Consider the following 112,112-nt stretch of genomic DNA (forward strand, 5'->3'; position numbering starts at 1 on the left):
CTGCGCGACGTAGGCCAGGATCAGTCCCGGGTAGGTGTCGATGAGGCCGGTGTCCGCCATGACCCTGGCGAGCGGCACCATGATCACCTGGAACGGGATGAACAGCGCCGCGAGACAGCCCAGGAAGAGCGCCTTGGAGCCGCGGAAGCGCAGCTGGCTCAGCGCGAAGCCCGCCATCGACCCCAGCAGCAGCAGGACGGCCACCGAGATCGTCACCACGACGAGCGAGTTGGCGAAGTAGCGCGCCATGCCGACGCTGGTCCACGCGGTGACGATGTTGTCCCACTGCAGGGAGGTCGTCGGGGAGAACCGGTCGAGGACGTACTCGCGCCGGGTCTTCATGGCGACGTTGGTGGTGAACACCAGGGGATAGATCGTCGCCAGCGCGAGGAGCGCCATCGGGACGGCGACCACCCACCTGGTCAGGCGGCTGGCGGACATCAGTCCTCCCTTCCGGAACGGCGGAGCACGCTGATCTGCATGAGTCCCACCACGAGCATGACGAGGAACAGGACCGTCGACGCGGCCGAGGCGAGCGCGGGGCGGTTCATCTGTCCCTGCTGGATCCAGACGTAGTACTCCGGCAGGTAGGTGGACCCCTCGGGCCCGCCGCTGGTCATGACGTACAGCAGGCCGAACATGGACGTCAGCATCCCGATCATCGTGGTCACGAAGACGAACTGGATGGTGCGGGTCAGACCCGGGATGATCACGTGCCGGATGATCTGGGGGAGCGACGCGCCGTCCACCCGGGCCGCGTCCAGGAGCGCGGGGTCCAGGGTGGCGAACCCGGCGAGGAACACCACCAGGGACATCCCGAAGGTCGCCCAGATGTGCACGCCGACGACCGCGAACATGGCGACGCCGGGGTCGCCGAGCCAGTCGACCGGGCCGGCGCCGACCGCCGCGAGGGCGGTGTTCAGCGGGCCGTCGAAGGCGAGCATGAGGTTGAAGATCGCACCGATGATCACCGGTGAGAGCACGGCCGGGAAGAAGTAGACGCCGCGGAAGACCCGGTGCCCGGGCACCCGCAGGTAGACGAACGTCGCGAGCAGCCCCGGGACGGCCACCGCCACGGGAAGCAGCAGCACCAGCAGCCCGACGTTGCGCAGCGCGCTCTGGAACGTCGCGTCCTGGAACATCTCCAGGTAGTTGTCGAGGCCGACCATCGTCCCGTTGCGCTCGCCGTCTCCCGTGAAGGAGAAGTTGACGCCCAGCAGCAGCGGCCACAACCGCAGCGCGACGATGATCAGCAGGGCCGGGGCCACCAGCACGTAGGGCGCGAGGCGTTCGGAACGCAGCGTGCGGGAGGCCCGCCGGGGAGCGGTCGCGGTGCCGTCGCGGCGCTCGCGCCGCCCGGTCTCCCCTCCGCCGGTCCGTCCGGGGACGGCCGGGCGGACCAGCGGTGACGAATCTCGGATCGGCACGCGATCAGCTCGCCCGATCCGAGGCGGCCAGCTGCTCCACCACCTCGTCGACGGTCGCCGATCCGCTCAGGAGCTGCTGGGAGAGCCTTCCCATCAGGTCCAGGGTCTTCGAGGACAGCGCCACGTGCAGGGCGGGCTTGCCCTCCTTGATCTGGGACACGATCGTGCCGACGGCCGCGGGGCCCTGCGACACGTCGATCGTGGTGTCGGACGTGATCGCGCCGGCCTCGGAGTAGAAGGAGGTCAGGGCGTCGGTCGTGGTCAGCGAGCGCACCATGTCGGCGGCCAGCCCCGGGTCCTTCGCCCACTTCGCGACCGCGTAGCCGATGCCGCCGTCGTAGGGGAGGTTCGGGGTGGTGCCGTCGGTGACGACCGGGGAGGGCATGACGCCGACCTTGTCGGCCCCCAGGAACTCGCTGAAGTCCTTCCAGTGCCCGATGTCCGACATCAGGCCGATGATGTGGGCGGCCTTGCCGGAGTTGAAGATCGTGAAAGCGTCGTTGAACATCGCGGTCGAGTTGGCCCCGTCGTTGTTCAGCTTCGCGTCGCCGGTGTCCTTCCACAGCTTGAAGATCTTCTTCACGCCGGGAGAGGACCAGTCGCGCTTGCCGGCGATCCAGTCGTCGTACTCCTTGGCCGTCAGGATGCCCGAGCCGAGGCCCGACATGAAGAACTGGATGCCGGCGCCCTCCTTGTTGCCGAGCGCGAAGCACCTGGCCCCGGTCTTCTGCTTGATGGTGGCGCAGTCGCCGAGGAACTCGTCCCAGGTCGTGGCGGGGCCGTCGAGTCCCGCCTTCTCGTACAGCGTCTTGTTGTAGTAGATCGGATGGCCCTGCAGCGTCACCGGCGCGGCGTAGGTCCCGCCGTCCTTGCTGAACGCGTCCCAGCCCGCCAGGCGCTGCCTGTCCCCGGCCAGGTACCGGTCGAGCGGCAGGAGCGCGTTCACGCGGTCGCGGATCTGGCCGCCTCCGTTGAACAGCATGACGTCCGGTCCCGTGCCGGCCTGGATGGCCGCGCCCAGCAGGGTGTAGTACTGGTCGAAGGGCTGGGCCACGAACTCGACCGTGACGCCGGGGTGCTTCTTGGCGAAGTCGTCCTTGGCCTTCTGGACGTAGGCGGCCGCGGCCGCGTCACCCGACTTCCAGTCCCAGACCACGAGCTTCGTGACCTTCGCGGAGCCGCTCGGCGCCGCCGCGGGCCGGGTGGCGCTCCCGCAACCGGCCAGGGCCAGCCCGGCGACCAGGGCGACCGACCACAGTGTTCGCTGCTTCATCGCTGTTCACTTTCCAGAGGACGGCCGGCTCGCCCGGCCGCTGCGTGAGGCGAAACGTAATTCGTATGACGTATAACGTCAATAGGTGTGCCATATACTGACGTCGAAACGTGGCGCGGGCCGGGGCACCGGAGGAGATATGACGACATCGCAGGAGTCGCCCCCGAGTGTCGCAACCCCTCCGGCGTGGGTGCGACGGCCGGCCAACCTCGCCAGGGCGGTGACGGCGGAGCTGGTGGAGCGCATCGTGCGGGGGGTGCACCCCCCGGGTACGCCGCTGCCTCCCGAACCCGCGCTCTGCGACGCCTTCTCGGTGAGCCGGACCGTCATCCGCGAAGCGGTGAAGATCCTTCAGGAGAAGGGGCTGGTGCAGATCCGCCAGGGCAGCGGCACCATGGTCACCCCCCCGACGATGTGGGACATGCTCGACGAGCTCGTCCTCGCGGCGACCATCGCCCAGGACGACAGCCTGGGGATCCTCGACGACCTCGTGGTCACCCGGCGCGTGCTGGAGTCCGACATGGCGAACCTCGCCGCCCGTCTCGCCGACCAGGACACCGTCGACCGGCTGCGCGCGCTGGTGGACCGGATGGACGAGCTCGTGGACGACCATGTCACGTACGCCGAGCACGACCTCGCCTTCCACGACACGATCATGCAGGCGTCCGGGAACCGCATCGCCCGTGGCGTGGTGCGGGCCCTGGAGAGCCAGGTCGTCAACACCGCCCGCTACATGGGACAGCCCCAGCGGGCCCTGTGCGTGGCGTCCAACCTCGGCCATCGCCGCATCTACGAGCGCATCGCCGCCCACGATCCCGGCGGTGCCGCCGAGGCGATGTTCAGGCACATCACCGACGCCTGGATCGTCCGCCGTGGCGGGCCGGACGAGCCCGTGCGCCTGGAGCGCTGAACGCGGACCCCGCTCGAACGGCTCGACCAGGACGCGGCGTGCGGCGGCCCCCGCCCGATCCGATGAACCCGCCAGGCCCGGTCTCACCGGCATGCCTGCGAACCAAGGGAAAGAAGGCGTTTCGTGAAACTGTTCCGGGTGGGACCGCGCGGCCGGGAGCGGCCCTGCGTCATGGGACCCGACGGCAGGGCGCTGGACCTGTCGGCGCTGACGGCGGACATCGACGGCGCGTTCCTCGCCGGAGGAGGCGTCGAGCGGGTGCGTTCCGCCCTCGCCGAGGGCGGCCTGCCCGAGGCCGGGCCGTACGAGCGGATCGGCGCCCCGGTGGCCAGGCCGGGGAAGGTCGTCTGCATCGGGCTGAACTACTCCGACCACGCGGAGGAGACCGGTGCCGCCGTCCCGGCCGAGCCGGTGGTCTTCATGAAGGCGTCCAACACGGTCGTCGGCCCCGAGGACGAGGTCCTGGTGCCGCGCGGCAGCGTGAAGACCGACTACGAGGTCGAGCTGGCGGTGGTCCTCGGCGGCACGGCCCGCTACCTGTCCTCCCCGCAGGAGGCGGCGGACGTGATCGCCGGGTACGCGATCGCCAACGACGTGTCCGAGCGGGAGTTCCAGAACGAACGCGGCGGCCAGTGGGAGAAGGGCAAGTCGTGTGAGACGTTCAACCCGCTGGGCCCGTGGCTGGTCACCCCGGACGAGGTGGGCGATCCGCAGGCGCTCGGCCTGCGCCTGTGGGTCAACGGGCGGCTCCGGCAGAACGGCAGCACCAAGAACCAGATCTTCGGTGTTCATCATGTGATCTGGTACCTCAGCCAGTTCATGGTCCTGGAGCCGGGCGACGTGGTGAACACCGGCACCCCCGCCGGGGTCGCCCTCGGCATGGGCCCGGACGCGTACCTGCGCGCGGGCGACGTGGTGGACGTCGAGATCGACGGCCTGGGCCGCCAGAGCCAGCGGATGGGACAGGCCTGAGAACGCACGGGACGCTCCCCGGACGGCACGCCCGGGGAGCGTCCCGTCCGGCCACGACGTCGCGCCGGCCTGCCGGGGCCGGGCAGGTGGACACGGCCCCGCCCCCGCAGGGGATCCCTCGCCGGGACGGTCACCGTCCCCGGCAGGGGATCCCCGCAGGTGTCTTCTCATAGGTGCCGGTGAGGGGTCAGCCTCTGGTCCAGCGTTGGTTGTTGCCGCCGTTGCAGGTCCAGATGGCGAGGCGGGTGCCGTTGGCGGTGGCGCTGTTGGGGACGTCGAGGCACTTGTTCGCGCCGAGGGCGGTGATGGTGCCGTCGGTGTTGAGGCGCCATTTCTGGTTGTTCTGGCCGTTGCAGTCCCAGATCTGGACGGTGGCGCCGTCGGTGGTGCTCTGGTTGCTGACGTCGAGGCACTTGTTGCCGTAGACGCGCAGTTCGTTCGCGGCGGTGGTGGTCCACTGCTGGTTGTTCTGGCCGTTGCAGTCCCAGATCTGGACGGCCGCGCCGTTGGCCTGTGAGACGCCGCTGACGTCCAGGCACCTGCCCGATCCCACACCGCGGATCGGACCCGATCCCGGCGTCGGAGTCGGAGTAGGAGTGGGCGACACGGTCGGTGTCGGGGTGGGGGACGGGTTCACGCCGCCGTCGAGGCCGAGGAAGGCCAGGGCGTGCGGGAACATGCCGTCCAGCGGAAGGGAGTGCCCGTGGCCCGCGAAGCTGAACGCCTCGACGGGAGGCTGGGTCGTGGTGGCGCCGTAGCGGGTCCGGGTCACGCCCGACCGGGGGGTGTCGGTGAACACCGGTGCCTGGCCCACCCCGTTCAGGTTGGTCCACTGCTTGATCTGCTCGCCGAAGTTGGGGTAGGCGAGCGTGGTGTCGGTGGTGCCGTGCCACAGCTGCATCCGCGGGTAGCGGCCGGTGTATCCGGGATACATCGCCCGCGCCTGGTCGCCCTACTGCTGCGCGGACTTGATCAGGTTCCCGCCGGAGCACCGGCTGTTCCACAGCGATCCGTTGGTGGTGGCGAAGCACCCGGCGGGCACGCCGGAGAACGCCGCGGCGGCGCTGAACACGTCCGGGTACTGGGCGGCGAGCACGTTGGTCATCATCGCCCCGGAGGAGAAGCCGCTGACCACGACGCGGGCGGGGTCGACGTTGTAGCGCTGCCGGGCCCACGCCGCCATGGACACGATCCCGGTGGGGTCGCCGCCGCCGTCGCGCCTGAGGGCGGCGGGGGAGGAGACGTCGAAGCACCGTCCCTCGCGGGTGGCCTCAGGGAGCACGATGACGTACCCGTACCGGTCCGCCGCGGCCACGTAGTCACGTCCGACGCTGTTGAAGACCCCGGCGGCGGTGCCCGTGCAGTAGTGCACCATGACCAGCATCGCCGGCCGTGCCGCGACCCTGTCCGGCACGTAGACGTACATGTTCAGGTTCGTTGGGTTGGTCCCGAAACCGGTCACCTGGGTCAGCGACGCGGCCGCGGCGGGCCGGATCGCCACGAGCAGGCCCGCGATCACCAGGGGTAAGGCGGCGGCCGCCAGGACGGCCCTGAGCCTTCGTTTCACGTCGTGTCCTTTTCGGTGTCCGGGGCGGCTGCGGGCGTGTGCTCGGGGACGCCCCGGCGTCGACAGGCGGATCCGGCCCGGGGAGCGGGCCGTCGTCGCTCAGTGCCAGGCCTCCGGTGCGCGGTCGCACCGGAGGCCCTTCGGCGGGACGGAGGGAAGGTCAGCGGGCCCGGGAACCGGGACGCGTCACGTCACGCCGTCAGCGCTGGAGTGTCAGCAGGCCCGGCCGGTAGGGCAGGAGGCCGTAGTCCGGGGGGTTGATGTTGGGGTTGCGGCCCTGGTAGAGCAGCTGGAGGTTGCAGGGGTCGACGGTCATGGTCTGGTCGGCGCTGACGCGCAGCAGCTCGCCGTGGCTGATGTCGTTGGTCCAGGTGGCGCCGCTGTTGGCCTTGCCGGCGAACGGGTTGGCCTCGGTGGCGGCCTGAGGGGTCCACGAACCGTTCAGGCTGGTGGCGGTGAAGGACCGGAAGTAGCGGCCCTGGGAACCGATCGCCTCGACGATCATGAGGTAGCGGTTCTGGTTCTGCAGCTTGTAGACCTGCACGGCCTCGAAGAGGTTGTTGGTCGTGTCGCTCATGATGACGGTCGAGGTCGAGCCGAAGTTGCCGGGGAAGTTCCCGATCGGCATGCCGGCGCGGTAGATCTTGCCGTTGTCGCCGGCGAAGAACAGGTACATGTTCGTACCGTCACCGATGACGGCCTGGTCGATGGGGCCGGTGTTGGAACCGGTGATGCTGCCGGAGAACAGGGTCTGCGGGGCCGACCAGCCGTTGGGGTTGGTGGGGTCGGTGGAGGTGCGGTAGGAGAAGGCCGGGCCGCCCCACTGGTAGGCCAGCACCCAGATGTTCTTGGGCGCGAAGTAGAACAGCGAGGGCGCCACCGTGCCGGACGACATCGCGTTCTGGCTGGCCGAGGCCATCTCCGACCAGTTGGTGAACAGGCCGAAGTTCATCGAGCCCCAGGACGTGCCGTTGTCGTGGGTGGTGGCGTAGACGAGCTGCTTGCCCTGGTAGGGGGCGACGGTGAAGTCCTTGAGCGAGACCCAGCCCGACCTCGGGTTGGCCAGCACGCCGGTGGAGTTCCAGCGGTACGTCGAGGGAAGGTTGCAGGTGCCGCCGGTCGGCGTCACGGTCGGGGTCGGGGTGGGGGTCACCGAGGTGCCGCTCCAGGTCCACTTCTGGTTGTTGCCGCCGTGGCAGGAGTAGAGGTGGAGCAGGGTGCCGTTGGCGGTCCCGGCGCCCACGGCGTCCAGGCACAGCCCGGACTGCACGCCGACGATGGTGCCGTCGGAGTTGACGCGCCACTTCTGGTTGTCACCGCCGTGGCAGCCGTAGATCTGCGCCTTGGCGTTGTTGGCGGTACCACCGGCGTCCAGGCACTTGTTGCCGTAGACCTTGAACTCACCGGCCGCGGTGTAGGTCCACTGCTGGTTGGGGTTGGTGTGGCAGTCCCACAGGTTCAGCTGGGTGCCGTCGGTGGTGCTGGAGCCGGGCACGTCCACGCACCGGCTGGAGGCCACGCCTCTGATCTGCCCGGTACCGGTGCCACCCGTGGGGGTGACCGTCGGGGTGGGGCCGGGTGTGGGGCCGGGTCCCGCCGCGTTGAGGGCGTTCAGGACGGAGGTGTAGGCGGCCTTCTTGTTGCCGTTGCCGTCGAACAGCAGCGGGGTGGTGCCGGAGCCCAGCCAGGAGTCGCTGTCGCGTACGCCCCAGACGGTGATGCCGGTGCAGCGCGGCACGGCCAGGCAGTCGTTGACCACGTTGGCGTAGGTGGTCACCGAGCCGCCCACGATGTCCAGCTCGGTGATCTGCACGTCCACGCCCAGCGCGGCGAAGCTGGAGATGGTCGTGCGGTAGTTGCTGTTGTAGGCGCTGTTGCTGTTGAAGTGCGACTGCAGGCCCACGCAGTCGATCGGCACGCCGCGGGCCTTGAAGTCGCGGACCATGTTGTAGACGCCCTGCGTCTTGGCCCAGCTCCAGTTGTCGATGTTGTAGTCGTTGTAGCACAGCTTGGCGGCCGGGTCGGCGGCCCGCGCGGTGCGGAAGGCGACCTCGATCCAGTCGTTGCCGGTGCGCTGCAGGTTGGAGTCGCGCCGGCCGCCGGAGTTACCGTCGGCGAAGGCCTCGTTGACCACGTCCCAGGCGTAGATCTTGCCCTTGTAGTGGTTCATCACACCGTTGATGTGATTGATCATCGCCTGGCGCAGGGGGGCGCCCTCCATCGAGCGCATCCAGTTGGGCTGCTGGTTGTGCCAGGCCAGGGTGTGGCCCCGCACCCGCTTGCCGTTCTGAACGGCCCAGTTGTAGACGCGGTCGCCGCCGCTGAAGTTGAACTGGTTCTGGTTGGGCTCGGTGGCGTCGATCTTCATCTCGTTCTCGGCCGTGATCATGTTGAACTCACGGTTGGCGATGGTCGTGTACGTCGAGTCACCGAGCTTGCCCGCGGTGATCGCGGCGCCGAAGTAGCGGCCGCTCTGGGCCGCGGCGGCGCCGAGAGTGCTCGCCGCGGCGCTGACCGAGGTGGTGCCGGCGGTGCCCGTGGAAGCGGCGCCGGCCGCCACCGGGCCGGTCACCGCCGTGAGCGTGCCGAGCACGAGGGTGCCGAGGGCACCGGTGATCAGAGCCCGGCGAAGACCGCCGAAGGGCCGACGGGTCCGGGGTGGGGGTATGGCGTTGGTGCCCATGCCTGAGCCTCCATAACTGCATCACAGAAACGCGGAAACGGGTGGTCACGGGGAGACGCCCCGCGGGATCGACGCCGCGTTCCGTCATCGGGGAACGCACACCACCGGGCGTCGTGACCGACGGCCCCTGCCGCTCACCACCGACGTGGACAGGGGGCCGTCTCGGGGACTCAGTGTGGAAACTATTACAAAATGTGTCAAGCTAATCTGGCAAGCTCTCGTACCGCTATATGACACACATGTCGCGCACCTGCGCCGACGCCTCCCGGCTCCCTGAAAACCGGGGCTCCGGACCACTGCGGCATGACCTTTCCTGTGAAATTTTCATCACATCGTCCTGTCCGCACCGATGAGACGGTCCATGAACGGCAGATGAGGCGAGCGCGCTCTCGTGGCCTTCGCCGGGTTATGTTTCGTACTCTTGACAGCCGCTTCCCGTCTGGTGTTTGCTCCGCTCCACCACCACAATCGTCCGGCAGAGAAGGAGCCACGACCGGCAGGCAGGATGTTAACGCTCACATCACGCTGTTGCTCCACGAACGCGTGCTCGGCGACCACCGTGACCCCCGGCGGACACCACGTCGGGACCTTCCCCCACGGACGCCGATCTCTTGACAGGAGGTTCTCTCGCGCGGCGGAGACCCGGATCGGCCTGGCACGCCTGGTCTCGCGGTTCCCGGGCCCGTCCCGGTGGGCCCCGGTCCCGCGGTCCGGCGGCGAGGACCGCCCGGCCGCCGGCGCCGAGGCGACCGCCCCGGCCCTGCCCGCCCCCTCGTGTTCACCGCCGGCGAGCAGACGGACCGGAGCCGACCTTTGCCATATGACGACGTTCGTCCTCGCGTCGGGACGTGAGCGCGGGGGGATGACACCCCGCAGACCGGCCGGGAGCGGTCCGACCTGATCGGCCGGCCCGCCGGGCACGGGGAGCGCGGAGCGGGGCCGGTCGGCCGGCCGTCGCGGCGCGCGCCGCCCCGACCGTCCCTGGAACCGGAGCGCGCCGATGGACGTACCCGCTGTCGTCTGGTGGTTCACGATCGCCGGCATCGCCGGTCTGCTGCTGTTCGACTTCGTCTTCCACGTGCGCAAGGCGCACGTGCCCACCCTGTCCGAGGCCACCCGCTGGTCGGCCGCCTACGTCGGTGTCGCGCTCCTGTTCGGCGTCGGCGTGTGGGTCTTCGGCGGGACCGTGATGGGGATCGAGTACTTCGCCGGGTACGTGACGGAGAAGGCGCTGTCGGTCGACAACCTGTTCGTCTTCCTCGTCATCATGTCCAGCTTCAAGGTGCCGCGCGCGGACCAGCAGAAGGTCCTGCTCTTCGGGATCGTCTTCTCCCTGGTCGCCCGGGCCGGTTTCATCTTCCTGGGCGCCGCGTTGATCAACTCGTTCGCCTGGGTGTTCTACCTGTTCGGCCTCATCCTGCTCATCACCGCAGGCAACCTGCTCAGGCCGGAGGGCGAGGACGGCCACTCCGCCGACAACATCGTGATCCGCCTGGCCAGGAAGGTGTTCCACACCTCCGACACCTACGACGGCGACAGGTTGTTCACCGTCCAGGACGGCAGGCGCGTCATGACGCCCATGCTGCTCGTCATGGTCGCCATCGGCGGCACCGACATCCTGTTCGCGCTGGACTCCATCCCGGCCATCTTCGGGCTGACGGAGAACGTGTACGTGGTGTTCACGGCCACGGCGTTCTCGCTGCTCGGCCTGCGCCAGCTGTACTTCCTCATCGACGGGCTGCTGGACCGCCTCATCTACCTCAGCTACGGTCTCGCCGTGATCCTGGGCTTCATCGGCGTGAAGCTCATGCTGCACGCCCTGCACGAGAACAACGTCCCGTTCATCAACGACGGCCGGCCGGTCCCGGTGGTGGAGATCGGCACCGGCCTGTCGCTGGGGGTGATCATCGGCGTCCTCGTCGTCACCGTGCTCGTCTCGCTGTTCAGTCCCAAGGGCAGGGCGCAGAACGCCGTCTCGGCGGCGCGGCGCCATGCCACGGAGTACCTGGAGGTCGAGAACGATCCCGCCCGGCGTGAGGAGATCTTCGCCGCGCTGCTCCACGAGATCGAGGAGATCAAGAGGCTTCCGGAAAGGTACCGGGCGAGGATCCGCGAGCAGGACAGGCTGATGGCCCTGCTGAACAGGGCGTGCGAGGTGCACGACTCCTCCTCGCCGTTCCCGTCGCCCCCGTCGTCCCCGCCGCTCGGCGGCCGGGACGGGTGAGCCCCCGGATCAGCGGACGTGCCGATGCGCCGCCGGCCGTCCGGCCAGTTCCGTCTCCAGGGCGGCCAGGTAGCGCTCGTGGCCCGCGCGGAGCCTGTCGGCACCGAAGATCAGGGAGACCAGCGGGCCCGCGAGGCTCTCCCGCATGGTTACCCGGGTGCGTCCGCCCGGCAGGGCCTCCAGCTGCTGCTGGTCGACGGCCTTGTAGCCGAGGACCACGCCGCTCCAGGTGAGCTCGCGTCCGGGGGCGACGACGGCGAACCTGGAGGTGATCCTCACCCCGCCGAGCCTCCAGCGGAAGGTGGCCCCTGGCACCGTCTCGCCGAGCTGCAGCACCTCGTACCCCGGGGCCCACCGGGGCCAGTTCCGAAGGTCGGAGATCACTTCCCAGACCTGGGCGGGCGTCGCGTCGACGACGACGCTGGACGCCGAGGTCACGGGCGCCTCGGTGTCGATCCGGCCCCGGGCGGCGTACTCGGCGTGCAGGACCGCTGACGAGGGGCCGCGGTAGAACAGCTTGCGCATGATCACTCCTATGGGTTCGAGAGCAATGCTCTCGAGCCTGAGCAGTGATGTCAAGAGCAGTGCTCTCGTTTTGGTTTTACGCTCTTCTGTCGCGCCGCCCGCCTCCCGTGCGAGGTGGTTCCGGGTGCCGGGTCAGGCGGCCGACCAGCCGCCGTCCACCGGGACGATCGCGCCGTTGACGAACGAGGCGGCGTCGGAGGCGAGGAAGAGGGCGGCGTCGGCCATCCGCTCGGGCTCGGCCATCCGCTCGCCGAGGGCGAGCACCGGGCCGAGCCGGGCGATGCCGGCCGGGTCGAACGTCGCGTTCGTGGCGATGCCGGTCATGGTGGGGCCGGGCAGGATGGCGTTGCAGCGGATGCCCTCCCTGGCGTACGCCCAGGCCACGCTGCGGGTCAGGCCGACGACGCCGTGCTTGGACGCGGTGTAGGCCGCCCCGGCCGCGCCGCCGCGCACGCCCGCCTCGGAGGCGGTGTTGACGATCGCGCCGCGTCCCCGGCTCAGCATGTGCGGCAGGACGGCGTGCGTGACCAGGAAGGTGCCGGTCAGGTTGACCCGCAGGACCCGCTCCCACATCGCGACGGGGATGTCGGCGGGCAGGGCCATGCTGTCGAGGACGCCGGCGTTGTTGCACAGCACGTCGAGACGGCCGTACGCGCCGATCGCGGCCTCGACCAGCGCGGTGACCGACGCCTCGTCGGAGACGTCGGCGGTCACGGCGACGGCCGCGTCCCCGATGTCGTCGGCCGTGCGTCCGGCGCTCGCGGCGTCGATGTCGCAGACCACGACGCGCGCGCCCGCCCCGGCGAAGGCGACGGCCATCGCCCTGCCGATTCCGGAGCCCGCGCCCGTGACGAGGGCGACGCGGTCGTCGAAGGTGAGGTGGGTCAAGGGGTCACTCTTCCGATCGGTGAGGGGGCGGGGGCGCCGGGCGGGAAGCGGTACGGGGGCGCGGGGACACGGGGACACGGGAGCGCGGCCGTGCCGGACGGGACGGTGCCGTGACCCCGCCGGACCCGCGGCTCCGAACAACCGGACAACACTGTCCGGTCGTTACCATAGCCGCCATGCCTGCCGTGCGTCGACCCAACAGAGGACCGAGCGCCGCGGCGGAGAACCGGGCGGCGCTGATGGCGGCGGCCCGCGTGGTCTTCGCCGACGCCGGGTACGACGCACCGCTCAGCGCGGTCGCCCGCGTGGCCGGGGTAGGGCAGGGAAGCCTCTACCGGCACTTTCCCGACCGCGTCAGCCTGGCGCTGGCCGTGTTCGAGGACAGCGTCGCCGACCTGGAGGCGCTGGCCGCCGAGCCCGGCACCACCCTGGCCGACGTGCTGGACCTGCTCACCGAGCAGGCGATCGCCTCGACCGCGTTCATCAACATGGTCAGCGTGCCGCCCGAGCCCGACCCCCGGATCGTCGAGGTGCGGGACCGCGTGGCCGGGGTGCTGGAGAGCGGGCTTCCCGAGGCCCGGCGTGCCGGTCACGTCCGCGCGGACATGACGGCCGACGACCTGGTCCTGGCCGTGGGCATGCTGGCCGGGCTGCTGGCCAGGATCCCGGCGGCCGAGCGGGCCCCGGCCGCCGAGCAGATGTGGAGGCTGCTCCGCAGGGGGATCGAGCCGTGAACGGAGCCGTCCGGGCCTACTCGGAGGGGATCGTCCGGGTGGCCTGGACGGCGCGGCGCAACCGGCCGTCGGCGGAGAGCTCCCCGAACATGTAGATCTCGCTGGTGACGGTCCTGCCCTTGCGCATCTGCGCGACGAGCCGGTACCGGACGGCGACCTGGTCGCCGTCCACCAGCACCTGCTCCACCTCGACGCGGACATCGGCGACCTGCTTGCGGGCCGGGCGGATGTGGTCGAGCAATCGCTGCCGGTCCAGCCGTACCCCGTCGGTGACCACCTCGTAGTCCGGCGTGTGGTAGCGGTCCAGCACGGTCGCCGGGTCCTCGTCGCTCAGCGCCGCCTCCCGCGGGTAGCGGGTCAGGTAGCCGGTCAGATCGGCGCGGGGCGTCATGTGGTCTCCCTGGATCGACTTATCTTTGACATCGTGTGCACGATAACGCCGGATGCTAGATTGGACAACGTGTCAGAGATGACGGGTGGCCGACGCCGGCGACGGCGCTCGGACGGCGAGCGCAGTGCCGCCGCCGTGCTCGCCGCCGCCGTCCAGGTGCTCGGCCGGCGGCCGGACGCGAAGGTGGAGGAGATCGCCGCCGCGGCCGGCGTCACCCGCCAGACCGTGTACGCCCACTACCCGTCCCGGCCGCTGCTGGTGGCCGCGGCCGTCGACCATCTCACCGCAGAGACCGTCGCCGCCCTCGATCTCGCCGACGTGGACGGCCGGACCGCCACGGAGACGCTGCTGAGCTGGCTGGACGTCACCTGGCGGATGTTCGACCGGTACCGGCTGCTCCTGCACTCCTCGGTGACCGCCGCCGACCCCGCGGAATCCGACCGGCAGCACGCCACGGTCGCCGATCGCCTCGGGAAGCTGATCGGACGCGGCCAGGCCACCGGTGAGTTCGAGGGCGGCCTCGACCCGGCCTGGCTGGTCTCCGCGACCATCGCGCTCGGTCACGCGGCCGGTGCCGAGGTCGCCGCCGGCCGCATGACCGGCGCGCAGGCGTCGGCGGCGCTCCGCCACAGCATCCTGAGCGTGTACGGCGCCCGCACCCCGGGGCCGCCCGCGACCGGGCCGTCCCGGCATACTTGATCTCATGCAGCGTCGCTTCCGGCAGGTCGATGTCTTCACCACCGTCCCCTACCGGGGCAACCCCGTCGCCGTCGTGCTCGACGCGGAAGGGCTGAGCGCCGAGGAGATGCTCGGGTTCGCGCGCTGGACGAACCTGTCGGAGACCACCTTCGTGCTGCCCCCGCAGGCGCCCGGCGCGGACTACCGGGTGCGGATCTTCACCCCGGGCCTGGAACTGCCCTTCGCCGGGCACCCGACGCTGGGCACCTGCCACGCCTGGCTGTCGTCGGGCGGGGTGCCGGCGAGGTCCGGCGTGGTCGTCCAGGAGTGCGGGCTCGGCCTGGTCCCGGTCCGCCCGACCGCGGACGGCCCCGCCTTCGCCGCACCCCGGCTGCTGCGCTCCGGACCGGTCGAGGAGGAGGTGGTCGAGCGCGTCGCGCGCTCGCTCGGCATCGCCCGCGCCGACATCCTGGACGCCGAATGGGCCGACAACGGGCCCGGCTGGGTGGCCGTCCTGCTGTCGAGCGCGGAGGAGGTGCTCGCGCTGCGGCCCGGGATCGTCGACCTCGATGTGGGCGTGGTGGGCCCGTACCCGCCGGGATCCCCCGAGGCGTTCGAGGTCCGGGCGTTCTTCCCCAAGGACGGGGCCACGGCCGAGGACCCGGTGACCGGGAGCCTGAACGCCTCGCTCGCGCAGTGGCTGCTGCGCACCGGCCGGGCCGAGGCGCCGTACGTGGCGAGCCAGGGGACCGTGCTCGGGCGCGCCGGGCGCGCCCACGTCTCCCGCGACCCCGACGGGACGATCTGGGTCGCGGGCGGCACGGTCACCTGCGTCACCGGCCACGTCGAGCTGTAGATCCCGGGCCCGCCGTGCCGCGACGCCGCGCGGGGGTCAGGTGACCGGGACGATCCTCGCCTCGACGAGGCGGCCGTCCTCGACGCGCAGCGTGCCCAGGGTGCCGTGCGGCTGGCGGCGGCGGTCGGTGGGCGAGCCCGGGTTGAAGATCCGCAGGCCGTCCGCGGCCTGGTCCATCGGGATGTGGGAGTGCCCGAACACCACCAGGTCGGCCGAGGGGAAGCGGCGCCGCATCCGGGCGAGCCGTCCCTGGGCCGTCCCGCTGTCGTGGATCATCGCCACCCGCAGCCCGCCGAGGTCCAGCTCCAGGGTCTCGGGGGCGACCACGTCCGGCCCGTCGTTGTTGCCCTTGACCACGTGGACCGGGGCGTAGGCGGCCAGCTCGTCGATCACCCCGCCGACGCAGACGTCCCCCGCGTGCAGGATCAGGTCCGCCCCCCGCAGGTGCTCGGCCACGGCGGGCGGGCACGCCTTCCACCTCCGGGGCGCGTGGGTGTCGGAGAGCACGACCACGTTCATACGCCCATGCTCCCACCGGCCCGCGCCCGGTCGAAGTACGTCTCCACGACACGCGTGTGCAGCGGGAACGCCAGCTCCCGGGGCCCGTCGATCACCAGCCACTCCGAGGTCTCCGGCGTGGCCGCGACCGCCGGGAGACGGGCCGCGTCGGTCCTCGGCCCCTGGGCGAAGATCAGCACGGTGCCGTCGGGGGCGCTGAGCACGTCGAGGAGCCGCACCTCGTCCACGTCGACGTCGATCCCGGTCTCCTCGCGCAGCTCCCGCACGGCCGCCCGCTGCCAGGACTCGCCCATGTCGACGAAGCCGCCGGGCAGGGCCAGGGCGCCCCGGTGCGGTTCGACGGCGCGCCGGATCACCAGCAGGCCGTCGTCCACCGGCAGCACCATCACCGCGACCGGCAGCGGGTTGAGGTAGGCGGTGTTGCCGCAGCCGGAGCAGGTACGCGGCCACGCCTGACCGGGCGCGAAGGCCGCGCCGCAGAAGGAACAGTGGGAGTTCTTGGTCGTCACCACGGTGAGACTAGACCAGGCCCGGTGGCCGCGGGGTTCAACGGCCCACACGCCGGCGACGCACGCGGACGCCGAGCGGAACGGCACCGGGCAACGCCTGGAGCGCCGGCGAGGCCGGTGCCGCGGCGAGCGGCGGCGGCACGCTGCCGGGAACCGCGGCGTCCACCCCGGCCGTCGCCCACGGCACGGGGCCGACCGGCGTGCGGGACATCTGGATCTCGCCGGAAATCAGGGTGAAACCATCTGACGGGTCCGGACAGGTAAAGGGTGTCGGATCTGCCGGATGAGAGAAGAAAGCGTGCCCCACCATGACCGCAAACGGCGCTTCGAGGTGATTTACGTTGCCAACTATGCCGACATCCTTGCTTATGTCCGGCGACGTACCGACTCCCACGAGGACGCCGCCGACGCTCTCGCCGAGACGTTCACCACCGCCTGGCGCCGCCTGGACGACATCCCCGAGGGACGGGACGCGCGCCTGTGGCTGTTCGGCGTGGCCCGCCGGGTGCTGGCCAACGGCCGCCGCGCCGAGTCGCGCCGCAGCGAGCTGATGGAGCGGTTCGGCCGGCAGCTCGCCGTGTGGGCGGAACACGCCGAGGCCGGCGAGAGCCTGGCGGGCGTGCGGGAGGCGTTCGCGCGGCTGAGCGCCGGCGACCGGGAGATCCTCTCGCTGGCCGGCTGGGAGGGACTGAGCTCCGATGAGATCGCCACCGTCGTGGGCTGCTCGCGGGCCAACGCCCGGCTGCGGTTGCACCGGGCCCGCAAACGGCTGGCCGGGCACCTGGACGCGGCCGGTGTCGACATGGCACGCATCGGCCTGCGTGCCGTCGCGATGACGAAGGGGGTTGCGTGATGCACGAGATCGACCGCCTGGTGGCCGGTATCGCACCCGATCCCGGTCCCGGCACGACGCCGATCGCCAGGGAGCTGATGGAGGAGATCACCTCGATCGCCGTCCCCGAGCCCGTCCCCGCCCTCGATCCCCGCCGCCGCGACCGGCTCGCCTTTCCCCGGCCGCGCAGGTGGGCGGCCGTGCCGGTGCTGACCGCGCTGGCGGCCCTGCTGTCCTTCGGTGTCGCCCAGACGCCCGCCTCCGCCGCGCTCGACATCGAACTGGTGGACGACCACTACGTGATCACGGTGAAGGACCTGCTGGCCGAGCCCGAGGCGTACGAGCGCGAACTCAGGGCCAGGGGCCTGAACATCACGCTGCGGCTGGCGCCGACCTCGGCCGGCCGGGCCGGAGAACTTGTCGTGATCAACGATATGGACCTGCTGAGGTCGGGCAGGACGGTACCCGCCGACGGTCCGATCATCGCCATCGACGCCCCGGGGCCCTGCGAGAGGTTCACCGGCTGCCCCATCGGGGTGAAGGTGCCGGCCGACTTCGACAAGAAGGCCCGGATCACGCTCGGCAGGCGGGCCGAGCCCGGTGAGAAGTACCAGATGCCGCCCGGGATCGCCACGCCCGGAGAGCCCCTGCACTGCGTGGACTACGTCGGCAGGCCCGTCGACGAGGTGACGGCCATGCTGCGCGAGCGCGGCGTGACGGCGTCGTACACCGCCCACGGCGAGCCCTCCGGCTTCACTCCTCCCGGCGACTGGTACGTGCACGACGGCGTCATGAGCGCCGACGGTCAGGCACTCCTGCTGGTCGGCGCCGAGCCCGGCCCCCTGAGCGGCCCGGCGCCGGAGCCCGGCTGCTGACCCGGGCCCGGTACCGAGGACTTCTCCCGGGGCGCGCGGCCGAGCGCGCCCCACCACCGCCATGCGTCGTCCCCGGCATGCGCGGACCCCCGTCATGCCCCACGATCGGATCTCGCGTGCTCACCGACACCCGCGTCGCGCCGCCCGCGCGGCGCCCCCTCGCCGGCCACCGCCTCATCGCCGTGCTGCTGCTCCTGGCCGCCGCGCTGCGGGTGGTGACGATGCTCGGCTACCGCCCCGCCACGCTCTACTGGTACGCTCCTTCACCTATCTCGACAGCGCCGTGCATCCGGCCCCGTCGGCGACCTTCCACCCGATCGGCTACCCGCTGCTGCTACGGGCGCTGCTGCCGTTCCACAGCGTGGAGCTGGTCGTGGCCGTCCAGCATGTCATCGGCCTGGGCACCGGCATGCTGATCTACGCGGTGCTGCGCCGCAGGGCGGTGCCCGGCCGGGTGGCGGCGCCGGCGGCGGTGCCGCTGCTGTTCGACGCCTCCTTCCTGCGGCTGGAGCATGCCGTCCTGTCCGACACGCAGTTCATCTTCCTGATCGTGGCCGGGACGGCCGTGCTGATGTGGTCGCCACGGTTGTCCGTGCGCGCCGCCGCCGGAGCGGGCCTGCTGTTCGCCGCGGCCGCGCTGACCAGGACGATCGCGCTGCCGCTGTTCCTGCTCGTCGTGTTCGTGCTGGCCGTGCGGCGCGTGGGCCGGCGGCAGCTGACCGCGCTGCTCATGGCTGGCGCGCTGCCCTTGGCCGGGTACGCCGCGTGGTACGCCCAGCACCACGGCCGTCTCGCCATCAGCGGTGCCGACGGCGTCGCCCTGTGGGCGCGCACCATGACGTTCGCCGACTGTGCCCGCATCCAGCCGCCGCCTGATCTGGCACGCCTGTGCCCCAACGGCACGAAGGTGGACGCGGCCTCCGAGTACGTGTGGGCACCGGGCGCCTCGCTCAACCTGCTGCCCGGCGACCGCTTCACGCACAACGACCTGGCCCGCTCGTTCGCGATCGAGGCGATCCTCGCCCAGCCGCTGGACTACCTGGGCGACGTCGTACGCGACACCGCCATCGCCTTCTCCTGGACGCCGATCCCGCACCCCGACCGCACCACCCCGGCGTTCGGCTTCGGGAGCGGGCACCGGGAACTGCCCGGCCGGCCGCTGATCGACAAGGTGAAACGGGAGTACGACCCGGACATCCGCGGCCTGTCGTCCGTCTCCCCGTACGCGGACCTCCTCATCGCCTACCAGTACGCCGCCTACCTGCGCGGCCCGTTCCTGGGGCTGATCCTCCTGGTGGGCGCGGTCGCCGCGGTCCGGCGCCCCCACGTGGCGTCACTGCCGTGGGCCGTGGCGACGGGCCTGCTGGTCGGTCCGGTGGCGGTCCTGGACTTCGACCACCGGTACGTGCTGCCCGTCGTACCCGTCGCCTGCCTGGCCGCGGCCCTCGCCTTCCGGGCGGAGGAGCGCCCCTGCGGTGCGGAAGCCGGAGGAGGCGGACGCCTCGCCCCGGACGATCCACCTCCTCAGACGGCGCGGGCGACGGCGATGGTCGATCCGCCGCGCTGCCCGGCCTCGTAGAACATGTACTCGACGCCGCCGTCGGTGCCGAAGGAGGGCGCGGCGCTGCGGCCGTTGTCGGGGGCACCGGCCAGGGGCCGGTGGAAGACGCCCAGGTGCACCTCGCGGTCGAAGGCGTTGCCGACCTCGGTGAGGAACATGTTCCCGCTGTTGCCGTGGTAGACGACGTACGTCGTGCCGTTGCGCTTGAGCAGGCTCGGGCCGGACAGGTCGCTCTGGCCGTCGCCGCCCGGTGAGACCAGCGGGCTCGGGTCGAACGCCCAGCTCCTGCCGTCGGACGACCAGCCCCAGAAGATCTTGCGCTTGCCGCCGGTGACGCCCATGAAGACCATGACGTACCGGTTGCCCAGGCCCGGCACCGCGTGCTCGAAGACCCGCGCGTAGGAGGTCTCCGTCGAGCCGGGGACCATCGCGGTGGTCAGCACGACGCCGTGGTAGGTGAAGTTCACGCCGTCGGGTGACAGGGCGAGCCGGGTGGTGTTGTTCTCGCCGTGGAAGTACATGAGGAACCGCCGTTCGGCGGCGTTCCAGATCATGTGCGGCGACGAGACGTGGCTGACCGAGTAGTGCGGCGCCCAGACGTTGGAGATGACCGGGTTGTTCGGGTACTCGGTGAACCGGCCGCCGAGCGAGTCGCCGTAGGCCAGGCAGATGCCGCCCGGAGCGTCGTGCGGGGCGTAGTAGAGGTGGTAGCGCCCCAGCGGGCGGGCGATCTTGTCGTACATGCCCCGGACGCAGGGGAAGATCAGCTCGTTGGTCGGGTTGTAGCGCAGGGCCGCCTTGTCGAAGGCCGTGCCGATGTAGCGGTGGTCGGGGAAACCGGCGGGGGCCAGGACGGCTCGCGCGGCCGTGCCGGAGCGCGCGGCGGAGGCGGTGCCGGGCAGCAGGAGACCGCCGGCCGTTCCGGCGATTCCCGCGACACCGGCGCCGGCCACCGCGCGCAGGAGTCCGCGGCGGTCCAGGAGGGGTTCGGACATGGGGGGTCCCTTCGCCTGCAACTCTCACGATGAGTGATGGTGAGGTCATCTCTCTGCTCACCGAGGTTCGGCCAGGGCGGCCCGCCCGTCAAGGTGCTAATACGAATTATCACGGGGACGTTTCCCTGAACGAAATAACCGTCCCCATCTCTTGACAGGGGCCGGTGGCGGCTTACAGGATGACGTCCCACTCAGCTAATGCGCATTATCACCAGATGGGACGCTACGGATCGTGACCACGCCCGGCCGCCGCCTCACCCAGCAGGACATCGCCCGCATGGCGGGGGTGAGCCAGACCACGGTGTCGCTGGTCCTGAACAACAGGACCGACGCCGAGGTGCGCATCGCCCCCGAGACCCGCGAGCGGGTGCTCGGGGTGATCAGGGAGACCGGGTACGTCGCCGACCCGGTGGCCCGGCGCCTGGCCGAGCGGCGCAACCGCATCCTGGGCGTCTTCACCTACGAGGCGGTCTTCCCGACCGCGAGCGCCGACTTCTACCACCCCTTCCTGCTCGGCATCGAGGAGTGCGCCGAGGAGATGGGCTGCGACCTGCTGCTGTTCACCAGCGCCAGGGCCGCGGGGGAGCGGCGCCGGATCTTCAACGAGGACAGCCGGGTGCGGCTGGCCGACGGCTGCGTGCTCCTCGGGCGCGCCGTCGACCGCGACGACCTGGCCCGGCTGCTGGCCGAGGGCATCCCCTTCGTCTCCATCGGCCGCCGCGACGACGCCGGGGCCCCGGTGCCGTACGTGGGGGCCGACTACCCGCCCGCGGTGCGCGCCCTGGTCGACCGGACGGTGGAGCTGGGCCACCGGCGGCTGGCCTACGTCGGCACCGGGGCGGGCGCCGAGTCGCCGGCCGACCGCATGCGCGGCTTCCGCGAGGCGGTCGCCGCCGTGGGGGCCGAGGGGCTGCACGTGCCGGTGACCGGCAGGACCCCGGGCGAGCTGCTGGACGACGTCTCGGCCGCCCGGGCGAGCGCGATCTTCGTCGAGGAGCCCGCCGACGCCGTGGCGATCACGCAGGCGGCCGGCGAGCGGGGCCTGACGATCCCCGGCGACCTGTCGGTCCTCGCGCTGGGCGCGCCGACCAGGCCGGTCCACGTCGACGTCGACTTCACCGGGTTCCGGATCCCCCGGCGGGAGATGGGCCGCAGGGCCGTCGAGCTGCTGGCGGAGCTGCTGGGCAACGGCGGCGGGACACCACAGGAACTGCTGAGCTGCGAGCTGGTCGAAGGATCCACGCTCGCCCCGATCCGGAGCTGACCGAACGTTGGAGACGATGATGGAAGAGGCCACCGACGTGGTTGAGACATCCGCGGACGCCGTGGTCGTCGGCGGCGGGCTGGGCGGCGTCGCCGCCGCCCTGGCACTGCTGCGGGCCGGGCGCACCGTGATCCTGAGCGAGGAGTACGACTGGCTCGGCGGGCAGCTCACCAGCCAGGCCGTGCCGCCCGACGAGCACTCCTGGGTGGAGCGGTTCGGCGTCACCGCCTCCTACCGCGCGCTGCGCGAGGGCATCCGCCGCTACTACCGCGACCACTACCCGCTGACCGAGCGGTCGCGCCGCTGGCGCGAGCTGAACCCCGGTGCCGGGCACGTCAGCCGCCTGTGCCACGAGCCCCGGGTCGCGGTCGCGGTGATCGAGGCCATGCTCGCGCCGTACCGGGGCTCGGGGCGGCTGCGGGTGCTCCAGCCCTACCGGCCGGTCGGCGCGGACGTCGACGGCGACCGGGTGCGGGCCGTGCGCCTGGCGCACCGCGACGGCGGCGGCGAGATCACGGTGGTCGCGCCGTACGTGCTGGACGCCACCGAGACCGGCGAGCTGCTGCCGCTGACCGGCACCGAGTACGTGACCGGGTTCGAGTCGCAGGGCGACACCGGGGAGCCGGGCGCGCCCGCCGAGGCCCAGCCGATGAACATGCAGGCCGTGTCGGTCTGCTTCGCGATCGACCACGTCGACGGCGACCACACCATCGACCGGCCCGCCGCCTACGACTTTTGGAGGAGCTATCAGCCCGACTTCTGGGGCGACCGGCTGCTGTCCTGGCGCTGCCCGCACCCCAGGACACTGGAGATCGTGGAACGTTCCTTCACCCCCAACCCGGACGACGACCCGCTGCTGGTGGAGGCCGACCAGCGCCTCAACCCGGGGGACGCGAACCTGTGGACGTTCCGCAGGATCGCCGCGCGGCGCAACTTCGCCGACGGCGCCTACGCCAGCGACATCACCCTGGTCAACTGGCCGATGATCGACTACCTGGAGGGCCCGGTCATCGACGTGCCGGACGCGGCCGATCACGTGGCCGCGGCCCGCGAGCTGTCCCGCTCGGTGCTGTACTGGATGCAGACCGAGGCGCCCCGCGCGGACGGCGGGACCGGCTTCCCGGGCCTGCGCCTGCGCGGCGACGTCACCGGCGGCGGCGAGGGCGGGCTCGCCCAGGCCCCCTACATCCGCGAGTCGCGCCGCATCCGCGCCCTGTACACCGTCGCCGAGCAGGACCTCTCGATGGCCGTGCGCGGCGACAAGGGCGCGGTGAGCTACGCCGACTCGGTCGGCGTGGGCATGTACCGCATCGACCTGCACCCCTCCACCGGGGGCGACAACTACATCGACGTGGCCAGCTCGCCGTTCGAGATCCCGCTCGGCGCGCTGATCCCGCGGCGGGTGACCAACCTGCTGCCCGCGTCCAAGAACATCGGCACCACCCACATCACCAACGGCGCCTACCGGCTGCACCCGGTGGAGTGGAACGTCGGCGAGGCCGCCGGCGCGCTGGCCGCCTTCTGCCTGGACAACGCCACCGTCCCGCACGCCGTACGCCAGGACGAGGCGCTGCTCGCCGCCTTCCAGCGGCGGCTGACCCGCGACGGCGTCGAGCTGCGCTGGCCGCAGGTGACGGGTTACTGACCATGCCGCCGACCGCGCCGCCGACAGCGCCACGGGCCGGGCCACTGACAGCGCCACGGGCCACGCCCCAGGCCGGGCCGCCGACAGCGCCACGGGTCATGCCGCAGGCCGCACCGCCCGCCGGACGACGGGCCTCCCACCACGACCGCCGGGGGATTCCCAGCAAGGAGAACGAACGATGAGACCATCCGCAAAACCCGCGGCCGTCGCGCTGGCGGCGCTGCTCACCCTCGCGGCGTGCGGCCAGGGCGCCGGGAGCGCCCCCGCGGCGCAGGGGCCGCAGCCGCTGCGCATGACGATCTGGACCTCCAACGAGGCCCACCTGAAATTGTTCGGCGAGATCGCCGCCGAGTACAGGAAGACCCACCCCGGCGTCGGTGAGATCACCTTCGACCCCATCCCGTTCGAGACCTACACCACCACCCTGACCACCCAGATCGCCGGCGGCAACGCCCCCGACCTGGCCTGGATCCTGGAGAGCTCGGCACCGGACTTCGTCACCTCGGGAGCGCTCGCGCCGCTGGAGGAGACCCTGTCCAAGACCCAGGGCTACGAGTTCGGCGACCTCACCCCCTCGGCCGTCAAGCTCTGGCAGGCCGAGGGGAAGCTGTACGCCTACCCGTTCTCCACCTCGCCGTTCGGCGTGTTCGTCAACACCGACCTGCTCAAGAAGGCCGGCCAGAAGACCCCCGCCCAGATGATCAAGGACGGTACCTGGACCTGGGAGAAGGTCGTCGAGCAGAACGCCGCCGTCGCCGAGAAGACCGGCAAGGCCGGCATGGTCGTCCGCGACTTCGACTACAAGGGCTGGGACAACCTCGCCACGGTGTGGGGCGGCTGGGGGGCCCGCGCCTGGAGCGAGGACGGGAGGACCTGCGGGTTCGACAGCCCCGAGATGGTCGAGGCCATGACGTTCCTGCACCGGGCCGTCTTCACCGACAAGGCGTTCCCCGGCCCCGGCACCGCGGCCGACTTCTTCGCGGGCGACGCGGCCATGACCATCACCCAGATCTCCCGCGCCTCGCTGCTGCAGGACGCGACGTTCGGCTGGGACCTCGTCCCGCTGCCCTCCGGGCCCAAGGGCGAGTACTCGGTGATCGGCCAGGCCGGCCTGGGGGTGTTCAAGAAGTCCCCGAACGCCGCGGCCGCCGCCGACTTCCTGGCGTTCTTCACCAACCCCGCCAACTCCGCCAAGCTCGCCGCCTACTTCCCCCCGCCCAGGGCCTCCCAGCTCACCGCGGACACCCTGGCCAAGAGCAACCCGCTGCTCAAGCCCGCCCAGCTGCAGCAGGTCGTGATCGCCGGTATCGAGAAGGGCGTGGTCAAGCCCAACCACACCGGGCAGGCCGAGCTCTCCCAGACCGTCCGGGCCGCGCTCGACCCGCTCTGGCGGCCCGAGGCCGACGTCAAGGCCGTGCTGACCGGGGTCTGCGCCAAGATCAAGCCGATGCTGGGGACGTGACGTGACCCCGTCCGCCTCCAAGGTCGCGGTGACCGCCGGCCGGGCACGGCCCCGGCCGGCGGGTGCCGGGCACCCGTCCCTGGGCGGCCGGCGGCCCTTCTGGACCGTGCGCCGCCGCGACAACCTGGTCGGCTACCTGCTCATCGCCCCGCAGCTGCTCGGCAGCGCGCTGTTCGTGCTGCTGCCGCTCGGGCTGGTGTTCTGGTACAGCATGCACGAGTGGAACGTGCTGGCCGGGACGTTCGAGTTCGTGGGCCGGGAGAACTACGACAGGCTGCTGGCCGACGCGAACCTGCGCGAGGTGCTGGGCGGCACCGCCCTGTTCTCCGCCGGCCTGGTGGTGCTCAACCTCGCCCTGGCCCTGCTCCTGGCGATCCTGCTCAACCAGCGGCTGGCCGGGACCACGTTCTTCCGCACGGTGTTCTTCTCGCCCGTGGTGGTCTCGCTGGTCGCCTGGACCATCGTCTGGCAGTTCCTGCTGCAGGACGACGGCGGCCTCAACGGCCTGCTCGGCGTCGCCGGGATCGACGGGCCCAACTGGCTGCGCGGCGAGGGCACCGCGATGACGTCGGTGATCGTCGTCCAGGTGCTCAAGAACGTCGGCCTGAACATGGTGCTGTTCCTGGCCGCGCTCCAGGGCGTGCCCGGACAGCTCTACGAGGCCGCCGAGCTGGACGGCGCCGGGGCGTGGACCCGCTTCCGGCGGATCACCGTCCCGCTGATCAGCCCGACCATCCTGCTCACCTCGATCATCACCGTGGTGGGGTCGCTGCAGGTGTTCGCGCAGATCGCGGTGCTCACCCAGGGCGGTCCGGGCATGTCCACGACCGTCCTCGTCTACTACCTGTACCAGCAGGCCTTCCAGTTCCATCACTTCGGGTACGGCGCGACGCTGTCGGTCCTGCTCTTCGCGATCGTGGCGCTGCTCACCGTCGTGCAGTGGCGGATGCGCAGGAAGTGGGTCTTCAATGAAACGTGAACCGTCGGTCCGTCTGAAGACGCTCCTGTACGGCCTGCTGTGCGTGTTGTGCGTGCCGTTCGTCTTCCCGACCTGGTGGATGGTCACCTCGTCGTTCAAGCCGATCGCCGAGATCTTCGCGTTCCCGCCGAGGCTGCTGCCGGCCGGCTGGGACCTGTCGGCCTACGGGCAGGTCTTCCGGCTCCAGCCCTTCGCCACCCAGTACGTCAACAGCCTCTACATCGCCCTGGTCGTCACGGCCGGGACCATGGCGGTGGCGGCCATGGCCGGGTACGCCTTCGCGCGCATCCGCTTCCCCGGCCAGAACGTGCTCTTCGTGGTGGTGCTGCTCGGGCTGCTCATCCCCAGCGAGGTCACCATCGTCCCGCTCTTCCAGATGTTCCACGGCCTGGGCCTGACCGACACCCACTGGCCGCTGATCCTGGTGCCGATCCTCGGCGCGCCCAGCGTGCTGGCCACCTTCATCATGCGGCAGTTCTTCATCAGCCTCCCCGGAGAGCTGGAGGAGGCCGCCCGGGTGGACGGGCTGGGCAGGTTCGGCACCTTCTACCGGGTCGCGCTGCCGCTCGCCCGTCCCGCGCTCGGCGCCGTCGCGATCTTCACCTTCCTGCACAGCTGGAACCTCTACCTGGAGCCGATCGTGTACCTCTCCTCGCCGGAGAGGTTCACCCTGCCGCAGGCGCTGACCCAGTTCGTCGACGCCTACGGCGGCCCGATGTGGAACGTCCAGCTGGCCGCGGCCTCGATGACGGCCCTGCCGGTGCTGGTGGTGTTCGTCCTCGCCCAGCGGCAGTTCATCGAGGGCCTGGCGCACACCGGCCTGAAGGGCTGACGGCCGGGCGCCGGTGCGCGCCGACACGGTGGGCGGGGACGGTCAGGCGCGCGGGTCGACGTGGAACTTGGGGCCGGGGCCCGACCCGGCGGGACGGGAACCGGCCAGGACCTCGCCCGCCTCCTCCAGCCCCACGACGGCCGCCACCAGCGGGCGCGGGTCCACCGCGCCCGAGGCGTAGTGCTCGATCGCCCCGGTCAGTCCCGGCGAGGCGCTGAGGATCCCGACGGCCGTCACGTCCTTGAGCACCAGCGTCCGGGTGTCCACGGCGCTGGGGGTCGACGAAAGGCCGATGTAGACCACCCGCCTGCCCGGCTCCACCAGGTCGGCGGCCAGGGCGGGCAGGCCGGGGGCGGTGGAGGCGTCGACGACGGCGTCGAACGGCAGGTCCGGGAGCCGGTCCGCGGTCCAGGCGCCGTGCACGCCGAGCGTGCGGGCGAACTCCAGCGACGTGCCGGGCAGGCCCAGCACGTGCACCTCGGCCCCGTGGGACAGGGCGAACGCGGCCGCGAGCAGGCCGATCGTCCCGGGGCCCAGCACCAGCAGCCGCTCACCCGGCGCGAGGGCCGCGGCCCGGACGGCCCGCAGCGCGTTGCCGCCCGGCTCGACCATGGCACCGGCCGCCGCGTCGACCGTGTCCGGCAGCCGGTGCAGGGCGGTGACCGGCACCGGGAGCCGTTCGGCCAGCGCGCCGGGCCACCCGCCGCGGATGCCGATCTCGAAGCGGTCCTCGCACACGTGGTGCGTCCCGGCCCGGCAGCGCCGGCACCGGCCGCAGCCGAGCATGGTGTCACCGGTGACGCGGGTGCCGATCCAGCCGGGGTCGACGCCCTCACCGGCCGAGGAGACCGTCCCGCACCACTCGTGGCCGAGCCGCACGGGGTAGCGGGCGTGACCGTCGTGCAGGTAGCTCATCTCACCGCCGAAGATCTCCATGTCGGTGCCGCACACCCCGGCCCGCTCCACGTCCACGACGACCTGCCCGGGGCCCGGGACCGGCGGATCGACCTCCAGCACCTCGAAACGGCGCGGACCGGTCACGACGAACGCTCTCACGAGGGCAACCCTAGGGGTGCCGGTCGCGGGAGGACCCACCCGGCCCCGCGCCGGCGACCTCACGGGCGCCGGCTCCGCACCGGCTCACCCGGTCTCACGCGACGACCTCCCGGACACCGGTCGCGCCGGGACTCAGCCGTCCGGTGCGGACGCCTCCACCAGGGTCTCGCCGGCGGCCGTGCGCTGGTAGAGCACCGACCGGCCGGCGCGCCGCCGCCGGACCAGCCCGGCCTCCAGCAGGATCCTCAGGTGGCGGCCGACCGATCCCAGCCCCTGGCCGGTCAGCGCCACGAGCTGCGACGTGCTCTTGGGCGTGCCGAGCAGGACGAGCACCCCGGCCCGCGCCGGGCCGAGCAGCCTGCCCAGCGCCTCGGGGGCCGTCCGGTCCGGCTCGGCCAGCGTGCCCGAGCACGGGTAGACCAGGGCGTAGCGCGGCACCGGAGTGCCCGTGTCCCAGGCGGTCCAGCCGTGGCCGCGGGTGACCGGGACGAACATCAGCCGGACACCGTCCAGCTCCTGCGGCGGGCGGTCCTGCGTGTTGATCTGCAGCCGGTTCCCGCCCAGCCACCGCGTCCCCGGGCGCATGCCGCCCAGCACGTCGGCCCACCCGCCCTGGGTCAGCCGGTCGGTCCGCGCCAGCACGTCGGCCTCCAGGACGCGGCGGCGTCTCGGCCAGTACGGCAGCACCGTCTCCCGCCACACCCACTCCAGCACGCGGGCGGCACGCTCCGGCAGGTCGGGCCGGCGCAGCGCCTCCGGGACCGGTCTCTGCAGCGTCGTCTCCAGGTCCGCCCGGGCGGTCTCGGGCGGCGTCCGCCGTACCCGCGCCACCTCCTCCTCGAAGCCGGGGGAGCCCTCTCCCGCCGGGACGGGGGTGAGGAAGTCGGCGAGCCAGTTCCGGCCCAGCGCGGACCGGACGAGCAGCGCGGTCACCGGATCGCCGGCCAGACGCGCCCGGTAGCCGGCCAGGTGGGCGTCGAGCCACCCGCGCTCACCCGGATGCGCGGCCCTCGCCCGCTCCAGGGCGATCAGGCAGGCCATGGTCTCGGCCAGGGGAGAGACCACGAACCGGCTCCCCGCGAGGGTGTCGGCGTTGACCTCCCACCAGCCCATGGTTTCGCCTCCCGGCGAAACTCTAACGCCCCGGTGACCGGCCCGCCGAGACTCCCGGGATGCGCACCTACCGGGAACTCTTCAGGACGCCCGAGTTCACCCCCCTCTTCGCGGCCGGCGCGACGCAGGTCGCCGCCTCGACGGTGAGCGGGCTGGCCCTGGGCACGCTCGTCTACGCGGCCACCCGGTCGCCCCTGCTGTCGGCGCTCAGCATGTTCGGCTCCTCGTTCGCGCAGATGCTCGGGGCCATGGTCCTGCTGTCGGCGGCGGACCGGCTACGGCCCCGCGCCGCGCTGACCGGGCTGGCGCTGGTCTTCTGCGCGACCACCGCCCTCCTCGCCGTGCCGGGACTGCCGCTGTGGGCGCTCTTCGTCCTGGTCCTCGGCCAGGGGATGGCCGCCTCGCTGGGCGGCGGGGTCCGCATCGGACTGCTGAACGAGATCCTGCCCCGGGAGGGGTACCTGCTCGGCCGGTCGGTGCTCAACATGTCCGTGGGCGTCCAGCAGATCTGCGGGTTCGCCGCCGGAGGGGTGCTCGTCGCCGCCCTGTCCCCGCGCCCGACCCTGCTGGTCGGCGCGGGCCTCTACCTGGTCGCCGCGGCCGTCGCGCGGTTCGGGCTCGGGCACCGGCCCCCGCGCGTCGCCGGGCGGCCGTCGGTCGCCCAGACCTGGCGGACCAACCGGCGGCTGCTGGCCTCGGGGGCGCGCCGACGTATCTACCTCGCCCTGTGGGTGCCGAACGGGCTGATCGTCGGCTGCGAGTCGCTCTACGTCTCCCACGACGCCCGGCACGCCGGGCTGCTCTTCGCGTTCGCCGCCGTGGGGATGCTCGCCGGGGACACCGTGATGGGCAGGTTCGTCCCCCCGCGCCTGCGGGAGCGGCTGGCCACCCCGCTGCGGCTGCTGCTGGCCGTGCCGTACCTGGTCTTCCTGCTCGTCCCGCCGCTGCCCGTGGCGGTGGCCGCGGTCACGCTGGCCTCGGCCGGGTTCTCGGCCGGGCTGATGCTCCAGCAGCGTCTGATGGAGATCACGCCGGAGGAGATGAGCGGGCAGGCGTTCGGGCTGCAGTCCTCGGGCACGCTCGCCATGCAGGGGGTCGCGGCCGCGCTCGCGGGCACCGTCGCCGAGCTCACCTCGCCCGCGGTCGCGATGGCGGCGATGGCGGTGGCGTCGGTCGCGGTCACGCTGGTGCTGGCGCCCGGCCTGCGCCGGGGACGGGAGGGGCACGCCGTGGCCGGAGGGCACGTCCCGTCCCCGGGGTGATCCCGCCGGAGGGACGGCGTGGTTTAAAACGTGGCAACGGATCGGGTCCGGGGCGGCCCCGGCCCGATCCGGACGGTCCGCCGCGAGACCGGGACACGGCGGACGGGAACGGTGTAACGCTAAGGGAACGGCATCTTCGCCCACCATTGACACCCTGTCGAGCTTGGTTCTACTGTCCAGCTCAGGTTGTTAAATCGTTTTTGAGCCCGTGCCCGATTCGCCCGCGAGGTGTTGAGGAAGCGCTTATGTTCACTGTTCTGCGAAGGTCCGTACCGACCGCGCTGGTGGCCGGCCTGCTCGGCCTCGGGCTGGTGGCCTGCGGAGGCGGCACCACCAAGGACTCGGCGGGCTCCGCCGCCCCGGCGGCCCCGGCCTCGTCGGCTCCGGCCACGGCCGACCCGGACGCGCCTCTCAGGGAAGGGCTCAAGCTCGCCTTCCTGCCCAAGCAGATCAACAACCCGTACGAGACGATCGTCGACAAGGCGGGCATCGAGGCGGCGGCCGAGTTCAAGGCACAGGCCAAGGAGGTGGGGCCCTCGGACGCCTCGGCCTCCTCGCAGGTGTCGTACATCAACACGCTCACCCAGCAGGGGCACGACGCGATCCTGATCGCGGCCAACGACGCCAAGGCGGTCTGCGGGCCGCTGCAGCAGGCGCGGGCCAAGGGCACGAAGATCGTCACCTACGACTCGGACGCCTCCAGGGAGTGCCGCGACCTGTTCATCAACCAGGCCTCCTCCGAGGAGGTCGGGCGCAGCCAGGTCAGGCTCCTGTCGGAGCTGATCGGCGGCAAGGGCGAGGTGGCGATCCTGTCGGCGACGGCGAACGCCACCAACCAGAACACCTGGATCGAGTTCATGAAGGACGAGCTCGGCAAGCCCGAGCACAAGGACATGAAGCTGGTCAAGGTCGCCTACGGAGACGACGACGACCAGAAGTCCTTCCAGGAGACCCAGGGGCTGCTGCAGGCGTACCCGGACCTGAAGGGGATCATCTCGCCCACCACGGTGGGCGTCTCGGCGGCGGCGCGCTACATCTCGGGGTCGAGGTACAAGGGCGAGGTCGTGCTGACCGGCCTGGGCACCCCCAACCAGATGCGCCAGTTCGTCAAGGACGGCACGGTCGAGAAGTTCGCGCTGTGGAACCCCGAGGACCTGGGGTACCTGGCCTCCTACGCGGCCGCGGCGCTGGCCTCGGGCCAGATCACCGGCGCCGAGGGCGAGGTGCTCAAGGCCGGCAGGCTCGGCGAGCGGACCGTCGGCAAGGACGGTGAGATCATCCTCGGGCCGCCGTTCACCTTCGACGCCTCCAACATCGACCAGTTCGACTTCTGACACCACCGCCACCGCGACGGGAGCGGTCACCGCCACGGTGTGACCCGCGCGCGACCGCACCCCGCGACCACCGCCACCCAAGACCACCACCCAAGACCACCACCGAGACCACCACCGAGACCACCACCGAGACCGCACCACCACCGAGACCACCGTCGCCCGCGCCCGGCACCTCCGGGCGCGGGCCTCATCGAGGAGAGGCCACGTCGTGCAGCGCGTCTGCTTCCTGCTGAAGGTCCGGCCCGAGCGCCTGGAGGAGTACCGCGAGCGCCACCGGGCCGTCTGGCCGGAGATGCTGGAGGCCCTGCGCGCCACCGGCTGGCGCAACTACTCCCTCTTCCTGCGCGAGGACGGGCTGCTGGTCGGCTACCTGGAGACCGAGGACTTCGAGGCGGCCCGCGCGGCCATGGCCGCGACCGAGGTCAACGCCAGGTGGCAGGCCGAGATGGCACCGTTCTTCGAGAACCTCGACGGCCGCCCGGACGAGGGCATGGTCTCGCTCGAGGAAGTCTTCCACCTCAACTGATTCGGGGACCGATCAATGATCAAGGATTCGCTGCGGGCTCAGGTCATCGAGACCCCGTCGTGGGCGTACGGCAACTCCGGGACGCGGTTCAAGGTGTTCGCCCAGCGCGGCGTGCCCAGGGACCCGTTCGAGAAGCTGGCCGACGCCGCCCAGGTGCACGCCTTCACCGGGGTGGCGCCCAAGGTCGCGCTGCACATCCCCTGGGACCGGGCCGACGACTACGCCGCGCTGGCCGAGCACGCCTCCGGCCTGGGGGTACGGATCGGCGCCATCAACTCCAACGTGTTCCAGGACGACGACTACATGCTGGGCAGCGTGACCAACCCCGACGCGAAGGTACGGGCCAAGGCGCTGGCGCACCTGCTGGACTGCGTGGACATCATGGACGCCACCGGATCGGACACGCTGAAGCTCTGGTTCTCCGACGGGATCAACTACCCCGGCCAGGACGACCTGCGCGCCCGGCAGGACCGGCTGGCCGAGGCGCTGGACCGGGTCTACGGGCGGCTGGGCGAGGGGCAGCGGTTCCTGCTGGAGTACAAGCTGTTCGAGCCCGCGTTCTACGCCACCGACGTGCCCGACTGGGGGACGGCGTACGCGCACTGCCTGAGGCTGGGCCCCAAGGCCCAGGTGGTGGTGGACACCGGCCACCACGCGCCGGGAACCAACATCGAGTTCATCGTGGCGTTCCTGCTGCGCGAGGGCAAGCTGGGCGGGTTCGACTTCAACTCCCGCTTCTACGCCGACGACGACCTGATGGCCGGGGCCGCCGACCCGTTCCAGCTCTTCCGGATCATGTTCGAGGTGATCGGCGGAGGCGGGTTCACCGAGGACGTGGCGTTCATGCTGGACCAGTGCCACAACATCGAGCCGAAGATCGCCGGGCAGATCCGGTCGGTGATGAACGTGCAGGAGGCCACGGCCAAGGCGCTGCTGGTGGACCGGGAGGCGCTGGCCGCGGCGCAGGCGGCCGGGGACGTGCTCGGGGCCAACGCGGTGGTGATGGACGCCTACAACACCGACGTACGGCCGCTGCTGGCCGAGATCCGTACCGAGGCGGGCCTGGACCCCGACCCGATGGCGGCCTACGCCCGGTCGGGCTACTTCGAGAAGATCGCCGAGGAGCGCGTCGGCGGGACGCAGGCCGGCTGGGGAGCCTGAGACCCCGTGCCGGGCGGGAGGGTGTCGCGGACGCCCCGTCCGGCCCCGGTGCGAGGGGTGTTCCGCCCGGCCCCGGTGCGGGAGGCGTCCGGGCACGGCACCGGCGCCCCCGCGGGCGTTGACATCGACGGCGGTCTCCGACACGCTCCGATTAGAATTCGATTCTAAAATTGGAGGCCGGATGAGCGGCATCGTGTCGGGCCGGGTGGTGATCGTCACGGGGGCGGCCAGGGGCATCGGCCGCGGCCACGCCCTGGAGTTCGCCCGCCAGGGCGCCAGGGTCGTGGTCAACGACCTCGGCGCCGAGGTGGACGGCACGGGCTCCTCCGAGGGCCCGGCCGGGGAGGTCGTCGAGGAGATCCGGGCCATGGGCGGGGAGGCCGTCGCCAACGGCGAGGACGTCTCCGACTTCGACGGCGCGGGCCGGCTCGTCCGGGCGGCGATCGACCACTACGGCACGCTCGACGTGCTGGTCAACAACGCCGGCATCCTGCGCGACCGGATGCTCGTCAACATGACGATCGACGAGTGGGACGCGGTGGTCCGGGTCCATCTGCGCGGCACCTTCGCGCCGCTCCGGCACGCCGCCGCCTACTGGCGCGAACGCTTCAAGAGCGGTGACGCCGTCGACGCGCGGATCATCAACACCACCTCCTCGTCGGGCATCTACGGCAACCCCGGGCAGGGCAACTACGGCGCGGCCAAGGCCGGCATCGCCGCGCTCACCGTGATCGCCTCCCAGGAACTGGCCCGGTACGGCGTCACCGTCAACGCCCTCGCCCCCACCGCGCTCACCCGGATGACCGAGAACCTGGCCCCGGGCAGGCCGCGCCCGGTCGCCACCGACTTCAACGCCTTCCAGGCCGAGAACGTCGCGCCGCTGGCCGTCTGGCTGGCCAGCGAGGAGGCCAGGGACGTCACCGGCCGGGTCTTCAACGTCAGGGGCGGTGTGATCAGCGTGGCCGAGGGCTGGCACGCCGGGCCCGAGGTCGACAAGGGCACCCGCTGGGACCCGGCCGAGCTCGGGGCGGTGATCCCGGGCCTGGTCGCGCGGGCGGCCCCCAACGCGCTCCAGAACGGCACGATCCCCGGCCGCGAGGACTGACCGGCCTCACCCTGCCTCAACCTGCCTCAACCTGCCTCACCCTGCCTCGTCCGGCCCCCCGGACCGGGGGCCGCGCAGCGGGTCCAGGCGGCGGATCAGCTCGATCGCCGCCTCGGTGATCCGCCCGGCCTCCTCCGCGGAGTCGCAGGTGGCCACCTCGCGACCGGCCTCGCCGATGACCGACGTCAGGACCGCCACGGTGAGCCGGTCCAGCGGGGTGCTGCCCGCGCCGAGCAGGACGGCGTTCTGCCGTACCCACTCGCGGCCGCGGGTGCGGCGCAGCAGCTCGAACCCGGGCGGGCCGTCCCCGTCCATGAACAGCCGGGCCAGGTCGCGCCGTTCCCAGGAGCCCTCCAGGAAGGCCCGCGCCCCGGCGACGAACAACTCCAGCGGGTCGCGGACACCCGAGCGGCGCGCCTGTGACACCGCGGAGGCGGCGTTCTCCTCGTGCTCGGCCTGGTGCCTCTCCCACAGCGCGAGGAACAGCTCGGTCTTGCCGCCGAAGTGGTGGTAGAGGCTGCCCACGCTCAGCCCGGCCCGTTCGACGACGTCGGCGACCCCGGCGTCGGCGAAACCGTGCTCGGTGAAGACCTGCCGGGCCGCCTCCAGCATGCTCGTCCGGGTCTGCGCGGTACGGCTCCACTCCCAGGCTCCAGGCTTGCGCGTCATGTGTCCCTCTCGCTCTGTCGTGCGCCGTCCGTCCGGGACGGAAAGGCCGTCGGTCGCACCGGTGCCCGGCTGCGGGTTCCGCGGTGAGGTCGGCGGTGGGGTCGGTCGGTCGTGTCCCGGTCCCGCGGTCAGGCCGGGCTGGGGATCCCGTTCCCGCCGCGTCCGCGCCCGGCGAGCACGTCCTCCAGGAGGGGTGCGGGCTCGTCGTCGCGCGGCCCGCGCTGGGCGAGCTGGATCAGCACGCCGTGGGCCTCCTTGGGGTGCAGGAACACCTCGCGCCACCGCGGGTCGCCCGTGTTCAGGCCGTGCAGCCGGTACCCGCGGCCGGTGAGCCGGGAGACGGCCAGGTCGAGGTCGGGCACGTGGAAGTTGAGGTGGTGGACGCCGCCCCGCCCCCGGGTGAGTTCGAAGAAGCTGTCGAAGAAGGGGGAGCCCGCCAGCGGTTCCATCAGCTCGATCTTGCCGCCGCCCGGGTAGGTGAGCTGCATCACCCGGTACCCGCCGGGGTGGTCGCCGCCGCCGAGGAACGTCCCGCCGAGCAGGTCCAGGTAGATCGGCAGCAGATCCCTGACCCGCGGTGCCGCGACGGCGGTGTGGTCGAAGACCGCGCCGAGTCCCCGGAGCGCCGGGACCTGCGAGGAGCCCGGGGAGTCCGGGGAGTCCGGGGAGTCCGGGGAAGCCGGAGAGTCCGGGGAGCCCGGGAGGTCCGGGGATTCCGGTGAGACGTGCACGTGGGCTCCTCGCGGTCGGGGGCCGGGAGGCCGGCCAATCCTAGAATCACATTCTAGTAGCATTCGCGGCGGCCTGTCGCGTCCGCGCAGCCGCCGGGCGAGACGTCCGCCGTCCCAGGAAAACGGCCGTTTACCCGCGCCACCGCGGGTAGGCGGAAGATCCCTGACGCCCGGCCGATGAGGAGAGCCACCGCATGACGATCGAAGGACTGTGGAACTACCGCGAGGGTGTGTACGGTCCCGACGAGACACTGAGCGTCATCGGTTTCGACGTGGAGGCCGTCGACGGCAAGGTCGGCCTGGTCGAGGAGGAGAGCAACGTGACCGACGACAGCTACGTCGTCGCCGACGTCGGCTCCTGGCTCTCCGGCAGGAAGGTCGTGCTGCCGGCCAGCACGGTGACCCGGATCGACCGTGACGAGCGCAAGGTCCACGTCGACCGCACCCGGCAGGAGATCCAGGACGCGCCCGAGTACGACGCCGCGACCTACCGGCAGGCCGTCTACCGCCAGGAGCTGGGCGGCTACTACGGCAGGTTCTCCACCTCGCGGTGACCGGAGCCGGCCGCCGACCGGTTCCGGCCGGTTCCGGCCGGATCCGGAGGGCGTCCGCCCGCCGACCGCACCCGCCCCCCGGACCCGGCCCCGTGTCCGGGGGTGATCCGTCCCAGTGGCCGTACCGGCCGGTGCCGGAGGGTGCGATCCGCAGCTCACGGGGCATGTGAAGACAGGGTTCGATGCGGGCCTCTCACCGGCCGGGATCGTCGACGTGGCCGCCCGGCGGGCCCGGCTCGCCGGGTCCCCGAGGGCGGCCGACGGCGCCGGCGCGGTGGTGAGGGGTCCCGAGCGGAGAGGTGTGGCGCAGATGCCGACGATAGGCCTGGTGGGAACGTTCGACACGAAGGGGCCGGAGTACGCCTGGCTCCACGACCGGCTGCGCGGCCTGGGCTGCGAGGTCGTCCTGATCGACGCGGGGGTGGGGGAGGCCCGGCTGCCCGCCGACGTCACCAACGACAGGGTGGCGCTGGCGGCCGGGGCCGACCTGGCCGCGCTGCGCGCGGCCGCCGACCGCGGCGCGGCCGTCACGACGATGGGGGAGGGCGCCGCGGCCGTCCTGGCGGAGCTGTACGCGCAGGGACGCCTCGACGGCGTGCTCGCCGTGGGCGGGAGCGGGGGGTCCTCGATCGCGGCGCGCGCCGTCAGGGACCTGCCGATCGGGCTGCCCAAGCTCATCGTCTCGACCATGGCCTCCGGCGACGTCTCCCCGTACGTGGGGGCCAAGGACGTCACGATCATGTACAGCGTGGTCGACGTGGCGGGGATCAACCGGGTCTCCGCGCGCATCCTCGGCAACGCCGCGGCGGCGATCGCCGGGATGGCGAGCGTGCCCGCCCCCGTCGTCGAGGGTGACCGCCCGCTGGTGGCGGCCTCCATGTTCGGCGTGACCACGCCCGCGGTCGACGCGGCCAGGGAGCGGCTGGACGAGCTCGGCTACGAGGTGCTGGTCTTCCACGCCACCGGCTCCGGCGGGCAGGCCCTGGAGACGCTGGCCGGCAGCGGCCTGATCGCGGGCGTGCTCGACCTCACCACCACCGAGCTCGCCGACGACCTGGTCGGCGGCGTGCTGACGGCCGGGCCCGCCCGGCTGACCGCCGCCGGTGAGCGCGGCCTGCCGCAGGTGGTCGCCCCCGGCGCGCTGGACATGGTCAACTTCGGCCCCCTGGAGACGGTTCCCGAACGCTTCGCCGACCGGCTGTTCTACGTGCACAACCCGACCGTGACGCTGATGCGCACCACGGCCGAGGAGATGGCCGAGCTCGGCCGCAGGGTCGCGGGGAAGCTCCGCGCGGCCACCGGACCGGCCGCGCTGTTCGTCCCGCGCGGCGGCGTCTCCGCCCTCGACGCGCCTGGCCTGCCCTTCCACGACCCCAAGGCCGACCAGGCGTGCTTCGAGGCCATGGCCGAGGGGGTGCGGGGATCGGCCGTCGCGGTCGAGGACCTGGACCTGCACGTCAACGATCCGGCCTTCGGCCGGGCCATGGCCGACCGGCTGCACGGGATGATCAGCCGGGCGGGAGGAGCCGGATGAGGCGCGAGGACGTTCTCGCCCGGCTGCGCCGTACCGTCGCCGAGGGCAGGCCCGTCATCGGCGCCGGTGCCGGCACCGGGCTGTCGGCCAAGTGCGCCGAGGCCGGCGGCGTCGATCTGATCATCATCTACAACTCGGGCCGCTACCGGATGGCGGGCCGGGGCTCGCTGGCCGGGCTGCTGCCGTACGGCGACGCCAACCAGATCGTCGTCGAGATGGCGGCCGAGGTGCTCCCGGTCGTCACGGACACCCCGGTGCTGGCGGGGGTGTGCGGGACCGACCCGTTCCGGCTGATGCCCAGGTTCCTGGACCAGCTCGCGGCCATGGGCTTCGCCGGGGTGCAGAACTTCCCGACCGTCGGCCTGTACGACGGGGTCTTCCGGCAGAACCTGGAGGAGACCGGGATGGGCTACGACCTGGAGGTCGAGATGGTCCGGCTGGCGCGCGAGCGCGACCTGGTCACCGCCCCCTACGTCTTCGACCCCGACCAGGCGCGGGCCATGACCGAGGCGGGCGCCGACGTCCTCGTCCCGCACGTCGGGCTGACCACCAAGGGCAGCATCGGCGCGGGCACCGCCCTGACCCTGGACGAGGCCGTCGAGCGGGTCCAGGCGATGCGCGACGCCGCGGTGGCCGTACGCCCCGACGTGCTGGTGCTCTGCCACGGCGGGCCGATCGCCGAACCGCAGGACGCGAGCCACGTGCTGGCCCGTACCGAGGGCGTGGTGGGCTTCTTCGGCGCGTCGTCGGTCGAGCGCCTGCCGACCGAGCGCGCCATCACCGAGCAGGTGCGCGCCTTCAAGGAGATCACCGTCTGATGCCCGTACGGACGTCGGACCCTCGGACGGGCCGAGGTCGCCGACTCACCGGACGGCTGCGTGCGGACGAGGGCCCGCGTGGTGGCCCTCGTCCGCCCCGTCCGGGCTGTGGCCGGTCGCGGAGGGCGGATCAGACCGGTTCGACGGTGTCCCCGACCCGTACACGCCCGGGGTGCACGACGGTGGCCAGCGCGTCCAGGCGCATGTCGTGCGCCTGTGCGACGGCCCGGAGGACCAGCGGGGAGTGCGGCAGGTCCTGCTGGGCCTCGTTGGTCATCACGCACCGCTCGCTGGAGCGCTCGAACCGTAGCCGCAGGGCGCCGCCGATACGGGCGGTGCCGCCGAACCACTCGTCCTCCACGAACGCGGGCGTGCCCGGCGGCGTCCGCACCAGCAGGTTCGGCCGGAACCGGCGCTCGTCCACGGGCACGCCGGGAACGGCCGCGCGTACCCAGTCGAGGGTGGCGGTGGTCAGGACACTGAGCGGGAGCTGATCGAAGTGCGAGATCGTGCCCTCGCGGGCCACTTCGACGTCGTTCCGGCCCAGGTATCGCCGCACGTAGGCGGTGGGGTCCGGTACCGGCACGCCGTCCGGGTCCAGCAGCTCGGGCGGCTCCGTGACCGATTTCCCGGGGTATCGGGAGCGCAGGTGCAACAACCCCGGCATGCGCCGGAACCGGCGCGTGTTCTTGCCCGAGCCGAACTTCCCCTCGGCGTCCCGCACCGCGTAGAGCCTGTCGCCGTCGAGGCCCCGGGCGTCGACGGCGACCTCGTCCAGAAGTTCGCCGCCGGTCGACTTGATGGGATACCGCCAGATCCGCTCGATCGTGCCGAACACCCCGCCCATGTCCGTCCCTTCGACGAGCCGTCCTGCGGCCGGCTTCACGCGACCCGCGCCGAAGTCTACGATCACCCTCCGGTCGTCCGGATCGGCGGGCACCGGACGCGGGGCCGTCCGGGGACCGGCGCGGGGGACGGTGATCTCCGGGTCGGGGACGCCGATGCCCGGGCCCGCCGGGTACGCGCCACGGCGCCGGCGGGGAGGAGGCCTTCCCGGTGCCGGCGGGCGTCCGGCGACCGATGGATGATCGGCGACGGCCGGGTGGCCGGAACACCGCGTCGACGACCCGCGCCGGGTGCCGGCGTCGGAAACCGGTTCGGTACTGTCGATGGATGATCGTTGGATATGCGCAGGTGCCGGCCATGGAACGAGACACCGGCCATCGGATCGGCGCACCGATCCGGGTCGGCGCCGACCGGGCCGTACCGGCCCGGCGGTCCCGCGGCGCGGGCGGGAAGAGCGTGTCGGCTGCGCACCCTCTCACGGCGCACGGCCGCCTCGGCCGCGCCGTCACCGGAAGGCCGGCATGAACGCGTCCGAGCGTCCCGGCCCCTCCCCGCGTCCCGGCCCTCCCGAAGCGGCCGGCACTCCTGCCGGAGCGGCCGGTGCCTCTTCCGGAGTCGCGGGCGCTCCTCCCGGGGCGGCCGGTGCGCCGGCCGCACCCGAGCGGCCTCGCCGGACGGTCACCGACTGGCGGTTCGTGGCGCCACCGCTCGCCATCGTCGTGCTGGCCGCCTCCTGGGGCCGGGACCTGCCCGCACCGCTGCTGGTGGTCATCGCCGTGGTGCTGGGCGCCGCGGTGCTGTCCGCCGTGCACCACGCGGAGGTCGTCGCCCACCGTGTCGGCGAGCCCCTCGGGTCGCTGCTGCTGGCCGTCGCCGTCACCGTCATCGAGGTCGGCCTGATCGTGACCCTCGTGATCTCCGGGGGGCCGGGGACCGCGTCACTGGCCCGCGACACCGTCTTCGCCGCCTTGATGATCACCTGCAACGGGATCCTCGGGCTGTCGCTGTTGATCGGCGCCGTCCGCTACCGCCTCGCGGTGTTCAACGCCGAGGGAACCGGAGCCGCCCTGGCCACCGTCGCGACCCTCGCGGTCGTCTGCCTCGTGCTGCCGACCTTCACCACCGCCCGCTCCGGGCCGGAGTTCTCCCCGACGCAGCTGGTCTTCGCCGCCGTGGCCTCCGTCGCCCTCTACGCCGCGTTCGTCAGCACCCAGACCGTCCGCCACCGCGACTTCTTCCTGCCCGTCACCAGCGAGGGCAAGGTGATCAACGACGCCGACGAGGACGACCACGCCGACCCGCCCACCACCCGCGCCGCCGTTACCAGCCTGGTACTGCTGCTCGTCGCCCTGGTCGCGGTCGTCGGCCTGGCCAAGGTGCTGTCCCCGGCCATCGAGGAGACCGTCGCCTCCCTGGGCCTGCCGCACTCGTTCGTCGGCGTGGTCATCGCCCTGCTCGTCCTGCTCCCCGAGACCCTCGCCGCGGCCAACGCCGCCCGCCGCAACCGTGTCCAGGTCAGTCTCAACCTCGCGCTGGGCTCGGCCATGGCCAGCATCGGCCTGACCATCCCCGTGATCGCCATCGCGACGATCTGGCTCCCCGGCCCCCTGGTCCTCGGCCTCGGCGCGAACCAGATCGTCCTGCTCGCGATCACCGTCGTCGTCGCCACGCTGACCGTCGTCCCGGGCCGCGCCACCCGCCTGCAGGGACTCGTCCACCTCATCCTGCTCGGCGCGTTCCTCCTGCTCGCCGCCCACCCCTGAGGGACGCGGCCCCGGGCGTCGCCACCGGATCGGCCGGCGCGAGCGGTGTCGGCCGGGTACGGCGGCCGTCCGGGGGCGTGGAGGGGCACGCGGGGCCGGCGGAGGACCGGGCTGAACCGGCCGGGTGCGGGGCGCGTAGCTGGGGGTGTCACAGACGCGAACGCCCGTCACGAAGGAGACCCCGTTGGCCGGTTCCATCGACCGCGGCCGGATGCACGCCGCCGCGCACAGCCCGTCGGTCCTCTCGCTGATGCGGGCCGTGCCGGAGCGGAGCGCCGACCTGGTCGACTTCTGCGTCCCGGGCAACCCGTACTTCCCGCCCCCCGAGGTCTTCGGCATCCTGGAGCGCGACCTCGCCGCGCTCCTGAGGTTCCGCCCCAGCGACGCCGACACGATCACGGCCGAGCTCTGCGGGGTGCTGGGACTGAACCCGCAGACCGTCGTCATGGGCAACGGGTCGACGGAGCTGATCACCTGGATCGACCACCTGCTGGTCAGGGAGAGCCTGGCGATCCCCATCCCCACCTTCGGCCGCTGGACCGACCAGCCGCTGGAGACGGGAAAACGGGTGGACATGTACCCGCTGCAGGAGAGCCAGGGCTTCGCGCTGGACGTGGACGCCTTCGTCAACTTCGTCCGGCAGCGCGGCTCGCGGGTGGCGGTCGTCTGCAACCCCAACAACCCCGACGGCGGCTACCTGCGCCGCCACGAGGTCATCGCCCTGCTGGACCGGCTCGTCGACCTGGACCTGGTCGTGGTGGACGAGTCGTTCATCGACTTCGTCGACGCCGAGCCGTACGCGAGCGTCGCGGGCGAGGCCGCGATCCGGCCGAACGTGGTCGTGCTGAAGAGCCTGGGCAAGAACTTCGGGCTGCACGGCGTCCGCTTCGGGTACATGGTGGCCAATCCCGCGCTGGCCGCCCGGGTGCGCGGGGCGCTGCCGACGTGGAACCTGAACTCCTTCGCCGAGACCGTGGTCTTCATGACCCGCCGGTACCTGCCCGAGTACCTGGAGAGCCTGCGGCTGCTCGCCCTGGACCGCGAGTCGATGCACTACCAGCTGACCCGGGTCCCGGGCCTGACGGTCTTCCCCTCCCAGGGCAACTTCCTGCTGGTACGGCTCCCCATGGGCAGGGACGGCGTCACCCTGCGCGACCGGCTGCTCGACGAGCACGGCCTGTTCGTCCGCGAGTGCGGCAACAAGCTCGGCATGACCGGCCAGTTCGTGCGCCTGGCGGTCCGGCCGGAGGGGGAGGTGCGGCGCCTGGTCAGCGGGTTGTACGCGGTGCTCTACGAGAGCGGGGACAGGACACCGGTCCCCGTACCCCTGCCGCCCCCGCCGCAGCCGATCCCGACGCCGCTGTACGACCCCCTGCCCGGAAACGGGCAGGTCTCGCAGTACGACCCGATGGCGACGGTCGCGCCGGTACCGCTGTACGAGGGAGACCGCCGCTTCGACATGCTCTCGGGTGGCCTGCCGCCCTCTCCGTGACCGGGGCGGCCGCCTCCCGCGGGGGGACCGGGAGGCGACCGCGGTCGTGCGGCGCCGTCAGCAGGTCAGCAGACGCTGAGCCTGCTGTTGACCATGGTGTTGTTCCGCACCACGGTGCCGCTGCCGCACGGGTTCTCGATGATCGCCGAGTCGGTCACCCGCAGGTTCTGGATCGTGACGTTCGCGTTCACCGGGAACTCGGTCCGGGAGGCGAGCCGGATGTCACCGGGGCCGGTCACGCTCCCCCCGCTCTGCGCGATGGTGACGTTGTAGCAGTTCTCGACCAGGATGGAGTTGCTCCCGGTCTGGGCGATGTCCACCCGGTCGATGACCGCGCCGCCGCTCTCGGAGACGCAGAAGATCCCGCGCCCGCCACCGCGCGCGACCACCTGGCCGACCCGGACGTTCGTCGGGTACGAGCCGCCTATCCGGCCGTTGCGGTTCGCCATCCGGAACGCCGCGTAGCCGGTGCCGGTCCCGGCGCCCTGGGCGTCGACCAGGCCGACCGTGGCGTTGATCGTGTCGTTCAGCAGCAGCCCGGACTCGCCGGTGTTGCGGGCCGTCACCGTGCCGACGGTCAGGCCGTCCAGGCCGTAGGTCTCCACGCCGTGCGCGCTCGTCCCGGAGACGTACACGTTGTCGATCCGCACGTTCCGGGTCCGGACGCTGCGGTCGCCGTGGTTGTCGACGCGGATGCCGAGGCCGCGTGAGACCCGGATGTCGATCTGCCCGAGCGTGATGTTCGTGCCGTTCCTGACGAAGATCCCGTACAGCGGGGCGCCGGTGATCCTGAGGTTCTGCACCTCGACGTCCCGCACGCCGCGCGCGTACACCACGGCCTGGTCGCCGCTGCCGGAGCCGGTCACGTTCACCGTGCCGCAGACGTCCAGCACGGTGTAACTCGGCAGCGAGAGCCGGGACCCGGCGCTCATCGAACCCGAGCCCCGCACCACGACCCGCTGCTTGGAGGTCCGGCCCGAGGTCAGGCTGCCCACGGCCGCCTGCATGGCCGAGAGCATGCTGGTGCCGGTGTAGACGGTCCGGGAGCCGTTGCGCGCGGTCCAGGTGCTGCCGCTCAGCACGGCCTCGGCGTTGTACGAGCCGTCGCCGCAGGCCATCCGGGCCCTGCTCGCCCTGCTCGCCGTGCCCGCAGTGCCCGCAGTGCCCGCCGTGCCCGCAGTGCCCGTGCCGCCGCCGGCCGTGGCCGTCGTACGGGTCGCGCCCGCCGCGTGCGCCGGGGCGGTGGTCCCGGCCGTGCCCGCCATGGCGGGGGCGGGGGCGGTCAGCGCCGTCGCCACCAGGACCATGCCGGTGAGGGCCGCCGCGATCGGGCCGGATCGCCGGTGGCGGGCCGGTGCTCTGCCGTCGTTGCCGTCCTTGTTCATGTTCGGCTCCTTCACAGGGGGGGACAGCCGCGTGCCGCGCCCCGGAGTGCGACGGGACGGTCGCGCCGCGCCCCGCCGTGCTCCGGGGCGCTCCGGGGCGCTCCGTCGCGCTCCGCCCGCCGGCCCGGTCGCGAGCGGGCGGCGGGGGACCGGCGTCACGCGCCTGCCGGTGTGGCGAGGAGTCTCACAGCGCCGGAACGGCCCGTCAACGCGTCTCCTTGACGGGATTGAATCGTTTTTGTCATCCTGGGGCGGATCATCCGGCCCGAACTGGCCGGATGTCCGCACCGCCCGATTCCGGGATCCTGAAAATTTCATGCGCCGACGCCGTCCCCGTGACACCCGGGTGGGCCGTACGTCCCGATCGCCGGGTAGATCCTTCTTGGAAGTGATAGCCGGCTTTCGTTTCGGTGGTAGCGTCGAAGACGTCCAACCGATCCGGCACGACGGAGGACCGCGCGATGACCGAGACACCGGTGATGCCCCTGCACATGCGGCGGGAGCGGTTCGATCCGGTCGAGGAGCTCGCCCGGGTCCGGGAGGGCGAGGGCGTCACCCGCATCATGACGATCTTCGGCACACCGGCCTACCTGGTGAGCCGGTACGAGGACGTCCGCGAGGTGCTCTCGGACGCGACCCGGTTCAGCAACGCCGGCTCGCAGCCCGTGCTGCGGCCCGACGCCCTGAGCAAGGAGGAGCTCGCCCGGCTCCAGGCCGGGCAGCTGCTCGCCTACGACCCGCCCGAGCACACCCGGCTGCGCCGGATGCTCACGCCCGAGTTCACCGTGCGCCGGATGCGCAGGCTGGAGCCGCGCATCGTCGAGATCGTCGACGCGGCCCTCGACGACCTCGAACGGGCCGGGAAGCCCGCCGACCTGGTCTCGCTCTTCGCGCTTCCGGTCCCCTCGCTGGTGATCTGCGAGCTGCTGGGCGTCCCGTACTCCGACCGCGAGGCGTTCCAGCGGCGCACCGGCCGGCTGCTCGACGTGTCGCTGCCCCTCGAACAGCGGACGGCCGCGCAGCTGGAGAACCGCGAGTACATGGGCCACCTGGTCGCGCGGGCCCGGGTGGAGCCGGGCGAGGACATGCTGGGCATGCTGGTGCGCGAGCACGGCGAGGACCTGACCGACGCCGAGCTGGCGGGCGTCTCCTCGCTGCTGCTGCTCGCCGGGCACGAGACGACCTCGAACATGCTCGGCCTCGGCACCCTGGCCCTGCTGCGCCACCCCGACCAGCTCGCCCTGGTCCGCGACGACCCCGAGCAGGTCGAACCCGCGGTGGAGGAGCTGCTGCGGTGGCTGTCCATCGTGCACTCCGGCGTGCCGCGCACCACCACGACCGAGGTGGAGATCGCCGGGCAGACCGTCCCCGAGGGCTCGCAGCTGATCCTGGCCCTCCCGGCCGCCAACCGTGACCCGGACTTCGTCGACGACCCCGAACGGCTCGACGTCACCCGGGGAGCCCCCGGCCACCTCGCGTTCGGGCACGGCGTGCACCACTGCCTCGGGGCGCCGCTGGCCCGGATGGAGATGCGGATCGCCTTCCCCGCACTGCTGCGCCGCTTCCCCGGCCTCGCGCTCGCCGTGCCGTACGAGGAGATCGAGTTCAAGGCCTTCCACGTCGTGTACGGGCTGCGCGAGCTCCCGGTCACCTGGTGAGGCGGGAGGGATCGCGATGAGGGCCGACGTCGAGCGGGACATCTGCATCGGGGCCGGGATGTGCGTGCTGACCGCGCCCGCGGTCTTCGACCAGGACGACGACGGCATCGTCGTCGTCCTGAGCGAGGAGATCGCTCCCGGGGACGAGACCGCCGTGCGGCGGGCCGTCACGCTCTGCCCCTCGGGGGCGATCCGGCCGCCACGCCAGGAGGCCGGGCAGTGAGCCGGACACGGCTGTTAACGTGGGCGAATGACGGCGACGCGAGGGCGGGGCCTGCGCTCCGACGCCGCGCGTAACCACGAGCGGATCGTCGTCGCGGCCGGGCACGCCTTCGAGGAGGCGGGGCCGGAGGTGACGCTGGAGGAGGTCGCCCGGCGCGCCGGTGTCGGCGTCGCCACGGTCTACCGGCGTTTCCGCTCCCGCGACCAGCTGGTGCGCGCCGTCTTCGCGCACCTGCTCACCACCGAGATCGAACCGGCCGTCGCGGTGGAGACCGGCGACCCGTGGCGCGACCTCGTCGGCTCCCTGGAGGCCACCGTCGGGGTGCTCGCCGGACGGCGGGTGATCCTCGCGCTCGCCCGCGAGACGGACGCGGTCGACGTCGAGAGCGTGCACCGTCACGTCCGCTCGATGGACCGGCTGCTGCGCCGCGCCGCCGCCGCCGGTCTCGTGCGGCCGGAGCTCCAGGGGCGGGACCTGGCCGCCGTCGTCGTGATGGCGCTGGCCACCGCGCATCCCGGCGACCCGGAGGGCGCCGGTCCCAGGCGCTACCTCGCGCTGCTCGTCGACGGGCTGCGACCGGCCCCGGCACCGCTGCCCCCGGCCCCAGCCCACGCCCCGCCCCACGCCTCGCCCCATGTGCCGCCCTCGTCCTCGGCGCCCGCGCGGTCGCCGTCCGCCCCGGCTCCGCGCCGCCGGCCCGGGGCGGACCCGCGGTGACCGGGCTGCACCCGCCCCGCAGGGTCGCGGAGTACCGGGCCAGGGGCTGGTGGCGGCCGACCTGTCCTCGCTGCGGCTCGTCGGGTCCGGCTCGGCGCCGCTGTCTCCCGCCATGGTCAGGGGCTGGCAGGACGACCACGGAATCGGGATCGTCAACTTCTTCGGCTCCAACGAGGGCATCGCGCTGCTCAGCGCCCCGGACGACGTGCCCGACCCCGAGCAGCGGGCCAGACTTCCCCCGGTACGGCGCGCCGGGCCGTACCTGGAGCTCCCGGACCTCCCGGCAGGTGTCGGTACGGCTGGTCGACCGCGGCACCGGTGAGGAGATCACCGAGCCCGGCCGCCCGGGGGAACTGCGGATCAAGGGACCGACGGTCTTCCCCGGCTACCTGGACGGCGACCGGATGCCCGACCCCTTCGACGAGCACGGCTACCTCAGGACCGGTGACGTCTTCGAGATCGCCGGGGAGCACGGGGAGTTCCTGCGCTACGCCGGCCGGACCGGGGACCTGATCGTCAGGGGCGGTGTGAACATCTCCCCGGCGGAGCTGGAGGGCCTGATCGCCACCCATCCCGCCGTCCGGGACGTGGCGGTCGTCGGCTACCCGGACGAGGTGATGGGGGAGCGGGTGTGCGCGGTGGTCGTGCCGCGTGACGGACATGAGAATGGACCGTGCCTTTCTCGTGTCCGCCGGGAACCGATGCGGGAAAGGCCGATTTACGGTCGGCCGTATGTGCGGACGTTTACTCCGGGCGCCGGGCGGTCCTTTTCCGGTCCGGTCCTCCCGCCCGGTGACATCGGCCCGGGAACGGTGGCGAGGAAACGCCGGCACGGAAAAGCGGATCCGGAAAAACCGGTCCGGGACATCGCCCGCCCGCGGAAGACGTGCGTTTTCCCCGGCCCCTTTTCGTGAGAGGTCTTCGCGGTGAACGGGTGCGGTCGCGTTCACCCCTGACCCATAATCACCGTCAGGAACACGCGAAACATGAAAAGGGAGTGCTGCGTTGCACGGCAGAACCTCTCCGCTGTTCGTCGGCAGGAAACGGGAGCTGGAGTTCCTCGGGGAGGCGTGGCAGGCGGCGAGGCGTCGTGACACGCGGATCGTGGGCGTCCGCGGCGTGCCGGGAATCGGCAAGACCGAGCTGGTCGAGCGTTTCCTGCACACCGTCCCCGGCGTGCCGGTCGTGCGTGCCTTCGGCGACGAGGAGGCGTCCGCCCATCCCTGGGGGGTGCTGAACCAGATCGCCGAGCAGCTGCCGACGCCGGTGCTGGCCCGGACGCTGGCGGGCCAGGGCGAGGCGGCCTTCGTCGGCCAGGCCCTCGCGGCCGAGCTGGCCGCGGCGGGAGAGCTGATCGTGGTCGTCGACGACGCGCACTGCGGCGACCGGCAGTCGATGACCGCGCTCCGCCTGGCGGCCAGGCGCCTGCGCACCGCCCAGGTCCTGCTCCTGGTCGTCCACCAGGCCGCCGCCCACCCCGAGGGAGCCGATCCGGGCACGCCCCGCCTGGAGCTGCACGAGGGCTGGGCGCGCCTGTTCGACTCGGCGCAGGGACGCCTGATCCAGGTCGACGGGCTCGGCCCCGACGACCTGGTGAGACTCGCCGTCGCGACCGGTCACGACGGCCTCACCCCCTCCGGCGCCAGGAGGCTGCACGAGCACACCGACGGCAACGTCCTGCACGCGGTCCTGCTGCTGGACCAGGTGGAGATGCACTCGATCAACTTCGGCAACGGCCCGCTGCCCGCCCCCCGCGGCATGACCCAGGCGGTCGTGTCGCGGCTGGCCTCGTGCGGCCGCCGTACCCGCGAGGTCGTCGGCGCGGCGGCGGTGCTCGGCCGCCGGTTCGGCCTGGCCGACCTGCGCGCGCTCTCCGGTGTCGCCGACGTCACCGCGCCCGTCGCCGAGGCCGTGGACGCGGGGCTGATCAAGGAGATCCCCGGTACGGCCGGGCAGGAGTTCGCGTTCACCACCCTGCTCGTCTGGGACCGCATCTACTACGACTCCGGTGTCGAGCGGCGCCGCGCCCTGCACCGTGACGCCGCCCGGCTCGGCGGCCCCAGCGCCCTCTGGCACGGGATCGCCGCGTCCGGCGGCGGCACGGACGGCGAGCTCGCCGCGCTGGCCGAGCGCGAGGCCCGGTCCCACCTGTCCCGGGGCAGGCTCCCCCTGGCGGCGGTCTACGCCCGGCACGCCGCCGAGCTCACCCCGCCGGGCCCGGACCGGCTGGCGCGCCTGCTGACGGCCGCCGAGACGCTCCTGGTCTCCGGGGACGCCACCGTCGCCCGCCGCTACGAGAGCGAGATCCTCGCCGCGCCGCCGGGGCCCTGGCGCGACTACGTCGCCGGCTACCAGGCCCTGATCGCGGGCCGCGTCGCCGAGGCCAGGCGGCTGTTCGCCCGGGCGCTGGAGGCGGCCGGGAGCGGGGCGGAGAGCCCGCACGCCCCGGCCGACCTGCGGGCGCGCATCGCGGCCCAGCTCGCGATCATCGGCGTCGTCGAGATCTCGTACCCGGAGATGGTCGAGTACGGCACCGCGGCCGTCGCGGCCGGCAGCCGCGAGCCCTGGGTGGGGGCGTTCGCCTGGTTCGCCCGGTCGCTGGGCTGGGCGCTGGCCGGGCGCGCCGAGGAGGCCCTCGCCTCGCTGGCCGACGCCGACCTGCCCGGTTCGGCGGCGGGACTGGACGGCCTGGTGGCCCGCGGGATGATCCGGCTGTGGACCGACGACCTGGAGGGCGCCTGCGCCGACCTGCGGGAGGGCGTCGCCCGCGCCACCCGGGGCGAGGCGCTGCGGGTCGGCCAGGCCCTCGGCTTCCTCGGCGAGGCCGAGTACCGGCGCGGCAGGCTGGACGACGCCGTCCGCTTCACCCGGCTCGCCGTCGGCGACGCCGAGGAGAACGAGCGGGTCTGGGACTACGCCCTGCTGCACGCGCTGGCCTGCTACCCCCGCGCGGCCCGGGGCGAGTGGGAGCCCGCGCGCGAGCACGCCCGGCAGGCCGCCGAGTGGGCACCGGTCGTGGACAGCAGGGTGAGCATCGTCTACGCGGCCGGCGCGCGGGCCGCGATCGCCCAGGCCCGGGACGACGCCCGGCGGCTGCTCGAGGCGGCCTCGACCATCGAGGCGCACTACGACTCGCTGGAGCCCGGCACCCACCTGTTCGGGCCGGTGGGCGCCGACGCGCTCTCCCGGCTCGGCAGGCCCGACGAGGCCGAGGAGTCGCTGGCCGCCTTCGCCGACCGGGCCGCGCCGAGCGGGCGCCGTTCCGCGCTGATGACCATCGCCAGGGTGCGGGCCCAGATCGCCGCCGCCCGCGGCGACCACGCGCGCGCCACCGGCGACTGCGAGGAGGCCCGCGACCTGGCCCGGCAGGTGGGGCTGCCGATCGAGGCGGGCAGGATCGACCTGGTGGCCACGCGCTCCCTGCACGCCCGCGGCCGGCACGCCGAGGCGGAACGGCTGCTGCGACGGGCGCTGGTCGCCTTCAACCGCACCGGTGCCGCCGCCTACGCCGCTCTCGCGCTGGCCACGGCCGGGGAGCTCAGGCTCTCGGTGGACGGTCCCAACGCCGCCTTCGGCACCCTCACCGGGGCCGAGCGTGAGGTCGTGGCGATGGTCTGCGAGGGCCTGACCACCCGCCGGATCGCGGAGCGGCGCTCGGTGGCCATCAGCACCGTGGAGACCCAGCTCAACCGCATCTACGCCAAGCTGAACGTCACCAACCGGATCGAACTGCGCGCCGTGCTGTCGGAGCCCGGTGACTGAACCGGCCGGGGCGGCGGACGGGCGGCGGACGGACGGCGGACGGGCTCTGCGCGGGTCGCGCACGAGCGATGCACGATCGGTCCACGGGCGGTCCACGGGCGGTCCACGATCGGTCCGTGGGCGGTCCGCGGGGCGCGCGCGGAGGGCGCACGGAGGGCGCACGGATGGCGCACGGATGGCGCACGGATGGCGTCGAGGTACCCGCGGTGATCCGTAGGGGTGTTCCCCGGACGCGTCCGGGATCGGGGGCCACTACCGTGGGCGCCTGCCAGAGCGCAGGGAGACGGACGCCCCGACAGGAGGCCGGAATGCGGTTGACCATAGACGTCCACAGGACCGCGGGCGGTCACCTCGCCGGGACGGTGGAGGACGAGGCGGAACGGCCCCTGCCCTTCCACGGTGTCATCGAGCTGGTCACCCTCCTGGAGAACCACCTGGACGGGTGAGCGCGGACCGCGACCGGATCCGCGCCGTCCCGCGCACGGCCCGGCCGCGCACGCCGGTGACGGAGAACGCCGTTCACGGAGCGCCACGACGAGGGGGAGAGCACCCGATGGGCACCACGTCCCACCCCGGGAGGGCGGCCCGATGAACGCCACCCTGACGATCTTCGTACCGCCGACCGACGGCGGCCACGACCTGCTGGACACCTGGGTACGGCCGATCTGCGCGCGTCTGGGGATCCGCCTGCTGGCCGCGCTCCCGGGCGCCGGCACGGCCGCCGTCCTCGCGGCCCGGCGAGCCTCGGCGTTCGTGGTTTGGGACTGCTCGGTGGAGGGCCCCGAGGACGTCTACGCCACCTTCGACATGCGCGCCAAGCTCGACCCCGGCAGCATCGTGCTGAGCCGTACCCCGCTGCCCCGCAACGTGCTGACCCGCGCCGGTCACGCCCCGGTCCACGGGGAGACCATGGAGAACGCGGAGCTGGCGGAGTGGCTGGAGCGGCGGCTGCGCCGCGTGCTGGGCGTCCCCTCGCCGCCCGCCCCGGGCCCCTCCCGGTCCCCGGGGCACTACTGGATGTTCGACCACCCTGCGGACTACTTCCTCAGCTTCCACCCCGCGATGCGGCGGGAGGCGGAGGAGTGGCGGGCCGGGTTCGAACGGGCCCACTCGGTCACCGTACGGACGGTGCCGCCCCGCGAGTACTCCTACCCCGGCGAGGTGGTCACCCGGCAGCAGATGTGGGAGGGCGTGGCACGGCTGATGTACGAGATCATCGGAACCGGCCGGGTCATCGTCCTTCCCGGGCCGGACCACTTCTCGTCCTTCTGGCCGGTGAGCGAGCTGCTCGCCACGCTCTGGCTGCTGCCCCGCGGCTCCACACCCCCCATGATCACCTCGGCGCACGTGGCCCGCCCCTCGGGCGCCATCCGGCGGTTCGAGCACCTGACCGCCCGCTCCGTGCTGGGCGTCCCCCGCCTGAGCGACGCCCACGCCGACCGCTTCGCCCGGCTCATCAACAACTCCGACCCGATCACCACCGTGCCACGGGTCCGGCGTCTTCCCCAGGAGCCGGGCGGGATCGTCACCGGGACGGTCAAGCATCTCGGGCACCACGATCCGGAACTGGACGGCCCGGGGTTCTGGGACGAGCTGCGGGTGCCCTGCCCGGTCTGCGCCCCCACCGGCGGGAACGCGGCCACGGTGGACTGGGGACGGCACATGGACCTGGGCTGGGGGAGCGGGGTGGACCACTACGGCCACTTCACCGTCCGGCGCGAGGAGCTCGGCCCGGCGGGCGTTCGCTGTCCCGGGTGCGGTACCCACCTGCGGTTCGTCAACGACCACGGTGTCCGCACGCTCTGGACGCCGTCGTCCGAGGGCGGGTCCGACCGGGACGGGCCGCTGATCCGGCGCGACCCCGTCTGGCAGGTGCTGCCCGACGACCGGCGGTCCGCCGAGACGGTCCCCGACGGCAGGAGCGCTCTGCTCGGGGAACGTCCCGGCAGGAGGCGGGCCGCCGAGGCGCGGTGGATCCCGGTGCGCAGCTCCGTCCGGCTCGGTGAGGTGGGCCGCTGAGTCCGGAGCGCCGAGCCGGTGCGGTGAGCCGGTGCGGTGAGCCGGTGCGCCGAACCGGTGCGGTGAGTTCGGTGGGGTGAGTTCGGTGGGGTGAGTTCGGTGGGGTGAGAGGAAGAGGGACGGACCCGATGGAACACGACTCCTTTCCGGTCTGGGGACCGGAGCATCCGGGTGACACCGGCTCCGAGGCGATGCCGGACGACGCGGGCCGGCGAGCCGACCGGGAACGCCGTCTCGCCCTGGCGCTCGGCAGGTCCGACCTGCTCGGCGCCGCCGAACGCCACCGGGGGGCGCTCACCGCGAGCGAGGAGGCCGTGCGGATCGCCCGGCGGCTCACCCACGACGACCGTGAGGCGTACCTGCCCGACCTCGCCCTGTGCCTGGCGAACGTGGCGGCGCGCTACGTCCGCCTGGGCCGCAGGCACGAAGCGGTCGACGCGGGACGCGAGGCCGTGGCCCTTCGGCGCGAGCTGGCGGTGACGCGTCCCGACGAGCACCTTCCGCACCTCGCGGGCTCGCTGAACGCCCTGGCCTGCGACCTGAGCCGGATCGGCCTGCCCGAACCGGCCCTGGACGCCGCCCGCGAGGCGGTGGACCTCTACCGGGAACTCGCCGCGCGCGACCCGGCGTACGAGCCCGAGCTCGCCATGGCGCTGCACACCCTGGCGCAGCGGACCGCGTCCCTGGAGCGGCTGGAGGAGGCCGTGACCCACAGCGCCCGCGCCGTCTCGATCCGCAGACGGCTCGCCGAGGAGGACCCCTCGGCCTGCTCGGCGACCCTCGCCACCGCGCTGCACGTCCTCGGCTGCCGGCTGGCCGCGCTGGGACGCCGCGAGGAGGCCGTCGACGCCTACGCCGAGGCGGTGACCATCCGCGGGCGGCTGGCCGGGTCCCCCGGGGCCCGGCCCGCGGACCACGACCATCTGGCCGCCGTGGCCAGGGAGTGGGCGGACCTCCTCGTGGAGACCGGACGCCTCGTCGAGGCCGTGGAGGCACTGGAGATCGCCAGGACGGCCTGCCTGAGCGCGGGGGACGTCGAACGGGCGGAGCGGCCGGCCACCCTGCCGGAACACCCGGGAGGAAGCCGCGTCTGAGGCGGAGCCCCGTCCCGGGCCTCACCGTGGAGCCCCGCACCGGTGACGGTGAGAGGGCGGTGCCGGGAGCCAGGAGCCGTCCGTGACGGGCGCCCGGGAGGATCCGTCAGGTGAGGCAGCCCCCGACTCCCTGGAGCGCGCCCCGGTTGAAGGCGCTCAGGCGCTGCGCGGCGGTGCCGTGGTCGTTCACGTCCGTCCAGGGGGTGTCGTCGGCGTGCTGCCGCAGGGCGGCGGCGATCTCCCGGGTGTCCCCCTCCTCGAAGTGGAGCGTGCCGTCCTCACCGGCCCCCCACAGCGTCGCGCCGGCGAGGCAGTCGGCCTGCAGCTCGATCTGCCGGGACACCAGCCGCTGCGGGATGCGGGCCTGGACGGCGTGGCTCCACTCGTGCGCGACGATCAGGTAGATCCAGGCGTCCCCCTGCCGGTATCCCATGCTCATGAGGTCCACGTCCCACGCCACGAAGTCGTAGGGCGGCCAGCAGTACAGGGCGTTGTCGTCGGGGAGCGGGTATCCGTGGCACGTCGGCGTGCGGCCCCGTCCGGTGTCGTAGCCGCCACGGCCGTGGACCCCGTCGCCGTACATGCCGTCATAGCCCTCGCCGTACCCCCCGTCCCCGTAGCCCTCCTCGTAGCCTTCGTCCCCGTAGCCTTCGTCCCCGTAGGCACCGTCCCCGTAGGCGCCGTTCCCGCGGGCCCCGTCGTAGGTGCCGAGAACGCGCGGGGAGGAATAACGGCCGGGGAAGAATTCCGACCAGTGCGTTTCCCAGAAACGGTCGATGACGTATCGGGCGCTGCCGATGTCCTCGTACATGTCGTCGAGACGTGTCGCGGCGGAAACGGACGCGGGGGCTTTTTCGCTCCCTTCGGCCGCGGTGACCTCGGCCGGGACGGCCACCAGCAGGCTCACCACCAACGCGACGCACATGAGACGAGCGATTCCCCGTCGTGACGCGACCATGGCCTCCCCTGTCACCGGCGGCCGTCGGGATGACGCGCGGTGCCTCGTCGGTGCGGAGCCTCAACGGCAGGGGCATCGTATGACAAAGTAATGCGCACGAAAAAGTGCACTGCGCGACAGTGGTAATCGCCGCCTCAATGGCGTAAACGCGCCGGAGAATCACCGGGACCGGTCTTTCCGATCCGGTACGGTGGCCGTGCCGCACGGCCCGGCGCCTGCTGATCCGGCATCGGGGACGCCGGTGTCATGGAAGGGGATCCTGCGCGCCCGGCCGCTCGATCCGGTGCGGTCCGGCCACTTGATCCGGTGCGGTCCGGCCACTTGATCCTGCGCGGCCCGGCCGCTCACGGTCAGCGGCCGGAAGGGCCGGGTCTCCGGGCCGCGAGCCGTTCGATGACGCCGGCCTTGAAGCGCTCGTGGCGCTCGACGGTGAATCCCATCGCGCGCACCTCGAGTATCGGCCGCCGGCGGTAGTGCTCCTCGGCCGTCGGCACGCTGAGCGCGTCCAGCAGGCCCTGCAGCACCCGGACCGGCCAGGACGACGACGCCACATGATCGGCCAGGAGCAGCGTCCCGCCCGGCCGCAGGACCCGCGCCATCTCGGCGAGCGCCACCCGCTCGTCGGGAATGCCGCACAGCGCGAACGTGCACACGACCGTGTCGAAGCTTTCGTCGCCGAAGGGCAGCGCCCGCGCGTCACCGTGCCGCAGGTCGGCCTCCCGGCCGAGGTCGCCGGCGCGACGCCTGGCCACCGCCAGCATCGGGACGCTCCACTCCACGCCGGTGAGCCGCACGTCGCCGGGGTAGTGGGCGAGGTTCAGGCCGGTGCCGACGGCCACCTCCAGCGTCTCGCCGGTGGCCTGACCGCACAGCCAGGGGCGGGTGTCGGCGAAGAAGCGGCGTTCGGCGAGCGCCATCCGCCGGTCGTAGGAGCCGGCCTGCCGGTCCCAGTACCGGCGCAGCCGCGCGTCGCGCGGCGAGGTGTCTGACACCGGGCCACCCTAACCCTCCCCGGGCGGGTGTGGGCGGCACGCCGCCCGGCCCCACGCCTCCGTCGGGTCTCACGGGGCCGTTCCGGCACCTCACCGGCACCCACCGGACCCGGGCACCGGGCCCGAGTGCTTGGCCCGAGCCCTAGACCCGGACCCGGGCCCCGGTGGCGCGCAGCAGGGAAAACGGTGAAATTCGGGCGGACCGACCAGTTTCGGTCGCCGGCGGTGTCCGACCATATGAGAGGGACCACAGGAGAGAAGGAGCCACCATGCGAGGGATCCCGCCGGCCGGGGGGACCGACTCCCCGGCCCATGCCCGGCGCCCGGCCGACGAGCTGCTGGCGCTGGCGCGCGGAGGGGACGGTGAGGCGTTCCGCGATCTCGTCGAGCCCTACCGGCGTGAGCTCCAGGTGCACTGCTACCGCATCCTCGGCTCGGTGCAGGACGCCGAGGACCTGCTGCAGGAGACGCTGCTGGCGGCATGGCGCGGCATCGGCGGCTACGAGGAACGCGCGTCGGTACGGACGTGGCTCTACCGGATCGCCACCAACCGCTGTCTCAACCTGCTGCGGGCCGGTGCCCGCCGCCCGCACGAGTACGCGGCCTACCAGCCCGGGATCCCGTTGCCCGAGCCGTCGCACCGCCGGGAGGAACCGAGCTGGCTGGAGCCGTACCCGGACGTGCTGCTCGACGAGATCGCCGACCGCACGCCCGGACCGGAGGCGCGGTACGAGGTCAGGGAGTCGATCTCCCTGGCGTTCCTGGCGGCGCTGCAGCAGCTGCCGCCCAGGCAGCGTGCCGTGCTGGTGCTGCGCGACGTCCTGGAGTTCCGGGCCGGCGAGGTGGCGGGCATGCTCGACACCACCGAGAACGCGGTGACCAGCGCGCTCAGACGGGCACGGAGCGCGCTGGCGCACGAACTGCCCGGCCCCGGCCGGGAGAGCGCTCCGCTGCCGCACTCGCCGCTGGAGCGCCGGATCACGGACGATTTCAGCCGCGCGTTCGAGGCCGGGGACGTCGGCGCGATCGTGGCCATGCTGACCGACGACGCGTCGCTGAGCATGCCTCCGCTGCCGCTGGAGTACCGGGGCCCGGACGCGATCGGGAACTTCCTGGCCACGATCGCGCTGCGCGCCGGTCGCCGGCACGTGATGATCCCGACGCGGGCGAACGGGCAACCGGCGTTCGGCTGCTACCGGCGCGACCCCGGGACGCCGATCCTGCACGCGCACGGGGTGTTCGTCCTGACCCTCGCCGGTGACCGGATCGCCGCGCTGACGCGGTTCCTGGACAACTCGCTCCTGGCGGCGTTCGGGCTCCCGCGGTCGCTGCGCGACTGACCGGCCGCGTACGGGACGGGGATCCGGCGCGGGCGCCGGCGGCGCGCCCGGGGAGCGGCGCGGGCGCCGGCGGCGCGCCCGGGGAGCGGCGCGGGCGGGGAGCCACGCCCGGGGGCGGGCGGGGCCGCGGGGACCCCGGCGGGCGTCGTCCGCCCGGGCGTCCACCGACGGCCCGCGACATCCGTGTCATTAACGACATTCAAGACATTCGAGCAGGGGGAGAGACCGTGGGTACAGGCGGGGGACGGATGACCTCCAAGCAGGCGTGGGTGCTGGGGCTCGCGTCGCTGGCGTCGTTCATGATGGCGCTGGACAGCCTGGTCGTGACGACGGCGCTGAGCACGATCCGCAAGGACCTGGCGGCGTCGATCGAGTCGCTGGAGTGGACGGTCAACGCGTACAACCTGACGTTCGCGGTGCTGCTGCTGACCGGATCGGCGCTGGGCGACCGGTTCGGCCGCCGCCGCACGTTCGTCACCGGGCTGGCGGTGTTCACCGTCGCGTCGGTGGCCTGCGCGCTCTCCCCGGACATCGGCACCCTGATCGCGGCCCGGACGCTGCAGGGGGCCGGTGCGGCGATGGTGCTGCCGCTGTCGCTCACCCTGATCGGCGCGATCTTCCCGCCGGAACGGCGGGGCAGGGCCATGGGGCTGTACCTGGGCCTCACCGGCCTGGCGACGTTCGGCGGCCCGTTCATCGGCGGTCTCATCGCCGAAGGGCTGGCCTGGCAGTGGATCTTCTGGCTGAACCTGCCGGTCGGGGTGGTCGCGATCGCGCTCGTGCTGCGGCGCGTCGACGAGAGCACCGGCCCGAACGTCCGCTTCGACCTGCCGGGGGTCGTGCTGGTGACCCTGGGCGCGTTCGGCGTCGTCTGGGGCCTGGTCCGCGGGAACGCGGCGGGCTGGGGGAGCGCGGAGGTGGTGGGCGCGCTGGTGCTCGGGGTCGCGCTGGTGGCCGCCTTCGTGCTCTGGGAGCGGCGCGCGAAGGCGCCGATGCTGCCGATGCGCTTCTTCCGGGCCAGGGCGTTCGCCACGGCCAACCCGGCGAACTTCCTCGTGTTCGCCTCGCTGTACGGCACGCTGTTCTTCCTCGCGCAGTACTTCCAGACCGTCCTGGGGGAGGGGCCGCTCGGCGCGGGTCTGCGGCTGATGCCGTGGACCGCGACGCTGATGGTGTGCGCGCCGATCGCCGGCAGGCTGACCGACAGGGTGGGCGAGCGGAACCTCGTGGTCGGCGGGCTGCTGCTGCAGACCGTCGGCATGGGCTGGATCGCCCTGGTCGCCGACACCGACACCGGCTATCTCGAACTGCTGCCCGCGCTGGTCATCGGCGGGGCCGGGCTGACCATGGCCATGCCCGCGGCGCAGAAGGCGGTGGTCGGGGCGGTGAGCCCCCGGGAGATCGGCCAGGCGTCCGGCGCGTTCATGATGCTGCGGATCCTGGGCGGGGTGTTCGGCGTCGCGGTCACGGTCGCGGTCTTCGCGGGCACCGGGGGGTACGGGTCGGCCGGGGAGTTCAGCGCGGGCTTCACCGCGGCGATGATCACGGTCGCCGCGTATGCGTTCGCCGGCATGCTCATCGCCCTCGGCATGCCGGGGAGGCGAGCGCCCGTCCCGGCCGCACCGGCACGCGAGGAGAGCGGCGTCCCCCAGGCCGGATGAGACCTCGGACGGGACACCGGGGACGGCCCGCGGCCCCGCCGGTCAGCCGGTCGGGTGCGCCGGGGCGGCGGAGCTCTCGCGGATGACGAGGTCGGTGGAGAGCTCCACGCGGCGGGGCTCGGGGGTCTCGCCGCGGGAGATGCTCAGGGCCATGCGGGTGGCGAGGGAGGCCATCTCCTCCAGGGGCTGGCGCACCGTGGTCAGCGGAGGCCAGGCCGACCGGGACAGCGGCAGGTCGTCGAACCCGACGACGCTCAGGTCGTCGGGGACGCGCAGCCCGCGCTGCCTGGCCGCCTCGAACACCCCGAACGCCTGCAGGTCGCTCCCGGCGAAGATGGCGGTGGGCCGGTCGGACAGCGACAGCAGGGCGTGGCCGTGGTCGTGGCCGGAACCGACGAGGAAGTCACCGTGCAGGATCAGCGCCGGGTCCACCTGCACGCCCGCGGTCTCCAGCGCGGCCCGGTAGCCGTCGATGCGGGCCCGGCTGCACAGCACGTCGGGCGGGCCGCCGATCATGCCGATCCGCCGGTGGCCCAGCTCCAGGAGGTGCCGGGTGGCGTTCAGGCCGCCGTGCCAGTTGGTCGCGCCCACCGACGCCACGCCGGCGGCGGGCTCCCCCTCGGGGTCGACGACCACGAAGGGGATGGAACGGGCGTTGAGCTGGCCGTACTGCTGCGCCGAGAGGCGGGAGCCGACGATGATCACGCCGTCGGTGCGGCGGGCGGCCAGCCGGTCGAGCCAGTCGCGGCCCGGACCCGCGTGGGTGTGCAGGACGGAGATGACGATGCTGGCCTCGGCCTCGGCCGCCGCGCTCTCGGCCCCGCGGATGAGCTCCATCGCCCAGGGGCTCTCCAGCTCGGCGAAGATCAGATCGATCAGGCCGACCGGCCCGTCGGCGCCGCCCGTCCGCCGGATGTAGCCGTGTTCGTGCAGGAGCCGCTCGACCCGCCTGCGCGTCTCCGGCGCGACCTCGGGCCTGCCGTTGATCACTTTGGAGACGGTCGGCGCGGACACGCCGGCCTCCTCGGCGATGCGCGCTATCGTCACACGGGGCTTCCCTGCCATGTCCGGCAGCATATCCGAAATCTTTCGGAGTGTCGTTCAGCGCCGGAAGGCGTCCGTCCCGAACGGAGAACGCCTTCCGCGATCACCCCCGGGACGCTCTCTCGACCACCGTACGGAAAATTTTTCGTCATCGGCAGAAACGTTCACCGGCCGACGGGCCCGACGTCCGGGCCCTCCTCGACCTGGCCGGTCCCGCGCCCGATTCGCGTGCGCACCTTTGAGCTCGCCCCCGGGCGCCGGGCCCGGTACGCCGTCAGGTGGCGTGACGGACGCGGACGTTCCCGTCGTCGGAGCGGGCGACGAGGGACCGCTTCGCGTCCCGGCTCTCCGGGACCCGCGTCGTCGCCTGCCCGTTCCGGCTGGAGACCCGCACGCGGTAGGCGTCGGCGGTCTTCGGCAGCACGATGGTCACGGTCCCGCTGCCGGAGACCGCCTCGACCTCGGTGGGGGGCGTGTCGAAGCCCAGGTTGAGCTTCCCGTCGGAGGAACGCGCGGTGACCTTGGGCGACCGGATCGCCTCCAGGTCGACCTTCCCGCTGGTCGTGACCACGTCCAGCGGGCCGGAGATCGCGCGGGTGTGCACGTCGCCGTCGCCGGCCCTGACCTTCAGGGACTGGGCGAGCCGGACCGCGCTGACGTTCTGGTCGCTGTCGACCTCGACCGCCACGCCCGGCGGGACCATCACCGTGTGCCGGGACTCGCAGTTGTCGAGCACGATGCCGGAACAGGTGACGCCCACCTTGAGCCTGCCGCCCTCCATCGACCAGGAGGCGTTCCCCTCCTCGGCGGGGGTGCCCTTCAACGTCCGCCTCACCCGGACCGTCCCCGCGGTGCCGGGTTCCAGGCGCACGCGCGTCCCTCTGGCCTCGATGACCAGGGTGGAAGCGGAGTAGGGGAAGAGCCGGTCCTCGTCGCGGGCGTTCGAGGAGGCTTTCACGGCGCAGCCGGTGGTCGTCACGGCGAGCAGGCCGGCGGCCAGGAGGAAAGGGGTTCTACGCGTCATGCACCGATGATCGCCGGGCGGGCCGGGGGCACGTATCCGCCGTTCGGCCGACCTTCGCGCGGATCGGGCCCCACGCCTCGGCCGTTCGGCCGACTCCCCGACCGCTCCCGCCGAAGGCGCCAGGAGCGGGTCCTCGCCGAGGCGGTCGCACGGCCTCCTGCACGGCCCGTCAGGTGGCCGGTCCGTCGCCGGGGCCCGACCGGCGTCCGGACGGGCCGGGCCGGAGCCCGCGCAGCGACGTCACGAGCGTCCTGGTGACATCGGCGACGGCCGCGCCCGCCGCGCCGACCAGGGGCTCCCTCTCCTCCTCGGCGGTCGGGCCGGGATCGGGCTCGACGGGCGCGGACAGCCCGGCGCGGACGGCCTCGAGCTGTGCCGCGAACGCCAGCCCGAGGAACAGGGCCATCGAGCTGAGGAACGACCACAGCAGCAGCGCCATCACGGCGGTTAGCGGGCCGTAGGTGGCGCCGAAGGTGCCGCTGCTCTCGGTGTAGAGGGCCAGCAGCAGGGTGAAGACCGTCCACAGCACGAGCGAGACCAGGGCGCCGAACGCGAGCCAGGTGTGGCCCGGCTGCCTGCGGCGCGGCGCGGCCCGGAACAGCACCGAGCTGGACATCAGCGCGAGCAGGAAACCCAGCGGCCAGCGCACCAGGTTGAACGCGTCGATGGTCCCGTCGCCCCAGTCGTAGACCTGCGCCAGCGCCCTGCTGATGGCGCCGCCGCCGACCATCACTACGAAGCCGACGGTCATGAAGGCGCCCGCGGTCAGCGCCATCAGCAGGGCCCTGGCGTACTTGCGCAGGAACGGGCGGTCCCGCTCGACGCCGTAGATGCGGTTCGCCCCCCGCTCCACCTGGGCCATGGCGCTGGTCAGCGAGACCAGGGCGGTGACGAGCCCGAACCAGAGCGCCAGGGCGCCCCCGGTGCGGCCCGCCTGCCGGTGGCTGTCGGAGAGCACGTCCTGGACGGCCTCCACCCCCGCGCCCGGGGCGATCCTGCTCAGGACCAGCTCGAGCACCTTGCCCAGCTCCTCCTGGTTGATCACCGAGCTCAGCCCGACCATCGCGATGGCGCCGGGGATGATCGACAGGCAGATCTGGAAGGCGAGAGCCCTGGAGTTGGTCAGGCCCTCGCCGTACCTGAACCGGGCGAAGGAGTCGCGGACCAGGTGCCAGCGTCCGTACATGCGCAGGGCGGTCAGGGCGTGGTCGGCGGAGAGTTCCTCGCCGTTCATGGTCCGCGTCTGCGGGACCTTCGTCGCTGTTCCCATCTCGAACGGCTCGTTACCCGAAAAGTGATGCCACGAACGGATCCGCCTCTTGATGTGGCCAAGAACACTTGATAAAAGCCCGTATCTGGGTAAGGCAGACCCATGGCTGAATTCCTCACAGATATCAAGGAGATCCGGGCGCGTGCGCGCCAGGAGATCGACAAGGGTCCTATCACGTCCGCCTACGGCGCGGACCTGCCCCGGGTCATCCAGGTGTGCAACGAGGCGCTGGCGACCGAGCTGGTCTGCGTCCTGCGCTACAAGCGGCACTACTACACCGCCTCGGGCCTGCACGCCGGGCTGGTGGCGGCCGAGTTCCTGGAGCACGCGGCCGAGGAGCAGGAGCACGCCGACCGGCTGGCCCAGCGCATCGTCCAGCTCGGCGGGGAGCCCGACTTCAACCCCGACACGCTGACCGCCCGCTCGCACGCCCAGTACGACGACAGCCTCGACCTGATCGAGATGGTCAAGGAGGACCTGATCGCCGAACGGATCGCGATCGCCTCCTACACCGAGATCGTCAACTGGCTCGGCAACGACGACGTGACCACCCGGCGCGTCTTCGAGGACCTGCTGGCGCAGGAGGAGGAGCACGCCGACGACCTGAAGAGCCTGCTGGAGCGCCTTCCCGGCGCGCTGTCCTCCGAGGGCTGAGGTCGCGGTCCCGCAGGCCGGGATCGCGACGCCGCCGCGGGATCGGTGGCGTCGCGGGACCCGGCCGCACGGTGGCCGGAGACGGTGGCCGGAGACGGTGGCCGGAGACGGTGGCCGGATCGATCAACCGGCCGTGCAGGACACCTGGGACACCGGCGCGCCCGTCCCCGAGGCGATGAAACCGAAGGTCGCGGTGGCGCCCGGGGCCAGGGAACCGTTCCAGGCGACGTTCCGCGCCGAGACGTCGGTCCCGGACCGGGTCACCGTGGCGTTCCACGCCTGGCTGATCTGCCGGTCGGGGAAGGCCCAGCTCGCCGTCCAGCCGGTGATGGGCACCGGGCCGGTGTTGCTGACGGTCACCTCACCCTGGAAGCCGCCCGACCACTGCCCGATGGTCCGGTACACGGCCGAGCACGCGCGGGGCGTCGGCGTCGGCGTGACGGTGGGCGTGGCGGTCGGGGTCGGGGTCGGGGTGACGGTGGGGGCGGGACCGAGCAGCGCCGTCAGGGCGGGGAACCACCGGTCGGCCATCTTCTGGTCACCGGAGGCGTTGGGGTGCACCCCGTCGTAGGTGTCGGACGCGGTGCTGAAGCCCGTCCACTGGTCGACCACCACCACGGGGGAGGCGGCGGTGCTCTTGGACGCGGCCCAGCCGGGGATCGCGGCGTTGAGCGCGGTGACCCGCTGCGCGCACTCGCCGCACGTGCTCGGGTTCATCGGGATGATCTGGGCGACCAGCACCTTCATGCCGGGGTTCTGGGCCCGCATCTGGTCCACCAGCTTGCCGTAGGCGGCCAGGATCGTGGCGGTCGGGCGGTTGCTCCAGACGTCGTTGGTGCCGAAGTGCATCAGCACGATGTCGGGACGGGTCGCCGAGAGCCAGCCGGGAAGCTGGTTCTGGTCGGCCACGTTGGTGACCAGCGCCCCGCCGTGACCCTCGTTCTCCCCGTCGTGGGCGACGCCGCAGCCCTGCGACGGCAGCGTGCCGACGAAGTCCAGGCCGGTGTGCCCGGCGTTCACCAGCCGGTTCCAGAGCGTGGCCCGCCAGCAGCCCGGTGAACCGGTGATGGAGTCCCCGAGCGCCATGATCCTGACGGTCGCCGCGCCCGCGGGCCCGGCGGTGCTCGCCAGCACGAACCCCAGCGCCGCCACCGCGGTCGTCACGGCCGTGATGACCGCCAGAATCGCGTTCCCCCCGCGTGTCGTCCTTCGCATCTCCCGCTCCCGCCTCGATGGAGGGCCGATGCTAGGTGGCCTCGGCGGGGACGGGAAGCAGGCCGCCCCGGGGACCGGGCCGACCTGCGGCGCGATCACCGCCGGAGGTGTAACTTTCAACGACCGGCGCCCCCGCTCGTCCCGCGTCCCCCTCTCCGGGCCGGCGTCGCCGTCGTCGTCCCCCGGCCGGTCCCCCCTCCCCGCGGCCGGTCCGCGACGGGAGCGATCGATCCTCCCGGCCGGTCGGCGGAGTAGGTTCTCGTCACGACCCGACGTCCAGGAACCCGGGGCGCCCGCCGCCACCGGGAGCCCGCAGGACGGCCCGCTCCCGGAACCGACGAGGACCCCTCCCCATGGCAGAGACGGTGAACCCCGCCCGATGGCACGCCCGGCTCGGCGAGCTGATCGCCGAGTACGAGGTCCCCGGCGCGAGCCTGGCCTTCCTGCACGAGGGGGAGGTCCACGAGTTCGCCGCGGGCGTGCTCAACGTGGCCACCGGAGTGGAGGCGACCACCGACTCGCTCTTCCAGATCGGCTCCATCACCAAGGTGTGGACCACCACCCAGATCATGCTCCTCGTCGAACGCGGTGAGCTGACCCTGGACACGCCCGTCTCCCGGGTCCTGCCGGAGTTCCGGGTCGCCGACCCGGAGGCGACCGCGACGGTCACGATCAGGCACCTGCTCTCGCACACCTCCGGCATCGACGGGGACCTGTTCCTCGACACCGGTCGCGGCGACGACTGCGTCGAGAGGTACGTGGCGGCCTGCGCGGGCCTGGCGCAGAACCACCCGGTGGGCGTCACCCAGTCCTACTGCAACTCCGGCTTCGTCATCGCCGGCCGCGTCGTCGAGCGCCTCACCGGCACGGTGTGGGACACCGCGCTGCGCGAGCAGATCATCGAACCGCTCGGCCTGACCCACACCTGGACCCTGCCCGAGGACGTGCTGCGCTTCCGCGCCGCCATGGGCCACCTGGACGGCGCGCCCGCCCCGGCCTGGGGACTGATGCGCTCCTGCGGCCCGGCCGGCCTGATCTGCGCGCGTCCCGCCGACGTCGTCGCCTTCGCCCGCGCCCACCTGGGCACCGGCCTGCTCGCCGACCCCCGGGCCATGTGGGAACCGCAGGTGGACATCCCCAACCCGTACACGCTGGGCCGGCAGTGGGGGCTCGGCTGGGTGCTGGACGAGTGGCAGGGCCGGCGGGTCCTGTCCCACGGCGGCAACACCATCGGCCAGGGCGCCATGCTCTGGACGGTCCCCGAGGAGGAGACCGTGGCGTGCGTGCTGGCCAACGGCGGTCACTCCGCCGCCTTCCGGCAGGCCGTGGCCGCCGAGCTCTTCGGCGAGCTGCTCGGCCTGACGGTGCCGCCCGTGCCGGGACCGCCCGCCGAGCCGTTCGCGGCCGACGTGGAGCGCCACGCCGGCGTCTACGAACGGACGGGCATGCGGATGACGCTGACGGCCCGCGACGGCGGGCTCCTCCTGCGCGGGGAGGTCACCGGGGGCCTCGCCGGGCTGCGCCCGCCCATGGAGCTCGACCTGATCCCGGTGGACGGCACCACCTTCGTCGGCCGCCCCGAGGGCGACCCCCAGTGGCAGTCGGTCGTCTTCTACGAGCTCGCCGACGGCACCCCCTACATGCACATGGGCGTACGCGCCACGCCCAGGGTCGCCTGAGCCGCCGGCCTGAACCCGGCCGGTCTCACCCGGGCGGACCTCAGAGGGTGATCCACTCGGTGGAGACGGTGACCCGGTCGAGGACGGCGGGGATCGGCTCGACACCGATGCCGGGACCGGTGGGCACGTCCAGGTGGCCCTCGCGCAGCTCGAACGGCTCGGTGAGGTCGGTGGTGAAGTAGCGGCGCGAGGCCGAGGTGTCGCCGGGCAGCGTGAAGCCGGGCAGCGCCGCCAGGGCCACGTTGGCGGCCCGGCCGATGCCGGTCTCCAGCATGCCGCCGCACCAGACGGCGATCCCGTGGGCCCGGCACAGGTCGTGGATGCGCCGGGCCTCCAGGTATCCGCCGACCCGGCCCGGTTTGACGTTGACCACCGAACAGGCGTCCAGGGAGATCGCGGCGGCGGCGTGCGCGGCCGACTCGATGGACTCGTCCAGGCAGATCGCGGTGGTGATCTTCCGGGCCAGCCGCGCGTGCTGGACGATGTCGTCGTGGGCCAGGGGCTGCTCGATGAGCAGCAGGCCGAACTCGTCCAGCCGGGCCAGGTGCGCGGCGTCGCCGAGGGTGTAGGCGGCGTTGGCGTCCACCTGCAGCGGCACGTCGCCGCCGAAGCGCTCGCGCACGGCACGGACCGGGGCCACGTCCCAGCCGGGCTGGATCTTGAGCTTGATCCGCAGGTAGCCCTCGTCGAGGTAACCGGCGACGGTGTCCAGGAGCTCGGGGATCGAGTCCATGATGCCGACCGAGACCCCGGCCGGGACCCGGTCGGCGGTGGCGCCCAGGAAGGAGGCCATGGACCGGCCCGCGGCGCGCAGCTCGGCGTCGAGCACGGCGCTCTCCAGGGCGGCCTTGGCCATCCGGTGTCCCTTGAAGGGCTCCAGCGCGCGGCCCACGCCCTGGGCGTCGACCCGGGCGGGCAGCGCCGGGACGAGGAAGCGGCGCAGCACGTCGGCGGCGGCGTCGACGTACTCGGGGGAGTAGAGCGGATCGGACATGGCCACGCACTCGCCCCAGCCCTCGGCCTCCGGCGTGACGACCCGCAGCAGCAGCACGTCGCGTTCGGTCTCGGTGCCGAACGAGGTGCGGAACGGCGCGACCAGCGGCATCGCGACCCGCCTGAGCTCGATTCCGGTGATTCTCATGGTCTGCGGCCCGCGCCGCGTCTCCCTTCGGTGCCGTCGCCGTCCGGGCGACACGATAGGACGTAGCAGGACCTGTCATGAAAGCCGGTCACCCGGGCGCCCTCGGCCAGCAGGCCGCCGAGCACGTCGCGCACGGCGCGGCGCCAGGACGCGGCGGCGCCGGGGTCGCCGCGGCGCAGCGCCTCCACGTCCCCGGGCACCGTGACCAGCACCGTCGCGGCGTCGGTCCGGCCCGCGACCGGGTGGCCGTCCCGCTCGCCCAGCCCGACCACCGCGTCCGCCGGGACCCGCGGCAGATGCGGCCGTCCACCGGCGGCGGCCAGGACGTGCGGCTCGGTCAGCCGCCAGACCGCGAGCACCCGGTCGGACTCGTCCCCGGCGTTGATCGCGTCGTCCATGACGCCGTAGAAGGACGGCAGGTACTCCTCGGGCAGGGCGCCGAGCTTGACCAGGTTGAAGTGGGCGTTGCGGCGCACCAGCGGGTCGTAGGTCCAGGTGATCCGGTCCAGGCCGCGCTCCAGCGCCCAGGCGCGCTGGTGCAGCTTGAGGGCCAGGCCGATCCCGCGCCCGGTCGTGGCGCCGGTGACGTGGGAGTGCAGCACCTGCCCGGCCGGGGCGGCGAGGAAGCCGACCGACGCGCCGGCCAGCCGGCCGTCCAGATAGGCACCGGCCACGTAGTTGCCCGCGTGCGACAGTGCCCGCATCATCTCCACGCTGACGGGCGCGGCGCCGGGGTCGGGACGCCAGATGGCGTCGAACAGCCCGAAGGCGTCCTCGAACTCCTCGATCGAGTGGAGCTCACGCAGCGTCAGGCCACCGGGGCCGCCGGAGGGGGCGGGAGAACCGGGGAAGCCCGTGCCGCCGGAGAGGGGGGGAAGGCCGGAGGAGCCCGTGCCGCCGGAGATGTCGGAAGTGCCGGGGGTGACGGGGGTGGCGGGGGTGGCGTTCACCGGAGCACCGCCCCGACCAGCCCGGCCAGCAGCCTCGCCCGTACGGGCATCTCGGCCACGATCACGTGCTCGTCGTCGGCGTGGGCGCCGCCGCCGACCGCGCCCAGCCCGTCGAGGGTGGGGCACCCCGCCCCGGCGGTGAAGTTGCCGTCGGAGGCCCCGCCCACGCCGGTACCGGAGAGCGGGGCGAGCCCGGCCCCGGCGGCGATCCGCCGGGCGAGGTCGAACAGCCCGGCCGAGGAGGCGTGCTCCATCGGGGGACGGTTCGGGCCTCCCAGGACCTCCAGCCGGGTGCCGGGGACGTGCGGGCGGAGCGCCCTCATCAGCTCGTCCACCCGTCGCTGCGCGTCCAGGGTCGGCACGCGGGCGTCCACCGCGAACCGGGCCAGCGCGGGCACGGTGTTGGTCGTGGTCCCGCCCGACAGCAGGGTGGGCGTCACGGTCACCGGTCCCAGGCCGCCCGCCGTCCCCGGCTCCGGGCCGGTCGTTCTCCCCGGCTCCGGGCCCTCCTCCGTCCCCGGCTCCGGGCCGGTCGTCCTGCCAGGCTCCGGGCCGTCCGCCGTCCCCGGCGAGGCGCCGTTCACCCGGCCGGCGATCCCGGCGACGGCGAGGATCTGGTGGGCGAGCTCGACGCCCGCGTTCGCGCCCTTCTCCGGATCGAGCCCGGCGTGCGCGCCCCGGCCGTGCACCACGACCTCGTACATCGACGTGCCCTTACGCGCGATCTTGAGCGCGCCGCCGTCGGCGCTGCCCTCCAGCACGAACGTGGCCGCGCAGGCGCGCGCCGACTCCTCGACCAGCGCGCGCGAGGACGGCGACCCGACCTCCTCGTCCCCGGTCACCAGCACGCACACCCCCTCCAGGGACGGCAGCGAGGCCAGCGCGTGGAACATCTGGACCAGCCCGGCCTTCATGTCGAACACGCCCGGCCCCCGGGCGATCCCGCCGGTGACCGACCAGGGGTGGGTCCGCAGGGTGCCGACCGGCCAGACCGTGTCGTGGTGACCCAGCAGCAGCACCCTGGGCGTGCCGAACGTCCACCGCAGGTGGGTGACCCCGTCGATCACGATCGTCTCGGGCCGTGCGCCGAGGCGGCCGTGTCCCTGCCCGGCGACGACCCCGGCACTGGCGGCCACCGCCCCGTGGTCGGCGGAGAAGGACTCGCACAGGACGAGCTCCCGCAGGTCCTCCAGCATGCCGTCCGGGTCCGGTAGGTCCGGCGGGATCGGCGGGTCCGACGGGGCGGGGCGACGGGAACGGTGCGGGCGGGGCTCAACGGACACGTGCCAGTCCTCCGGTTCGGCGCTCCCCACGACCGTACGACAGGCCGGGGCGGCGTACCCCGTCGGATCCCCCGCGGGGCGGGCGGGGCCCCGGCGCCCGTCCGGGCGGCGCGCTGCCCGCAGGCCGGCGGGGTGCCGGGACGGAGGCCGCCGGAGGCCGGTCCCGGGTCGCGCGATCCGCCCGCAGCCCCGTGCCCGCCGGGGCCGCGGGGACGCCGGGCGCCGCCGGGCGATTATGAAGGAAAGTTACAAGCTTTGTCGTCAGAGTGGAGATAATTGACGAAGCCGCCCGGTCGAACGTAGGGTCCGAGACAACACCCCCACCCCCCTCGCCATGCCTCTGACCTCGACGAAGACCCCACGGAGCGGTTCATGAAGCGAACAGCAGCGGCCGCGGCCTCCCTGTGCCTCGCCGCCGTCACCGCCGCGTGCGGCGGCGGTGCCGGGGACGCCCCGGGAGCCGCCGGGGGCGCCGGAAACCCCGCCGGTGCGGTCTTCACCACGATCGACGCGCTCAAGCCGGGCATCGACGCGAACGCGCCGATCAACCCGTACAACCCCAAGGGCAACGCGTTCCGCGGGTACAACGCCGAGTGGCTCGGGTGGACCAAGAACCACCTGACCGATCCGAACCTGTTCTACCCGGGGGTCGCGCGGAGCTGGCAGATCGCCCCCGACCAGTCCTCGATCACGTTGCACCTCCAGCCGGACGGCCGCTGGTCCGACGGCAGGCCGATCACCGCCGAGGACGTGAGGTTCTCCATCGGGGTGGCCTACACCCAGGGCGGCACCGCCTACGCCCTCGACCCCTCCGCGGCCGGCACCGCCTCCGACATCACGATCCTGGACGAGCGGACGATCAAGATCACCCAGGCGGCCGCGAACCCGAGCGCCACGTTCGTCCGCAGCGTGATGGAGACCGTCATCGTCCCGAAGCACGTCTGGTCCTCCGTGCTGCCCGCCGACTTCTGGCAGCGGCTCAAGGTCGCCCAGAGCGACGCCCCCGGGGCCGGGGCGGCGCGGGCCGGGATCACCGCCCTCGCCGAGAAGGTCATCACCTTCGCCCCGCCCCGGGACGTCTCGGCCGGGCCGTTCGTCCTCAAGCGCGTCAACCCGGGCGAGGCCCTGCTGGTCAAGAACCCGTACTTCCACAACGCCGCCGCCGTGGCCGCCGACCAGGTGCGCATCCTCAACTACACCGGCAACGAGCAGGTCTGGAACTACCTCGTCGCGGGCAGGCTGGACCACGCGCCCTTCACCGCCGTCCCGGCCGGGGTGATGCGCAGGATCGCCCGCACGCCCGGCAACGTCGTGGTCAGGGGATACTCGCCGGTCAGCGAGGCGCTGGCGTTCAACCAGTCCAGGAAGCCCTACGACAACGTGCACGTCCGCCGCGCGCTGGCCCACCTGATCGACCGCGCCCAGGTCACCAAGGTCGCCTCCCCCGAGGGCGGCACCGCCTCGGTCACCACCTCCGGCCTGCACCAGCGGGCCGCGCAGGCCTGGCTGGGCGACGGCGGCGACGGGGGCGACGGGGTCGGCGGGGTCGGCGGTGGCGGCGTGGGCGCCCTGGAGCCCTACCGGCACGACCCGGCCAGGGCCGAGGCCGAGCTGCGGGCCGCGGGCATGCGCAAGACCGAGGGCAGGTGGACGCTGCCGGACGGCTCCCCGTGGAAGATGACCATCAACGTGCCCGCGTCCTTCTCCGACTGGCTGGCCGGGGCCAAGGCCGTCACCAGCCAGCTCAACGACGCCGGCATCGACGCCGAGGTCGTCACCACCGCCGACTACCCCCTCTATCTGGAGGAGATGGCGGCCGGCAAGTACGACGTGGGCTTCTGGCTGGTGGCGCTCGGCCCCGCGCCGTACAACATCTTCCAGCGCCTGTACGGCGCCCAGAACGGCTGGAAGCTCTTCGGCGGCAGGCTCCGCCACGTCCCCGCGGGCACCGAGGGCAACTGGATGGGCGGCGCCGAGACCGTCGAGGTCGCGGGCGAGGGCAGGATCGACCCCGGCGCGCTGGCCGTCAGGCTGAACTCCGCGCCCGAGGCCGAGCAGCGCAGGATCGTCTCGATCCTGGCCAGGGCCGCCAACCAGGACCTGCCGGTGATCCAGCTGTGGGACTACGTCAACACGCAGGTGGTCAACACCACGCGGTTCGGCGGCTTCCCCGGCGACGAGAGCGACGCGCTGCGCCTCACCTCGGGGGTCTGGCTCCAACTCGGCATGATCAAGAGGAAGTAGCCGCACATGACGGTCATCGCACGCCGCCTCGCGGGCCACCTCGCCCGCGGGCTCGCCATGATCCTGGTGGTCGCCACGATCAGCTTCGTGATCATCAGGAGCATCCCCGGCGACCCCATGCGGGCCCGCTACGAAAAGCTCGTCGAGCAGGGCATGTCGCCCGAGCAGGCCGAGCGCGCCACCGCGGCGATGTACGGCTTCATGCCCCGGGGCACGATGTGGGAGCAGTACACCGACTACGTCAGGGGACTGCTCCACCTCGACCTCGGACGGTCGCTGAGCGTCCCCGGCGCCGAGGTCACCACCCTGCTCGCCTCGGCCGCAGCCTGGACGATCCTGCCGGTGCTCGTCGGCACGCTGCTCAGCTTCACGGTCGGGATCATCCTGGGCGTGTACGCGGCGATCAAGCGCTCCAGCAGGCTGGGCGACGCGCTGGCCGTCACCGGCTCGCTCCTGCACGGCCTGCCGCAGTACGTCCTGGCGCTGCTGCTCAGCGCGGCCTTCACCACCCTGCTGCCGATCTTCCCCGCCAGCGGGACGGCCAACGTCACGCTGGAGCCCGGACTCAACGCCGCCTACGTCGGCTCGCTGATCCAGTACGCCACGCTGCCGGTGCTGACGTACGCGCTGGCCGGGTACGGCGGCTGGATCCTGGCGATGAAGTCGAGCGTGGTCACCGTGCTGGGCGACGACTTCATCCTCGCCGCCGAGCTGCGCGGCATGCGGCGCGGCGTCATCTTCCGCTACGTGGCGCGCAACGCCATCCTGCCGCTCTTCACCATCCTGGCGCTCTCGCTGGGCCTGCTCTTCGGCGGCGCCATCTTCATCGAACGGATCTTCACGTATCCGGGGCTGGGCCTGCTGCTGCTCAACAGCGTCACCGACCGCGACTACGCGCTGATGGGCGGGGCCTTCCTGCTGATCACGGTGGCGATCGTCATCGCCAACATCGTGGCGGACATGCTCTACACCGCGATCGACCCGCGCGTCCGCTCGGGACAGGGGGCCTCATGACCGCACCGACCGTGATCCCCGGGGCGTCCGGCACGCCCGAGGCGCCGGGCACCGCCGAGGTCCCGGGCACCGGCACCCCAGGCGCCCGCGCCACGCAGCGGCGCAACTTCCGGCGCGGCGTCCTGCGGGTCCTGCGGCGCAAGCCCAGCCGCATCGTGGGCGTGGCCATCCTGGCCGTGTTCGCGTTCATGGGGATCTTCGGGCGGCTGCTGTACCCCGCGCGGCTGCCGCGCGACGACGACGCCCTCTACGCGGCGCCGAGCTGGGCGCACCCGTTCGGCACCGACTTCGAGGGCACCGACGTGCTCGCGCTGGTGGTCACCGGGGCCCGGTACGTCCTGCTGACCGCCCTGGTCACCGCGGTCATCACGGTCGCGGTGGGCACCTCGGTCGGGCTGTTCGCCGGGTTCAGGCGGGGACGCTGGGACAGCGTGCTGATGCGCATCACCGACATGAAACTGACCATCCCCGCGCTGCCGCTGCTGCTGGTGCTCTCGACCGTGTGGAAGTTCACCGGCCCGCTCCAGATGGGCCTGGTGCTGGGACTCCTCGGCTGGGGCGGGGTGGCGCGCGCCGTACGGGCGCAGACCCTCTCGCTACGCGAGCGCGGCTTCATCGAGGCGGCCCGCGGGCTCGGGCTGTCCACCCGGCACATCATCGGCAGGGAACTGCTGCCCAGCATGGCCCCGTTCATCGCGATGAACATGCTCATCGCGGTGACCGGCGCGGTCTACGCGCAGGTGGGCCTGTTCTTCCTGGGCGTCCTGCCGTTCGACGCCAACAACTGGGGCGTCATGCTCAACCTCGCCGTGTTCGGCGGCGGCGCGCTGACGACGACCGCCGCGCTGCCGTACATGCTGGCGCCGCTGCTGGCGATCCTGTTGCTCACCCTGGGCATCGTCCTCGTCGTCGACGCCATGGACGAGATCTTCAACCCCCGCCTGCGGGAGGAGTGACGATGTTCGCACGTACGCAGAAGAAGGTGCCCGTGACACCGGGCGGGCGGCCGTCCCCCGGCGCGACCGGCGTGGACGCGGGCCGGGACGGACCTCCCGGGGTGCGCGTGGGGGGCCTGTCCGTCGTCTACCGCACGGGCGCGGGCGAGCTCCCCGCGGTCCGCGGGGTCGACCTGGAGCTTCTCCCCGGCACGATCACCGGGGTGGTCGGCGAGTCGGGGTCGGGCAAGTCGACGCTGGCGCTCTCGCTGCTCAACGCGGTCCAGCCGCCCGGCAGGATCAGCTCGGGCGGCGTGGAGATCGACGGGCTCGGCGACGTCACCGCGCTGCGGGGCGACGCGCTGCGCAGTGCCAGGGGCCGGCACATCGGGTACGTCTTCCAGGCCGCCCAGAACTCCCTCAACCCTCTCAAGACCGTCGGCAAGCAGCTTCTCGACCTGGGCCGTTCGCACGGGATCGAGGACCTGCGCGCGCTCGTCGCGGACGCCAGGGACCTGCTCGGCCGGATGGGCATGGACGGCGCGCGCGTGCTCGACTCCCACCAGCACGAGCTGTCGGGCGGGATGCGCCAGCGGGTCGGCATCATGCTCGCGCTGGTCCTCAACGCCCACCTCGTCGTACTGGACGAGCCCACGACCGCCCTCGACATGATCACCCAGGCCACGATCCTGCGGATCATCCGGGAGGTCCACGAGGAGCGCGGCCTGACCACGCTCGTCATCACCCACGACCTCGGCGTGGTCGCCGAGGTCGCCGACCGGCTGGCCGTCATGTACGGCGGCCGGGTGGTGGAGCAGGGGCCGACCGCCGAGGTGCTCGGCGCCCCCCGCCACCCCTACACCCAGGGCCTGATCCGGGCCATCCCGCGCCTGGTCGGCGACATCGGCGAGGCCAGGGCGCTGCCCGGCCGGCCACCGACGCTCGGCACCGTCCCGGCGACGGGATGCGTCTTCAGGGAACGGTGCGAGTGGCGCATGGACGTCTGCGAGACCGAGGAGCCGCCCGCGGTCACCCGCGGCGCGTCGGTCGTGGCCTGCCACGCGGTCGCCGCCCGCGACGCCGAGACGGACGCGAGGGCGGACGCGGGAACGGGCCGCCCGGTGAACGGCTCTGTGAACGGCTCTGTGAAGGGCTCTGTGAACGGTGTTGTGAACGGCTCTGCGAAGGGGACGGACGCGGGCTCGGGAGCGGGCACCGGTGTGACCGGCGGCCGGAGCGCCGCGCGGGCCGCGGAGGGGAGCGGGTGCCGCAGCGCAGTGCTCGACGTGACCGACGTGACCGACGACACGGGCTCCGCGGGCCCTGCGAGTTCCATGGGCTACGGGCGCGCCGCGGTCCCGGCGGGAGCCGGACGGAACGGCGGGGCGTACGGGAACGGGGAGGAGAAGGCGTGATCACCGGACAGGGCGTCACCAAGACCTTCAGGCAGCGGGGGAGCATGCTCGCCGGGCGGGAGGTCCCGGCGCTGCGCGGCGTCGACTTCGCCATCCCCAAGGGCGGGGCGGCCTCCTTCATCGGCGAGTCGGGCTGCGGCAAGACGACGCTCGGGCGGATCATCGCCGGGCTGGAGACCCACGACTCCGGCGAGATCACCATCGACGGCACCCCCATGTCGTCGCTGCGCCCCAGGCAGCGGCAGCCGTACTTCCGCCGCATCCAGCTCATCCACCAGGACCCCTACTCCGCGCTCAACCCGACCCGGACGGTGCACCAGACGCTGGACGCGCCGCTCTCGCTGCGGGCCGGACAGACCGGCCGGTCGCGGGCGTGGGCGGACGGGCGCGCCCGGGAACTGCTGGAGCTGGTCGGACTCGACCCCGGCTACGTGCTGTCCCGCTACCCCCACCAGCTCTCCGGGGGCATGCGCCAGCGGGTGGTCATCGCCCGCGCCCTCACCGTCGACCCCGAGATGCTCGTCGCCGACGAGGCCGTCTCCATGATCGACGTGTCGCTGCGGCTGGGCATCCTGGCCCTGCTGAAGGATCTGCGCGAGCGCCTGGGGGTGAGCGTGCTCTTCATCACCCACGACGTGGCCACCGCCCGCTACATCGGCGACGACGGCGAGCTGTACGTCATCTACCGGGGAGAGGTCGTCGAGCGCGGCCACGTCGAGACGATCATCTCCGGCCCGGTGCACCCGTACACCCAGTCGCTGCTGTCGGCCATCCCGGTGCTGCACGGCCTGGAGCGGCCCGGCGAGGAGGCGGTGACGCCGACCGGGCCGCACGACGAGAGCCGCACCGACGCCGGATGCCTGTTCGCCGGACGCTGCCCGTTCCGCACCGGGCGCTGCGAGTCGGAACGCCCCGTACTGGGCCACGACGGGGGTACGCCCCAGGAGCACGCCTGCTTCCATCCCGCCGCCCGCGACGTCGTCGCCGTCCCTGCGGGCCGGTCGTGACCCCGGCGGGCAACGCTCCGCGGGCGCGTCCTCCCGGCGGGCGGACGCCGTCCGGGGACGCCTCCGGTGCGCGAGGCGCCGGTGCGGCGACCGCCGTCCGCGAGGCCGTCATGGGCGGCGCGGCCGGCGCGGCCGGTGCGGCCGACACGGCGGCCCTCGCCGGGATCGCCCGGGACGCGCTCGTCCACGACGTCGCCGAGGCGGCGGACCTGGTCGCCCGGCTCGCCGAGCCGCCCGCGGACCGGCGCTGGACGGCGCTGGTGACGCGCGACCTCGACGGGGCGGTGTTCGCCTCCCTGTCCGGGCGCGACCCGCGCGTCGGGCACGTCGACCTGCTGGCCGTGCGCCCCGCCGCCCAGGGCGCGGGTCTCGGCCGGGCGCTGCTCGTCGCGGCCGAGGACTGGCTGCGCGACCGAGGGGCCGCCGAGATCCGGCTGGCCGGGAACCCGCCCTGCTACGCCTGGCCCGGTGTCGACGTGCGCTACACCCCGGCCGCCTGCCTGGCCGAGAGCCTGGGCTACCGGCGCTACCACGTCGCCTGGAACATGACCGCCGACCTCACCGACGACCCGTCCGCCGCTCCGTCCGCCGAGGCCGACCTCGCGGCGCTGGCGGATCAGGGGATCACCGTGCACGCCGCGGCCCCGGGTGACCGCGCCGCCGTCCGCGCCTTCGTCGCCGAGCAGTGGCACGACGGCTGGGCCTGGGAGGCCGAGCGGGCCACCGGCTGCCACTACGCCGTCAGGGACGGGGAGATCCTCGGCTTCGCCGCCTGGGGGACGCGGCCCGCCTGGTTCGGCCCGATGGGCACCGCGCCGGCCGCGCGCGGCCTGGGCGTGGGCCGGGTGCTCGCGCGCCGCTGCCTGGCCGAGCAGCGCGCGGCCGGCCTGGCGAGCGCCCAGATCGGCTGGGCCGGACCGCTCGGTTTCTACGCCCGCGCGTTCGGCGCGTACGCCGAACGGGTCTTCTGGCTCTACCGCCGGGACCTGACCCCGGAGGGCACGGCCGCCGGGACGGACCCGGGGAAGGGCCCGCGGACTGGCCCGACTGACCCGACGGACCCGACGACGGACCCGGGGAGGGACCCGCGGGCGACGGACCCGCGGACGGGACTGCGACGGGGGAGACGGCCGTGACGCGCCCGGCGAAGGACGACCGCCTGCCCGAGCGTGGCGGGACAGGAGAACCAGCGACATGGGATGTCATGACTGATCCATCGGCCCTTTCCCCGACCACGTCGGCCTCGTCGGTGTCCCCGGTGTCCCCGGTGTCCCCGGGGATCCCGGATCCCGGGTCACCGCCGGCGACGGGCGTCCCTCAGGCGCCCGGCGTTCCTCGGGTGTCCGAGGACGTCCTGTCGGCGCTGCCGACCGAGCGGAGCGACCCCCGCTACGGCGACATCGACCGGCTCCCGACCGAGCAGGTGGCCCGGCTGATGAACGCCGCGGACGCCGCCGTGCCCGCCGCGGTGGGCGAGGCGGTCCCGGCCGTCTCGGCCGCGATCGACGCGATCGTGGACCGGATGCGCTCGGGAGGCCGCCTGTTCTACGTGGGCGCGGGCACGTCGGGACGGCTGGCCGTGCTGGACGCCTCCGAGTGCCCGCCCACCTTCGGCACCGACCCCGAACTCGTCCAGGGCGTCATCGCGGGCGGCCCGCCGGCGCTGACCCGCTCGGTCGAGGGGGCCGAGGACGACCACGCCGCGGGCGCCGCCGCCCTGGCGGAGCGGGGGGTGGGCGCGCTCGACACCGTGGTGGGCGTCTCCGCGAGCGGGCGGGCACCCTTCGTGCTCGGCGCGCTCGCCGAGGCGAGCCGGCGCGGCGCCCTGACCGCCGCGATCTCCTGCAACCCCGGCACCCCGCTGTCGGCGGCCGCGCTGCACCCCATCGAGGTGATCGTCGGCCCCGAGGTGGTGACCGGCTCCACCAGGCTCAAGGCCGGGACCGCACAGAAACTGGTCCTCAACATGATCTCGACGATCACGATGGTCCGGCTCGGCAGGACCCACGGCAACACCATGATCGAGGTGTCCGCGATGAACTCCAAGCTGGCCGACCGGGCCGCCCGGATGGTCGGCGACCTCACCGGCGCGGCCTCGGCGGTGGCCCGTGCCACCCTGGAGTCCGCCGGGTGGCACGTGAAGGCCGCGGTGCTCATGATCGAGCACGGCCTCGACGCGGCCGGGGCCCGGCTGCTGCTGGAACGGCACGGAGACCGGCTGGAGGCGGCCATGGAGGCGGCCGGCCGCGACGGCGGCTGACGTCGGGGAACGCCCCGGGTGTGCGCTCCCGGGGCGTCCGTGCCCGGACTACTCGGGCTCGTAGGCGAGGTTGGGACGCAGCCAGCGCTCGATCTCGGAGAGCTTCATGTTCCGCCGCCGCGCGTAGTCCTCCACCTGGTCCCTGCCGATGCGCCCCACGGTGAAGTACCGCGACGCCGGGTGGGCGAACAGCAGCCCGCTGACGCTGGCCGCCGGGGTCATCGCGAACGACTCGGTCAGCCCCATGCCGAGCTTCTCGGCCTCCAGCAGGTCGAACAGGTCCTGCTTCTGGCTGTGGTCCGGGCTCGCCGGGTAGCCGAGCGCGGGACGGATGCCGCGGAACCGCTCGGCGTGCAGGTCCTCGATCCTGGGATCGGCGTCCGGCTCGTACCAGGCCCGCCGCGCCTCGAGGTGGATGTACTCGGCGAACGCCTCGGCCAGCCGGTCGGCCAGGGCCTTCACCATGATCGCCCGGTAGTCGTCCTGCCGGGCCTCGTGGACGGCCGCGAGCTCCTCGGCGCCGTGCACGGCCACGGCGAACCCGCCCAGGTGGTCCCCGGCCGGGGCCACGTAGTCGGCCAGGGACCGGTTGGGCCGGCCCTCGGGCTTGACCGTCTGCTGGCGCAGCATCGGCAGCCGCAGGCCGCCCGGCCCCGCCGCCGGGTCGTCGATCACGATGTCGTCGCCCTCGGAACGGGCGGACCAGTACCCGTACGCGCCCCGGGCCTGGAAGCTCCCCTCGGCGATGATCTGGTCGAGCATGGTGTTGGCGTCGTCGAAGAGCTCGCGCGCCACCGGCTGGTCCAGGATCGCCGGGTACTTGCCCTTCAGCTCCCAGGCCAGGAAGAGGAACTGCCAGTCGATCATCGCGCGGAGGTCGTTCAGGTCCGGCTCCACGACGCGCACGCCCGTGAAGTCGGGGACCGGCAGCTCGTCGAACGGGACCCGCTCGCGGTTCGCGCGGGCCTGCTCGACGGTCAGCAGGGCGGTGCGCTGCTTGCTGGCGTACTGGTCGCGCAGGCGCTCCTGGTCGGCGCGGTTGCTCACGTCCAGCTCCTGGGCCCGGTCGCCGTCCAGCAGGTCGGAGACCACGCCGACGACGCGGGAGGCGTCGAGCACGTGCACCGTGGTGTTGTCGTAGGCGGGGGCGATGCGGACCGCGGTGTGCTGGCGCGAGGTCGTGGCGCCGCCGACCAGCAGCGGCAGCTTCAGCCCGCGGCGCTGCATCTCCGCGGCGACGGTGACCATCTCGTCCAGCGACGGGGTGATCAGCCCGGAGAGCCCGACGACGTCGGCGCCCTCGGCGATCGCGGTGTCCAGGATGACCGAGGCCGGGACCATCACCCCCAGGTCGATGACCTCGTAGTTGTTGCAGCCCAGCACGACGCCCACGATGTTCTTGCCGATGTCGTGCACGTCGCCCTTGACGGTCGCGAGCACCACCTTGCCCTGGCCGCGCTCGGTCTCGGCACGCCCCTCCTGCCGCGCCAGCTCCTTCTCCGCCTCCATGTACGGCTCCAGGTAGGCGACCGAGCGCTTCATCACCCGCGCGCTCTTGACCACCTGCGGCAGGAACATCTTCCCCGCCCCGAACAGGTCGCCCACGATCTTCATGCCGTCCATCAGCGGGCCCTCGATCACCTCCAGGGGACGTCCCCTGCTCTGGCGGGCCTCCTCGGTGTCGGCCTCGATGAAGTCGACGATGCCGTGCACGAGCGCGTACGACAGGCGCTCCTCCACCGGCGCGTCCCGCCAGGCCAGGTCCACGACCCGTCGCGTGGCCGAGCCGCTCACCGTCTCGGCGAAGGAGACGAGCCGGTCGGTGGCGTCCTCACGCCGGTCGAAGATCACGTCCTCGACGAGCTCCAGCAGGTCCGCGGGGATGTCCTGGTAGACCGTGAGCTGCCCGGCGTTGACGATGCCCATGTCGAGGCCGGCCCGCACGGCGTGGAAGAGGAACGCCGAGTGCATGGCCTCGCGCACGACGTCGTTGCCGCGGAAGGAGAACGACAGGTTGGAGATGCCGCCGCTGGTCCGTGCCCCCGGGCAGCGCTCCTTGATCAGCGGCAGCGCCTCGATGAACGCCTTGGCGTACCCGTTGTGCTCGCTGATGCCGGTGGCGACCGCGAGCACGTTGGGGTCGAACACGATGTCCTCGGCCGGGAACCCGACCTTCTGCGTCAGCAGGTCGTAGGCGCGGGCGCAGATCGAGACCTTGCGCTCGACGGTGTCGGCCTGGCCCTCTTCGTCGAAGGCCATGACGACCACGCCGGCGCCGTAGTCCCGGATGATCCGCGCCTGCTCCAGGAACGGGCCCTCGCCCTCCTTGAGGCTGATCGAGTTGACGACGCCCTTGCCCTGCACGCACTTGAGCCCGGCCTCCAGCACGCTCCACCGCGAGCTGTCGATCATGACGGGGATGCGGGCGACCTCCGGCTCGGTCGCGATCAGGTTCAGGAAGGTCGTCATCGCCTGCACGCTGTCGAGCAGGTCGGCGTCCATGTTGACGTCGAGCAGGTTGGCCCCGCCGCGTACCTGCTCCAGCGCGACGTCGACGGCGCCCTGGTGGTCGCCCCCCTCGATCAGGCGGCGGAAACGCGCCGATCCGGTGACGTTGGTGCGCTCCCCGATCATGACGAACCCGGTGTCCGGGCCGATCTCGAAGGGCTCCAGGCCGCTGAAGCGGGTACGGACCGGCGGCTGCGCGATTTTCCTGGGCGGCAGGCCGGACACCGCGGCGGCGATCTTCGCGATGTGGGCGGGGGAGGTGCCGCAGCACCCGCCGACGATGTTGACCATCCCCGAGGTGGCGAACTCGCCCAGCAGCGCCGCGGTCTCCTCCGGCTTCTCGTCGTACCCGCCGAACGCGTTGGGCAGGCCCGCGTTGGGGTGGCTGGCCGTGTAGGTGTCGGCGAAGCGCGCCAGCTCGGCGACGTGCGGGCGCATCTGCTCCGCGCCCAGCGAGCAGTTCACCCCGACCACCAGCGGGTCGGCGTGCCTGATCGCGCTCCAGAACGCCTCGACGGTCTGCCCGGACAGCGTGCGACCGCTCAGGTCGACGATCGTCACCGAGATCCACAGCGGCAGGTGCGGGGCGACCTCGTGGGCGGCGGCGACCGCGGCCTTGGCGTTGAGCGTGTCGAAGATCGTCTCGATCAGCAGCAGGTCGACCCCGCCCTCGTCCAGCGCCCGGATCTGCTCGGCGTAGGCGGCGCGGACCTCGTCGAACGAGACCGCCCGGTAGGCCGGGTCCTCGACGCGGGGGGAGAGCGAGAGCGTGACGTTCAGCGGGCCGATCGAACCGGCCACGAAGCGCCCGCCCGCCTCGTCCGCGGCCTGGCGCGCCAGCTGGGCGGCGCGCAGGTTCATCTCGTGGACCAGCGACTCCAGCCCGTAGTCGGCCTGGCCGATGGAGGTCGCGGTGAAGGTGTTCGTGGTGGTGATGTCCGCGCCCGCCGCGAGGTACTGGCGGTGGATGTCGAGAATGACGTCGGGACGCGTCAGGTTCAGCAGGTCCGGGTCGCCGGTCACGTCACGCGGATGATCGAGGAAGCGGTCGCCGCGGTAGTCGGCCGGGGTGAGCGAGGCGCCCTGCAGCATCGTGCCCCAGGCCCCGTCGAGCACCGCGATCCGACTGTCCAGCAGCTCCCGCAGGGCCCGTACGCGCTCGGAGGCCGTCGCGGCACCGGTGTGACCACCCTCGGTGAGGACCTGCCCGGCGCCATGGTTCGAAGAATCGTTCATTGGACCACCTCCCATTATCGGGAGGCGCCCTTGGTGAACATGGAGGTCGAGCGTGGCGGGTCATGGACCCGTTGCAGCGCCTCTCGACTTCGTCATCGAGGGTACCCAAAAGCCCATGGCGGCGCCAGAAATCGGTTCTTCCGGCCTGCCCGGTTCTCCTGGGAACTCCGGCTCCACCGGCCTTTCCGGGATCCCGGACGCTCTCCCGTGGTCCTTTTCGGCCCCTCCAGGGTCCTCCAGGGCCCTCGGGTGCGGTCCAGGGTCCGTCCAGGAGAGCGGTTCGGGGCCGGTTCGGGGCCGGTTCGGGGCCCGGCGGGGGCGGCCGACCGTCACGGTCCCGTCCCCGTCGGCTCCCGTCCCCGCCGGGCACGGCCGCGGCCGTCCGCGCCGGACCCCGGCGCCTCAGGCCTGCGGGGCTCCCATGTCGAGCAGGCGCCCGTCGGACAGCCGCAGCCTGCGGCCCACCCCGATCTCGGCGAGGAACCGCTCGTCGTGGCTGACCACCACGAAGGCGCCCCGGTACGACTGCAGGGCGCCCTTGAGCCGGGCGACGCTGACCAGGTCGAGGTTGTTGGTCGGTTCGTCGAGCAGCAGGACGTCGGGCCGCTTCGGCAACTGCGCCGCCAGGCCGAGGGAGACGATCTGGCCGCCGCTGAGGGTGTCCAGGCGCCGGGTGAGGGCGACGTCCCCGAGGCCGAGCCGGTCCAGCTGGGCGCGGGTACGTTCCTCGATGTCCCAGCCGTTGCCGATGGTGGTGAAGTGCTCCTCGCGCGTCCCCGGCCTCGATGGCGTCCAGCGCCGCGATCACCGGGGCGATCTCGAGGACCTCGGCCACGGTCAGGTCGCCGGCCGGCGGCAGCGTCTGGGGAAGGTGGCCCGGCACGCCCCGCGCGGTGACCGGGCCCGCGGCCGGGCGGAGCGCGCCCGCGACCAGCCTGAGCAGCGTGCTCTTGCCGGCGCCGTTGGGCGCCACCGGGCCGGTGTGCCCGGCCGGGACGGTGAACGAGAGATCCTCGAACACCCGGGTGTCGTCGGGCCAGGAGAAGGACAGGTGGGATACGACGATCATGGCGTCGGACATCGAATCGCTTCCGCGTTCGGCCGGGACGGCAGGGGCCGCCCGGTGAGACGGTCAGGGACACGCTCAGGACGGCCTGCTCCTGCGGCGTGGGTCGGCCCTGAAGCCCTCGATGGCCTCCCGGGTGGCCCGCAACGCCGCGTCCGAGGTCTCGAACGTCCGCTGGGCGATGCCGACGAAGATGCAGTCGACGATCAGGAGCTGGCTGATCCTGCTGGCCAGCGCCCCCGGGCGGAAGGCCGTCTCCCGGCCCGCCGAGACCAGGACGTGGTCGGCCAGCTCGGCCAACGTCGAGCGCGGGTTGTTCGTGATCGCCACCGTCGTCGCGCCCGCCTTGCGCGCGACGCGCACGGGCGCCAGCACGTCGGGGGTCTCCCCGGTGCAGCTCATCGCCACCGCGACGTCCTCCGGGCGCGCCAGCGCCGCGCTGGTCAGCGCCAGGTGCGCGTCGGCGAAGGCATGGGCGGACAGGCCGATCCGCATCAGCTTCTGCGCCATGTCGGCCGCGACCAGCCCGGACGCGCCGACCCCGTAGACGTCGACCCTGCGCGCCCCGGCCACGGCCTCCACCACCGCGCCCAGCCGGATCGGATCGAGCTGCGCCGCGGTGTCGGCCAGCGCCTGCGACTCGGCCCTGGCCACCTTCGCGATCACGTCGGTCAGCGGGTCGTCGGGGCCGAGGTCGCCGGGGATCAGCCGCTCGGGCTCGTGCCTGGCCACCGCGGCGGCCAGCGCGAAGCGCAGCTGGGAGTACCCGGCGAACCCCAGGGCCCTGGCGGTGCGCACGATCGTGGCCTCGCTGGTCCCCGAGGCCGCGCTGAACTCGGTGATGGTGCTCCGCGCCACCATGCCGGGATCGTCGAGGATGAGGCGGGCGATGGCCTGGGCGGCCGGGGTCAGCGAGGGCAGGACGGCCCTCACCGTTGCCACCGGGTTCGCCGGCGCGGACTCGTCGGGGACGTTCATGGAACACCTTTCGCGTCGGGGCCAGCCTATTCGCCACCGGTCAACCGGCGGGCGAGGACGCGGGCCGAGGCACGCGAGAAGCCGTTCGTGGTCACGTACACCGCTCCGGCGGGCTCCCCGGGGAGTCCCGTCTCGACCACCACGGCATCGGGACGGAGCGCCAGGGCCCGCGCCAGCAGCTCCCCGGCCCAGGGGTGCAGCCGGACGTCGTGCACCACCAGTACGAGGGGACGCTCCGGGCCGCCGAGGCCGGGCAGCCGTGGTGCCCGCGCGGTGACCGTGTGCCCCACGGTCCCGGGCAGCACCTCCGCGAGGGCGTCGGCGATCGCGGTGAGGCTGATCGCCTCGGTGGGCGCGGCCGGTTCGGCGAGGGGTTCGGCGGGGCCGGCGTGTCCGGCCCGATCCTCCGGTCCTGCTCCCTCCGCCGGATCCTCCGGTCCCGCTTGCTCCGCCGGGTCCGCTCCTGCTCGCTCCGCCGGGTCCACCGGGGCCGGGGCGGCCGTCCGATCACCGCGCAGGGCGATGGCGACGACCAGCGGGGGAGCGGACAGCATCGGTCCCCGCCCCGGTCGCACCTCTGCCCCGGTCGCCGCTTCCGGCACCGGCCCGGAGAGGCGCGAGCCGGACGCCCCCTGCCCGGACGGCTCTTGTCCGAGCGGTCCCGGCGTGGCGTCCCTGACGATCACGCGCAGGGCCGCGCGGGCCGTCCTCAGCCCGAGTTCCTCACTTTCGACGCCTCCCGCACCCCACCCGGTACCGGCCCCCGCGCGCCCTTCCCCTCCCGCCCCGGCCCGCGCGGCGGCGTCATCGCCGTTCCCGCCGTTCCGGGCGTGCCAGGCGGACAGGGCGAGCACCCGCGCGGCCGCCTCGGCCAGCCGTTCCTCGGGCAGCCTTCCCTCCCGTACGGCGTCCACGATCGCGTCGCGCAGCGCGTACACGCTCCGGCCGTCCGGTGAGGAGACACCGGCGCAGATCGCGTCCGCGCCGGCCACCAGGGCACGGACCGCGATCTCACCGGGCGGATGGCGGGCCGCGACGGCGCGCATCTCGATGGCGTCGGTGACGATCATGCCGTCGAAGCCCAGCTCCTCGCGGAGCAATCCGGTCATGATCCGCCGGCTCGACGTCGCGGGACGATCCGGGTCGAGCGCCGGCACCAGCAGGTGCCCGCACATGATCGCCCGTACCCCGGCGGACACCGCGGCGCGGAAGGGCGGCAGGTCGCGCTCGGCGAGGAGCCGCAGGGAGGCGTGCACGGTGGGCAGGGCCCGGTGGGAGTCGGTGACGGTACCGCCGTGGCCCGGGAAGTGCTTGGCGCAGGCGGCGACCCCGGTCTCCTGGAGCCCGCAGACCCAGGCCGCGGTGTGCCGGGAGACGAGACCGGGATCGGAACCGAAGGAACGTACCCCGATCACCGGGTTGTGCGGGCCCGCGTCCACGTCCGCCACCGGGGCGTAGTCCAGGGTGATCCCGGCCGTACGAAGGAGGAGTCCGATCTCCCGGGCGACCAGCCGGGTCAGCTCGACGTCGTCCCCCACGCCCAGAGCCCGGTTGCCTGGCCAGGAGCTCCCGGTCGTGGCCTGCAGGCGGGTGACCGCCCCGCCCTCCTCGTCCACCGCGATCACCACGGCGGGGTTCTCCGCACGTAGCCGGGCGACCAGGCCGGCCGTCCGGGCGGGGTCGGGCAGGTTGCGCGCGAACAGCACGGTGCCGCCGAGGCCCTCGTCGGCGAGAGCGCGACGCAGCCAGGTGGGAGGCTCGGTGCCCGCGAAGCCGGGCTGCAGGACGGTCATGGCCGATCGCGCCAGGCCGGAGCCGCGGTGGGACATCCGGTCCCCCTCTCCGTCGCGTGACGCGCCTCAGGACCACCACCCGTCAATGGTATTTTCCTTCACGCCAAATGTCGGTCTAGTAGCTTTCTGTCATCTTTGCCGTCGCGAGCCGCGAGCCGCGGCCGGTGGTGCCCCGTGGCCGGTGAACGGCACGACTCGTGGACGGCGTACGGCCCATGACCGGTCCCGGGCGTCGTGCCGGCGGTCCCGGGCCGCCGGGCGCGCGGGAAGCGCCATCGAGAGCGGGGAAGCGGGGAAGCCGGGAGCGGTTCCCGTCAGGCGGACTGGCGTACCACCAGGGCGGGTTCGAAGATGACCGAGGTCGCGCGCCGGTCGGGTTCCTCGATGTGGGCGAGGAGCAGGCGCGCCATCTCCGCGGCCATGTCCTCCATCGGCTGGCGGACCGTGGTCAGCTGGGGGCGGCAGGCGAGGGCGACGCTGCTGTCGTCGAAACCGATCACGGCCACGTCCTCGGGGATCCGGCGTCCCCCCTCGCGCAGGGCCACCAGGGCGCCCTGCGCCATCAGGTCGTTGGCGACGAACACCCCGTCGACGTCCGGGTGCTCGGCCAGCAGCCGCTGCATCGACGCCTCCCCGCTGTCGTGGGTGAAGTTGCCCTCCACCACGGGGACGTAGGGATGGCCGTGCCTGGCCATCGCCTCCTGGAAACCGGCCATCCGGTCCTGGCCCGCGGGCAGCGCGAGGGGGCCGGTGATCGTCGCGACGCGGCGGCGGCCCAGGGAGACGAGGTGGTCGGCGGCCAGCACCCCGCCCGTCCGGTGCGCGAGGTCGACGTAGCTGATCGGGGTCGGCCTGGACGGCCTGGCGAACAGCACCGCGGGCGTCCCCGCGTCGACGAGCAGCTTCGGCATCGGGTCGGCGGGGTGGGTGGAGACCAGGAGCGCGCCGTCGGCGTTGCCCTGCCGCAGGTAGGAGATCACCTGCTCGCGGGCCTCGGCGGTCTCGGCGAGCATCAGGACCGGGTGCATGCCCCTCGGCCGCAGGAAGCCGAGCACGCCGCTCGCCACCCGGCCGAAGAACGGGTCACCGAAGACCCGGCTGGGGAAGGGGTCCTCCGCCCCGCCCTCGCCGCCCGCCCCGGAGACCACCAGGGCGATCGAGCCGGTCCTGCGGGTGACGAGCGAGCGGGCCGCCCTGTTGGGAACGTACCCGGTGGTGGCGACGGCCTGGCGCACCTTCTCCTGGATCTCCGGGTCGACGTTGCGGATCCCGTTGATCACGCGCGAGACGGTCGCGCGGGAGACCCCCGCCACCCGGGCCACGTCCTCCAGGGTGGGCGACGCCGGGGCCGACTGGGGATCTTCGCTGCTCATGAGAGCTTTATAGCACGCTTGGAGAGCGCTCTCCCTCGGGCTTACGAAGATCCAGGATCCGGTGGTGATCTCCGTGGCCGGCGGGGGCCGGGAGTCCGTACCGGAGACCGGCCCGTGGAGCGCGGCCCGGTTCCCTAGCGCGGGCGCGGCCCTGACACCGAGCGGGCACGCCGTCCTTGGCGGAGCGATGACCATATTTTTCGCGAAGGATGTGTCCGATCATGTTCGTCCCCGCCAACCGGGGGCAGGGCTCGGATGTGATGGAGTGTGAGGTTCGCCGGCACCGCTCCCGCGGCACCGTCCCGGGAGGGTGCGGTCGCCGTCCCGAGGGCTCCGGTGGCCGCGATCTCCAGGGCGGCCCGGACGGACCCGCGCCATCACGGCACGGTGGCGGTGTGCAGCGGTTTTCGAAGAGTTCGGAGGGGGTCCGGACCGGATGGCCGCGGGCGCGCGGCCGCTCGGTCGGAGTCGGATCTTCCTCGCTCATGACGTCGCGATGACGCGACAGAGATGGGGCCTGGTGATGAGGATCGTCGGGATCGCGGGAAGCCTCCTGCCGGGGGCCTACGTGTGGAGGCTTCTGGAGGCGGCGGCCAGGGAGCTGCCCGCGACGGTTGACTTCGAGATCTGGTCCGGCCTGGAGCAGGTTCCTCCCTTCGAGGACGGCGAGCTTCCACGGCCGGTGAGCGACCTGTGGCACCGTCTCTCCGCCGCGGACGGTGTGCTGATCGCCGCCCCGGCGCACAGCACCCTCCCGGCCCAGCTCGGGCACACCCTGGACTGGGTGGCGTCCGCGCGCGGCGGAGCGGTGCTGGTGGGCAAGCCCGTGGGCGTGGTGACCGCCTGCCCGCGCACGCACGAGGCGATGTGGACGCAGATCCAGCTCGGACGCGCCCTGGGCGCGGCGGGGGCCGTGGTGTACGGCGCGGAGCTGCTGATCTCACCGTCGGGCCCGCCGCCCGAGCCGTTCGACGCCGAGGGCAGGCTCACCGACCGCGACCACCGCGAGCGGCTCCGCCGGATGCTCGACGAGGTCTGCTCGCGGGCCCGGTCCGCGAGCCGCCCCTCCCTCAGCGGATCCCCCGGGTGAGACCCGCCCCCGCCGTCCGCCGGGACCCGCGGGTCCCGGCCCCCCACGGGCCGTCGCCCGGCCGGTGAACCTTCCGGCCGGGCCCCGCGACGGGCAGGCCCTCCCCCCGGCAACCGTCGCGTCACACGTTACGAAGTGGACGAGGGAGGGGAGGCGGCCATGGGGATATCCGGCCAGGAGATGGCGCTGCGGGCCCTGGGCGCGGCGATCGACCTGCACGCGCCGATGGCCAGGCACGGTGTCAGGGCGTTCCCCGAGGGCAGCCCGTTCATCTGGCTGACCGTCCCGGGGATGGGAGGCGCCACCGTCTTCCTGGACGGCCGGCGCTGGATCTGCCTGAGCGAGCCGGAACGGGGCGGGACGACCGTGCAGCTCGTCGCCGGTACGGTCGACGACGACCCCGAGGTGGTGGTGGGCCGCCTGATGGGCGTCCTGACACCGGCGCCCCGCTCGCTGAGCGCCCTGTCGCTCGCGCTGAGGGCCGGATGGCTCGGCCTCGTGGGCGGCGTGGGCGCGGCACTGCTGGCCGCGCTGCTCATGGCGATCCTCGTCGCGGGGAACGGCTACACCTCCGACACGAGTGTCGGCGTCGTCCACGCCATCGCCGTGCTGATCGGCGTCACGTGCGGCGCCTGGGTGGCCCTGCGCCGGTGGCGGCTGGAACGGAACCGGCGTGATCGGGGCCCGCGTGGGCAGGACCGTAGCGACGATCACGCGGAGGAGTGACGAGGAGTGACATGGCAGAGTTGCTGGCGATCTACAACGAGCACGCGGGGAGCGCCGGCGACGACGCCAGGAACGCGGCCCTGCGGACGCTCCGCGACGGTGGCGCCGACGTGGTCGAGGCGCCCGCCGGACAGAAGGACCTGGACGAGATGCTCGACGCCTGGCCCGGCAGGGACGTGGTCGTCCTGGGCGGCGACGGCACGCTTCACGTGGTGGTCGCCACCCTGCACCGCAGGGGCGAGCTGGGCGGCCGTACCGTGGGCCTCGTCCCGCTGGGCACCGGCAACGACTTCGCCCGCGGCACGAAGATCCCGCTCGACCCCTCGGAGGCCGCCCGCATCGTGCTCGCCGGACGGCCCCGCCCGCTCGACCTGATGGTGGACGACGAGGGCGGGGTCGTGGTCAACGTGGTCCACCTCGGCATCGGCGCCGAGGCGTCGGAGCAGGCCACACCGCTCAAGCCGGTGCTCGGGCGGATCGCGTACTCGGTGGGCGCGCTGCTGGCCGGCGTGCGCAGCCCCGGCTGGAGGCTGCGCGTCACCGTGGACGGCAGGCGCCTGGACGGCGGGCGCAAGGTGCTCATGGTCGGCCTCGGCAACGGCATCACCATCGGCGGCGGCACCCCGCTGGCCCCGCGGGCCAGGCCGGACGACGGCATGGCCGACGTCGTCGTCTCGCTGGCGACCGGCCCGCTGAACAGGCTCGTCTACGCCCTCCACCTGCGCCGCGGCACCCATCCCACGCTGCGCGACGTGGTGACCGTGCGCGGCAGGGAGGTGACCGTGGAGGGCGAGCCCGTCCCGGTGAACGCCGACGGCGAGCTGACCGGCCACGTCGGCCGGCGCCGCTGGACGGTCGTGCCCGAGGCCTGGCGCATGTTCGCCCGAGACTGAGGGCCGCCCGGGCCGGTGACCGGCCCGGGCGGCTCCGGGGTCAGCCCAGCGAGGCCGAGACCAGGTCGCGGGCCTCCTGCTGCACGCGGGCCAGGTGCTCGGGCCCCTTGAAGGACTCCGCGTAGATCTTGTACACGTCCTCGGTGCCGGAGGGGCGGGCCGCGAACCAGGCGCTCCCGGTGGAGACCTTGAGCCCGCCCAGCGCGGCCCCGTTGCCGGGGGCGGAGGTGAGCACCTGCGTGATCGGCTCCCCTGCGAGGGTGTCCGCGGTGACCTGCTCGGCCGAGAGCTTCGCGAGCACCGCCTTCTCCTCCCGGGTGGCGGGGGCGTCGACGCGGGCGTAGGCCGGGTCGCCGAACCTGGCCGTCAGGTCGCCGTAGTGCTCGCTCGGCGAGCGGCCGGTGGTGCCGATGATCTCCGCGGCGAGCAGCGCCAGGATCAGGCCGTCCTTGTCGGTGGTCCACACCGAGCCGTCCCGCCGCAGGAACGACGCCCCCGCGCTCTCCTCGCCGCCGAAGCCGAGCGAGCCGTCCAGCAGCCCCGGTACGAACCACTTGAACCCGACCGGCACCTCCATCAACCGGCGGCCCAGGTCGGCGGCCACCCGGTCGATCATGCCGCTGCTGACCAGCGTCTTGCCGACCCCGGCGTCCGCGGGCCAGCCGGGCCGGTGGGAGTACAGGTAGGAGATGGCCACGGCGAGATAGTGGTTGGGGTTCATCAGCCCGCCGTCGGGGGTGACGATGCCGTGCCGGTCGGCGTCGGCGTCGTTGCCCGTGGAGACGGCGAAGGCGTCCCGGTTGGAGATCAGCGACGCCATCGCGTACGGCGACGAGCAGTCCATCCGGATCCTGCCGTCCCAGTCGAGGGTCATGAACCGCCACGTCGGGTCGGTCAGCGGGTTGATCACCGTCAGGTCCAGCCGGTGCCGCTCGGCGATCTCGCCCCAGTAGGCGACGCTCGCCCCGCCCAGCGGGTCGGCGCCGATGCGCACCCCCGCCTCGCGGACGGCGTCCAGGTCGACCACCGAGGGCAGGTCGTCGACGTAGCGGCCGAGGAAGTCGTAGCGATCGGTGGTGTCGGCGGCCAGTGCCCTTGCGTAGGGGATCCGCCGCACCTCCTTCAGGCCGCCGGCGATCAGCGCGTTGGCCCGGTCCTGGATCCAGGAGGTGGCGTCGGTGTCGGCCGGGCCGCCGTGCGGCGGGTTGTACTTGAAGCCCCCGTCACCCGGCGGGTTGTGCGACGGCGTCACCACCACCCCGTCGGCCCGCCCGGTCGTCCGGTCGCGGTTGTACGCCAGGATCGCGTGCGAGACCGCCGGGGTCGGGGTGTAGCCGTCCCGGTCGTCGATCATGACCGTCACGCCGTTGGCGGCGAAGACCTCCAGCGCCGACACCCGGGCCGGTTCCGAGAGCGCGTGACTGTCGGCGCCCAGGAACAGCGGGCCGTCGACGCCCTGCGCCGCCCGGTACTCCACGATGGCCTGGCTGGTCGCGAGGATGTGGTCCTCGTTGAACGCCACGTTCAGCGCGGAGCCCCGGTGCCCCGACGTCCCGAAGGCGACCCGCTGGCCGACCTCGCCCGGGTCCGGGTGCAGGGAGTAGTAGGAGGTCACCAGGCGGGCAACGTCGACCAGGTCGGACGGTTCGGCGGGCCGCCCCGCGCGTTCGTGCGTCATCGCAATCTCCTCACATCGCTCCTGAGCTAACCGTATCCACGTTGAATCCGGACAGGTCTCGGCAACCCACAGCGTTCCTCTGAATTCCTGCGATTTCGCTGCCCTCCTTCCGGCGGGTATCCCCGCCGTCCCCGCGAACCCGCCGTCCCTCCGGCACGTCGTTGACAACGTTGTCATCGCCGTCGTACCGTCAGCCTGTTTGCCCGCTCGTCGGGTAGGAGAACGTCTCACGACCCTCGGCAGCCGGAGGATTCCCTTGCCCAGTCGCGCGCCGGCCCCGGCCGCCCGTCCCGCCACCGTGCCGAGCGTCCCGGGGGGCCGGGGATGACCGCCCTCGCGATCGACATCGGGGGCACCAAGTTCGCCGCGGCGCTGGTCGGGCCGGACGGGACCATGACGCGCAGGCTGGAGACGCCGGTCGGCCCCGACCCCTCGGCGACCCTGGCCGCGCTGGTCCGCGAGGTGGCGGGCGTGCGGGACCCCGCCGACCCCGACGGACCTGACGGACCTGACGGCCCCGGCCGGCCGGACGGACCCGGCGGCCTCGCCGGTCCCGCCGCGGACCTGATCGGGGTGGGGATCGGTTCCGCGGGACCCCTCGACGCCGTCGCGGGCACGGTGAGCCCGGTCAACATCCCGTCCTGGCGGGGGTTCCCGCTGGTCGAGGCGGTGAGCGCGCTCCTTCCCGGCGTCCCCGTGGCGCTGGCCGGGGACGGGCAGTGCATGGCGCTGGGGGAGTGGTGGCGGGGCGGGCACGGCTCGCGCTCCCGGGCCCTGCTGGGCATCGTGGTCTCCACCGGCGTGGGGGGAGGGCTCGTCCTCGACGGCGTGCCGTACCTGGGACCGACCGGGAACGCCGGGCACATCGGGCACATCTGCGTGGACCGCGACGGCGAGCCGTGCCCGTGCGGCGCGTTCGGCTGCCTGGAGGTGGTCGCCAGCGGTCCCGGCATGGTCCGCTGGGCCCTGGCGAGCGGCTGGAGCCCGGCCGGGCCCGCCCCGGACGCGCGGGCGCTCGCACGGGACGCCGAGCGCGGCGTCCCGGTCGCGCGGACGGCCTTCCAGCGGGCCGCCGACGCGCTGGCCGTCGGCATCCTCACCACCGGCGCGCTCTTCGACATCGACGACGTCGTCATCGGCGGCGGCGTGTCCGGGGCCGGCGAGACCCTGCTCGCCCCGCTGCGCCAGGCGGTCGCCAAGCAGGCGGGCCTCGGCTTCCTGCGCCGCATGACCGTCGCCGGCACCTCGCTGGGACGCGACGCCGGGCTGTACGGGGCCGCGGCCCTGGTCCTGCCCGCCGGGACGAGGACCCCGCCCGCGGATCGGACGCCTCCGGAGCGGTGAACCCCGCGGGCGGGCCGGACGTCTCCGAAGGAGAAGACCACCGACGCAGGTCGGATCCAGCACCCAGAACGCCGAAGGGACCGTGCCCATGAGCCCACTCGCCGTCCAGCTCTACTCCGTACGGGAGGAGGCGGCCACCGGCCGCCCCGCCGTGCTGCGCGCGATCGCAGAGATGGGGTACGGCGCGGTCGAGCCCTACGACGCCCACCTCGACCCCGAGGGGCTGCGGGACGAGCTCGCCGAGGCCGGGCTCACCGTGTGCAGCGTGCACGCCCCGCTGCTCGACGAGGGGCGCGCGGCGGCGCTGGCCGCGGCGGTCACCGTCGGCGCGGACACCGTCATCGTGCCCGCGGCGCCCGGCGAGTGGTTCGCCGACCGGGAGGGGGTGGAGCTGGCTGCCGCGCGCATCGGCGAGGCGGCCCGCGAGGCCGCCGACCACGGCCTGCGCCTCGGCTACCACAACCACTGGTGGGAGCTGGAGCAGCGGGTGGACGGCCGCCCCGCCCTGGAGGTGCTGGCCGACCTGCTGGACCCCTCGGTGCTGCTGGAGGTCGACCTCTACTGGGCGGCGACCGGCGGGGTCGACCCGGCGGAGCTGCTGACCCGGCTGGGCGCCCGGGTGAGCCACCTGCACGTCAAGGACGGCCCCGCCACGCGGGAGGGGCCGATGACGGCGGTCGGGGCGGGCCGGGTGCCCGTCGTCGAGGCGCTGAAGGCCGCGCCGGACGCGGTGCGGATCGTGGAGCTCGACCACTGCGCCGGTGACATGCTGCGGGCGCTGGCCGACAGCCACGCCTACCTGACCGACCTGGTCGCGAGCGGACGGGTGAGCCGGTGACCGGACCCCTCGGAGTGGCGGTCGTCGGCTGCGGCACCATCAGCCACCAGTACCTGTCCAACCTCGTCTCCTTCCCGGGCGTGCGGGTGGTGGCCTGCGCCGACCTCGACCTGGAGCGCGCCCGCGAGGTCGCCGCGCGGTACGGCGTGCCGGTGGCCGCCACCTCGTCGGAGGTGATCTCCCACCCCGACGTGGAGCTGGTCGTCAACCTCACGATCCCGTCCGCGCACGCGCGGGTGGCGCTGGCCGCGGTCCGGGTCGGGCGCCACGTCTACAACGAGAAGCCGTTCACCACGGACCGGGAGTCCGGCGCGGTGCTGGTCGAGGCCGCGGCGTCGGCCGGGGTGCTGCTGGGCAGCGCGCCCGACACCTTCCTGGGCGCCGGGCTGCAGACCGCCGCCCGCGTCGTCGCCGAGGGCGGCATCGGCAGGCCGCTCAGCGCGCTGACCCTGTTCCAGGGGCCGGGGCCCGAGTCGTGGCACCCCAGCCCGGAGTTCCTGTTCCAGCCGGGGGCCGGGCCGCTGTTCGACATGGGCCCCTACTACCTGACCGCGCTGACGACCCTGTTCGGCCCGGCGCGCAGGGTGGCCGCCGTCGGCCGCAGGGCCAGGGACGAGAGGGTCGTCGGCTCGGGCCCCAGGGCCGGGACGCGGTTCCCCGTCGAGGTCCCGACCCATGTGACCACGCTCGTGGAGTTCGCCGGAGGGCAGGCCGCCACGATGGTGTTCACCTTCGACTCGCCGCTCCACCGGACCGGGTTCATCGAGATCACCGGGACCGAGGCCACCATGCGGGTGCCCGACCCCAACACCTTCGGCGGTGAGGTCCGGCTGCGCCGGGCGGGCGACGACGACTGGACGCCGGTGCCCACCGAGGGCACCGAGGCCGGTCGCGGTCTCGGCGTGCTCGACATGGCCGAGGCCGTCCGCCGGAAACGGCCGCACCGCGCCACCGGCGAGCTGGGCCTGCACGTCCTGGACACGATGATCGCCATCGCCGAGTCCGCGGAACGGGCCGAGTTCGTGGAGGTCGGCAGCGACTGCCCGGTGCCGGAACCGCTGCCGCGAGGGTGGGACCCGGCCACGATCCGGTTCGGCTGACCCCGGGCACACGGGAGCCGGGCCTCGCCGATCCGCGGGACGGGGGCCCGGCCCGTGCCGCGTGCCGTTGCGGTCGTTACTCACTTGAGTTACTTTTTACTCATGCAAGTAACCAGATCTCCGAGCCCCGCGGCCGTCGCACGGCGCGCGCAGATCGTGGAGGCGGCCGTCGAGACCATCGCCGAGCTGGGCTACGGGCACGCGTCCTTCGCCCGCATCGCCGAGCGGGCCGGGCTCAGCAGCACCCGCCTGATCTCGTACCACTTCCGCGGCAAGGACGAGCTGATCGCCCGGATCGTCGCCCAGGTCCACGGCGAGATGGGGGACTTCATGTCCGCGCGGCTCCGGGCGGAGACGACGGCCGCCGGGACGATCAGGGCCTACATCACCGGGACCGTCGAGTTCATCGCGACCCACCGCGCCCGGATGAGGGCGCTGTACGAGATCTTCGTCAACCACCGCCCCGAGAACGGCGAGGGGTCCTACGACGCCGCCACCGACCTGGGCGTCCTGTCCCACCTCGAGGAGATCCTGCGCTGGGGGCAGCGGGAGGGCGAGTTCCGCGACTTCGAGCCCAGGGTGATGGCGATGAGCATCCAGCGGTCCGTGGACGGGCTGCCCTTCCTGCTGGAGAGCGGCGCGGACGTCGACACCGCCCGCTACGCCGCCGAGCTGGTGACCATCTTCGACCTGGCCACCCGGAGCGGGGCGTGAGCGCGAGCCGCCGCCGCACCGCGGCCGTGCTGATGCTGGTGGACTTCGTGCTGCCCGTCGGGCTCTACTACGTCCTGCGCGCGGCGGGCGTCGGCTACGTCGCCTCCCTGGTCGTCAGCTCCCTGGTGCCCGGGACCGGGATGGTGGTCACCCTCGTCAGGGAGCGCCGCCTGGACTCCCTGGGGCTTTTCATGACGGGCCTCATGTTGCTGAGCGCGGCGTTGTCGTTCCTCGGGAACGACCCGAGGTTGCTGCTCCTCAAGGGCGCCCTGCTGATGGTCGTGGCCGGTGGCTGGTTCCTGGCCACCGTGCGAGGGCCGAGCCCGCTGGCCCTGCGGTTCTCCCGGCCGCTGCTGGAGGGGCGGACCGGCGACAGGCGCGCGTCCTGGGACGAACTGTGGGAGACCTCGCCGCGTTTCCGGCGTATATGGCGGGTCTCCACGGCCGTCTGGGGGATCGGGGCGCTGGCCGACGCGGCCGTCCGGGCGGTGGTCGCCCTGACCCTCCCGATCGACCTGGCCGTCGGGCTGGGCGGCGCGCAGTACGCGATCTTCTCGGTCCTGATGCTGGTGATCATGAACGTTCACCAGGCGTACGCCGGGCTTCACGACCCCCGCTCCGCGCTCTACCGCCCGTTGCGGGACGACGCGGGGGAGACCGGGGAGGGCCCGCCCGGACCCGGGCCCCGCCGCGGGCCCGGGGACGTCCCGCACGAGCCCGCGGGCAGCGCGCCGGGACCGGTCACCGGGCCTCCCGCCGCAGCCGGGAACGCAGCGGGAAACGCAGCCGGGAACGCAGTCGGGAACGCAGTCGGACAGCACGGTCCCGCAGGCGCTCGCTGAGCGGCCGGCCGGCCCCCGGGGCCGCGGGCATGTCGGAGAAGGCGCCGGCGGACAGGCCGGCCGGGGCGTCGGCGGGCTTGAGGTCGTCCTCGGGCGGCTCCTCCAGCCGGGCGCGCAGGCGGGTGCGGATCTCGTCGGGCGTGTAGGCCTGGCGGCGGCGCTCCGCCCGCGCGATCACCGCGCCCGTGGCCGCGACCCCCGCGACACCGGCCAGACCCAGTACCTTCCACCATCGCATGTGCCTACGCTATCGGAATGTCCGGCAAGAGCATCAGCCTCGATGAGGCCGTCAACCTGACCCGCACCGGCGACGTGTGGCTGTTCCGCGGCCGAACGGTGCCCGATCGCGCCATCCAGACCGTGACCAACAGCCCGGTGAACCACGTCGGCATGTCGGTCGTCATCGACGACATGCCCCCGCTGATGTGGCACGCCGAGCTGGGGCGGTCGCTGCCCGACCTGTGGTCGGGGACCCACCAGCGCGGCGTCCAGCTGCACGACCTGCGCGACGCCGTCACGGTCTGGGCCACCCGCTACGGCCAGCGCGGCTGGCTGCGGCAGCTGTCACCGGAGCCTCCCCGGGAGATGGAGGACGCCGTCCTGCGCACCGTCGCGCGCCTGGACGGCACCCCCTTCCCGTCCACCAGCAGGCTCGCCGGCCGCTGGCTGAAGGGGCGGGTGCCCACGCTCTTCCGGCGGGCCGCGCAGGACAGCGCCCTGGAGAGCGCGTACTGCGCCGAGGTCGTCGCGGTCACCTACGAGGCGATGGGCCTGCTGCCCGGCGGGCGTCGCCCGAACTGGTACGACCCGGGCCGGTTCTGGAGCGGTGACGACCTGGAGCTGACCGGCGGGTTCCGGCTCGGGGGAGAGATCACCGTGAAGCTGGGGTAGGGCCCCGGGAAGCCTGTGAAGAACGGGCGGCGGGCGCAACCTCGGGCGCCCGCCGTCCGAAGACACAGGCGACGGTTCCCGGATCCGCCGGAGCCGTGAGGTCGCGGACTCAGGGGGATTGTCATGCCGGACACGGTGATCGTCGTCGGCGCGGGCCTGGCCGGTCTCGCGTGCGCCCTGCGGCTGCGCGCGGCCGGGGTGAACGTGCGCGTCGTGGACGCGGCGGCCGAGGTGGGCGGCCGGGTGCGCACCGACGTCGTGGACGGCTTCCGGCTGGACCGCGGCTTCCAGGTGTTCAACACCGCCTACCCCGAGGCCGCCCGGGTCCTCGACCTCGGCGCCCTGGACCTGCGCGCGATCCCGTCGGGGGTGATCTCCTTCGACAGGGGACGGCGGGAGCGGCTCATGCTGCCCTGGCGCCACCCGAGCCAGGCGTTCAGCGGGGTGCTGGCCGACGTGGGCACCCCGGTGGACAAGGCCGTCCTGGCCGCGCTGACCACCCGCGACATCGTGATGCCGCCGAGCAGGCTGCGCGCCGGGCGCGAGCGCACCACGCTGGAGGAACTGAAGCACTGGGGCGTCTCGCCCAAGATGGTGGAGAAGCTGCTCCGTCCCTTCCTCGCGGGCGTGGTGCTGGAGCGGGAGCTGGAGACCTCCAGCCGCTTCTTCCACCTGATCTGGCGCTCCTTCGCGCGCGGCACGATCGCGGTGCCCGCGCTCGGCATGGGCGAGATCACCCGCCAGCTCGCCTCCCGCCTTCCCGACGAGGCGGTCACCCTGGAGACCCCGGTCATCGCGGTGACCGAGGAGGGGGTGGAGACGGCCGGGGGTGGCACGATCCCGGCCCGCGCCGTGGTGGTGGCGACCGACCCCGCCATGGCCGCCGCGCTCTGCCCGGGGCTGGAGATCCCGCGGATGCGCTCGGTGACGACCTTCTACCACGCCGCCTCCCGCCCGCCCACGGACGACGCCACCCAGTTCGTGGACGTGCAGGGGGAGATCACCGACACCCTGGTCATCAGCAACACCGCGCCCGCGTACGCCCCGCCGGGCCGCGCGCTGATCTCCACGTCGGTGCTGGGGATGCTCTCCGACGCCGACGAGCCCCGGGTGCGGGAGCGGCTGTCGCAGATCTACGACGCCGACGCCTCGGGCTGGGAGCACCTGGCGACGTACGCCGTCGAGGGGGCGCTGCCCGCGATGACGCCGCCGTTCTCGATGCGCCACCCGGTCCGCCTCGGGCCGGGCCGCTACGTGTGCGGTGACCACCGCGACACCGGCTCGCAGCAGGGCGCCCTGGTCTCCGGGCGAAGGGCTGCGGACGCCGTACTGGCCGAGCAGTGGTGAGCGCGCGGTGGTGAGCGCGGTGCGGTGGTGAGCGCGGGGCTCAGACCAGGCGGGCGGGGAAACCGCCGGTGGCGATCGGGCCCCAGCGCTCCGGGGTGACGCGCAGCAGCGACTTGCCCTGCCGGGTCATGGCCTCGCGGTACTCCGCCCAGTCGGGGTGCTCGCCGGAGATCGACCGGTAGTACTCGACCAGCGGTTCGAGCGCCTCGGGCAGGTCGAGGATCTCGGCCGTGCCGTCCACCTGCACCCACGGGCCGTCGAAGTCGTCCGACAGGACCACGACGCTCACCCGGGGGTCGCGGCGCACGTTCAGGACCTTGGCGCGCTCAGGGTAGGTGGACACCACGACGCGGCCCTCGGCGTCGAGACCGCAGGTCACCGGGGACGCCTGCGGCCTGCCGTCGCGCCGTGACGTGATGACCAGCGCGCGGTGGCGGTCGCGGAGGAACTCCAGCAGGCGGTCACGGGAGACGACGTCGTTCGTGGCGATCCTGGGGCTCATGTTCCCACTGTACGTGGGTGGGACGAACCCGTATTCACGCCCCAACGAATGGAAAATAGCTATCTTTCTTGGGAGATATGTGGTCAAGAGTGTTCTAATGGGGCATTTGTCATCAAATTTCAGGGAATTGATCTCCAATACAGCACATGAGTGGTTCGGGACCCCTCCGGGTCCGGATGGCTCATCCGCCCGAACAAGGAGATAACCGTGAAGCAGAAGTCTCTTCTGGCATCGGCACTGACCGTGCTCGCGCTGACCGCCGCCCCCGTCGCCGCCGAGGCCGGGACCGGCGCCTTCGCCCGCACGCTCTCGCCGACGCCGGTTCCCACGGACATGACCTCCCCGCCGATGGAGAGCCCCTCGCCCACGGATTCCGTCATGCCCACGGACGGCGCCTCGCCGTCGGCGGGCGCAGCGGGCGAACCGTTCGGCCCCGCCTGCGCGTCCCTGCCCACCAGCGGGCCGGGCAGCCCGGCCGAGATGGCCACCCAGCCGGTCGCCACCGCGGCCGCGTCCAACCCCGAACTGTCCACGCTCTCGCAGGCGATCGAGCAGGCCGGCCTGACCGAGACGCTCAACTCCGCCAAGGACATCACGGTCTTCGCGCCCACCAACGACGCGTTCGACAAGATTCCGAAGGACACGCTCGACAAGGTCCTGGCCGACAAGGAGCAGCTCACCAAGCTCCTGACCTACCACGTCGTCGAAGGGAAGAAGACCCAGCAGGACCTCGCCGACGGCGAGCTGACCACCATGCAGGGCGGCACGCTCGCCGTCCAGGGATCCGGTCAGGAGTACACGGTCAACGACGCCAAGATCGTCTGTGGCAACGTCCAGACCTCCAACGCCGTCGTCTACCTGGTGGACACGGTGCTCATGCCCAAGTGACCACGACGTCCGAGGCGGCCGCGGCCTGACCGGCCGGGCCGCGACGCCGGCCGGATCCCGATCCGACCGGCCGGGCCCGCGATCCGACGGAGGGGTGCCCACGGGAGGCGCCCCTCACCCATGTCCGCCGCCCTCCCCGGCCGTTCCCGATCCCGCCCGCCCCCTCCGCTCCCTCCGTCCCACCCGTCCTGCACCCCGATGCCGCCGTTCCCGCCCAGCTCATGCCCGCGACCCCGGCCCACGCTCCGGCGGGCGGGGACTATCGCGCCGATCATGGGGTAACTGGGGCGGGACACGGAAGGCGGAGGCATGAGCATCAAGGACAGGTTCGGGCCGCGGGCGCGGCGGCTGCGGACGGTTGCCCGCAAGGTCTTCGGCTGGAAGGAACTGCGTCCCGGCCAGCTCGACGCCATGCGTCACCTGCTCGACGGCGGTGACGCCCTCGTCGTCATGCCCACCGGCAGCGGCAAGTCGGCCGTCTACCAGGTGCCCGCGCTGCTGCTCGACGGCCCGACCGTGGTCGTGTCACCGCTGATCGCCCTGCAGCGCGACCAGGTCGCCGGGCTGGCCGAGACCGACGCCGGGGGAGCGGTCGCGGTCAACTCCGCCCAGTCCGGGGCGGACGCCTCGCTGGAGGAGGTACGCGCCGGGACCACCGAGTTCGTCTTCCTCTCGCCCGAGCAACTCGCCAAGCCCGAGACGGTCGACCGGCTGCGCGCCGCGCGTCCCTCGCTGATCGCCATCGACGAGGCGCACTGCGTGTCGGCGTGGGGTCACGACTTCCGGCCCGACTACCTGCGGCTGGGACAGGTCATCGAGCGGCTCGGCCACCCCCCGGTGGTGGCGCTGACCGCCACGGCCACCCCCTCGGTGCGCGAGGAGATCGTCGCCGCGCTCGGCCTGAGGAACGTCCGCCAGATCGTGCGGGGCTTCGACCGTCCCAACATCGACCTGGAGGTGCGGCGCTTCATCACCCAGGAGGACCTGCGCAGGGCGCTGGTGGAGGACGCCGCCTCCCGCGAGGGCCTCGGTCTCGTCTACGTGGCCACCCGCAAGGCCGCCGAGGAGTACGCCGCCGCGCTGCGCGAGGCCGGTCGCAGGGCCGAGCCGTACCACGCGGGCATGAAGGCGGCCGAGCGCCACCGGATCCACGAGATGTTCCGCGACGACGAGCTGGACGTGGTCGTGGCCACGTCGGCGTTCGGCATGGGCATCGACAAGCCGGACGTGCGGTTCGTGCTGCACGCCTCCCCGCCGGAGTCGCCGGACTCCTACTACCAGGAGATCGGCCGCGCCGGACGGGACGGGGAACCGGCCGCCGCGGTGCTGTTCTACCGCCCGGAGGACCTCGGGCTGCGCAGGTTCTTCGCCGGGGGACGCGCCGACGAGGAGCTGCTGCTGCGGATCGCCACGCTGGTGAGCGAGCACGGCGGCACCGTGCCCACCGATGAGCTGCGGAGCGTGCTCGACATCGGCGCCACCCGGCTGACCCGGGCGGTCAACCTGCTGGAACGGGCGGGCAGCGTCCAGGTCACCCGCAAGGGCGACCTGCGCCGGCTGCCCGGCGCGCCCGAGCCCGAGGCGGCCACCGCCCGCGCCGTCGAGCTGGACGAGACCCGCCGCCGCATCGACGACTCGCGGATCGACATGATGCGCGGGTACGCCGAGACGACCGGCTGCCGGCGCCGGTTCCTGCTGGAGTACTTCGGCGAGCCGCGCGACCGTACCTGTGACGCCTGCGACACCTGCCGGGCGGGCCTTCCCGAGGAGACCGAGGCCGAGGCCGAGGGGCCGTTCGCGATGCACGCCCGGGTGCGGCACAGCGCCTGGGGTGCGGGAATGGTGATGAGCAGGGAGAGCGACCGGATCACCGTGCTGTTCGACGAGGTCGGCTACAAGACGCTCTCGCTGGAGGCCGTCGAGCGCGAGGACCTGCTCGTCGCCGGGTGACCGGCCCGGCCTCGCCCGCCGGTCCCGCTCCAAGCGCCCCGGCCTCGTCCGTCCGCGGTCCCGCTCCGTGCGTCCCCGGCCGGTCCGGTTCCGCCCCGGCCGCGGAGTGTCAGCCCTCGGTCTTGCGGCCGATCCCGCCCATCGACCAGGTCCTGTCGCGGCCCTGCGTGGTGAGCGGGTTGTCGGGGCGCCAGTGACGGATGTAGACCAGGCCCGGCTCGACGAGCTCCAGCCCGTCGAAGAAACGCAGGACCTGGTCGCTGGTGCGCGAGGCGTCCTCGTGGCGGCCGAGGACCTGCCGGTAGATGTCGACCAGCGGGCCGGCCGCCTCCGGGCGCGTGTCGAAGACGACGTGGCCGATGGCGAAGTGGCTGCCGACCGGCACGGCCTCGCGCAGGACGGCCACGTTCTTGTGGGGGTCGTCCTCGTCGGGGATGAACTGCAGGGCCGACAGGATCAGGACGGCCACCGGCTCCTCCAGATCGATCAGGCTCCGCAGCCCGGGGTCGGTGAGCAGCTCCCGGGGGTGCAGCACGTCGCCCTCGACGACGGTGGTGCGCGCGTCGGTGGCGAGCATGGCGCGGGCGTGGGAGAGCACGACCGGGTCGGTGGCGACGTAGGCCACCCGGGTCTCCGGCGCGATCTCCTGGGCCACCTGGTGGACGTTCCTGCGGGTGGGCAGCCCCGACCCGAGGACGACGAACTGCCTCATGTCCTGCCCGACGAGGTAGCGCACCACCCGGCCCAGGAAGGCGTACGACTCCTGGGCCATGGTCCTGATCTCCGGTGCGACGGCGAGCACCCGCTCGGCCGCCTCGCGGTCGGCGGCGAAGTTGTCCTTGCCGCCGAGGAAGTAGTCGGCCATCCGGGCGGCGTTGGGCGCGCTGGTGTTCAGGGCCGCGGGCCCCGGCCGCCGAACCGCGTCGCTCATACGTCGTCCCTCCGTTACCTGTGACACTAAAGAACCGCACGGCCGGTGAAGAGATGTCAAGCCCCGTGCCGGGACCCGTCCCCTGCCCGCACGCGGTGCGGACTACTCCTTGACACCGACCCCGCCGACCGTCCAGATGGACTCCGTAGAGTGGAGCGCGGCCCGGTCCGGCCGCCACTCGGGGATGTAGACCAGGCCCGGCTCGACGAGCCGCAGCCCGTCGAAGAAGCACTCCACCTCCGCCCTGGTGCGCAGGTTGGCCCGGTACGGGCCGGTGATCGACCCGCGCTCCTGGTAGAGGGCGGCCAGCCTGGCCGTCGTCTCCGGGCGCAGGTCCGAGACCGCGTGCGAGACGGCCAGATGGCTGCCGGGCGTCATGGCCTTCTGCAGGGCGGCCACCACCTGGGCGGCCTCGAGGTCGTCCGGGAGGTGGCTCAGCACCGACAGCAGCAGGAAGGCCACGGGCCTGTCCAGGTCGATCGTGCCGGTGAGGCCGGGATGCGCCAGCAGCCCTTCGGGGTCGCGCAGGTCCGCCTCGACGACCGTGGCCGCGTCGCCCTCCTTCAGCACGGCCTGGGTGTGCACGACCACCATCGGGTCGTTGTCGACGTAGACGACCCGCGCGTCGGGCACGAGGTCGCGCAGGACCTGGTGCGTGCCGCCCGGCATCGGCAGGCCGCAGCCGATGTCGACGAACTGGCGGATGCCGGCCCCGGCGAGGAACCGTACGACGCGGCCGAGGAACGCGCGGCCCTCCCTCGCCATGGCGGGGAGCTCGGGGGCCAGCGACAACGCGATCTGCGCGACCTCGCGGTCGGCGGCGAAGTTGTCCTTGCCGCCCAGGTAGTAGTCGGCCATCCGGCTCGTGTTCGGGGTCGCGGGATCGAACCTGAGGCGTTCGGGCTGTGGCGACGCCATCATGTCCTCCGTCCAGCGATACGGCCTGCAGCGGACATTATCGGCCTTTCACCCGCAGCGTGACCTCTTTTCTGTCGGTCTTCCTCCATCTGTACCGTGAAATGTCATATCTCTCGTCACCGGGCCGCCCGCCCGTCACCGGCGGCGTACCCGCCGGGCACGGTCAGTGGCAGGACTCCCGGTGCCGCCCGTTCCCCGGGGGCAGCGCGAAGGCCGCCCACACCGCCTTGCCGCGGTCCTCCAGCGGAGCCCATCCCCAGGTCTGGCTGACACCGTCGATCAACTGGAGCCCCCGGCCGCACTCGGCCTCGTAGTCGGGTTCGCGCAGGCGCGGGCCCTGGTCGCTGGGGTCGGTGACCGCGCAGAGCATCGCGTGCTCGGTGTGGCAGAGGATGACCTTGACCTCGGGGAGGGGGAGGGCGTGCAGGACCCCCAGCGTACCGTGGCGCAGCGCGTTGGTCACCAGCTCGGAGACCACGACACCCGTGTCGTCGATCAGCGGCTCCAGCTCCCAGGCGCGCAGGGAGCGGACGGCGAACTCGCGGGCGGTCCGCGCCGCGCGCGGGTCGTGGCGCAGGCTGCGCACGGCCATCTGCATCTGGCCGGCGTGGCCCTCACCGTCGGACCAGAAGGGCAGGCCGCCCGGGGGGAGCACGTGATCGAGCATCGACAACCACCGTTCCCACCCTCCGATCCGGGATCGGACGGGTGTGGCTTCGTGTCTTCGGTAACCAGTCATCGGAGACCTTGGGGAGGTGGGTGATCGAGGGCGAGAGATCCTTTAGCCATCTTGCACGCCGTTATGTGCATAGGCAAGTACAGATGCACGTGCATCTGCACAAAAGCCCTATGCTCATCATGTTATGACCCTCCCTGATCGGTGAGAGGCGAGGATGAACCAGCCGTACAACGGCATGTCGGCCGCCCGGATGGACGGCGTCGTATGGCGCAAGAGCCACTTCAGCAACCCGAGCGGCAACTGCGTGGAACTCGCGGAGCTTCCCGACGGCAGGGTCGCGATGCGCAACTCCCGCGACCCCGAGGGGCCGGCGCTCGTCTACAGCCGCCGCGAGACGGACGCCTTCGTCCGCGCGGTGAAGGGCGGGGAGTTCGACGACCTGATCACCTGACCGGCGGGGGACATGGTTGAAGAATGAACTCATCTATGGTCTGTGCGGCACGCGCGGAGTACCGTGAAGGATCGCGATCGCCGTGAACGATGGGCGACGGTTCGTATCCGCGCCCGAAGGACTGCAGATGACCACACCTCACGCCGCCGGCAGGCCGGCCGGGCCCCGCCCGATGACCGCGCCGAGGGACAGCTCCACCGTGCTGCGGATCGTTCTGGGCGCGCAGCTGCGCCGCCTGCGGGAACAGCGCGGCATCACGCTGGAGGACGCCGGGTACGCCATCCGCGCCTCGCACTCGAAGGTCAGCCGCATGGAGCTCGGCAGGGTCGGCTTCCGGCTCAGGGACGTGGCCGACCTGCTCACCCTGTACGGGGTGACCGACGAGGCCGAGCGCGAGCCGCTGCTCTCCCTGGTGGAGAAGGCCAACCTCGCCGGCTGGTGGCACAACTACGGTGACGTGCTGCCCGCCTGGTTCGAGACGTACGTGGGCCTGGAGGAGGCGGCCACCGGCATCCGGAACTACGAGGTCCAGTTCGTGCCGGGCCTGCTGCAGAGCGAGGGGTACGCGCGGGCCGTCGTCCAGCTCGGCTTCTCCTCCGCCTCCCCGGCCGAGGTCGACCGGCGGGTACGGCTGCGCCTGGCGCGCCAGCGGCTCCTGCGCCGCCCCGACCCGCCCCACCTGTGGGCCGTGCTGGACGAGGCCGTGCTGCGCCGCCCGCTCGGCGGGGCCGAGGCGATGTGCGAGCAGATCGACCACATCCTGCGGGCGATCGAGCTGCCCAACGTGACCGTCCAGGTCGTGCCCTTCAGCGTCGGCGGCCACGCCGCGGCGGGCGGGCCCTTCAGCATCCTGCGGTTCTCCCAGCCCGACCTGCCCGACGTGGTCTACATGGAGCAGCTCACCAGCGCCGTCTACCTGGAGAAGCGCGACGACGTCGACCGCTACCTGGAGGTCATGGAGCGGCTGTGCATCGAGGCCGAGCCGGTCACGCGCACCCGGGAGATCCTGCTGGGCATCCGCGAGGACTACCGGCGCTCCCTGTGAGGACGCCCCCTCACCGGCCCTGACGGGCGCGGTGCCCCCGGTGTACCGGGTGATCGCGAAGGCTCCCGGCGAGTCCGGCCGCAACCGGCCGGGGGAGCCGTACGAAGATGAATGAATGAGATGTCTCGTGACCGGCGCGGCCGGGTACATCGGGGGGCGGCTGGTCCCCGAACTGCTGGACGCGGGTCATGAGGTCCGCTGCATGGTGCGCTCGTCCGGCCGCGTACGCGACCAGCCGTGGGCTTCCCGGGTCGAGGTCGCCGAGGCCGACGCGACCGACGCCGCGCAGGCGGACAGGGCCCTCGACGGCGTCGACGTGGCCTACTACCTGATCCACACCATGGGCGGCGGCAGGGACTTCGCCGCGGCCGACCGCGAGGCGGCCACCACCTTCGCCGCCGCGTGCGAGCGGGCCGGGATCCGCCGCGTCGTCTACCTCGGCGGCCTGGCGCCCGACGGGAAGCTCTCGCCGCACATGAGCTCCCGTACCGAGGTGGGGCAGATCTTCCTGGACGGCGCGGTGCCCGCGGTGGTGCTGCGGGCGGCGATGATCATCGGTTCCGGGTCCGCCTCGTTCGAGATGCTGCGCTACCTCACCGAGCGGCTGCCGGTGATGACCACGCCGCGCTGGGTCTCCACCAGGACCCAGCCCATCGCCATCCGCGACGTGCTGCGCTACCTGGTGGCCTGGGCGAGCGTGCCCGGGGAGGTGAACCGCTCCTTCGACATCGGCGGCCCGGACGTGCTGACCTACGCCGACATGATGCGCGTCTACGCCGACGTCGCCGGGCTGACCCGCCGTCTGATCATCCCGGTCCCGCTGCTCAGCCCGGGCCTGTCCAGCCACTGGGTGGGGCTGGTCACCCCGGTCCCGGCCGGGCTCGCCCGCCCGCTGGTGGAGTCGCTGCGCAACGAGGCGGTCTGCGGCGAGCACGACGTCGCCCGGTACGTCCCCGACCCGCCCGAGGGCCTGATCGGGCTGAGGCGCGCGGTCGAGCTGGCCCTGAAGAAGATCAAGGAGGCCGAGGTGGCCACCCGCTGGTCCTCGGCCTCCACCCCGGGCGCGCCCAGCGACCCGCTGCCCACCGACCCCGGCTGGGCGGGCGGCAGCCTCTACCTGGACGCGCGCGCCCGCCGGGTCAACGCCTCCCCGCAGCAGCTCTGGGAGGTCGTCGAGGCGATCGGAGGCGAGGCCGGCTGGTACTCCCTGCCCATCGCCTGGCACCTGCGCGGCCTCATGGACCGCGCGGTCGGCGGGGTGGGGCTGCGCAGGGGACGCCGCGACCCCCGGCGCCTGCGGGTGGGCGACTCGGTCGACTTCTGGCGGGTCGAGGAGGTCCGGCCGGGCCGCCTGCTGCGGCTGCGCGCGGAGATGCGGCTGCCCGGCCTGGCCTGGCTGGAGCTGCGGGTGCTCGAGCACGAGGGAGCGACCGTCTACGGCCAGCGGGCCGTCTTCCATCCCCGCGGCCTGTCCGGGCACCTGTACTGGTGGTCGGTCTCGCCCTTCCACACCCTGATCTTCGGCCGGATGCTGCGCAACGTGGCCGCCGCCGCCGAGCACGGCCCGGTCTCCCCCCGCCCGCCCCGGACCACCGGCGCCGGACCCTCGGGCGATGCGGCCGGAACCGGCCGGCCGGCGGGCACGACCGCGGACACGGCGCCCGGGAGATGAACCCGCGACCGCGGACGCGACGCCCGGCCGCCGAGCCGATGCTCCGCCGGGCCACTGCTCCGCCGACCGTGGCCGGTCGACACGGTGATCGACATGGTCGTGGGCGCGGCGATGTACCGCATGCTCATCGCCCCCGCCTCGTCGCGGGACCCCGCCGCGACGCGCCGTTACCTGGAGGACGTCGTCCACCAGGCCGAACGGCTGCCGGCACCCCCGGAGCCCCGCCCGTCCGATGCGCCCGGCCCGCCCGGCGCACAAGGCCGTCGCCGTCGCCGTCGTGGCGATCCCGTCGCCGTCACGGCGACGGCGCGGGCGGTCCTCGGCGGGGCGGCCGGGCCGCCGTGACCAGGCCCGTCTCGTAGGCGACGATGACGAGCTGGGCCCGGTCGCGCGCGGCGAGCTTGCCGAGCAGACGGCCCACGTGCGTCTTCACGGTCGCCAGGCTCAGGGTCAGGTGGTCGGCGATCTCGGTGTTGGACAGCCCCCGCGCGATCAGCTCCAGCACGTCGCGCTCCCGGCCGGTGATCCCGTCCAGCCCGTGCGCGGCGGGCCGCGCGGGCTCCGGGCGCCGGCAGAACTCGGCGATGAGCCGGCGCGTCACCGTGGGGGCGAGCAGGGCCTCACCGGAGGCGATCACCCGGATCGCGGCGAGCAGGTCGGCCGGCGGGGTGTCCTTGAGCAGGAAACCGCCGGCCCCGGCCCGCAGCGCCGCGTAGACGTACTCGTCCAGGTCGAACGTGGTGAGCATCAGCACGTGCGCCCCGGGCACGCCCGCCGGGCCGCAGATGCGCCGGGTCGCCTCGATGCCGTCCATCTCCGGCATCCGCACGTCCATCAGCACCACGTCCGGCGACTCGGCGCGGGCCAGCTCCACCGCCTCGGCCCCCGTCCCGGCCTCGCCCACCGCCACCAGGTCGGGCGCGGTGTCCACCAGCAGCCGGAAGCTGCCGCGGACCAGCGCCTGGTCGTCGGCGACGAGCACCCGGATCACGGCGCCTCCCCGTACGGTATGCGGGCGAGGACGCCGAAGCCGCCCCTCGGGCGGCGCCCGGCGGTGAAGCTCCCGCCGTACACGGCCACCCGCTCGCGCATCCCGATCAGCCCGTGCCCGGGACCGGCGGGCGGCACCGGCCCGCCCGGGCCGTCGTCGACGACCTCGATCGCGACCTCGTCCCCGGCCTCGCCGCGCGACGTCGTGACCGAGACCCGGCACCGGGCCGGGGCGGCGTGCCGGACGACGTTGGTCAGCGCCTCCTGGACTATCCGGTAGACCGACAGCTCCACCCCCTCGGGCAGCCCGCGGGCCCGCACGTCCAGCTCCACCCGGACCCCGGCCGTCTCCGCGCGGCCGGCCAGGGCGGTCAGATCCGCCAGGCCGGGGGAGGGGAGAAGGTCGGGTGCGGCGTCGAGGTCGGAGCGGAGCACGCCCAGCAGGCGGCGCATCTCGGTCAGCGCGCTCCGGCTGGTGGTCTCGATGACGCGCAGCGCGTCCGCGGCCTCCTCCGGGCGGGCCGCGGCGACGTGGTTGGCGATGCCCGCCTTGACGGCGATCAGGCTCATGCTGTGCGCCACCACGTCGTGCAGCTCGCGGGCGATCCTGAGCCGCTCCTCGGCGACCGCCCGGCCGGCCAGCTGCTCGGCCGACCGCGCCGCGTGGGCACGCCGCTCGCGCACGGCGCGGCCGGCGATCCAGGCGCCGCCCAGGAGCACCACCCCTCCCAGCAGCAGGCCGGGCAGACGCGCCGCCGGAGCCGGGCCGGGGGTGCCCACCGCCGAGAGCAGCAGGACGGCCACCGCGCCGCAGGCGCCGATCGCGAGGGTGGGGTCCCGGCGGAGCCGCGGCCGGGTGAGCGCCACGATGTAGGCCGCGAAGGCCGCCGCCACGAAGCCGTCGTGCGTCAGGTCGAGGACGACGCAGGTCAGGGAGGCCGTGAGGACGACGCAGAAGACGGTGAGCGGCCACAGCCTCCGCACCGCCAGCGGCAGCGTGAACGCCGCCAGCGCCGGGACCCAGACCCACGCGGGCACGGACGGGTCCGGGGGCCCGCCGTTGATCAGCAGCAGGACGGCCGCGTACCCGGCGGCGGCGAGGGCGTCGAGGCGGACGAGCCGCTTCCGGCTCCAGCGGCGCAGGAAGAGCGAGTCGCCCACGGTGAGGTCCACGGTGGAACCGTATCCTCCGGGCTCGCGTTCCCACCTCCACCCGCGGGACGTCATCCTCCGGGCCGATCCCCACTCAACTTACTTTGTAAAGGCGGGTGCCCGGGTTCATATGATCACGAAGGAGCAGGAGTCACCCGAGGGTACGGGCCAGGTGGTCGGCCAGGCCGGTGGAGGCGGCCTGGACCATCCGCAGCACCTCGGCGAAGTCCTCGCGCTCGCCGTCGTACGGGTCGGGCACCTCGGCGTCCGGCGGGGCCGCGGGGTCGAAGGAGCGGAACAGGCGCACGTCCGCGCCCGCCGGGGCGAGGCGGCGCAGCGTGCTCAGGTTGCGGGCGTCCATGGCCAGCACCAGGTCGATCCGCTCCCACCAGTCGGGCAGGAACTGCCGGGCGCGGTGCTGCGAGCCGTCGTAGCCGTGGTCGGCGAGCATGGCGGCCGCCCGCGCGTCCATCGGGCCGCCGCTGTGCCAGTCGCCGGTGCCCGCGCTGTCGACCGTGACGAGATCCCCCAGCCCGTGGTCGGCCAGGGTCTTCCTCAGCACGATCTCGGCCATGGGGGAGCGGCAGATGTTCCCCAGGCACACCAGGCATATGTGATGACTCATGCCTCAAGGATGCCGCCTGGCGGGGATGCTCCCGCCGGCCGGCCGGACGGGTCCGCGGGCCAGTTCTCCAGCAGCAGGTGCAGGGCTTCCAGGCCCCGTTCCCACGAGGCCCGCACCTCGCGGGAGTGGCCGAACCCGCCGTTGGTCTCCAGGGTGACGTATCCGTGGAAGGTGCTGCGCAGCAGGCGTCCCGCGTCGGTCAGGTCCGGTTCGACCAGCCGGTACGCGCGCAGCATCGCGTACGTGAGCTCGACGTTGCGGGCGTGGGCGGGGGATCCGGCGAGGACGGCGGGGTCCAGCCGGACCTGGGTCGCCGCGTAGCGGCCGGGGTGGGCCAGCGCGTACTCCCGGTACGCGTCGGCGAACGCGACCATGGCCTCCTTCCCCGAGCGGCCGGCGACCGCCGCGGCGATGCGGTCGGCGAGTTCGCCCGCGGCCAGCAGGGCGACGCGTTTCCGCAGGTCCTGGAGGTTGCGGACGTGCGAGTACAGGCTCGCGTCCTTGACCCCGAAACTCCGCGCCAGCGCGGACACGGTGATGTTCTCGAACCCGACGGCGTCCGCCAGGTCGGCGGCCCCCCGCGTCACCCGCTCCGCCGTCAGTCCCGCACGTGCCATGCGTCACCCTAACATTTCCTAGACATCCAAGGTATTTACTTAATGGCTCTAGGGGATGTAGCGTTCCGCGTCGTCGGCGCGCGGGGAGCGCTTGATGCCGGGAAGGGGGCAACACCATGGAGCACGACGGGGGAGCCGACGAACGGTTCGGGGCCGTCGCGGACGCGTTCCGCCGGAACTTCGACGACCACGGCGAGCTGGGCGCGGCCGTCACCGTGTTCGTCGGCGGGCGCAAGGCCGTCGACCTGTGGGGCGGCGTCGCCGACGAGCGCGACGGCCGGCCGTGGGAGCGGGACACGGTCGTCCCGGTCTTCTCCTGCGCCAAGGGCGTCGTCGCCGTCTGCGTGCACCTCCTCGCCCAGCGGGGACTGCTCGACCTGGACGCCCCGGTGAGCCGGTACTGGCCGGAGTTCGCGCGGGGCGGCAAGGAGGCGATCACCTCGCGCATGGTGCTCGGGCACCGCGCCGGGCTCCCCGTCCTGGACCGCGCGCTGAGCTTCGAGGAGATCGTCGGGTGGACACCGGTGATCCGTGCGATCGAGGAGCAGGAGCCGCTGTGGGAGCCGGGAGGCGCCCACGAGTACCACGGGCACGTCTTCGGCTTCCTCCTGGGCGAGGTGATCCGGCGGATCACCGGCCTCACCCCGGGCGCGTACTTCCGCGAGGCCGTCGGTGACGAGCTGGGCCTGAGAACCTGGATCGGCCTGCCGCGGGACGAGGCCGGAAGCCTGGCCCGGCTCGTCGAGGCCGAAGGGCGCCCCGCCATGCCCGGCCCGGAGACGCTGATCATGCGCACGGTGACGATGAACGGGGCACTCGTCTTCCCGGGCCTGGACGAGCCGCACGGCTGGAACGACCCCGCGATGCTCGGCGCGGAGTTCCCCGGGGCCGGTGCGGTCTCCTCGGCGGGCGGCCTGGCCGCGCTGTACGCCGCGGCCGCGACCGGGGTCGGCGGAGCGGAGCGGCTCCTCACCCCGGACACCGTCACCGACGCCGTACGGGAGCTGTCGGCCGGGACGTCGTGGTCGGGATTCCCGGACCTGGGCGCCCGGTGGGGATCGGGATTCCTGCTCGACGCGCCCGGGTTCCGGCCGATGCTCGGCCGTCGCAGCTTCGGCAACGACGGCGCGGGCGGCCAGTTCGCCTTCGGCGACGACGAGTACGGCGTCGGCTTCGGCTATGTCGCCAACCGGATGATCGGCCACGGCGACGGCCGGGCCGCACGGCTCGTCGCGGCGCTGCGGGAGTGCCTGGCGGAGCGGTGAACCATGGGCCGGTCCAATGGCGTCACGGGAGTGCCCGTGAGCCGCGCACCGGCCGGAACGCCGGTCCGCCGGTGCCAGGGGAGTCCCCGACGGGCCGGTGAACCGCGCGTCGGCCGGTGCGGTCCACGGGGGCCGCGGGGGCAGGGCTAGCATGTCGCCCGATGGAACGGCGTCGGGAGGGGCGGGGCGTTGAAGGATCTCGGAGAGGAGCTCCGCGCCTTCTGGCGGGAGCGTCACCTGTGCACGCTGAGCACCGTGCGCGCCGACGGCACGCCGCACGTCGTCCCGGTGGGGGTGACGCTGGACGCCGACTCCGGGATCGCCAGGGTGATCACGTCGGGCGGGTCGCACAAGGTCCGGCACGTGCTGGCGGCGGGTGAGGAGGGCGCGGCCGTCGCGGTCTGCCAGGTGGACGGGCGGCGCTGGTCGACGCTGGAGGGACGGGCTGTGATCCGTACCGACCCGGAGTCGGTCGCGGACGCCGAGCGTCGCTATGCCGAG

At 73.0% G+C, this 112,112-nt stretch carries 103 protein-coding genes, 2 pseudogenes and 1 riboswitch (2 of these 106 cut by a window edge); of the genes and pseudogenes, 61 read left to right on the forward strand and 44 right to left on the reverse strand.

Annotated elements, in window-relative coordinates:
- The 3 genes in view from ACZ6RT_RS18485 to ACZ6RT_RS18495 are tightly spaced (at most 4 nt apart) and all read right to left on the reverse strand, a layout consistent with a single transcriptional unit that may run on beyond the window.
- On the reverse strand, positions 1 to 441 hold the 5' portion of the coding sequence (locus ACZ6RT_RS18485; protein ID WP_470154898.1) for a carbohydrate ABC transporter permease. Its footprint begins 387 nt before the window's first position; 441 of the gene's 828 nt are visible here — the first part of the coding sequence; its start codon is at positions 439 to 441; its stop codon lies beyond the left edge, outside the window.
- Positions 441 to 1,427 carry a carbohydrate ABC transporter permease gene (locus ACZ6RT_RS18490; protein ID WP_470154899.1) on the reverse strand — a complete coding sequence of 329 codons (987 nt, stop codon included), beginning with the start codon at positions 1,425 to 1,427 and terminating at the stop codon, positions 441 to 443. The genes ACZ6RT_RS18485 and ACZ6RT_RS18490 overlap by 1 nt, the downstream gene beginning before the upstream one ends.
- Positions 1,428 to 1,431: 4 nt before the next feature.
- A complete protein-coding gene (locus ACZ6RT_RS18495; RefSeq protein WP_470154900.1) occupies positions 1,432 to 2,700 on the reverse strand; it encodes an ABC transporter substrate-binding protein in 1,269 nt (422 codons plus the stop codon).
- A 139-nt stretch (positions 2,701 to 2,839) separates the two neighbouring features.
- Between ACZ6RT_RS18495 and ACZ6RT_RS18500 the strand changes: the two genes are divergently transcribed.
- Together ACZ6RT_RS18500 and ACZ6RT_RS18505 are read left to right on the forward strand one after the other, a co-directional pair.
- On the forward strand, positions 2,840 to 3,610 hold the full coding sequence (locus tag ACZ6RT_RS18500; protein WP_399196819.1) for a FadR/GntR family transcriptional regulator: 771 nt from the start codon (positions 2,840 to 2,842) through the stop codon (positions 3,608 to 3,610).
- Between the two features lie 123 nt (positions 3,611 to 3,733).
- On the forward strand, positions 3,734 to 4,582 hold the full coding sequence (locus ACZ6RT_RS18505; RefSeq protein WP_470154902.1) for a fumarylacetoacetate hydrolase family protein: 849 nt from the start codon (positions 3,734 to 3,736) through the stop codon (positions 4,580 to 4,582).
- Positions 4,583 to 4,769: 187 nt separating this feature from the next.
- Here the strand turns inward: ACZ6RT_RS18505 and ACZ6RT_RS18510 are convergent, their stop codons facing one another.
- From ACZ6RT_RS18510 to ACZ6RT_RS18520, 3 genes are all read right to left on the reverse strand, one after another.
- Entirely contained in the window at positions 4,770 to 5,516 is a 747-nt protein-coding gene (locus tag ACZ6RT_RS18510) for an RICIN domain-containing protein (protein ID WP_470154903.1), read from the reverse strand.
- 18 nt (positions 5,517 to 5,534) lie between these two features.
- Positions 5,535 to 6,149 (reverse strand): extracellular catalytic domain type 1 short-chain-length polyhydroxyalkanoate depolymerase, encoded by a 615-nt coding sequence (locus ACZ6RT_RS18515; protein ID WP_470154905.1) that lies wholly within the window; start codon positions 6,147 to 6,149, stop codon positions 5,535 to 5,537.
- A 199-nt stretch (positions 6,150 to 6,348) separates the two neighbouring features.
- On the reverse strand, positions 6,349 to 8,832 hold the full coding sequence (locus ACZ6RT_RS18520) for a non-reducing end alpha-L-arabinofuranosidase family hydrolase (protein WP_470154906.1): 2,484 nt from the start codon (positions 8,830 to 8,832) through the stop codon (positions 6,349 to 6,351).
- A 1,000-nt stretch (positions 8,833 to 9,832) separates the two neighbouring features.
- On the opposite strand from ACZ6RT_RS18520, the gene ACZ6RT_RS18525 reads away from it, so the two are divergent.
- Positions 9,833 to 11,056, forward strand: a complete 1,224-nt coding sequence (locus ACZ6RT_RS18525; protein ID WP_470154907.1) for a TerC family protein — start codon at positions 9,833 to 9,835, stop codon at positions 11,054 to 11,056.
- 9 nt (positions 11,057 to 11,065) lie between these two features.
- On the opposite strand, the gene ACZ6RT_RS18530 is transcribed toward ACZ6RT_RS18525, so the two are convergent.
- Both ACZ6RT_RS18530 and ACZ6RT_RS18535 read right to left on the reverse strand, forming a co-directional pair.
- The gene (locus ACZ6RT_RS18530) at positions 11,066 to 11,581 is read right to left on the reverse strand and encodes an SRPBCC family protein (RefSeq protein WP_399195716.1); all 516 of its coding nucleotides are present in this window, start codon (positions 11,579 to 11,581) and stop codon (positions 11,066 to 11,068) included.
- 132 nt (positions 11,582 to 11,713) lie between these two features.
- Positions 11,714 to 12,469: an SDR family NAD(P)-dependent oxidoreductase gene (locus ACZ6RT_RS18535; RefSeq protein ID WP_399195714.1), complete on the reverse strand. Its 756-nt coding sequence runs from the start codon at positions 12,467 to 12,469 to the stop codon at positions 11,714 to 11,716.
- Between the two features lie 176 nt (positions 12,470 to 12,645).
- Between ACZ6RT_RS18535 and ACZ6RT_RS18540 the strand changes: the two genes are divergently transcribed.
- Positions 12,646 to 13,203 carry a TetR family transcriptional regulator gene (locus ACZ6RT_RS18540; protein WP_399195712.1) on the forward strand — a complete coding sequence of 186 codons (558 nt, stop codon included), beginning with the start codon at positions 12,646 to 12,648 and terminating at the stop codon, positions 13,201 to 13,203.
- Positions 13,204 to 13,219: 16 nt separating this feature from the next.
- On the opposite strand, the gene ACZ6RT_RS18545 is transcribed toward ACZ6RT_RS18540, so the two are convergent.
- A complete protein-coding gene (locus ACZ6RT_RS18545; RefSeq protein ID WP_470154909.1) occupies positions 13,220 to 13,594 on the reverse strand; it encodes a nuclear transport factor 2 family protein in 375 nt (124 codons plus the stop codon).
- Between the two features lie 78 nt (positions 13,595 to 13,672).
- Between ACZ6RT_RS18545 and ACZ6RT_RS18550 the strand changes: the two genes are divergently transcribed.
- A complete protein-coding gene (locus ACZ6RT_RS18550) occupies positions 13,673 to 14,293 on the forward strand; it encodes a TetR/AcrR family transcriptional regulator (protein WP_470155054.1) in 621 nt (206 codons plus the stop codon).
- 4 nt (positions 14,294 to 14,297) lie between these two features.
- Complete coding sequence (locus ACZ6RT_RS18555; RefSeq protein WP_470154911.1) at positions 14,298 to 15,128, forward strand: PhzF family phenazine biosynthesis protein; 831 nt, start codon at positions 14,298 to 14,300, stop codon at positions 15,126 to 15,128.
- A 36-nt stretch (positions 15,129 to 15,164) separates the two neighbouring features.
- Here the strand turns inward: ACZ6RT_RS18555 and ACZ6RT_RS18560 are convergent, their stop codons facing one another.
- A complete protein-coding gene (locus ACZ6RT_RS18560) occupies positions 15,165 to 15,647 on the reverse strand; it encodes a metallophosphoesterase family protein (RefSeq protein WP_399195706.1) in 483 nt (160 codons plus the stop codon).
- Positions 15,644 to 16,156, reverse strand: coding sequence for an NUDIX domain-containing protein (locus ACZ6RT_RS18565; RefSeq protein WP_470154913.1), 513 nt, complete (start codon positions 16,154 to 16,156; stop codon positions 15,644 to 15,646). Before ACZ6RT_RS18565 ends, ACZ6RT_RS18560 begins: the two co-directional genes overlap by 4 nt.
- A gap of 298 nt (positions 16,157 to 16,454) precedes the next feature.
- Here ACZ6RT_RS18565 and ACZ6RT_RS18570 point away from each other — a divergent pair, with 298 nt between their 5' ends.
- From ACZ6RT_RS18570 to ACZ6RT_RS18580, 3 genes are all read left to right on the forward strand, one after another.
- Complete coding sequence (locus ACZ6RT_RS18570) at positions 16,455 to 17,009, forward strand: RNA polymerase sigma factor (protein ID WP_470154914.1); 555 nt, start codon at positions 16,455 to 16,457, stop codon at positions 17,007 to 17,009.
- Entirely contained in the window at positions 17,009 to 17,863 is an 855-nt protein-coding gene (locus ACZ6RT_RS18575; protein ID WP_470154915.1) for a hypothetical protein, read from the forward strand. Before ACZ6RT_RS18570 ends, ACZ6RT_RS18575 begins: the two co-directional genes overlap by 1 nt.
- A gap of 283 nt (positions 17,864 to 18,146) precedes the next feature.
- On the forward strand, positions 18,147 to 19,442 hold the full coding sequence (locus ACZ6RT_RS18580) for a hypothetical protein (protein ID WP_470154917.1): 1,296 nt from the start codon (positions 18,147 to 18,149) through the stop codon (positions 19,440 to 19,442).
- Here ACZ6RT_RS18580 and ACZ6RT_RS18585 read toward each other — a convergent pair.
- Positions 19,388 to 20,419, reverse strand: coding sequence for a glycoside hydrolase family protein (locus tag ACZ6RT_RS18585; RefSeq protein WP_470154919.1), 1,032 nt, complete (start codon positions 20,417 to 20,419; stop codon positions 19,388 to 19,390). The genes ACZ6RT_RS18580 and ACZ6RT_RS18585 overlap by 55 nt on opposite strands.
- A 232-nt stretch (positions 20,420 to 20,651) precedes the next feature.
- Here ACZ6RT_RS18585 and ACZ6RT_RS18590 point away from each other — a divergent pair, with 232 nt between their 5' ends.
- From ACZ6RT_RS18590 to ACZ6RT_RS18610, 5 genes are all read left to right on the forward strand, one after another.
- Positions 20,652 to 21,683: a LacI family DNA-binding transcriptional regulator gene (locus tag ACZ6RT_RS18590; RefSeq protein ID WP_470154920.1), complete on the forward strand. Its 1,032-nt coding sequence runs from the start codon at positions 20,652 to 20,654 to the stop codon at positions 21,681 to 21,683.
- Positions 21,684 to 21,720: 37 nt separating this feature from the next.
- A complete protein-coding gene (locus ACZ6RT_RS18595; protein WP_470154922.1) occupies positions 21,721 to 23,328 on the forward strand; it encodes an FAD-dependent oxidoreductase in 1,608 nt (535 codons plus the stop codon).
- 178 nt (positions 23,329 to 23,506) lie between these two features.
- Positions 23,507 to 24,790: an ABC transporter substrate-binding protein gene (locus tag ACZ6RT_RS18600; RefSeq protein WP_470154924.1), complete on the forward strand. Its 1,284-nt coding sequence runs from the start codon at positions 23,507 to 23,509 to the stop codon at positions 24,788 to 24,790.
- 1 nt (position 24,791) lies between these two features.
- The gene (locus ACZ6RT_RS18605; RefSeq protein WP_399195686.1) at positions 24,792 to 25,769 is read left to right on the forward strand and encodes a carbohydrate ABC transporter permease; all 978 of its coding nucleotides are present in this window, start codon (positions 24,792 to 24,794) and stop codon (positions 25,767 to 25,769) included.
- Positions 25,759 to 26,601: a carbohydrate ABC transporter permease gene (locus tag ACZ6RT_RS18610; RefSeq protein ID WP_344907770.1), complete on the forward strand. Its 843-nt coding sequence runs from the start codon at positions 25,759 to 25,761 to the stop codon at positions 26,599 to 26,601. The genes ACZ6RT_RS18605 and ACZ6RT_RS18610 overlap by 11 nt, the downstream gene beginning before the upstream one ends.
- Before the next feature lie 42 nt (positions 26,602 to 26,643).
- Here ACZ6RT_RS18610 and ACZ6RT_RS18615 read toward each other — a convergent pair whose 3' ends face one another.
- Both ACZ6RT_RS18615 and ACZ6RT_RS18620 read right to left on the reverse strand, forming a co-directional pair.
- Positions 26,644 to 27,657, reverse strand: a complete 1,014-nt coding sequence (locus tag ACZ6RT_RS18615) for a zinc-dependent alcohol dehydrogenase (protein ID WP_470154925.1) — start codon at positions 27,655 to 27,657, stop codon at positions 26,644 to 26,646.
- Between the two features lie 132 nt (positions 27,658 to 27,789).
- Positions 27,790 to 28,770 carry an ArsR/SmtB family transcription factor gene (locus ACZ6RT_RS18620; protein WP_470154927.1) on the reverse strand — a complete coding sequence of 327 codons (981 nt, stop codon included), beginning with the start codon at positions 28,768 to 28,770 and terminating at the stop codon, positions 27,790 to 27,792.
- A gap of 59 nt (positions 28,771 to 28,829) precedes the next feature.
- Between ACZ6RT_RS18620 and ACZ6RT_RS18625 the strand changes: the two genes are divergently transcribed.
- The 5 genes from ACZ6RT_RS18625 (at position 28,830) to ACZ6RT_RS18645 (ending at position 34,158) form a co-directional block, all read left to right on the forward strand.
- Positions 28,830 to 30,032 carry an MFS transporter gene (locus ACZ6RT_RS18625; protein WP_470154929.1) on the forward strand — a complete coding sequence of 401 codons (1,203 nt, stop codon included), beginning with the start codon at positions 28,830 to 28,832 and terminating at the stop codon, positions 30,030 to 30,032.
- A 245-nt stretch (positions 30,033 to 30,277) separates the two neighbouring features.
- The gene (gene rhaS, locus ACZ6RT_RS18630; protein ID WP_470154930.1) at positions 30,278 to 31,366 is read left to right on the forward strand and encodes a rhamnose ABC transporter substrate-binding protein; all 1,089 of its coding nucleotides are present in this window, start codon (positions 30,278 to 30,280) and stop codon (positions 31,364 to 31,366) included.
- A gap of 208 nt (positions 31,367 to 31,574) precedes the next feature.
- A complete protein-coding gene (locus tag ACZ6RT_RS18635) occupies positions 31,575 to 31,892 on the forward strand; it encodes an L-rhamnose mutarotase (RefSeq protein WP_399195722.1) in 318 nt (105 codons plus the stop codon).
- A 15-nt stretch (positions 31,893 to 31,907) separates the two neighbouring features.
- Positions 31,908 to 33,053, forward strand: coding sequence for an L-rhamnose isomerase (gene rhaI / locus ACZ6RT_RS18640; protein WP_470154931.1), 1,146 nt, complete (start codon positions 31,908 to 31,910; stop codon positions 33,051 to 33,053).
- Between the two features lie 181 nt (positions 33,054 to 33,234).
- Positions 33,235 to 34,158 (forward strand): SDR family oxidoreductase, encoded by a 924-nt coding sequence (locus ACZ6RT_RS18645; RefSeq protein WP_399195676.1) that lies wholly within the window; start codon positions 33,235 to 33,237, stop codon positions 34,156 to 34,158.
- Between the two features lie 36 nt (positions 34,159 to 34,194).
- Here the strand turns inward: ACZ6RT_RS18645 and ACZ6RT_RS18650 are convergent, their stop codons facing one another.
- Positions 34,195 to 34,827 (reverse strand): TetR/AcrR family transcriptional regulator, encoded by a 633-nt coding sequence (locus ACZ6RT_RS18650; RefSeq protein WP_344907743.1) that lies wholly within the window; start codon positions 34,825 to 34,827, stop codon positions 34,195 to 34,197.
- A gap of 128 nt (positions 34,828 to 34,955) precedes the next feature.
- Positions 34,956 to 35,558, reverse strand: a complete 603-nt coding sequence (locus ACZ6RT_RS18655) for a VOC family protein (RefSeq protein WP_470154934.1) — start codon at positions 35,556 to 35,558, stop codon at positions 34,956 to 34,958.
- Positions 35,559 to 35,752: 194 nt separating this feature from the next.
- Here ACZ6RT_RS18655 and ACZ6RT_RS18660 point away from each other — a divergent pair, with 194 nt between their 5' ends.
- From ACZ6RT_RS18660 to ACZ6RT_RS18670, 3 genes are all read left to right on the forward strand, one after another.
- A complete protein-coding gene (locus ACZ6RT_RS18660; protein WP_399195672.1) occupies positions 35,753 to 36,112 on the forward strand; it encodes a PRC-barrel domain containing protein in 360 nt (119 codons plus the stop codon).
- A gap of 310 nt (positions 36,113 to 36,422) precedes the next feature.
- Positions 36,423 to 37,646 (forward strand): Tm-1-like ATP-binding domain-containing protein, encoded by a 1,224-nt coding sequence (locus tag ACZ6RT_RS18665; protein WP_470154936.1) that lies wholly within the window; start codon positions 36,423 to 36,425, stop codon positions 37,644 to 37,646.
- Positions 37,643 to 38,464, forward strand: a complete 822-nt coding sequence (locus ACZ6RT_RS18670) for a phosphoenolpyruvate hydrolase family protein (protein WP_399195668.1) — start codon at positions 37,643 to 37,645, stop codon at positions 38,462 to 38,464. Before ACZ6RT_RS18665 ends, ACZ6RT_RS18670 begins: the two co-directional genes overlap by 4 nt.
- 130 nt (positions 38,465 to 38,594) lie before the next feature.
- On the opposite strand, the gene ACZ6RT_RS18675 is transcribed toward ACZ6RT_RS18670, so the two are convergent.
- Positions 38,595 to 39,350, reverse strand: a complete 756-nt coding sequence (locus ACZ6RT_RS18675) for an MOSC domain-containing protein (RefSeq protein WP_470154938.1) — start codon at positions 39,348 to 39,350, stop codon at positions 38,595 to 38,597.
- Between the two features lie 655 nt (positions 39,351 to 40,005).
- Here ACZ6RT_RS18675 and ACZ6RT_RS18680 point away from each other — a divergent pair.
- Together ACZ6RT_RS18680 and ACZ6RT_RS18685 are read left to right on the forward strand one after the other, a co-directional pair.
- Complete coding sequence (locus ACZ6RT_RS18680; protein WP_470154940.1) at positions 40,006 to 41,073, forward strand: calcium:cation antiporter; 1,068 nt, start codon at positions 40,006 to 40,008, stop codon at positions 41,071 to 41,073.
- 184 nt (positions 41,074 to 41,257) lie between these two features.
- Positions 41,258 to 42,565, forward strand: a complete 1,308-nt coding sequence (locus ACZ6RT_RS18685) for a pyridoxal phosphate-dependent aminotransferase (RefSeq protein ID WP_470154942.1) — start codon at positions 41,258 to 41,260, stop codon at positions 42,563 to 42,565.
- Between the two features lie 65 nt (positions 42,566 to 42,630).
- Here ACZ6RT_RS18685 and ACZ6RT_RS18690 read toward each other — a convergent pair whose 3' ends face one another.
- Positions 42,631 to 43,950 (reverse strand): right-handed parallel beta-helix repeat-containing protein, encoded by a 1,320-nt coding sequence (locus ACZ6RT_RS18690; protein WP_470154943.1) that lies wholly within the window; start codon positions 43,948 to 43,950, stop codon positions 42,631 to 42,633.
- A gap of 461 nt (positions 43,951 to 44,411) precedes the next feature.
- On the opposite strand from ACZ6RT_RS18690, the gene ACZ6RT_RS18695 reads away from it, so the two are divergent.
- The 9 genes from ACZ6RT_RS18695 (at position 44,412) to ACZ6RT_RS18735 (ending at position 53,423) form a co-directional block, all read left to right on the forward strand.
- Positions 44,412 to 45,608, forward strand: a complete 1,197-nt coding sequence (locus ACZ6RT_RS18695) for a cytochrome P450 (RefSeq protein WP_470154945.1) — start codon at positions 44,412 to 44,414, stop codon at positions 45,606 to 45,608.
- Positions 45,609 to 45,624: 16 nt separating this feature from the next.
- Positions 45,625 to 45,831 (forward strand): ferredoxin, encoded by a 207-nt coding sequence (locus tag ACZ6RT_RS18700; RefSeq protein WP_470154947.1) that lies wholly within the window; start codon positions 45,625 to 45,627, stop codon positions 45,829 to 45,831.
- Between the two features lie 27 nt (positions 45,832 to 45,858).
- On the forward strand, positions 45,859 to 46,548 hold the full coding sequence (locus ACZ6RT_RS18705; RefSeq protein ID WP_470154949.1) for a TetR/AcrR family transcriptional regulator: 690 nt from the start codon (positions 45,859 to 45,861) through the stop codon (positions 46,546 to 46,548).
- A 49-nt stretch (positions 46,549 to 46,597) separates the two neighbouring features.
- Positions 46,598 to 46,870 carry a hypothetical protein gene (locus ACZ6RT_RS18710; RefSeq protein WP_470154951.1) on the forward strand — a complete coding sequence of 91 codons (273 nt, stop codon included), beginning with the start codon at positions 46,598 to 46,600 and terminating at the stop codon, positions 46,868 to 46,870.
- Complete coding sequence (locus ACZ6RT_RS18715; protein ID WP_470154953.1) at positions 46,836 to 47,462, forward strand: AMP-binding enzyme; 627 nt, start codon at positions 46,836 to 46,838, stop codon at positions 47,460 to 47,462. The genes ACZ6RT_RS18710 and ACZ6RT_RS18715 overlap by 35 nt, the downstream gene beginning before the upstream one ends.
- Before the next feature lie 91 nt (positions 47,463 to 47,553).
- Positions 47,554 to 50,310 carry an AAA family ATPase gene (locus tag ACZ6RT_RS18720; protein ID WP_470154955.1) on the forward strand — a complete coding sequence of 919 codons (2,757 nt, stop codon included), beginning with the start codon at positions 47,554 to 47,556 and terminating at the stop codon, positions 50,308 to 50,310.
- A gap of 308 nt (positions 50,311 to 50,618) precedes the next feature.
- The gene (locus ACZ6RT_RS18725; RefSeq protein WP_399195643.1) at positions 50,619 to 50,756 is read left to right on the forward strand and encodes a hypothetical protein; all 138 of its coding nucleotides are present in this window, start codon (positions 50,619 to 50,621) and stop codon (positions 50,754 to 50,756) included.
- Positions 50,757 to 50,898: 142 nt separating this feature from the next.
- Positions 50,899 to 52,329, forward strand: coding sequence for a hypothetical protein (locus tag ACZ6RT_RS18730; protein WP_470154957.1), 1,431 nt, complete (start codon positions 50,899 to 50,901; stop codon positions 52,327 to 52,329).
- Positions 52,330 to 52,457: 128 nt separating this feature from the next.
- A complete protein-coding gene (locus ACZ6RT_RS18735; protein WP_470154958.1) occupies positions 52,458 to 53,423 on the forward strand; it encodes a tetratricopeptide repeat protein in 966 nt (321 codons plus the stop codon).
- A gap of 106 nt (positions 53,424 to 53,529) precedes the next feature.
- On the opposite strand, the gene ACZ6RT_RS18740 is transcribed toward ACZ6RT_RS18735, so the two are convergent.
- Entirely contained in the window at positions 53,530 to 54,348 is an 819-nt protein-coding gene (locus ACZ6RT_RS18740; protein ID WP_470154960.1) for a neutral zinc metallopeptidase, read from the reverse strand.
- 383 nt (positions 54,349 to 54,731) lie between these two features.
- Positions 54,732 to 55,373 (reverse strand): class I SAM-dependent methyltransferase, encoded by a 642-nt coding sequence (locus tag ACZ6RT_RS18745; RefSeq protein WP_470154962.1) that lies wholly within the window; start codon positions 55,371 to 55,373, stop codon positions 54,732 to 54,734.
- A gap of 269 nt (positions 55,374 to 55,642) precedes the next feature.
- Between ACZ6RT_RS18745 and ACZ6RT_RS18750 the strand changes: the two genes are divergently transcribed.
- Positions 55,643 to 56,713: a sigma-70 family RNA polymerase sigma factor gene (locus ACZ6RT_RS18750; protein WP_470154964.1), complete on the forward strand. Its 1,071-nt coding sequence runs from the start codon at positions 55,643 to 55,645 to the stop codon at positions 56,711 to 56,713.
- A gap of 248 nt (positions 56,714 to 56,961) precedes the next feature.
- Positions 56,962 to 58,374 (forward strand): DHA2 family efflux MFS transporter permease subunit, encoded by a 1,413-nt coding sequence (locus ACZ6RT_RS18755; RefSeq protein ID WP_470154966.1) that lies wholly within the window; start codon positions 56,962 to 56,964, stop codon positions 58,372 to 58,374.
- 42 nt (positions 58,375 to 58,416) lie between these two features.
- On the opposite strand, the gene ACZ6RT_RS18760 is transcribed toward ACZ6RT_RS18755, so the two are convergent.
- The 3 genes from ACZ6RT_RS18760 to ACZ6RT_RS18770 form a co-directional block, all read right to left on the reverse strand.
- The gene (locus ACZ6RT_RS18760) at positions 58,417 to 59,439 is read right to left on the reverse strand and encodes a LacI family DNA-binding transcriptional regulator (RefSeq protein WP_399195629.1); all 1,023 of its coding nucleotides are present in this window, start codon (positions 59,437 to 59,439) and stop codon (positions 58,417 to 58,419) included.
- A 253-nt stretch (positions 59,440 to 59,692) separates the two neighbouring features.
- The gene (locus ACZ6RT_RS18765) at positions 59,693 to 60,442 is read right to left on the reverse strand and encodes a DUF4097 family beta strand repeat-containing protein (protein WP_470154968.1); all 750 of its coding nucleotides are present in this window, start codon (positions 60,440 to 60,442) and stop codon (positions 59,693 to 59,695) included.
- A 169-nt stretch (positions 60,443 to 60,611) separates the two neighbouring features.
- Complete coding sequence (locus tag ACZ6RT_RS18770) at positions 60,612 to 61,712, reverse strand: YihY/virulence factor BrkB family protein (protein WP_399195625.1); 1,101 nt, start codon at positions 61,710 to 61,712, stop codon at positions 60,612 to 60,614.
- Positions 61,713 to 61,814: 102 nt separating this feature from the next.
- Here ACZ6RT_RS18770 and ACZ6RT_RS18775 point away from each other — a divergent pair, with 102 nt between their 5' ends.
- On the forward strand, positions 61,815 to 62,366 hold the full coding sequence (locus ACZ6RT_RS18775; protein ID WP_399195623.1) for a bacterioferritin: 552 nt from the start codon (positions 61,815 to 61,817) through the stop codon (positions 62,364 to 62,366).
- 123 nt (positions 62,367 to 62,489) lie between these two features.
- Here the strand turns inward: ACZ6RT_RS18775 and ACZ6RT_RS18780 are convergent, their stop codons facing one another.
- Positions 62,490 to 63,581 (reverse strand): cellulose binding domain-containing protein, encoded by a 1,092-nt coding sequence (locus ACZ6RT_RS18780; RefSeq protein ID WP_470154969.1) that lies wholly within the window; start codon positions 63,579 to 63,581, stop codon positions 62,490 to 62,492.
- A 353-nt stretch (positions 63,582 to 63,934) separates the two neighbouring features.
- Between ACZ6RT_RS18780 and ACZ6RT_RS18785 the strand changes: the two genes are divergently transcribed.
- Entirely contained in the window at positions 63,935 to 65,260 is a 1,326-nt protein-coding gene (locus ACZ6RT_RS18785; RefSeq protein ID WP_470154970.1) for a serine hydrolase domain-containing protein, read from the forward strand.
- A 40-nt stretch (positions 65,261 to 65,300) separates the two neighbouring features.
- Here the strand turns inward: ACZ6RT_RS18785 and menC are convergent, their stop codons facing one another.
- The 3 genes from menC to ACZ6RT_RS18800 are packed head-to-tail and all read right to left on the reverse strand — an operon-like array spanning position 65,301 to position 68,634.
- Complete coding sequence (gene menC, locus ACZ6RT_RS18790; protein WP_399195617.1) at positions 65,301 to 66,401, reverse strand: o-succinylbenzoate synthase; 1,101 nt, start codon at positions 66,399 to 66,401, stop codon at positions 65,301 to 65,303.
- Positions 66,398 to 67,351: a GNAT family N-acetyltransferase gene (locus ACZ6RT_RS18795; protein ID WP_470154971.1), complete on the reverse strand. Its 954-nt coding sequence runs from the start codon at positions 67,349 to 67,351 to the stop codon at positions 66,398 to 66,400. Before ACZ6RT_RS18795 ends, menC begins: the two co-directional genes overlap by 4 nt.
- A complete protein-coding gene (locus ACZ6RT_RS18800) occupies positions 67,348 to 68,634 on the reverse strand; it encodes a M20/M25/M40 family metallo-hydrolase (RefSeq protein ID WP_470154972.1) in 1,287 nt (428 codons plus the stop codon). The genes ACZ6RT_RS18795 and ACZ6RT_RS18800 overlap by 4 nt, the downstream gene beginning before the upstream one ends.
- Positions 68,635 to 69,006: 372 nt before the next feature.
- On the opposite strand from ACZ6RT_RS18800, the gene ACZ6RT_RS18805 reads away from it, so the two are divergent.
- The 7 genes from ACZ6RT_RS18805 to murQ all read left to right on the forward strand — a co-directional run bounded on the left by ACZ6RT_RS18805 (position 69,007) and on the right by murQ (position 77,509).
- Entirely contained in the window at positions 69,007 to 70,878 is a 1,872-nt protein-coding gene (locus ACZ6RT_RS18805; protein WP_470154973.1) for an ABC transporter substrate-binding protein, read from the forward strand.
- 6 nt (positions 70,879 to 70,884) lie between these two features.
- Positions 70,885 to 71,892: an ABC transporter permease gene (locus ACZ6RT_RS18810; RefSeq protein ID WP_470154974.1), complete on the forward strand. Its 1,008-nt coding sequence runs from the start codon at positions 70,885 to 70,887 to the stop codon at positions 71,890 to 71,892.
- Entirely contained in the window at positions 71,889 to 72,848 is a 960-nt protein-coding gene (locus ACZ6RT_RS18815) for an ABC transporter permease (protein WP_470154976.1), read from the forward strand. The genes ACZ6RT_RS18810 and ACZ6RT_RS18815 overlap by 4 nt, the downstream gene beginning before the upstream one ends.
- 2 nt (positions 72,849 to 72,850) lie before the next feature.
- Entirely contained in the window at positions 72,851 to 74,242 is a 1,392-nt protein-coding gene (locus ACZ6RT_RS18820; RefSeq protein WP_470154978.1) for an ABC transporter ATP-binding protein, read from the forward strand.
- Positions 74,239 to 75,249 carry an ABC transporter ATP-binding protein gene (locus ACZ6RT_RS18825; protein ID WP_399195603.1) on the forward strand — a complete coding sequence of 337 codons (1,011 nt, stop codon included), beginning with the start codon at positions 74,239 to 74,241 and terminating at the stop codon, positions 75,247 to 75,249. The genes ACZ6RT_RS18820 and ACZ6RT_RS18825 overlap by 4 nt, the downstream gene beginning before the upstream one ends.
- 110 nt (positions 75,250 to 75,359) lie before the next feature.
- Complete coding sequence (locus ACZ6RT_RS18830; RefSeq protein ID WP_470154980.1) at positions 75,360 to 76,385, forward strand: GNAT family N-acetyltransferase; 1,026 nt, start codon at positions 75,360 to 75,362, stop codon at positions 76,383 to 76,385.
- A gap of 203 nt (positions 76,386 to 76,588) precedes the next feature.
- Positions 76,589 to 77,509, forward strand: coding sequence for an N-acetylmuramic acid 6-phosphate etherase (murQ, locus tag ACZ6RT_RS18835; protein WP_470154982.1), 921 nt, complete (start codon positions 76,589 to 76,591; stop codon positions 77,507 to 77,509).
- A gap of 48 nt (positions 77,510 to 77,557) precedes the next feature.
- Here murQ and metH read toward each other — a convergent pair whose 3' ends face one another.
- From metH to ACZ6RT_RS18870, 7 genes and pseudogenes are all read right to left on the reverse strand, one after another.
- Positions 77,558 to 81,253 (reverse strand): methionine synthase, encoded by a 3,696-nt coding sequence (gene metH, locus ACZ6RT_RS18840; RefSeq protein ID WP_470154984.1) that lies wholly within the window; start codon positions 81,251 to 81,253, stop codon positions 77,558 to 77,560.
- Positions 81,254 to 81,268: 15 nt separating this feature from the next.
- Positions 81,269 to 81,344, reverse strand: a riboswitch (S-adenosyl-L-homocysteine riboswitch).
- A gap of 311 nt (positions 81,345 to 81,655) precedes the next feature.
- A complete protein-coding gene (locus ACZ6RT_RS18845) occupies positions 81,656 to 81,868 on the reverse strand; it encodes a hypothetical protein (RefSeq protein WP_470154986.1) in 213 nt (70 codons plus the stop codon).
- Between the two features lie 15 nt (positions 81,869 to 81,883).
- A pseudogene (locus ACZ6RT_RS18850) lies at positions 81,884 to 82,003 on the reverse strand (hypothetical protein); the annotation flags it as partial.
- Positions 82,004 to 82,193: 190 nt separating this feature from the next.
- Positions 82,194 to 82,334: pseudogene (locus ACZ6RT_RS18855) on the reverse strand (hypothetical protein); the annotation flags it as partial.
- Positions 82,335 to 82,397: 63 nt separating this feature from the next.
- Positions 82,398 to 83,297, reverse strand: coding sequence for a MurR/RpiR family transcriptional regulator (locus ACZ6RT_RS18860; protein WP_470154988.1), 900 nt, complete (start codon positions 83,295 to 83,297; stop codon positions 82,398 to 82,400).
- Positions 83,298 to 83,323: 26 nt separating this feature from the next.
- Complete coding sequence (locus ACZ6RT_RS18865; RefSeq protein ID WP_470154990.1) at positions 83,324 to 85,126, reverse strand: glycoside hydrolase family 3 protein; 1,803 nt, start codon at positions 85,124 to 85,126, stop codon at positions 83,324 to 83,326.
- 278 nt (positions 85,127 to 85,404) lie between these two features.
- A complete protein-coding gene (locus ACZ6RT_RS18870) occupies positions 85,405 to 86,463 on the reverse strand; it encodes a LacI family DNA-binding transcriptional regulator (RefSeq protein ID WP_470154992.1) in 1,059 nt (352 codons plus the stop codon).
- 496 nt (positions 86,464 to 86,959) lie between these two features.
- Here ACZ6RT_RS18870 and ACZ6RT_RS18875 point away from each other — a divergent pair, with 496 nt between their 5' ends.
- The 3 genes from ACZ6RT_RS18875 (at position 86,960) to ACZ6RT_RS18885 (ending at position 89,172) form a co-directional block, all read left to right on the forward strand.
- A complete protein-coding gene (locus ACZ6RT_RS18875) occupies positions 86,960 to 87,553 on the forward strand; it encodes an NADPH-dependent FMN reductase (RefSeq protein WP_399195589.1) in 594 nt (197 codons plus the stop codon).
- Positions 87,554 to 87,712: 159 nt separating this feature from the next.
- The gene (locus ACZ6RT_RS18880; RefSeq protein ID WP_399195587.1) at positions 87,713 to 88,279 is read left to right on the forward strand and encodes a hypothetical protein; all 567 of its coding nucleotides are present in this window, start codon (positions 87,713 to 87,715) and stop codon (positions 88,277 to 88,279) included.
- 11 nt (positions 88,280 to 88,290) lie between these two features.
- On the forward strand, positions 88,291 to 89,172 hold the full coding sequence (locus ACZ6RT_RS18885) for a diacylglycerol/lipid kinase family protein (protein WP_470154994.1): 882 nt from the start codon (positions 88,291 to 88,293) through the stop codon (positions 89,170 to 89,172).
- Between the two features lie 40 nt (positions 89,173 to 89,212).
- Here ACZ6RT_RS18885 and pgm read toward each other — a convergent pair whose 3' ends face one another.
- The gene (gene pgm, locus ACZ6RT_RS18890) at positions 89,213 to 90,850 is read right to left on the reverse strand and encodes a phosphoglucomutase (alpha-D-glucose-1,6-bisphosphate-dependent) (protein ID WP_399195583.1); all 1,638 of its coding nucleotides are present in this window, start codon (positions 90,848 to 90,850) and stop codon (positions 89,213 to 89,215) included.
- A gap of 324 nt (positions 90,851 to 91,174) precedes the next feature.
- Between pgm and ACZ6RT_RS18895 the strand changes: the two genes are divergently transcribed.
- The 5 genes from ACZ6RT_RS18895 (at position 91,175) to ACZ6RT_RS18915 (ending at position 95,688) form a co-directional block, all read left to right on the forward strand.
- Positions 91,175 to 92,194 (forward strand): ROK family protein, encoded by a 1,020-nt coding sequence (locus ACZ6RT_RS18895; RefSeq protein WP_470154996.1) that lies wholly within the window; start codon positions 91,175 to 91,177, stop codon positions 92,192 to 92,194.
- An 88-nt stretch (positions 92,195 to 92,282) separates the two neighbouring features.
- Positions 92,283 to 93,032 (forward strand): sugar phosphate isomerase/epimerase family protein, encoded by a 750-nt coding sequence (locus ACZ6RT_RS18900; RefSeq protein ID WP_399195579.1) that lies wholly within the window; start codon positions 92,283 to 92,285, stop codon positions 93,030 to 93,032.
- On the forward strand, positions 93,029 to 94,132 hold the full coding sequence (locus ACZ6RT_RS18905; RefSeq protein WP_470154998.1) for a Gfo/Idh/MocA family protein: 1,104 nt from the start codon (positions 93,029 to 93,031) through the stop codon (positions 94,130 to 94,132). The genes ACZ6RT_RS18900 and ACZ6RT_RS18905 overlap by 4 nt, the downstream gene beginning before the upstream one ends.
- 102 nt (positions 94,133 to 94,234) lie before the next feature.
- Positions 94,235 to 94,846, forward strand: coding sequence for a TetR/AcrR family transcriptional regulator (locus tag ACZ6RT_RS18910; RefSeq protein ID WP_470155000.1), 612 nt, complete (start codon positions 94,235 to 94,237; stop codon positions 94,844 to 94,846).
- The gene (locus ACZ6RT_RS18915; protein ID WP_470155002.1) at positions 94,843 to 95,688 is read left to right on the forward strand and encodes a VC0807 family protein; all 846 of its coding nucleotides are present in this window, start codon (positions 94,843 to 94,845) and stop codon (positions 95,686 to 95,688) included. The genes ACZ6RT_RS18910 and ACZ6RT_RS18915 overlap by 4 nt, the downstream gene beginning before the upstream one ends.
- Here ACZ6RT_RS18915 and ACZ6RT_RS18920 read toward each other — a convergent pair.
- Positions 95,588 to 95,926 (reverse strand): hypothetical protein, encoded by a 339-nt coding sequence (locus ACZ6RT_RS18920; protein WP_470155003.1) that lies wholly within the window; start codon positions 95,924 to 95,926, stop codon positions 95,588 to 95,590. The two genes, ACZ6RT_RS18915 and ACZ6RT_RS18920, sit on opposite strands and share 101 nt — an antisense overlap.
- 17 nt (positions 95,927 to 95,943) lie before the next feature.
- On the opposite strand from ACZ6RT_RS18920, the gene ACZ6RT_RS18925 reads away from it, so the two are divergent.
- A complete protein-coding gene (locus ACZ6RT_RS18925) occupies positions 95,944 to 96,579 on the forward strand; it encodes a hypothetical protein (protein ID WP_399195569.1) in 636 nt (211 codons plus the stop codon).
- 123 nt (positions 96,580 to 96,702) lie between these two features.
- Positions 96,703 to 97,926, forward strand: a complete 1,224-nt coding sequence (locus ACZ6RT_RS18930) for an NAD(P)/FAD-dependent oxidoreductase (protein WP_399195567.1) — start codon at positions 96,703 to 96,705, stop codon at positions 97,924 to 97,926.
- 40 nt (positions 97,927 to 97,966) lie between these two features.
- Here ACZ6RT_RS18930 and ACZ6RT_RS18935 read toward each other — a convergent pair whose 3' ends face one another.
- Positions 97,967 to 98,428, reverse strand: a complete 462-nt coding sequence (locus ACZ6RT_RS18935) for a PPOX class F420-dependent oxidoreductase (RefSeq protein ID WP_470155005.1) — start codon at positions 98,426 to 98,428, stop codon at positions 97,967 to 97,969.
- Between the two features lie 207 nt (positions 98,429 to 98,635).
- Here ACZ6RT_RS18935 and ACZ6RT_RS18940 point away from each other — a divergent pair, with 207 nt between their 5' ends.
- Both ACZ6RT_RS18940 and ACZ6RT_RS18945 read left to right on the forward strand, forming a co-directional pair.
- Positions 98,636 to 99,316 carry a fasciclin domain-containing protein gene (locus ACZ6RT_RS18940; protein WP_399195563.1) on the forward strand — a complete coding sequence of 227 codons (681 nt, stop codon included), beginning with the start codon at positions 98,636 to 98,638 and terminating at the stop codon, positions 99,314 to 99,316.
- 309 nt (positions 99,317 to 99,625) lie between these two features.
- Positions 99,626 to 101,266, forward strand: coding sequence for a RecQ family ATP-dependent DNA helicase (locus ACZ6RT_RS18945; protein WP_399195561.1), 1,641 nt, complete (start codon positions 99,626 to 99,628; stop codon positions 101,264 to 101,266).
- Between the two features lie 109 nt (positions 101,267 to 101,375).
- Here the strand turns inward: ACZ6RT_RS18945 and ACZ6RT_RS18950 are convergent, their stop codons facing one another.
- From ACZ6RT_RS18950 to ACZ6RT_RS18960, 3 genes are all read right to left on the reverse strand, one after another.
- Positions 101,376 to 102,197 carry an SAM-dependent methyltransferase gene (locus ACZ6RT_RS18950; RefSeq protein WP_470155008.1) on the reverse strand — a complete coding sequence of 274 codons (822 nt, stop codon included), beginning with the start codon at positions 102,195 to 102,197 and terminating at the stop codon, positions 101,376 to 101,378.
- 102 nt (positions 102,198 to 102,299) lie between these two features.
- Positions 102,300 to 103,118, reverse strand: coding sequence for an SAM-dependent methyltransferase (locus ACZ6RT_RS18955; RefSeq protein ID WP_399195557.1), 819 nt, complete (start codon positions 103,116 to 103,118; stop codon positions 102,300 to 102,302).
- Positions 103,119 to 103,278: 160 nt separating this feature from the next.
- On the reverse strand, positions 103,279 to 103,782 hold the full coding sequence (locus ACZ6RT_RS18960) for an ATP-binding protein (protein ID WP_470155010.1): 504 nt from the start codon (positions 103,780 to 103,782) through the stop codon (positions 103,279 to 103,281).
- A gap of 226 nt (positions 103,783 to 104,008) precedes the next feature.
- On the opposite strand from ACZ6RT_RS18960, the gene ACZ6RT_RS18965 reads away from it, so the two are divergent.
- From ACZ6RT_RS18965 to ACZ6RT_RS18975, 3 genes are all read left to right on the forward strand, one after another.
- Positions 104,009 to 104,245 (forward strand): DUF397 domain-containing protein, encoded by a 237-nt coding sequence (locus ACZ6RT_RS18965; RefSeq protein WP_470155012.1) that lies wholly within the window; start codon positions 104,009 to 104,011, stop codon positions 104,243 to 104,245.
- 127 nt (positions 104,246 to 104,372) lie between these two features.
- Entirely contained in the window at positions 104,373 to 105,290 is a 918-nt protein-coding gene (locus tag ACZ6RT_RS18970) for a helix-turn-helix domain-containing protein (protein WP_470155013.1), read from the forward strand.
- 115 nt (positions 105,291 to 105,405) lie between these two features.
- On the forward strand, positions 105,406 to 106,962 hold the full coding sequence (locus ACZ6RT_RS18975) for an SDR family oxidoreductase (protein ID WP_470155015.1): 1,557 nt from the start codon (positions 105,406 to 105,408) through the stop codon (positions 106,960 to 106,962).
- 295 nt (positions 106,963 to 107,257) lie between these two features.
- On the opposite strand, the gene ACZ6RT_RS18980 is transcribed toward ACZ6RT_RS18975, so the two are convergent.
- The 4 genes from ACZ6RT_RS18980 to ACZ6RT_RS18995 form a co-directional block, all read right to left on the reverse strand.
- Positions 107,258 to 107,953, reverse strand: a complete 696-nt coding sequence (locus ACZ6RT_RS18980) for a response regulator (RefSeq protein WP_470155016.1) — start codon at positions 107,951 to 107,953, stop codon at positions 107,258 to 107,260.
- A complete protein-coding gene (locus tag ACZ6RT_RS18985; protein WP_470155018.1) occupies positions 107,950 to 109,125 on the reverse strand; it encodes a sensor histidine kinase in 1,176 nt (391 codons plus the stop codon). The genes ACZ6RT_RS18980 and ACZ6RT_RS18985 overlap by 4 nt, the downstream gene beginning before the upstream one ends.
- Positions 109,126 to 109,255: 130 nt before the next feature.
- Positions 109,256 to 109,729, reverse strand: a complete 474-nt coding sequence (locus ACZ6RT_RS18990; RefSeq protein ID WP_470155020.1) for a low molecular weight protein-tyrosine-phosphatase — start codon at positions 109,727 to 109,729, stop codon at positions 109,256 to 109,258.
- Entirely contained in the window at positions 109,726 to 110,346 is a 621-nt protein-coding gene (locus tag ACZ6RT_RS18995) for a TetR/AcrR family transcriptional regulator (RefSeq protein WP_470155022.1), read from the reverse strand. The genes ACZ6RT_RS18990 and ACZ6RT_RS18995 overlap by 4 nt, the downstream gene beginning before the upstream one ends.
- A 116-nt stretch (positions 110,347 to 110,462) precedes the next feature.
- Here ACZ6RT_RS18995 and ACZ6RT_RS19000 point away from each other — a divergent pair, with 116 nt between their 5' ends.
- Both ACZ6RT_RS19000 and ACZ6RT_RS19005 read left to right on the forward strand, forming a co-directional pair.
- Positions 110,463 to 111,611, forward strand: a complete 1,149-nt coding sequence (locus ACZ6RT_RS19000) for a serine hydrolase domain-containing protein (protein ID WP_470155023.1) — start codon at positions 110,463 to 110,465, stop codon at positions 111,609 to 111,611.
- A 189-nt stretch (positions 111,612 to 111,800) separates the two neighbouring features.
- Positions 111,801 to 112,112, forward strand: the 5' portion of a protein-coding gene (locus ACZ6RT_RS19005; RefSeq protein WP_470155025.1) for a pyridoxamine 5'-phosphate oxidase family protein. 78 nt of this gene lie beyond the right edge of the window; only the first 312 of its 390 coding nucleotides appear in the window; its start codon is at positions 111,801 to 111,803; its stop codon lies off the right edge, out of view.

This window comes from Streptosporangium sp. NPDC050148 (assembly GCF_055586505.1).

Bases quoted from the DNA above. Each gene is read 5' to 3' on its own strand.
- ACZ6RT_RS18495 (WP_470154900.1), bottom strand. From the start codon at position 2,700: ATGAAGCAGCGAACACTGTGGTCGGTCGCCCTGGTCGCCGGGCTGGCC.
- ACZ6RT_RS18500 (WP_399196819.1), top strand. From the start codon at position 2,840: ATGACGACATCGCAGGAGTCGCCCCCGAGTGTCGCAACCCCTCCGGCG.
- ACZ6RT_RS18510 (WP_470154903.1), bottom strand. From the start codon at position 5,516: ATGTATCCCGGATACACCGGCCGCTACCCGCGGATGCAGCTGTGGCAC.
- ACZ6RT_RS18520 (WP_470154906.1), bottom strand. From the start codon at position 8,832: ATGGGCACCAACGCCATACCCCCACCCCGGACCCGTCGGCCCTTCGGC.
- ACZ6RT_RS18525 (WP_470154907.1), top strand. From the start codon at position 9,833: ATGGACGTACCCGCTGTCGTCTGGTGGTTCACGATCGCCGGCATCGCC.
- ACZ6RT_RS18530 (WP_399195716.1), bottom strand. From the start codon at position 11,581: ATGCGCAAGCTGTTCTACCGCGGCCCCTCGTCAGCGGTCCTGCACGCC.
- ACZ6RT_RS18540 (WP_399195712.1), top strand. From the start codon at position 12,646: ATGCCTGCCGTGCGTCGACCCAACAGAGGACCGAGCGCCGCGGCGGAG.
- ACZ6RT_RS18545 (WP_470154909.1), bottom strand. From the start codon at position 13,594: ATGACGCCCCGCGCCGATCTGACCGGCTACCTGACCCGCTACCCGCGG.
- ACZ6RT_RS18550 (WP_470155054.1), top strand. From the start codon at position 13,673: ATGACGGGTGGCCGACGCCGGCGACGGCGCTCGGACGGCGAGCGCAGT.
- ACZ6RT_RS18555 (WP_470154911.1), top strand. From the start codon at position 14,298: ATGCAGCGTCGCTTCCGGCAGGTCGATGTCTTCACCACCGTCCCCTAC.
- ACZ6RT_RS18560 (WP_399195706.1), bottom strand. From the start codon at position 15,647: ATGAACGTGGTCGTGCTCTCCGACACCCACGCGCCCCGGAGGTGGAAG.
- ACZ6RT_RS18575 (WP_470154915.1), top strand. From the start codon at position 17,009: ATGCACGAGATCGACCGCCTGGTGGCCGGTATCGCACCCGATCCCGGT.
- ACZ6RT_RS18585 (WP_470154919.1), bottom strand. From the start codon at position 20,419: ATGTCCGAACCCCTCCTGGACCGCCGCGGACTCCTGCGCGCGGTGGCC.
- ACZ6RT_RS18600 (WP_470154924.1), top strand. From the start codon at position 23,507: ATGAGACCATCCGCAAAACCCGCGGCCGTCGCGCTGGCGGCGCTGCTC.
- ACZ6RT_RS18610 (WP_344907770.1), top strand. From the start codon at position 25,759: ATGAAACGTGAACCGTCGGTCCGTCTGAAGACGCTCCTGTACGGCCTG.
- ACZ6RT_RS18620 (WP_470154927.1), bottom strand. From the start codon at position 28,770: ATGGGCTGGTGGGAGGTCAACGCCGACACCCTCGCGGGGAGCCGGTTC.
- ACZ6RT_RS18625 (WP_470154929.1), top strand. From the start codon at position 28,830: ATGCGCACCTACCGGGAACTCTTCAGGACGCCCGAGTTCACCCCCCTC.
- rhaS (WP_470154930.1), top strand. From the start codon at position 30,278: ATGTTCACTGTTCTGCGAAGGTCCGTACCGACCGCGCTGGTGGCCGGC.
- rhaI (WP_470154931.1), top strand. From the start codon at position 31,908: ATGATCAAGGATTCGCTGCGGGCTCAGGTCATCGAGACCCCGTCGTGG.
- ACZ6RT_RS18645 (WP_399195676.1), top strand. From the start codon at position 33,235: ATGAGCGGCATCGTGTCGGGCCGGGTGGTGATCGTCACGGGGGCGGCC.
- ACZ6RT_RS18650 (WP_344907743.1), bottom strand. From the start codon at position 34,827: ATGACGCGCAAGCCTGGAGCCTGGGAGTGGAGCCGTACCGCGCAGACC.
- ACZ6RT_RS18660 (WP_399195672.1), top strand. From the start codon at position 35,753: ATGACGATCGAAGGACTGTGGAACTACCGCGAGGGTGTGTACGGTCCC.
- ACZ6RT_RS18665 (WP_470154936.1), top strand. From the start codon at position 36,423: ATGCCGACGATAGGCCTGGTGGGAACGTTCGACACGAAGGGGCCGGAG.
- ACZ6RT_RS18670 (WP_399195668.1), top strand. From the start codon at position 37,643: ATGAGGCGCGAGGACGTTCTCGCCCGGCTGCGCCGTACCGTCGCCGAG.
- ACZ6RT_RS18690 (WP_470154943.1), bottom strand. From the start codon at position 43,950: ATGAACAAGGACGGCAACGACGGCAGAGCACCGGCCCGCCACCGGCGA.
- ACZ6RT_RS18695 (WP_470154945.1), top strand. From the start codon at position 44,412: ATGACCGAGACACCGGTGATGCCCCTGCACATGCGGCGGGAGCGGTTC.
- ACZ6RT_RS18700 (WP_470154947.1), top strand. From the start codon at position 45,625: ATGAGGGCCGACGTCGAGCGGGACATCTGCATCGGGGCCGGGATGTGC.
- ACZ6RT_RS18705 (WP_470154949.1), top strand. From the start codon at position 45,859: ATGACGGCGACGCGAGGGCGGGGCCTGCGCTCCGACGCCGCGCGTAAC.
- ACZ6RT_RS18725 (WP_399195643.1), top strand. From the start codon at position 50,619: ATGCGGTTGACCATAGACGTCCACAGGACCGCGGGCGGTCACCTCGCC.
- ACZ6RT_RS18730 (WP_470154957.1), top strand. From the start codon at position 50,899: ATGAACGCCACCCTGACGATCTTCGTACCGCCGACCGACGGCGGCCAC.
- ACZ6RT_RS18735 (WP_470154958.1), top strand. From the start codon at position 52,458: ATGGAACACGACTCCTTTCCGGTCTGGGGACCGGAGCATCCGGGTGAC.
- ACZ6RT_RS18740 (WP_470154960.1), bottom strand. From the start codon at position 54,348: ATGTGCGTCGCGTTGGTGGTGAGCCTGCTGGTGGCCGTCCCGGCCGAG.
- ACZ6RT_RS18750 (WP_470154964.1), top strand. From the start codon at position 55,643: ATGCGAGGGATCCCGCCGGCCGGGGGGACCGACTCCCCGGCCCATGCC.
- ACZ6RT_RS18755 (WP_470154966.1), top strand. From the start codon at position 56,962: ATGACCTCCAAGCAGGCGTGGGTGCTGGGGCTCGCGTCGCTGGCGTCG.
- ACZ6RT_RS18760 (WP_399195629.1), bottom strand. From the start codon at position 59,439: ATGGCAGGGAAGCCCCGTGTGACGATAGCGCGCATCGCCGAGGAGGCC.
- ACZ6RT_RS18765 (WP_470154968.1), bottom strand. From the start codon at position 60,442: ATGACGCGTAGAACCCCTTTCCTCCTGGCCGCCGGCCTGCTCGCCGTG.
- ACZ6RT_RS18770 (WP_399195625.1), bottom strand. From the start codon at position 61,712: ATGGGAACAGCGACGAAGGTCCCGCAGACGCGGACCATGAACGGCGAG.
- ACZ6RT_RS18775 (WP_399195623.1), top strand. From the start codon at position 61,815: ATGGCTGAATTCCTCACAGATATCAAGGAGATCCGGGCGCGTGCGCGC.
- ACZ6RT_RS18780 (WP_470154969.1), bottom strand. From the start codon at position 63,581: ATGCGAAGGACGACACGCGGGGGGAACGCGATTCTGGCGGTCATCACG.
- ACZ6RT_RS18785 (WP_470154970.1), top strand. From the start codon at position 63,935: ATGGCAGAGACGGTGAACCCCGCCCGATGGCACGCCCGGCTCGGCGAG.
- menC (WP_399195617.1), bottom strand. From the start codon at position 66,401: ATGAGAATCACCGGAATCGAGCTCAGGCGGGTCGCGATGCCGCTGGTC.
- ACZ6RT_RS18805 (WP_470154973.1), top strand. From the start codon at position 69,007: ATGAAGCGAACAGCAGCGGCCGCGGCCTCCCTGTGCCTCGCCGCCGTC.
- ACZ6RT_RS18810 (WP_470154974.1), top strand. From the start codon at position 70,885: ATGACGGTCATCGCACGCCGCCTCGCGGGCCACCTCGCCCGCGGGCTC.
- ACZ6RT_RS18815 (WP_470154976.1), top strand. From the start codon at position 71,889: ATGACCGCACCGACCGTGATCCCCGGGGCGTCCGGCACGCCCGAGGCG.
- ACZ6RT_RS18820 (WP_470154978.1), top strand. From the start codon at position 72,851: ATGTTCGCACGTACGCAGAAGAAGGTGCCCGTGACACCGGGCGGGCGG.
- ACZ6RT_RS18830 (WP_470154980.1), top strand. From the start codon at position 75,360: ATGGGCGGCGCGGCCGGCGCGGCCGGTGCGGCCGACACGGCGGCCCTC.
- metH (WP_470154984.1), bottom strand. From the start codon at position 81,253: ATGAACGATTCTTCGAACCATGGCGCCGGGCAGGTCCTCACCGAGGGT.
- ACZ6RT_RS18860 (WP_470154988.1), bottom strand. From the start codon at position 83,297: ATGAACGTCCCCGACGAGTCCGCGCCGGCGAACCCGGTGGCAACGGTG.
- ACZ6RT_RS18865 (WP_470154990.1), bottom strand. From the start codon at position 85,126: ATGTCCCACCGCGGCTCCGGCCTGGCGCGATCGGCCATGACCGTCCTG.
- ACZ6RT_RS18870 (WP_470154992.1), bottom strand. From the start codon at position 86,463: ATGAGCAGCGAAGATCCCCAGTCGGCCCCGGCGTCGCCCACCCTGGAG.
- ACZ6RT_RS18875 (WP_399195589.1), top strand. From the start codon at position 86,960: ATGACGCGACAGAGATGGGGCCTGGTGATGAGGATCGTCGGGATCGCG.
- ACZ6RT_RS18880 (WP_399195587.1), top strand. From the start codon at position 87,713: ATGGGGATATCCGGCCAGGAGATGGCGCTGCGGGCCCTGGGCGCGGCG.
- ACZ6RT_RS18885 (WP_470154994.1), top strand. From the start codon at position 88,291: ATGGCAGAGTTGCTGGCGATCTACAACGAGCACGCGGGGAGCGCCGGC.
- pgm (WP_399195583.1), bottom strand. From the start codon at position 90,850: ATGACGCACGAACGCGCGGGGCGGCCCGCCGAACCGTCCGACCTGGTC.
- ACZ6RT_RS18895 (WP_470154996.1), top strand. From the start codon at position 91,175: ATGACCGCCCTCGCGATCGACATCGGGGGCACCAAGTTCGCCGCGGCG.
- ACZ6RT_RS18900 (WP_399195579.1), top strand. From the start codon at position 92,283: ATGAGCCCACTCGCCGTCCAGCTCTACTCCGTACGGGAGGAGGCGGCC.
- ACZ6RT_RS18910 (WP_470155000.1), top strand. From the start codon at position 94,235: ATGCAAGTAACCAGATCTCCGAGCCCCGCGGCCGTCGCACGGCGCGCG.
- ACZ6RT_RS18920 (WP_470155003.1), bottom strand. From the start codon at position 95,926: ATGCGATGGTGGAAGGTACTGGGTCTGGCCGGTGTCGCGGGGGTCGCG.
- ACZ6RT_RS18925 (WP_399195569.1), top strand. From the start codon at position 95,944: ATGTCCGGCAAGAGCATCAGCCTCGATGAGGCCGTCAACCTGACCCGC.
- ACZ6RT_RS18930 (WP_399195567.1), top strand. From the start codon at position 96,703: ATGCCGGACACGGTGATCGTCGTCGGCGCGGGCCTGGCCGGTCTCGCG.
- ACZ6RT_RS18935 (WP_470155005.1), bottom strand. From the start codon at position 98,428: ATGAGCCCCAGGATCGCCACGAACGACGTCGTCTCCCGTGACCGCCTG.
- ACZ6RT_RS18945 (WP_399195561.1), top strand. From the start codon at position 99,626: ATGAGCATCAAGGACAGGTTCGGGCCGCGGGCGCGGCGGCTGCGGACG.
- ACZ6RT_RS18950 (WP_470155008.1), bottom strand. From the start codon at position 102,197: ATGAGCGACGCGGTTCGGCGGCCGGGGCCCGCGGCCCTGAACACCAGC.
- ACZ6RT_RS18955 (WP_399195557.1), bottom strand. From the start codon at position 103,118: ATGATGGCGTCGCCACAGCCCGAACGCCTCAGGTTCGATCCCGCGACC.
- ACZ6RT_RS18960 (WP_470155010.1), bottom strand. From the start codon at position 103,782: ATGCTCGATCACGTGCTCCCCCCGGGCGGCCTGCCCTTCTGGTCCGAC.
- ACZ6RT_RS18965 (WP_470155012.1), top strand. From the start codon at position 104,009: ATGAACCAGCCGTACAACGGCATGTCGGCCGCCCGGATGGACGGCGTC.
- ACZ6RT_RS18970 (WP_470155013.1), top strand. From the start codon at position 104,373: ATGACCACACCTCACGCCGCCGGCAGGCCGGCCGGGCCCCGCCCGATG.
- ACZ6RT_RS18975 (WP_470155015.1), top strand. From the start codon at position 105,406: ATGAGATGTCTCGTGACCGGCGCGGCCGGGTACATCGGGGGGCGGCTG.
- ACZ6RT_RS18990 (WP_470155020.1), bottom strand. From the start codon at position 109,729: ATGAGTCATCACATATGCCTGGTGTGCCTGGGGAACATCTGCCGCTCC.
- ACZ6RT_RS18995 (WP_470155022.1), bottom strand. From the start codon at position 110,346: ATGGCACGTGCGGGACTGACGGCGGAGCGGGTGACGCGGGGGGCCGCC.
- ACZ6RT_RS19000 (WP_470155023.1), top strand. From the start codon at position 110,463: ATGGAGCACGACGGGGGAGCCGACGAACGGTTCGGGGCCGTCGCGGAC.